Source organism: Mesorhizobium sp. WSM4898 (genome assembly GCF_029625845.1).
Classification (GTDB): domain Bacteria; phylum Pseudomonadota; class Alphaproteobacteria; order Rhizobiales; family Rhizobiaceae; genus Mesorhizobium.
In genome coordinates this window covers 36922-152264 of the sequence record NZ_JARTVQ010000009.1, presented here as the reverse complement: position 1 = coordinate 152264, position 115343 = coordinate 36922, and the positions used below count along the sequence as shown (strand labels likewise).

The window sequence follows — 115343 nt, the reverse complement described above, 5'->3', positions numbered from 1 at the left end:
GCCGACCAACTATCTCGACCTCGAAGGCACGCTCTGGCTCGAGAACTATGTCGCAAAGTATCCGCACACGGTTTTGCTCATCTCGCACGATCGCGACCTGCTCAACCGCGCGGTCAATTCGATCGTCCATCTCGACCAGAAGAAGCTGACCTTCTGGCGCGGCGGCTACGACCAGTTCGAGCGCCAGCTCACCGAGCAGCGCGAGCTGCAGGAAAAGAGCCGCGTCAAGCAGGAAGCGCAGCGCAAGCATATGGAATCCTTCGTCGAGCGTTTTCGCGCCAAGGCCTCGAAGGCCAGGCAGGCGCAATCGCGGCTGAAGGCGCTGGAGAAGATGAAGCCGATCGCCGCGGTGGTGAACGACACGGTGCGGCCGTTCTCCTTCCCCGAGCCGGTGAAGACGGTGGCCTCGCCGATCGTGGCGCTCAACGGCGTCAATGTCGGCTACACCGAGGGCAACCCGGTGCTGAAGAAGATGACGCTGCGCATCGATGCCGACGATCGCATCGCGCTGCTCGGCGCCAACGGCAACGGCAAATCGACGTTCGCCAAGATGCTCGCCGGCCGCCTCAAAGCCGAGACCGGCACGATGACGGTGGCGCCGGGCCTGAAGGTGGCGATCTTCGCGCAGCACCAGCTCGACGATCTGCGTCCCGAGGAAAGCGCCTATGAGCATGTGCGCCGGCTGATGCCCGATGCGCCGGAAGCCAAGGTGCGCGCCCGCGTTGCGCAGTTCGGGCTCTCGACCGAGAAGATGAATACCGCGGCGAGAGATCTGTCCGGTGGCGAGAAGGCGCGTCTCCTGATGGGGCTCTCGGCCTTCGAGGGGCCGAACCTCTTCATCCTCGACGAGCCCACCAACCACCTCGACATCGACAGCCGTGAATCGCTGATCCATGCGCTCAACGATTTTTCAGGCGCGGTGATCCTCATCTCGCACGACCGGCATCTGCTCGAGGCCACCGCCGATCGCCTCTGGTTGGTCAAGGACGGCGCGGTCAATCCTTATCACGGCGACCTGGAGGATTACAAAACGCTGGTCACCGGCGTTTCCTCCAATCGCCGCGAGCAGAAGGAGGCAGACAGGGCATCCAAGGCCGACCGTCGCCGCGAGGCCGCCGCCCGGCGCTCGGCGCTCGAGCCTCTAGCCAAGGAGATCCGCGCCACCGAGGCGCTGATGGACCGCATCCGCAAGCGCATCGACCTGATCGAGGACGAGCTCGCCAATCCGGCGATCTACGAGAAGGACCCCTCGACCGCGACGCGGCTGGCCAAGGAGCGCTCGCAGCTTGCCCACACACTTGCCCTCAACGAGGACAAGTGGCTGACGATGTCGGCGGAATATGAGGAGGGGATCGCGGAGTAGGGCGGTTCCCCTTCTCCCCTTGTGGGAGAAGGTGGATCGGCGCGAAGCGCCGAGACGGATGAGGGGTGTTGGATGGAGTGACGCGCCGAACAACAGGCGGCTTCGATCGCCCATTTCTTTGTCGTAGCGATCCTTCCAACACCCCTCATCCGACCGAGCTTCGCTCGGCCACCTTCTCCCACTAGGGGAGAAGGAGGAGCCCCATCTGGCCCTACACCTCTCCCGCAAAACCCGCTACACACCCTCGCATGAACCAGCACGCCAAGCTCGGGATCGGCCATTCGGCCTGTCCGCATGACTGTCCTTCCACCTGCGCGCTCGAGGTGGAGCTGCTCGACAATAACCGCATCGGCCGCGTCCACGGCGCGAAAGCGAACAGCTACACGGCAGGAGTCGTCTGCGCCAAGGTCGCGCGCTATGCGGACCGCGTCCATCACCCCGACCGGCTGCTGAAGCCGCTGGTGCGCGCGGGCGGCAAGGGGGAGGGCGCCTGGAAGGAAGCCAGTTGGGAAGCGGCGCTCGACCTCGTCGCCGAGAAGTTCATCGCGGCCGAAGAGAAATACGGCTCGGAGACGGTCTGGCCCTATTTTTACGCCGGTACGATGGGATTGGTGCAGCGCGACGGTATCGAGCGGCTGCGGCACGCGAAGAGATATTCGGGCTTCTTCGGCTCGATCTGCACCAATCTCGCCTGGACCGGCTGGATGATGGGAGCGGGCGCTCTGCGCGGCCCCGATCCGCGTGAGATGGCGAAGTCCGACTGCGTGGTGATCTGGGGCACCAATCCCGTGGTTACACAGGTCAATGTCATGACCCATGCGACGAGGGCGCGAAAAGAGCGCGGCGCCAAGATCGTCGCCATCGACATCTACGACAACGCCACCATGAAGCAGGCCGATCTCGGCCTGGTGCTCAAACCCGGCACCGACGGCGCGCTGGCTTGCGCGGTCATGCATGTCTTGTTTCGCGACGGCATGGCCGACCGCGCCTATCTGGAAAAATACACCGACGATCCGCGCGGGCTGGAAGAACATCTGAGGACGCGCACGCCCGAATGGGCGGCGGCAATCACGGGTCTGACAGTCACCGAGATCGAGACCTTCGCGCATCTGGTCGGCACAACGAAGAAGACCTACTTCCGCCTCGGCTACGGTTTTGCGCGCCAGCGCAACGGCTCGGTCAACATGCATGCCGCCTCATGCATCGCGGCGGTTACCGGCGCCTGGCAATATGAGGGCGGCGGCGCCTTTCACTCCAATTCCGGCATCTTCAAGCTGAACCAGGATGTGCTCGAAGGCACCGCGATGCGCGACCCGAAGGTGCGCTATCTCGATCATTCGCGCATCGGCCCGGTGCTGACCGGTGCCGAGGATGCGCTTTATGGCGGCCCGCCGGTGACGGCGATGCTGATCCAGAACACCAATCCCGCCAATGTCGCCCCCGAGCAGCGGCTGGTGAGAAAAGGTTTCCTGCGGGAGGACCTGTTCACCTGCGTGCACGAGCAGTTCATGACCGATACGGCCAAGCTCGCCGACGTCGTGCTGCCGGCGACGATGTTTCTGGAACATGACGACATCTACAAGGGTGGCGGCAACCAGCACATCACGCTCGGCCCCAAGCTGATCGAGCCGCCGGAGGGGCCGCGCACCAACCACTACGTCAATGAGGAGCTCGGCAAACGGCTGGGCGTCGGCGACCGGCCGGGCTTTGGCCTGACCGAGAAGGAGCATATCGACATCATCCTCGGCAAGCGCGGGCTAGGCAGCTTCGACAGCCTGAAGGAACAAAAGTGGGTCGACCTGCAACCCGATTTCGACGACGCGCATTTCATCAACGGCTTCGGCCATGCCGACAAGAAATTCCACTTCCGGCCCAATTGGACCGGGCAGTCGGCGCCCAACCGGCCGCCGAAGAGCATGGGCTTGTTCGGACCGGTCGAGCGTCTGCCCCAATTCCCCGACCATGTCGAGCTGATCGAGGTCGCGGACGAAGAGCATCCGTTCCGGCTGGCAACTTCGCCGGCGCGCAACTTCCTCAATTCCAGTTTTGCCGAGACGCCGGTGTCGAAAGCCAAGGAAGGCAGGCCGGAGCTTTTGCTGCACCCGGAAGATGCCGCTGCGCTTGGCATCGAGGACGGCGGCCGCGTTGAGATCGGCAACCGGCGCGGCGACGTGGTGCTGCATGCCAGGTTCTTCGACGGCGTGAAGCGCGGCGTGGTGATTGCGGAAGGCATCTGGCCGAACAGTGCGCATGAGCGCGGCGAAGGCATCAACGTGCTGACCGGTGCCGACGCCCCGGCGCCCTATGGCGGTGCTGCTCTCCACGACAACAAGGTCTGGCTCAGGGCGCTGTGATGGTCTGTGGCGCGAGCTCGGCAGGTCACATGCCCGGGAGATTAGCCGAAAACGCCCGTTGCTTCGTCACCCTGGCGCGGAGCAAGGAGCGAAGCGACGGGCGAGGTGTCCCTTGCCGCAACAGCCATTGAAAATAGCCATCGCCGGCGCGCTCGGCCGCATGGGCCGGGAGATGACGGAGGCGGTGCAGGTCGATCCGCGGCTGGAGCTTGTCGCCCGCTTCCATCGACCGGGCAGCACGGGCGAGGGGCTGGTCGCGCGCGACGCGGCGCTGGCGCTTGCCGACGTCGTCATCGACTTTACCACGCCGGCGGCGTCAGTCGAACTAGCAAAGGCATGCGCGGCGCGCGGCGGTCCGGCGCTGGTGATCGGCTCCACCGGCTTCGATGGTTCCGAGCTGGAGACGATCGCCGACGCGGCGAAGACGATCGCGATCGTGCGCTCCGGCAGTTACTCGCTGGGTCTCAACATGCTGACCGGGCTGGTGGAGCAGGCGGCGCGGGCGCTTGGGGCTGACGATTGCGACATCGATATCCTGGAAGCGCACCACCGTTTCAAGGTCGATGCGCCGTCCGGAACGGCGCTGATGTTGGGCGAGGCGGCGGCGCGCGGACGCGGCGTCAGGCTGGACGAAGTGGCGCGGCGCGCTCGAAATGGGATTGTCGGCACACGCGCTGCCGGCGAGATCGGCTTCGCCGTGCTGCGCGGCGGCAGCATCATCGGCGAGCATTCCGTCAGCTTCCTCGCCGAGGGCGAGGCGCTGACGCTCTCGCACTCGGCTGGCGACCGCTCGATGTTTGCTCGCGGCGCCATCGCGGCGGCACTCTGGGTGGCCGGACAGTGTCCAGGCGAATACGGCATGCACGATGTGCTTGGCTTCGCCGCTTCGTGACCAGCGATAGCTGCGGAATTCGCTCTTTCGGCCGCTAAAATGACTGAAAGCCAGCTGAAAGCTTGGGCATGCCATGACATTTTTGCGGCGTTCGCCGCGGGATCGGTTCGGGAGCGGGCCGGCAAGGAGGAAATGCGGCGTGGCCTGGTGGCACGCCGCCCAGGTGGAGGAAGTTACGTGACCGGTTTCATCTCGAAGTGCGTCTTGCGTTCGGCGGCGCTTTCGTTTGCCATCGTCGCCGCGGGCGCCACGGCGGCATCGGCTGCCGACAAGATCACTATCATCGTCGGCGGCATGGAAAAGCAGATCTACCTGCCGGCCGTGCTCACCCAGCAGCTCGGCTACTTCAAGGATGAGGGGCTCGATGTCGAGCTGGTCAACTCCCGCGCCGGCGTCGAGGCCGAGAATGAGTTGCTGGCCGGTGCCGTGCAGGGCGTCGTCGGCTTCTATGATCACACCGTCGACTTGCAGTCGAAGGGCAAATACATCCAGTCGATCGTCCAGTTCAGCCAGGCGCCGGGCGAGGTCGAGCTGGTTTCGGCCAAGCATCCGGAAATCACATCGCCGGCCGACTTCAAGGGCGCCACGCTCGGCGTCACCGGTCTTGGCTCCTCGACCGATTTCCTGACGCAGTATCTCGCCGTGCGCAACGGCCTGAAGCCGGGCGACTACACGCTGCTGCCGGTGGGCGCCGGCAACACTTTCATCGCCGCCGTCAAGCAGGACCAGATCCAGGCCGGCATGACCACCGAGCCGACCATCGCCAAGCTGCTTCAGACCGGCGAGGCCAAGGTGCTGGTCGATATGCGCACGCCCGAAAAGACCAGGGAAGCGCTGGGCGGCGACTATCCGGCGGCATCCTTCTATGTCCAGTCCGCCTGGATCGAGAGCCATAAGGACGAGGCGCAGAAGCTCGCCAACGCTTTCGTCAAGACGATGAAGTATATCGCCAGCCATTCGGCCGAAGAGATCGCGGACCAGATGCCGAAGGATTATTACGCCGGCAACAAGGACCTCTATGTGCAAGGGTTGGCCGGCGGCAAGGCGATGTTCACGCCTGACGGCCGCATGCCCGCCGATGGCCCGGAGACGGTGCTGAAGGTGCTGTCGACCTTCTCGAAGAGCCTGCAGGGCAAGCAGATCGACCTGTCGAAGACCTATACCACGGCATTCGTCGACGCCGCCAAGTAGCGCCGACAGGGAGCCGGGCCTGCCGGCTCGGTCGTTGAAGAACAACAAGTTGCGCCGCTTGCCTGAATCAATTCGGCAGCGGCGCCTTTCCGGATACCGAGGCGCGGCGGGCCCATGGGCTCGAGCCCCAGTCATCCTCGCACCATCGCTACAGGAGTGTGCCATGCAGTTGCAAACCATGGCGGCCGAGAAATTGTCTCCGGCCGCGCCGCCGGCTGATGCCGCGATCGCCATCGACGATGTGACGCTGCGCTTCGTCACCCCCGACGGCCACATGATGACGGCCATCCGCGATTTCACCATGACGGTGGCGCGCGGCGAGTTCGCCTGCGTCGTCGGGCCGACCGGCTGCGGCAAGTCGACGACGCTTAACCTCGTCACCGGGCTGCTCAGGCCGACGACCGGCAATGTCCGCGTCATGAGCAATCCCGTAACCGAGATCAGCCGCGACATCGGTTTCGTCTTCCAGGCAGACGCGCTGTTTCCGTGGCGCAGCGTCATCGACAACGTCGCCGCCGGCCCGCTCTATCGCGGCACGCCGAAGGCTCAAGCCTATGACCGGGCGCGCGACTGGATCGCCCGCGTCGGCCTTGCGCGTTTCGAGAAACACTATCCGCACCAGCTCTCTGGCGGCATGCGCAAACGGGTCGCGCTAGCGCAAACCTTCATCAACCAGCCAAAGATTCTGCTGATGGACGAGCCGTTCAGCGCGCTCGACATGCAGACCCGCACCGCCATGCAGGACGAGCTGCTCGGCCTCTGGTCGGAACTCAAATCCTCCGTCGTCTTCGTCACTCACGATCTCGAGGAGGCGGTGGCGCTGGCCGACAAGGTCTATGTGCTCACCGCCGGGCCGGGCACGGTGAAGAGCGTCTACCGCATCGACCTGCCGCGCCCGCGTGTCATGGCCGACATCCGCTACGATCCGAAATTCATCGAGATCGCCAAGGTGATCTGGAACGACCTGCGCGAAGAAGTGCAGCTCGGCCAGAGCCGCGGCCTGCAGACCGGCCATTGAAAGGAGACTTGCCATGACCGCCATCTCTCCAGCCTCTCACCAAGCCGCCCGCGCGACCTCGATCGTCGCCGCGGAAGCCCGGGCGAGGGCGCGGCTGCGCCGCCGCCATGCCTTGGTTATCGGCCTGCGGCTCGCCATCCTGATCGTCTTCCTCGCTCTTTGGGAACTTGGCGCCGATCACGGCGTCATCGATCCGTTCTTCTTCTCAAGTCCCTCCGGCATCTGGGAGCAGATCTGGTCCTGGGTCACCGAGGGCACCTCGCAGGGGCCGCTCTGGCTGCAGATCTATGTGACGCTAGAGGAAACCTTCCTCGGCTTCGCCATCGGCGCCGTCGGCGGCATCGCCGCGGGCATCATCCTTGGCCGCAACAAGCTCCTGGCGGATGTCTTTTCGATCTACATCAAGATCGCCAACTCGGTGCCGCGCGTCGTGCTGGGCTCGGTCTTCATCATAGCGCTCGGCCTCGGCATGGCCTCCAAGGTGGCGCTGGCCGTCGTCATGGTGTTCTTCGTGGTCTTCGCCAACGCCTTCCAGGGCGTGCGCGAGGCTGACAGGGCGATGATCGCCAACGCCCAGATCCTCGGCGCCTCGCCCTACCAGATCACCACCACAGTCATCATCCCATCGGCCATGAGCTGGATCCTGGCGAGCCTGCATGTCAGCTTTGGCTTCGCGCTGGTCGGCGCCGTGGTCGGCGAGTTCCTCGGCGCCAAGCAGGGCATGGGCTTGCTGATCTCGACCGCCCAGGGCGCGTTCAACGCCAATGGCGTCTTCGCCGCCATGATTATCCTGGCGGTGATGGCGCTGGTGGTGGAGTTCATCATCACCCGTTTCGAGAACTACGTCGTCAAATGGCGTCCGGCGCCGTTCAACGAGCAGGGGGCCTGACCGCTCCAGTCGGCCTGTCCTGGGGCGCGGCGAGCGGCAGCCGGACCTCGACCCTGAGCCCGCTGCCGGCGGCCCCGCCAAGCGCAACGCTGCCGCCGGCATTCTCGACCACCTCGCGTACGATCGCGAGTCCGAGCCCGCTGCCTTCCTCGGCAGCACCGGCAATGCGGTAGAAGCGCTCGAAGACCTGCGCGCGCTCTTCGGCCGGAATGCCGGGACCGGTGTCGGTGACCGTCAGCACGCCCTCGCGACCGATCGCGGCCAGCTGGACGGTCACCGTGCCGCCGGCTGGCGTGTAGCGCAGCGCGTTGTCGACCAGGTTGACGATCATCTCGCGCAGCATGGTGCCGTCGCCGATGACGGGAACAGGTCCGGCTTCCTCGAGCCCAAGATCGATGTTGCGCTCGACGGCCTTCGGCGCATGTGTTTCCAGCACCTCGCGGGCGGCTTCGGTGAGGTCGATGCGGTCGGCACGCGGCCGGCGGCTGCCCGGCTCGGCGCGCGACAGCGTGAGCAGCTGTTCGGCCAGCCGCGCCAGCCGGCCGGAGCCTGCCTGTAGGGCCACCAGCGCCTCCTCGCGCCGGTCGGCGGCGCTTTCGCGCAGCACATAGCTCGCCTGTGTCGACATGAGCGCCAGCGGCGTACGCAGCTGGTGCGCGGCATTGGCGATGAAGCGGCGCTGCGCCGCCATCTGCGCCCGCACGCGCTCCATATAGGCGTTGAGCGCGTCGATCAGCGGCCGGATCTCGCTTTGCGCGCCCGGCACCTCGACCGGGTCGAGATCGCTGCGATCCGGCGAGCGCACCGTATCGCGCAGGCGCATCAGCGGCGCCAGCCCGCGGCGCAGGCCAAGCAGCACGAAGAGGCCGGCGATCGCCACCAGCGCCAGCTGCTGGGCAAAGGCGCTGAACCACAGCCGCTGCACCATCGCGTCATGGCCGGCGAGCGTGACGCCCACCGTGACCCTGATCGGCGAATCCGTGCCGGCGCCGATCACGGCATGGCTGAGCGTTGTCAGACGCAGCCGACGATCGCGATAGGAAGCCTCGATGCTGCCGCTCTGCGACGCCTGGGGGAGGTCGGGATATCCGGTCAGCAGCCGGCCGTTGGCGGTCTCGACCCGGTAGTAGACGCTGTCGCGGTCGCCGGTGTCGAACATCTCGATCGCCGCCGGCGGAATGGTGGCGTCGAGCACGCCTTCGGCCATCGCCACCCGCTCGGCGATCGCGCGCCGAGCCGACCAGCATCCGGTCGGTGACCAGATCTGCCGTCGCCAGCGCGTTGCGCTGGCTGGTCCACAGATTGACCGTCACCAGCGCGGTCAGCGGCAGCACCACCCAGGCCAGCAATTGCAGGCGGAGGCTGCTAATTTTCATGGCCCTAATCTTCATGGCGGAGCAGATAGCCAAGGCCGCGCAAGGTGGCGATCTGCACGCGCGAGCCTTCCAGCTTCTTGCGCAGCCGATGCACGTAGATCTCGATGGCGCTGGGATCGGCGTCGGTGTCGAAGTCGTAGATCGCCGCCGAGAGTGCCGCCTTGCTCACCGTGCGCCCCGCCTTGACCACCAGCTGTTCCAGCACCGCATGTTCGCGCGGCGTCAGCGAAAGCGCCGCGCCGCCGAGCGAGAACAGCCTGGTGTTGGTGTCGAAGACGAGGTCGCCGCAGGAGATGACGGGCGCTGTCCGGTCGTTGGCACGGCGCAGCTGCACGCGGATACGCGCTTCCAGTTCCTCGATCTGGAAGGGTTTTGCCAGATAGTCGTCGGCGCCCTCGTTGAGGCCCTTCACCCGGCCGTCGAGACTGGCATTGGCGGTGAGCACGATGACCGGCACCGGGTTGCCGCGGGCCCTCAGCCGCTTCAGCACTTCCATCCCGCCCATGCGCGGCAGGGCGAGGTCGAGGATGATCAGCGCATGGTCGCCGGCCGCCAGCGCATGCTCGACGTCCTCGCCGTCATGTACGACGTCGACGACGTAGCTCGCCTGGCGCAGCGTCTTGCTCAGCCAATCGGCCAGTTCGCGATTGTCTTCGACAAGCAGGAGCCGCATCGTCCATCGCTGTTCGGCAATGCCTCCATCCGGGTGGCGCCGGGCTTTCGCAAGCGCGGCCCGGCGGTCCGAACGGACAGTTTGAAAGCAATCGATAGTCTCGATCCGCGGACAAGGCAAACGCCGGCTGAAATCGGTTCCGTCGGTCAGCCTGGAGGCCCAATTCGCTCGCGCGATGGATAAAACCGAACGGTTCGGTTCAATTTATGTTGACGGTTCGTGTAACTCAGGTGAACGCTGGCTCGTTGTCCAGACCGTGAAACCTCGTCCGCTACTACTGCAAGTAGTTGATATTCAAACAAAAGAATGTGGCAGCCGCGCTGTTCACGCGATTTCAAGGTCGAACCGAACGGTTCGATTTGCACATCTTCGTGATTGGAAATGGCAACAGGACCGACCCATCTCGGGGTGGTCCGAGCGACGCGAATTTCCATTACGGCACGCCACTTGACGGACAGAATTTTGAAAATCTGGAGTACCTAAAATGAACAAGATTGCTCTTACCGCCGCGGTCCTTCTCGTTGCCACGGGCAGCGCCTTCGCCGGCAGCGACCATTACGGTTCCGACAACGTCAACCAGCCGGCCGTCACCCAGTCGGTTGCGCCGCGGTCGGGCGACAACATCGACCGCAGCATCACCGGTTCGATCCGCAAGTTCGAGCAGCGCGATCTCAGGATCACGCCCGATCAGAACCAGCCGGAATCCGGCCAGGGCATTTGGGGCCGCTAGGCCTCCGTCCCGAACCGATCAGAACCACAACTCTCAAATCTGGAGTAACTGAAATGACCAAGATCGCTCTTACCGCCGCTGCCCTTCTCGTTGCCACTGGTGCTGCTTTCGCCGGCTCCGACAACTACGGTTCGGCCAACGCCAACCAGCCGGCTGCTTCGGTCGACACCTCGTACACCGCTTCGGTCAAGAAGTCTGATGCGAATGTCCAGAAGCCCGTCACCCAGGGCAGCGACCGCGACCTGTTCGGCAACCACTAACCGGCCGCCAGCCCGACCTCTTCAAACTCACCCCTCAAATCTGGAGTAACTGAAATGACCAAGATCGCTCTTACCGCCGCTGCCCTTCTCGTTGCCACCGGTGCCGCTTTCGCCGGTTCCGACAACTACGGTTCGGCCAACGCCCACCAGCCGGCTGCTTCGGTCGATACCTCGTACACTTCTTCGGTCAAGAAGTCTGATGCGAACGTCCAGAAGCCGGTTACCCAGGGCGCCGACCGCGATCTGTTCGGCAACCACTAGACGGTCGATCCTCGATGGATCTCAAAGCGGCGGGCTTGTCCCGCCGCTCTGCTTTATGGAGTCGGCTATCCGCAGGCCGGCTTGTGTCGCGACTATAGGCCCGGCTGCGCACAGAGGCGCTCTATTCCAAATCCTTCGGCCTGACGAAATGCGTCAGTCGCGCTCCGCCGAAGTCGAGGTTCGCCCAATCCTCCTTCACCGTGAACCGGGCCAGTGCCGCCGTCGGAAACTTCGCTTCGACTTTTTTGAACACGCTCTCATCCGATCCGGTGCCGGCGAGCCGCAGCACGAAATTCTGCAGGCCGGGATTGTGACCAATCACGATCAGGCTGGTGGCTTTCGCCTGCCGCACGCACGCCAGGATGGCGGCCGGCGCCGCCTCGTAGAGCTCCTCGGCGAATTCCGCCGGCCCATGCTTCGGTAATTCGGCGGCGACCAGCCGCCAGGTATCGCGGGTGCGCAGCGCCGGCGAGACCAGTGCCAGATCCGGCAGCCAGCCGCGCCGCGAAAGCTCGCGCCCGATCAGCGGTGCCGTCTTCAGCCCGCGCGGGGCGAGCGGACGGTCGAAATCGGCGAGCTTGGGATCGTCCCGGCTCGACTTGGCATGGCGCAGCACAAGGAGTTGTCTGGGCGTCGCCATGGCAGTTCTACGGCGTGATGCGCGCCAGCTGTTCGAGGTCGGTTTCCTCGCGCAGCGGGTCGGGCGCCATCACCACTGAAGTGGCGTTGTCGGCGTCGTCGGCGAAATGGGCAAGCACGGTGTGGCCCTTTTCCATGCGCGCCTTGCCTTCGGCGACCAGCCCCAGCGCCAGCGGATAGAGCCGGTGCTCCACCTTCAGCACCCGCGCGGCTAAAGTGTCCTCGTTGTCGCCGACCATCACCGGCACGGCGGCCTGGGCGATGATAGGCCCGTCATCCATCTCGGGCGTGACGAAATGCACGGAGCAGCCATGGATGCGCACGCCCGCGCGGATGGCGCGCGCATGCGTGTCCAGCCCCTTGAAGGCAGGCAGAAGGGCAGGGTGGATGTTGACCATGCGCCCCTGCCATTTTTCGACCAGGCCGCGGCCGAGGATGCGCATATAGCCGGCCAGAGCCACGATCTCGGCGCCGAAGCCGGTAAGCGCGGCATCGATCGCAGCGTCATGTGCGTCCTTGCTCGGATGGTCGGCGCGCTGAATCACCTTGGTGGCGATGCCGCGCGACTGCGCGAGGCCGAGGCCCGCGGCGTTCGCACGATCCGAGATGACGCCGACGATCTCGGTCGGATAGGTCGGGTCGCTGGCTGCCGCGATCAGCGCCGTCATGTTGGAGCCGCGGCCCGAGATCAGGACGACCGTGCGTTTCCTGCTCATAGTTCGATCGAGCCCCGGTAGATGACGCCGGCGTCGCGGCGCGGCACGATGCGACCGATCGGCGTCACCGTCTCGCCGGCTTCCTGCAGCACCGCTGCCACCTGCGCCGCCTGGCCGGAAGCAACGGCGAGAATCATGCCGATGCCGCAGTTGAAGGTGCGCATCATTTCTTGCGGCGCCACGCCGCCGGTCCTGGCGAGCCACGAGAATACAGGCGGTACGTCGATCGCTTCGAGGTCGAGCTCGGCGGAGAAATCCTTGGGCAGCACGCGCGGAATGTTTTCCGGAAAACCGCCGCCGGTGATATGAGCAAGCGCCTTGATGCCATGCGTGCTGCGGATCGCCTTTAGGATCGACTTCACGTAGATGCGCGTCGGCTCGAGCAGCGCTTCGGCGAGGCTGAGCTCATCGTTGAACGGCGCAGGATCGCTCCAGCCAAGTCCGCTCGCGGCAACGATGCGGCGCACCAGCGAAAAGCCGTTGGAGTGGAGGCCGGAGGAGGCGAGGCCAAGCAGCACGTCGCCCTCGACGATGTCGTCGGTGGGCAGCAACTGGCCGCGCTCGGCCGCGCCCACGGCAAAGCCGGCAAGGTCGTAATCCTTGTCGTGATACATGCCGGGCATCTCGGCGGTCTCGCCGCCGATCAGCGCGCAGCCGGCCTGACGGCAGCCTTGCGCGATGCCGCCGACGATGGACGCGCCCTGGTCCGGATCGAGCTTGCCGGTGGCGAAATAGTCGAGGAAGAACAGCGGCTCGGCGCCCTGCACGACAATATCGTTGACGCACATGGCGACGAGGTCGATGCCGATGGTGTCGTGCTTGCCGGAATCGATGGCGATCTTGAGCTTGGTGCCGACCCCATCATTGGCCGCGACCAGCACCGGATCGGTGAAGCCGGCGGCTTTCAAATCGAACAGGCCGCCGAAGCCGCCGATCTCGCCGTCGGCGCCCGGCCGGCGCGTCGCGCGCACGAGCGGCTTGATCTTCTCGACCATGAGATTGCCGGCATCGATGTCGACGCCCGCCTCGGCATAGGTGAGCCCGTTCTTGCGCTTGGCCTTGTCGCCGTTGCTCATCTTCGGCTCATCCCTGTTTCCATTGCGGGCTCATCGCATGAATGGTTTCGAGGGGCAAGGCGCGTGAGAGCCAATCTCCCCCCTTGAGGGGGAGATGTCGCCGGAGGCGACAGAGGGGGTCGCCTCGCGTGGAGCGCCAGCGCCTTGTGCGCCAGAGATGGAGGTCGGCGATCGACGTGAGGCGACCCCCTGTGGCCTGCCGGCCATCTTCCCCCTCGAGCGGGGAGATCCGCAACTCCTCCCTTGCGTGCGCCTCTCATCTCCATCAACTATCTTCCAACAAAACCCATGATGGGACATCACGTGACCATACCCAACATGATCACGATCATGCGGCTGCTGCTGGTGCCGGCCGTGGTGCTGGCCATGCTGCAGGCGCGCTGGGACTGGGCCTTTGCCGGCTTCCTCGTCGCCGGCATCTCCGACGGCGTCGACGGTTTCATCGCTCGCCGCTACCGGTTGTTCTCGCGGCTCGGCGCTTATCTCGATCCGGTCGCCGACAAGCTCCTCCTGGTCTCGGTCTTCGTCGTCATGGGTTATGCCGGGGAACTGCCGCTCTGGCTTGTCGTGACCATGGTCTCGCGCGACGCGCTGATCGTCTGCGCCGTGCTTTTGTCCAGCGTGATGGCGCAGCCGGTCGAGATGAAGCCGCTCTTGGTGTCGAAGGTGAACACCGCCGTGCAGATCGCGCTGGCGGCGCTTGTGCTGGGCGAGCTTGCCTTTTCCATGCATCTCTATCCGCTCCGGCCGGCCCTCATATTGCTCTCGGGGGTCTTGACCGTGGCTTCGGCCGCGGCCTATCTCGTGGCCTGGCTAAGGCATATGAGTGGCTATGGCGAAGGCTCCCGGACGAGCAACACCAAGTCGGGCAATTCCAGCACGGACACCTGACGGCGAAGCCTGGACGGCCGCGGCCTCGACCGCGTTGCGCCGGCAGATCGCGTTCTGGCTCATCGTCGCCGTGCTTCTGGCGCTGTTCCTCTATGTCTTCTCCGGCATCCTCTTGCCCTTCGTCGCCGGCATGGTGCTCGCTTATTTCCTCGATCCGGTGGCTGATCGGCTGCAGCGGCTCGGCCTCTCCCGGCTGATGGCGACGGTGGTGATCCTCATTGCCTTCGTCGTCGTCGTGGTGCTCGCCTTCGTTATTCTGGTCCCTGTGCTGGCCACGCAGATGGCCGATTTCGCGCGCAAGCTGCCGGAATATCTCACCCGCCTGCAGTCGCTCATCACCAGCTTCGACCCGAAGTGGCTGGAGCAGCGTTTTGGCGTCAACGCGGCCAGCCTGCGCGAAGGACTGAACTCGCTGCTCACCACCGGCTTTGGGCTGCTCACCACCGTCTTCACCTCGATCTGGAGCTCGGGCGTGGCGCTGGTTTCGGTGGTCAGCCTCTTCGTCGTCACCCCGGTCGTTGCCTTCTACATGCTGCTCGACTGGGACCGGATGGTGGCCGTGGTCGACAGCTGGGTGCCGCGAGATTATGTCGAGACGGTCAGGGCGCTTGCCCGCGACATCAACACCGCCACCGCCGGCTTCGTGCGCGGGCAGGGCACGCTCTGCCTTGTGCTGGGCGCCATGTACGCTACCGGCCTGACGCTGACGGGGCTGAACTTCGCCATCCTCATCGGCTTCTTCGCCGGGCTGATCTCCTTCATCCCCTATGTGGGCTCGCTGACCGGGCTGGTGCTTGCTGTCGGCGTCGCCTTCGTCCAGTTCTGGCCGGATTGGACGATGATCGTGGCGGTGGTCTGCGTGTTCTTCGTCGGCCAGTTCATCGAGGGCAATATCCTGCAGCCGAGGCTGGTCGGCAAAAGCGTCGGCCTGCACCCGGTTTGGCTGATGTTCGCGCTCTTTGCCTTCGGTGCGCTGTTCGGCTTCGTCGGCCTGCTGATTGCGGTGCCGGCTTCGGCGGCCATTGCCGTGCTGGTGCGCTTTGCGATTGCCCGCTACCTCGAATCGCCGCTTTACAACGGCCATGCCACAGAGCCAGCACCTCCTTTGCCGGCGGATCGCGGCGGCCGCCCCCGCTCACAGCCGCGTGGCTGAAATGACTGGCGAACGAACCGATCCACCGCGCCAGCTGCCGCTCGATCTCGGCCACGGTACCGGCTACTCGCGCGACGAGCTCGTCGTCTCCGGGGCCAATGCGCAGGCCGCAGCACTGGTCGACCGCTGGCCGGACTGGCCCGCGCCGGTGGTGGTGCTCGCCGGCCCTCCCGGGTCCGGCAAGACGCATCTTGCCCAGATCTGGCAAGCGCATGCGCACGCTGTCGCCATCGCTCCCGACAGCATCGGCGAGCACATTGGCGGGCTTGGCGCGAGCCCCGCGCTGATCGACGACATCGACAAGCTCCCGATCGACGAGCAAGGCCTGTTCCACCTGATCAACACCGTGCGCGGCGCCGGCTCCACGCTGCTTCTGACGGCGCGGCGCTTTCCCTCGGCCTGGCGCGTCGCGCTGCCGGATCTCATCTCGCGGCTGAAAGCGGCGGCGACCATCGAGATCCACGAGCCGGACGACCTGCTGCTCGCCGGCGTTATCACCAAGCTCTTCGCCGACCGCCAGGTCGAGGTGGAGCCGCATGTCGTGCAATATCTGGTGCGGCGCATCGAACGCTCGCTGGCGACTGCCATGCGGGTCGTGGAGCGCCTCGACCGCGCCGCTCTCGAGCGCAAGACGCCGATCACCCGAGCGCTCGCCGCCGAGACCGTCAGCGCCATGGACGAGGGCCAGGGCGAGTTCGATATTTAGGATGTCGAGGAAGGCTGTTCCGGGATTGTGCGCTCTCTACGCCCATAATCCGGCCAGATGCCGAGCCAGCAGATAGACCCCCGTATGCGTCGCCACGTAGCATGCGGCGACAAAGACGAAGAGCACCAGGCTGGCGATCCGCGACGGGGCGACGCTGCCATTCTGCCTCTTGCTCGGCCGGTTGTTCCAGACCCACAGAGTAGCGCACAGGATTGCCCAGGCGACCGCGACCGGAACCGCGAAGCCATAATAGGCCAAATAGGCCGGGCCGATCAGCGACAGCAGCGCCTCGAGAATAGGCATCCAGAGTCCCCCTTGCCCCGTTTGCCCGGAGTCTAGAGCAACTCCGGGAAAAGTGCGTAGCGGTTTTCCGTCCGGAGTTGCGGGACGATCGTGGCTGTCCCATTTCGAGCCATTTCCCTGGCATCCATCTTGCAGTGTGGAAGAGGCCGGTTGATCCCGGTCCCGGTCACATTGCAGATCGGGTTGTAGGCTCGCCGGGCTCGAGGTTGTTGGGGACTCGCCCGGCGGGTTTACTCGGTTCCACGCCGACGGCTCCCTACAGAGATCAAGGCCTGTTGCTCGATGCTGGACACCTTCAGCCCGTCTTGCCATGGCTGGTGAGCAAGCGCAGCACTTGCACGCTCTTCGGCAGCTCGATCAGGAATTCCGCGTCGCGGTCGAGGTGGTGGACCTGGGTCGGCCCGCCGCCGGTGAAGCGCGCCATTGCCTCGATGCTCTCCCAATAGGAGATCGTCACGAACTCGGAATGGGTCGCCGTGTCCTCGCGAAATGTCTGGACGCCGACTGCCTTTTCGATGAGCGGCTTGATGCCGGTCTCGTAATTGTAAGCTTCATAATCGTCGGCTTTTTCCGGCAAGGTCCGGCCGCGCCAGATGCGGGCGATGGTGGGGGTCCTTGGAGTGTCGGCCATGGCAACAGAACTTCTGAAGGCCGACAGGGTTCCCGAAGCGCGGGCTCTAAGATGTTCAGGAAACTGGTCGGAGTGGCGTGATTCGAACACGCGACCCCCTGATCCCAAATCAGGTGCGCTACCAGGCTGCGCTACACTCCGAACGGCATCCCCATAGGGTTCCGAACCATTTTGAGCAAGCCCCAAAATGGAAGAGCGGAACGAACAGCGTACATTGGCAGAGTCCGGCACGCAAAGTCCCACGGAAAGTCCCACAGTGTTGCCCAGTCGTTCCCCCTCCTGCTTTCGAGCCGAAGGTCAAAAATGTAATAAGTCTCGATGCCGGCTGCGGGCGATGGGCAGGCGCAGATAAGCGGCGGCGTACGGATGCGCGCCCAGCAACATCTCTATCGACCGCGCCCGCCGTTGAGCTTCGCGTCACCACACATCCACGTAACGAGGCCAGAGTCCTGTCAAATTGATCAGCAGGCCTAATGGCGGGTGGGTCACGGCCGCTATTCGCGTCGGTACCCATGCGAAACTAAACGAACATCATAACGACGGTTGCCCCGATAATGATTCAGGACAAGCCCGCCGATCAGCATCGGCAGCAAGCTGCTGTCACGGTTAATGTTAGACTCGAACTGCCTTGAAACTGGCTTGTCGTTTTTCTTCGGCTTAACCATTCTCGTCTACTTCCCAGAAAGAGCGCTCTTCCCATGCGGTAGTGTGACACCCGTCCAGTCGAAGCCTAGACTGCACCAAATTGTCCACACGCAGCCATCTCACGTAGTTCCAGCGTTCCTAGTGGCCCGCTGGCTCGCCCGTCGCCAATGCAGCCGGGGAACGGGGGGCCTACGAGGAAGTTTTCGGGCATCATCGCGGTGTGTAGCGGTCAGGGGTGCTCGGAATGAGGCCATCGCACCGCGCCCCGCAAGGCAGCGCTGCATCCCCCATACGAGACAACTCCAACCCCTCCGGGGAAATATGCAAATTGGTGGAACTCGGGAGCAGCTGAGTTTCGAGAACCGTCAACGCCTCATCTGCGGATTGTGCAAAGGCGGAGCCGCTCCCGAACCTGAGATGCTGCCGCAGCTCGGCTTCGTCATCAATGCCGTGCCCGCCGGCATACTGGCGCTGTCGCTCTGCTACGGCGCCTACATGACCGAGATCTTCCGCTCCGGCATTCAGAGCATCGATCGGGGCCAATGTGAGGCCGCGCTCCATGGGTTCGGCTTCGCCTTGACCATGCGCCGCATCATCCTGCCGCAGGCATTGCCGGTCATCATTCCGCCGACCGGCAACCAGTTCATCTCGATGCTGAAGGATTCTTCGCTGGTCTCCGTCATCGGCGTTTGGGAGCTGATGTTCCTGGTACGAACGCTCGGCCAGAAGACCTTCCAGCACATGGAAATGCTGATCTCGGCCGCCATCATTTATTGGGTGCTGTCGATCTGCCTCGAGCTGATCCAGTCGCGGATCGAACGGCACTACGCCAGGAGCAAAGTGCGATGAGCGCGCGGGTTATCATTGAAGCCAGGGCAGTTTCCAAATGGTACGGCCAGTTCCACGCGCTGAAGGACATCAACCTGACTGTCCACAAAGGCGAGCGCATCGTCATCTGCGGGCCGTCCGGCTCGGGCAAGTCGACACTGATCCGCTGCTTCAACCGCCTCGAAGCGCATCAGGGCGGCGATATCGTCGTCAACGGCGTCGCTCTGCATGGCAAGATGAAGAACCTCGCCGCCGTCCGCTCCAATGTTGGCATGGTGTTCCAGCACTTCAATCTGTTTCCGCATATGACGGTGTTGATGAACTGCATGGCCGGGCCAATGTGGGTCAAAGGTGTTTCCGCCATGGAAGCACGCAAGACCGCTATTCAGTTCCTCGAACGGGTCCGTATTCCCGAGCAGGCGAACAAGTTCCCGGTCCAGCTGTCGGGCGGCCAGCAACAGCGTGTCGCGATCGCCCGCAGCCTGTGCATGAAACCGGACGTCATGCTTTTCGACGAACCGACCTCTGCCCTCGACCCGGAAATGGTCTCGGAGGTGCTGGAGACCATGACTGGATTGGCCCGCGACGGCATGACCATGGTGTGTGTAACGCATGAGATGGGTCTTGCCCGTGCAGTGGCCGACCGCGTCATTTTCATGGACGCTGGGCAGATCGTCGAAGAGGGCACGCCCGACGAGTTTTTCAGTCACCCGCGCCCCGAGCGAACGAAATTGTTCCTCAGCCAGATCTTGAAGCACTAGCCTTCCGGGAGAAGGTGGCTTTTCGACTTTCTTGCAGAAAGCGGACAGCCCGCTCTCGGCCCCCAAGTCGGACATCCCTCCCATCGGTCGCACGGCCTAAGGAGGGGAATCCATAAAGGTTCAACGCCGGATCATCGACGATAGCGCGAACGCTGTGAGGGTGTCTCGCACACCGGGCAATGCGGAAATCTCCTGCCAGATCTGCCGTGTGCGATCGGCCTCCGTCGCCTCTACACGGACGACCAGGTCGAATTCGCCGCTCATCACGTCGCAGGCGACGACCTCTGGGATCCGTCGCAGTGCTTGAATGACGTCGCCCCCCCGCATCCGGTCATTGCGATAAACAAACATCAGTGCCGCAATCGTTGAAGACGCGATGCGTCCTTCGCCTGCAATGATCGTATATCCCCGGATTAGGCCATCCCGCTCCAGGCGTTCAATCCGCTGGCGGACGGCGTTGCGAGAAAGATTGACCCTCGCGGCCAGGTCCGCATGCGAGATACGCGCGTTTCTGGTCAGTTCCATAAGAATACGCTCGTCTGCCCGGTCAAGAAGCCTTTTCATGCGGCACCAATAGGAGTTTCTCTAGCTGCAAACAGGCTTTGCGCTGATAGGAACGCGTTCTCGGCACGAACCCGTAGATCAATACTACCTTCCGAAACAGCTAGAAAAGTCGCAGCCGCAGCGAGAGCAAAGGCCGCCAGTGCTTGGCGCTCGTTGTCTTGCAACTGGCGGACGCGGCAATATCCCTTGAGAATTGCCTCCGCGCGCTCCCCATCCAGCGCCCCGTTGCTCAGCATCGTCCATCGAACCAACACGTCTGCCAGTTCTGCGATCAGGACATCGTCATGGCGAAGCCTGAAATTGATGATGCCACTGACGCAATCGCCGAGAAAAAACACATTGTCCGGAAACAGCGCCCCATGGATTGGTCCCCTTGGCAGTCCCTCCCTCTTTTCGGGAGAGGCAGGCATCAGCGTTCGATGGATCTGCGCGAGGCGCCGCCCGAGATCGAAACACTGGGCCGGGCTTGCGCAAGCCGATTGCGTGCCCTGGACAAAGCCGACCACCGCCACGAGCTTCCCGGACAGACGGATCGTCGCCCCGCCCGTTTCGGTGCGGAACGTTTTAGGGCAGGGAACACACGCGGCCGACAACAACTCCATGGTCCGAAACGCGCGTTCAAGATCGAACGGCTCAGCGCCGTTTTCAAACAGAGTGACGATGTACTCGCCCCGCTGTGACCGGAAGAGATAGGTCGTCTCGGTATCTCCGTCGGCAATGCCAATCACCGAGGTCAGCGGGGCTATGCCGTAGGCGACCGAAATCGCTTCGCGGTCATCGTCGGAAAGCTGGGTAAATACGGCCATGGTCGATTCGGGAGTTAAATGCGTTTCAGCACAACAGAGGAGGACTGCGCGACGCCGAAAATCTGATCCAGTTGTGCACGGCTGAACGAGCCATCGGCCTCAGCAGCCTGGCGAAGGCTTGTGCCGGAAGCGAGCGCCGCCTTGGCCAAGAGTGCAGCCTTGCTATATCCGACAACTGGATTGAGCGATGCGGCCAGAATGAGCGACTGATCATAGAGAAAGCGGCAGCGATCGGCATCCGCCTCGATGCCGTCGACGCAACGTTCGCGCAGGATATCCATGCCGCGCGCCAGAAGTCGCATCGATTGCAGGATGTTGAGAACGATCACGGGCTCCATCGCGTTTAACTGCAATTGTCCAGCGCTCGCCGCCAGTGTCACCGTCAGATCGTTGCCAATGATTTGAAAGCCAATCTGGTTCATCATCTCGGGAATGACTGGGTTGACCTTGCCCGGCATGATCGACGAGCCGGCCTGTCGCGGAGGCAATCTGATTTCACCAAGGCCAGCCCGAGGGCCACTGGAGAGCAGCCTCAAATCGTTACATATCTTGGAAAGCTTGACAGCGATCCGCTTCAGCGTGCCCGAAAACGACACAAAGGCTCCGGTGTCGGACGTTGCTTCCACGAAGTTGCGTGCCGGAACCATTTCAAGCCGAGAAATTTCCGAAAGATGACGGCAGGCGCTGACTGAGAATCCCTCGGGCGCATTTAAGCCGGTGCCGATGGCGGTGCCTCCGAGGTTCATTTCCCGCATCAGTTCCATGGCTTTTCGAAGCTGGATTATGTCTTCGTCAATGGTCTCGGCAAAAGCGTCGAACTCCTGACCAAGGAACATTGGAACCGCGTCCTGCAACTGGGTGCGTCCGACCTTGGCGATATTAGCGAATTCCTCACCCTTTCTGCCAAAGGTATCTCGCAGCCTTCGCTGCGCTTCGAGCACGGCGGCGCAGCCGCGCATCACCGTTACCCGGATGGCCGTCGGATAGACATCGTTAGTCGACTGGGACAGGTTGACATGGTCATTGGGGTGAACCGCGGCGTAGTCGCCCGGCACCTTGCCTATCTCCAGAAGCGCCAGGTTCGCGACCACCTCATTGACGTTCATGTTGGTCGAGGTCCCGGCGCCTCCCTGCATCATGTCGATCGGGAAATGGTCGGTGAGGTCCTCGCAGGTGATCAGTCGATCGCAGGCTCGATCGATTGCATCGGCAACATCGGGAGCCAGTAGTTGCAGCTCCTTGTTGGTTCGTGCAGCCGCCTTTTTGACCATGGCAAGCGATTGAACGAATTCCGGGAAGTCCCGCAGGCGGATTCCGGATACGTCGAAATTCTCCGCTGCCCTCAGCGTGTGGATGCCGAACAGCGCGTCGGCGGGCAGATCCCGCTCGCCGAGCATATCGGTTTCGGTCCTCTCAACGGTCATCATATCCCCTCGCGCAAGAGCCTTAGGCACGCAGCGCCTGGTCAAGATCCTCGATCAGGTCGTCCACCGACTCCAGGCCAATGGAAAGGCGAAAGACGCCGTCTCCCGCGAAGGCGCGGTAGTCGTCGAGCTGAGCGCCCCGCAGACCGTAAGTCGATTTCATCATTTCGTTCGTATCGAGAAGGACAACGATGCTGCGCTGGTGACCAAGCGAAAAGGCGTAGTGCGCTACGCGGAGCCTGTCAGCGAGTTGGGCTGCCATCGCCTGCGGGTCGTCGGTCTGGAAGGTCAGAACTCCCCCGAATACATCCATCTGACGTGTTGCCAAGGCATGCTGCGGATGGCTTTCCAGGCCGGGGTAGGTGACAGACCTGATTTTTGGATGCTTGGCGAGAAAACGGGCGATCTGCATCGCAGAAGCGGACATGGTCCGGAGCCTGGGAAAGAGCGTGTCGATCCCGCGCATGATGAGCCAGGCATTCTGGGCAGACAAAGAAGCGCCGAGATAAACTCCAGTACGAGAGCGGATTTTTTCCACCAGATCCTTGCGCCCGCACACGGCGCCACCCAAGGCGTCGCCGTGCCCGTTGATGAACTTGGTCAGGGAGTGAATGACGAGATCGATGCCGAGTACGGCCGGGCGGGTCGCGACCGGCGTGGCAAGCGTGGAATCGACGGAAACCAGCGCGCCGCGTTCGTGTGCCAGCTTCGCGACTTCGGCCAGATCGGTCAGGCGCAGGATTGGATTGCAGGGGCTTTCGCAGTGGACGAGCCGCGTGTTGGGTCGGAAGGCTGCGACAACGTCGCCAATGACCGACATGTTCACGGCGCTCACCTCGATCCCGTACTCGGGCAATATGCGGTGTGCCAGTTCGTAGGCGCCGGCATAGCAGACGTCGCTGATGATCAGATGGTCCCCCCCTTTGAGAAAGGTCAGGAAGGTGGCTGCGATCGCGGCCACGCCGGTTGCTGTTGCGAGCGCATCCTCCGCACCTTCGAGTGCGGCCATGCGCTGCTCGAGTTGCCGCACGGTCGGATTGGTCCAGCGGGCATACAGAAACGGCAGAGCAGTCAGGTCTGATACCCCGTCCGCGGAAAAGGCGCCGTCACCAGGAACCAACATGTTGTTGACCGACATTGAGATGTTGGGCGCGATAGCCTTCGTGATCGGATCGATGATCAGTCCGCCGTCGAGCGCCAGGGTTTCCCGACGTAGGACGACACCGCCGCTTACGGGCGGCAACAGCGTCATGCGTGCATTCGAGCCCCAACTGTCAGTTGCGAAGGGAGTAGAGATGTTCGAGGACATGGAAGACCTTCCTGCAGAATTCCTGGAATTTCATCGTCTTGGGGCCGAGCTGATGATTCAGCTGCGAACCGAGATTTGCGCCTCGACGAGCCTGAAGGTGCGGGTGATCAGAAGCGTCAGCAAGATGTAGAACACCGTGACGATCATCAGCGGTTCATAAACGAGCAGGGTGTCCTGCCTCACCTTGTACGCGACGGCGTAGAGATCCATCACTGTCACGGTGAAGGCGAGGGGTGTCGCTTTTAGTTGCAGAACCACCTCGCCAGCTATCGTCGGCAGTGCGATACGTATGGCGCGAGGCAGCCAGATCCGTCTCAACAGCGTCCAGGAAGTCATACCGAACGAGCGACCTGCCTCGAGCTCGCCTTTCGGGACGGCGAGAAGCGCACCCCGCAGGACTTCGGCCTCATAGGCGGCGTAGTTGAGCGTGAAACTGAGCGCTGCGAAGAAGAAGCCCTCCCGCACTATCGGCCAGAGGAAGCTCGCGCGCAGCCCTGGTATCATCGGCAGCAGCGAACCGATGCCGTAATAGAGCAACCACAATTGGATCAAAAGTGGCGTGCCGCGAAGGCAGGTGCAGTAGCAACGGGCAAGCCATTTCAGCCATCGCGGACCGCTGACCTGCGCGAGCGCTAGACCGATCGCCAGAATGAAGCCGACCCCGACGGAAATGACGAGAAGGAGGACCGTCTGAACCGCGCCTGCGGCAATGAGCGGCCAATAGGACGATACCCATGAGAAATTCATCGCGAGCGTCCTAAGCGGTTTTCGGCTGCCCGCGTCGATAGCGGCTCTCGAGGAGGCCGAAGACGACGTTGGAGACAAGCGTGATGACGAGATAGACGGCAGCGGCGACCAGGAAGAACAGAAAATAGTGCTTCGTGTTGCCGGCCGCGATCCGCGTGGCGAGCGCCAACTCCTGATAGCCGACGACCGCGATCAACGCACTGTCCTTCGTCACCGACATCCAGAGGTTGGCAAGCCCAGGCAGGGCATTCGGGATCAATGCCGGCAGAGCGATACGGCGAAACCTCAACCATGGGCGCATGCCGAAGGAACTGGCGGCCTCGATCTGTCCAACAGGAATCGCCAGGATTGCGCCACGAAACACTTCGGTCATGTAGGCGCCCTGGACGATTCCGAGCACTGCGATTGCCGCGACAAACCCGTTGATCTCGACATTGGGAAGCCCGAAGCTCGAGAGAATTCGGTTCAGACCGTCAGTGCCGGCATAGTACAGACCGATAATCAGGATCAGTTCGGGAATGGCCCGAACCGCAGTCGTATAGACGTCGAGAAGAAGCAGGACCGGCGGGTTGCCCTTGAGTTTGCCAAGAGCCCCGCCAAGACCAATCAGCATCCCGAGAAGGTAAGCACCCAACGATATCGAAATGGTAGAAAGCGCGCCTTTGAGAAGCACGCCGGCCCATCCAGGCGGATAGGGGGAAAGCATTTCTAGGATCGACTGGGAGGTCGACATCTGAGTTCAACCTTGATTTTTGGGCGGGAACGAGAGCCGCGAAGCGCGATGCTTCGCATCCGGCGAACAACGCCGGCGGTGCACCGGCCAATGACCCGAGACATAACCGGCGGACAAGCGGGCTACGGCAGATGCGCTTACGTCGTCTGTCGTAGCCACACTCATTCACCGTACGGGTCGAAATCGAAGTACTTCTTCGAGATTTCCGCATACTTTCCGTTTGCTCTGACAGCCGTAATTGCTGCATTGAGCTTCTCGCGCAGTGCCTGATCGCCTTTTCTCAGTCCACCGCCGATGCCCGATCCAAGGATGGCCGGATCGTCTTTCACATTTCCCATGTCTTTGCAGCATTCCTTGCCGAAGTCGGATTTGAGGAGTTCCGACAGCGGTATGGAATCGCCGAAGACGTAGTCGATCCGGCCAGCGGCAAGATCCTGGAACGCCTCATCGAGCGTCGTGTAGGTTTTTTCCGATGCCTTGTCGGCGAAACATTTCTTGTAGTATTCGGACTGAATGGTCGACACCTGGATGCCGATCGTCTTTCCCGAAACATCATCCGGCGAAGCTCCGGTCGTGCCATCCTTGGCGCCAATTAGTTTGCTCGGCGTGTTGTAGTATTTGTCGGTGAAGTCGATCGTCTGCTTGCGCTCGTCGGTGATCGACATCGACGACCAGATGACATCGAATTTTTTCGCCTGAAGCCCTGGAATGAGGCCGTCCCAGGACATGTCGACGACAGAGCAGGTTTCCTTCATCTCGGCGCAGACAGCATCCATCAGCTCGATTTCCCAGCCGACCCACTTGCCGGAGGGGTCTTTGGTGAAGAAGGGCGGATAGGCTTCGTTCATGATGCCAAAGCGAACTTCGGCACTCGCAGTGGCGATTGACAGGGCGAGCGCGGCCCCTGTCAGCAGGATGGACAGCAATTTCATTCAATTCCCCTTTCTTGAGTTTTCGTCAGGTTGGAAACAGGGAGGGTCAGCCGCTCAACGCGCCGGTAAATTCTCGGCAACGGGCAGTTATCGGCGCACCGAAGACTTGATCCGGCGACCCTTCTTCTTCGACGCGCCCCTGATGCAGGAACATCACGTGACTGGAGACGTCGCGAGCGAATTTCATCTCATGCGTCACGAGGAGCATCGTTCGGCCCTCGTCCGCGAGATCTCGGATAACCTTCAGGACCTCGCCGACAAGTTCAGGATCCAGGGCGGAAGTAGGCTCGTCGAACAGCATCACGGCCGGGTCGACACAAAGGGCACGAGCGATGGACGCGCGCTGCTGTTGGCCGCCCGACAGGAAGGCCGGATAGGCGTGCCGTTTCTCATAAAGTCCGACCTTCGCAAGCAAACTGTCGGCCCGATCGATCGCCTCGCTGCGGCTCACCCCCAGCACATGAACCGGGGCCTCGATGGCATTCTGGAGCACCGTCATGTGGGGCCAGAGATTGAAACTCTGGAACACCATGGCCAGGCCGGTCCGCATACGCTCGATCTGCCGCCAGTTGGCCGGATACCCCAGTCCACCTTGGTCGGACTTCATGAGAACCTCTTCGCCATTGATGACAAAGCGGCCGCGATCAGGAATCTCGAGAAAGTTGATGCACCGCAGAAAGGTGCTTTTGCCTGACCCCGAAGACCCGATGAGCGAGATGACATCGCCCTTCTCAGCCGACAGCGATATTCCCTTCAGGACTTCATGCTTGGCGTAGCTCTTGTGGACATTATCCACGAGCAAGGCAGGAGGAGCCTTTTTCGTCATGCCTGTAGTTCCCTATGGAATTCTTATTGGGTTTTGCCGGATAGTACCCGGCCCGGTATGCGGCTTTCCCGCGTATTCGTGGTCAGACGCGCGGAAAATGAGCTCTCAAGGCGGCTCTTTTGCGGGAGAAAGACAGCTAGGCTCGATTGATGCAGATGACCTTTGGCTGTGTCATCTCTTCGTAGGCAAAGCGAACGCCTTCACGCCCCATGGCGCCATACTTGAAACCGCCGAACGGCATGGCATCAAATCGATAATCGGAAGAGTCGTTGATCATCACTCCTCCTGCCTCGATCTGCCCGGCGGCATCCAATGCGTCGCCGATGTTGTTGGTGAAGACGCCTGCGTGCAGGCTGTATTCGGGACCGTTCGCCATCACGATCGCATCGGCGAGTGTATCGAAGGATTGCAGGAGGACGACGGGCGCGAAGACTTCCTCCGCCCACAATCGACATGTCTTCGGCACACCTTCCAGCACGGTTGGCTGATAGACTGTTCCTGCTCGACGGTGCCCGCACAGGAGCTTTGCTCCCGCGGCAATGGCGTCGTCGACCATCGTCTCCGCGCGTTTGGCCGCCTGTTCCGAAATCATCGGGCCGACGTCGGTATCCTCGCGCTCTGGATTGCCGGCAAGCAGGTTGCGCGTACCAGCCACGAACGCTTCACGGAACCGCTCATAGACCGGCGCCTGGATGATAATCCGCTGGGTGCCGATGCAATTCTGGCCGGCAGCCCAGTACGCGCCCGACACGCACGCATCGACCGCCTTGGCGAAGTCACAATCCGCCAGGACTACGACAGGTGCATTGCCGCCGAGATCCATGGCGAGCTTCTTCAGCCCTGCTGTCCTGGCAATTGCTTCTCCGGTCGCAAAACCTCCGGTGAACGACACCATTCGGACATCGCGCGCCGAGACGATCGCGCTGCCCAGGTCGGCGCCGCCGACAGCGACCGTGATGATCTCCTCAGGCAACCCGGCTTCGACCAGCGTTTCGACAAGGCGGATCGCCGAAAGCGGGGTCAGTTCGGACGGCTTCAGCAAGACGGCGTTGCCGCCGGCGATTGCCGGCCCGAGCTTATGGGCGACGAGATTGAGCGGGTCGTTGTAAGGAGTAATCGCTGCGATGATCCCTAGCGGCTCCCGCGTGAACCAGCCCTGACGCGCCTCGGAACCGGCGTAAGCGCCGAACGGAATGACCTCACCGGCGTTGCGTTTTGCTTCTTCCGCGGAGAGCTTCAGCGTGTTGACGCACCGAAAGGCTTCCTTGCGGGCCTGGACGATGGTTTTGCCGGCTTCCCGTACAATCAAGCGGGCAAAATCTTCGTTCTGGCGCTCGACGGCGCGGGCGGCCTTTTCCAATATTGTCGCTCGCTGATGTCTCGGCAGCGCTCGCGACAAGACAGCTCCGGATTTGGCACGATCTATGAGCGCCGCAATCTGGTCGGCAGCAGTGCTTTCGACGCTGCCGATCACCGTTCCATCATAGGGATTTCTGACGGCGATCTGCTCGAACACATCGGCGATACGCAATTTTGCAGCGGTCATCACGCAGCTTCCTTCTTGTCGGCGGAAGGGCGGTACTGATGGATGGTGATGATGTCCGAGAGGAGCGCATAAGCCGTCTCGACCCTGCCTGCGCCGGGTCCGGTCACCGTCACCGCGCCGAGAAGGTCTGTCTTGAGCGAGATGGCGTTGATCGCCCCGCCAACGGCGGCGAGCGCATGATCGAGCGCAAGGCGCTGCGGTCCCACACGGGCTGCGATACCACCGTCCTGGCGAACCGAGGCCGAGCCGATCAGCTTCCAGCGATAGCCTTCTCGCGTCGCCGCGTCGATATCGGCCACGGTCAGGCCCGAAATACCCTTGCAGTCCACGTCCTGCGGCGTCAGCTTTCCACCGAGTAGTTCATTTGCGAGGATGACGACTTTCAACCGGACATCGTGACCTTCAACATCGGCAGTAGGGTCGGCTTCCGCATAACCGAGGCCCTTTGCTTCTTTTACCGCCTCCGCGAAGGAAAGCCCGCCCTCCATGCGGCCAAGAACAAAGTTCGAGGTGCCGTTCAGAATCCCTTCGAAACCATGAAGCCCGGCGCCCGCGAGCGTCCTTTGGGCCATACGAATGACCGGGGTGCCGCTCATGACAGCCCCCTCATGTTCAAACATCACGCCGTGCCGCGCCCCGAGTGCCTTCAGCTCCGCGGCCGCCAGGGCAACCGGGCCCTTGTTGGTTGTGACGACGTGCTTGCCGCTTTCGAGTGCCCAACGGCAATGGGATACGGCCGGCTCGCCATCGACCGGATTGGTGAAGGTCGCCTCGGCGACAATGTCAGCCGGAGCCTGCTTGATGACCTTTTCGTTGTCGGCTTCGGCACTGCCGCCGGACAGTTGTGCGAACCCGCCCCTCGCGAATCTGGTTTCCACCAGCATGCGCGCGTCGATGCCGTTGGGAGAAATGACTGAGCCGAGATGGAGATCGGTAACAGCGACGATGTTTAAACGGAAGCCGAGTTCGGCATTCCAACGATCATTGCTTCCTGCGATCAGCTCGGCCAAGGCGCGGTTGACACCGCCGAAACCGATAAGCGCGATATTGTACTGTGTCATGCCAATTCCTCTCGTGAGCGATGGATCGATGATGAACGAGCCGAGAGGCAGGTCGAAGCTCGCAGAATGGCCAAAGAACTGGTCAGCCTGCACGCTGAGCCGGCAAAATGCCCGGAACGCGCAAAACTCATCAATTGTCGCGGGAGAAGCGAGCATCGGCCAAATTTTGACGATTGACCGCGATTGGGAACTATAGTCAGCGGAAAGTCTCAGGTGCGAGGAGAAAATGGCGGAGTTACTGGATCAGTTCGACCGAACCATCCTTGAGATCATGCAGCGGGATTGTCAGATGAAGGCGGAAGCCATTGGAGAGATGGTTGGCCTTTCAGCGTCCGCTGTTCAGCGGCGCATTAAGCGGATGCGGGAGGAACGGATCATCTCCGCGGAAATCGCCCTTGTGGACCGCAAGGTTGCTGGAAGTCCGATGACGTTCATTGTCGGAATGGAGATCGAGCGCGAAAACTACGATGCTCTATCGAAATTCCGGGCTTGGGTCGAGAAACAGGATCACATCCAACAGGTCTACTATGTGACTGGATCAGTGGATCTCGTTGCAATCATCACGGCACAGGATGTGGAGCAGTACGACGAGATCACCGCGCAGATCATGTCCCAAAATCCACAGATCAAGCGAATGCACACCAATGTTGTCCTCAAGGACATAAAAACAGGGATGTTTGTCCCAGTATCGCCATAGCAAATGCGACCGTGGTGATGTTTACAGTCTCGGCAATGCTTGCCGGTGTGGCGGTGATCGTGACCGCGCCGGTAGGCTTCGTTGGTACGCGAAAGCTGTCGGTGCGCTGTCCGAGCATCTGATCCGGGGAAATATGCAAATTGGTGGAACTCGGGAGCAGCTGAGTTTCGAGAACGGTCAACGCCTCATCTGCGGATTGTGCAAGGCGGAGCCGCTCCCGAACCTGAGATGCCCGAAGCAGCCGGCATATTCGCGAAAGGGCAGGGAGGAAGGCGCAAGAGGCTGAGCGCGGCCAAAGGATAGTGTAAACGAGATCGACTGGGTCGTCGTCGGGACCGTCGAAATCCACAGGCGGGGCCAAGCGTGTCAAAGACGCGACAGGCGAGGAGATGTTCTCCAGCAGAGCGTGCGGGATCGCCACGCCACGACCAATGCCAGTCGAGGCGAGGCGCTCGCGGTCGAAAAGACCGCGGAGAACCACCTTCTCGTCAAGTCCACTCCTTCGAGCGATCCTGATCGCGATTTTCGACAAGGCTGATTGCTTTCCCTTTGTCACAAGGTCAAGCGAGATGTCTTCTTCCAACAAGATGGGGGACATAATCGGGGTCAAACCTCCGCGTCGATCCAAACGCAGGCGCAAATGAGTGTTCAGCCGCGCTGCTTAGGCAGAGCCGAAATCACTTTCGAATGAAGTTGAGATCCTGGCCGTCCCGGACGCGCAGCCAGGGCCCTCTCGCGTCCGGGTTAATGGCCCGTTTTGAGGCGTTTCGGCATTCGCCGGAAATCGAGGTTAAAAATATGCATAGCAGTTCGAAGATAGTGAAAGATTTTTCGAAATCAAGCAAACCGTACGCGACCTGACGAGCAAAAATAGTGCACTGAGACAACAGTTAATTTCGTTTGACGACCGGAACAGTCTCCTGCTTGCTGGTTTGGACGCGATATGCCCGTCTCACCAATGAATATCGGTTGTCCACCTTCCTATAGATCAACGGTGGTCGCATTTTTAGTTCAACAAGGAGATACCGTGATGAAAAAACTCATCCTCGCAGTTGCCTTCACAGCGGGCAGTTCGCTTTGCGCCATGGCGGCGGATGAGGTCACCAAAGCCCCACCAGCGGCTCCTTACGAACAGGTCAGCAAGCTCGTGAAGCTGCCCGACTTCCTGCCGGGCATGGGCCAACTTTTCGTCGATCCGACGACATTGCCTGCCGGCCCGTTCCTTGCCTATGACCATGACGGCAAGCTTGTCAGCACCATCTATATGCTGCCGATCAAGGATCTCAATCCGGACAAGCGTTTGGACGACCTCAAGGCGCCAGGCGGCAATGTCGACCATGTCGACATCTACTACAATGCCGGGCATCCCGGCGTTCCGGAACCGCACGTCCACGTCGTGTTGTGGCACGTCTCTACCGCCGACGAAGCACGTGTCGCCAAATGAGCTTCACACGTCGTCAGGTACTGGGCGGGGGTGGCGGGCTTGTGGCTGCCCTTTCCCTCTCTCCCCAGGTCGCGTGGGCCGACGAGGTGGTGGAAATCAGAATGCGAGGCCGCGACGACGGCTCACAGGTCTGGTTCGACCCGATCGGCATCCTGGTCGAACCGGGACAGACGGTGCGCTGGACGAATCTCAATTCCGGCAATTCGCACACGACGACTGCCTACAGTCCGACGAACTTCGGGAGACCGCGCCGCATGCCCAAGGCGGCAAAACCGTGGGATTCCGATTACCTCCTGCCCAACGAGAGCTTTTCGGTCATTTTCATCGAGAAGGGGGTCTATGACTACTATTGCATCCCGCATGAGCACGCCGGAATGGTCGGACGTATCATCGTCGGCGCGCCCGAGGCACATGGCTGGAGCGAGCTGGTTGGCCCGAATGGCGATCTGCCGGAGGTGGCCCTCAAGGCATTTCCGAAAGTCGAAGACATCATGACACGAGGGTTCGTCCGGCGCGATCAGACCATGCCTACGGGACCGGGCTGAAACAAGGAAAGATTGGATGCTGCGTCAGACCGGGGCACGAGTTCCCGGCTGTCGTCGATTGGGGGAGGGCTCTCATGACAGTCGACGTGCATACATGCGAAAATCAGTCGCGGTCTCAAGCTGGGCGAGGCGGGCGCTCTCAGTTGCTGGACGCTTCTATCGATGGCTGGGCCGTAGTCGAGGGACGCGAGCGTGCGAGGAATCGCCTTGCTGCATTGGGGGAGATGGCTGGCGGCATTGCGCATGACTTCAGGAACCTGCTGGCGGTCATCGAGTCCGGCCTGAGGCTTGCCGAAGCAAGAGCCGACGAGCCCAACCGTGTGAGGGCCTGCATCACGCTGGCGCGAGAAGGAATCAATCGCGGGATCGATTTGACCTCGCAGCTCCTCGCCTTTGCAAAGCACCAGGAACTTGATGCTCATGCTGGCGACGTGAATGAATTCCTCAGATCCTTCGCGCCTTTGCTGAGGTACGGCGGCGGACCCGATGTGCGCGTCGAGCTTGAACTCGGTGCAGAAACTCCCGACTGCCTGATCGATCCCGCATTGTTCGACACCGCAGTGCTTAATCTCGTCGTCAACGCGCGCGATGCCATGCCAAATGGCGGCGAGATCAGAGTCATCACCGGACCGTTGGTGCAGGAGACCGCGACACCCGATCCGCCGGGGCCGGGAACCTATGTCTGCGTTAGCGTCAAGGACCAAGGTTGCGGCATGACCGCCGAAGTGTTGCGAAACGCGTTCGATCCTTTCTTCACCACGAAGGGTGAGGAAGGTACCGGCATGGGGCTGCCGCAAGTGCGCGCATTGATGCGTATGATCGGCGGCCATGTTCGCATTGCAAGCGAGCCGGGGATTGGGACGACAGTCGACCTGCTGTTCCCGTCAATCCGACCGGATGTCAAAGCCTCGTCAAGAATGACTAGAATTTAACGTCGCCGCCTGCAACGGCATGTAATCCTGACAGGGCAGGACCTACTACGCTCTCATCCGCACTCGCGGATTGCACCGCGTACACCGGATAGGAGAACTGGGGCATTTCAGGCACAAGATGAAGCCGGCCGGCTTCTATGTGAGGTTGCACAGAGCTCATTCGGAAATATCCGGACCCGCCAGCGGCCAGAACATAGTTCAATCCGAGCGGACCGAGGTCGAAGGAAAGATCCGGCGCAGCACTCGGGAAATTCACGCCGTGATGAAGCTCAAAATCCGGCCCCCAATCCATATAGACATAATCGGATCCGTCCAGGAGTTGCGCTTCGGGGTTGGTGGTCGCGAGAACCAGTTTTTCCTCAAGAAGCAGATCGATCTTCAAGCCCAGTCTGTGTGGGGGCGCGTACATGATGGCTATGTCGACCATTCCCGAGGCGACCTGGTTGATCAGGTCCTGTGGCACATCGACATGCACTCTAAGTGCAATATCCTGAAGCGAGCGGCGCATCCATCGGACCCAATCGAGCAGAAGAGGTTGCGCAAGGCTGACTTCGCTGCCGACCGTCAGAACAGCCCGGCGTCCCGTAGGCACGGCAACCTGGTGAAGGGTGCGTTGCCATAGTTGGACGAACATCGGAGCGTGCCGCAGAAATTGCTCACCCGCGGGCGTGAGCGAAGCGCCGCCTTTGTGGCGAACGAAGAGTGGTCGGCCCAATTGTTGCTCGAGGTTGCGGATCCGTGCGCTGACGGTCGTCTGGGCGACGTTCAAGCGCTCCGAGGCGCGAATGAAGCTCCCGGTCGAGACGATCTCAACAAAGGTGCGAGCGAGTTCGATATCCATGACCGCTAATAGCATAAAAGTTGCGCTTAAATGTCAATGAATTTCGTTTGCCACATAGTAGGCGCGAACATTAGGCTCTCCGAATACTCACCGGATTGAGCGCTGAACGCGGCGCAGCGCCGGGATGGAGCGGGCATAGGCCTCTCCATCCTCACCCCCTCGTTTGCCCGCAGTGTCACAGGAGCGATCATGTCGACGAATGAAAAGAACGGCCAAGGCGATGTCGGACGTCGTGACTTTCTAAAACTGTTCGGCGCGGCTGGCGCGGCAGCGGGCACCCTGCCGTTTGGCGGATCCGCATCGGCGGACGAGATCGTGGCAGCGGCCGCCACGGACACGAAGCACCATCACGCCGCCGAACCTCGTGCCCGAGGCGGTGGCTACGAATTCTTCAATGTCGACGAATCCGCCTTCGTCGAGGCGGCGGTCGACACGCTCATTCCAAACGATGCGGCCGGTCCCGGAGCCAAGGAGCTTGGCGTGGCGACATACATCGACCGGCAGATGGCCAGCGGATACGGCAAGGGCGACCGGCTTTATCTGGAAGGGCCGTTTGGCGAGGGTACGCCCGGGCAGGGATATCAATTGCCGATGACGCCCTCGGAGCTGATCCGGGCGGGAATCGCCGACGTCAATGCCGTCGTACAGAAAAGCCACAAGAACAGCTTCGCGGCCCTTTCGGCAAAGGATCGCGCCGCCACTATGGCGGACCTTGAGGCCACGAAGACCGAGCTTCCAACGGTGCCCGCTGCAACCTTCTTCAGCCTCCTTCTGCAGCTCACGATCGAGGGTTATTTCGCGGACCCGATGTACGGCGGGAACAAGGACGCGGCTGCCTGGAAGATGATCGGCTTCCCCGGCGCAGATGCCATGTACGCGGACAAGATCGAGCCGTTCCGGAACAAGCCCTACAAGGCTGAACCGAAGGGCATCCAGGACCTCATTTGATCGCCGCAAGAAAAAGGAGACTTTGACATGGCCACCAAACTGAACCCGGTCGATGTGCTGATTGTCGGTCTGGGGTGGACAGGCGGCATCATTGCCAAGGAGCTTGCATCCACCAAGCTCAAGATCGTCGCCCTTGAGCGGGGAGGCCCGCGTGACACCAATCCGGATTTCATCGATCCTGAAATCCACGACGAACTGCGCTACGCCGCCCGCCACGACCTCATGCAGAACGTGCGGCGGGAAACCATCACATTCCGCAATAGTGAATCGCAAACGGCGCTGCCGATGCGTCAACTCGGCTCGTTCTTGCCAGGGCAGGGTGTCGGCGGTGCCGGCGTGCATTGGAACGGCGTGACCTGGCGCTGGCTCGAATGGGATCATCAGGCGCGCACCCGGACCGTCGACAAGTACGGCGAAAAGATCATCCCTTCGGACATGCACCTGCAGGACTGGCCGATCACCTATGACGATCTCGAACCCTATTACGACAAGTTCGAAAAGACCTGCGGCACCTCCGGCAAGGCCGGCAATCTCAACGGCAAGAAAATCGACGGCGGCAATATCTTCGAGGGCGCGCGTAAGGAGGATTATCCCAACCCGCCAATGATCGCCGCGCAGAGCATGGTGATGTTCGAGAAGGCGGCCCGCAATCTCGGCTACCATCCCTTCCCAAACCCCTCGTCCAACGCGTCTCGCGATTACGTCAATCCCGATGGCGTGGCGTTCGGCCAATGCCACTACTGCGGCTACTGCGAGCGTTTCGGCTGCGAGGCGAATGCAAAAGCCAGCCCGCATTTCACCGTTATTCCGCTGGCGCTGAAGAATCCGAATTTCGAACTGCGCACAAATTCGATCGTGCTGAAGATCAATCTCGATTCGACCCGCAAGAAGGCCGTCAGCGTCAGCTATCTCGACGCTCGCGGGCGAGAATTCGAACAACCTGCCGACCTTATCATCCTGTCGGCCTACGCGCTCGGGAACGTCAACCTGCTGCTGCAGTCGGGGATCGGCGTTCCTTACGATCCCGCCACGGGTAAAGGCGTGGTCGGCCGAAACTATGCCTACCAGTGCGGCGGCGGGGCTACCGCCTTCTTCGACAAGAAGACCATCCTGAACCGCTTCATGGGCGCCGGCGCGCTCGGCACCTGCATGGATGATTTCAACGGCGACAACTACGATTTCGTGAAGGCCGGATACATCGGCGGCGGCGGTATCAGTTGCAGCAACTCGGGCGCCCGGCCTATCCAGTCACATCCGACACCCCATGGCACGCCGCGCTGGGGCTCGGACTGGAAGAAAGCAGTGGTCGACAACTATGACCATGCTGCCAACGTTGGCAATCAAGGCGCGGTGATGGCCTACAGGCAGAACTATCTCAGCCTCGATCCGACCTATACGGACATCTTCGGACGCCCGCTGATGAGGATGACGTTCGATTTCCAGGATAACGAAATAAAGCAGATGAACGGCCAGGCCGACATCTGCGTGACAATCGCCAAGGAGATGGGTGCGATCAGGGTCGACCGGAGCATTCCGCCGGTGCCCTATTCCATCGTTCCCTATCAGAGCACTCACAATACCGGCGGGGCCGTTTTCGGCGCCGACCCCACCACCAGTGTCGTGAACAAACATCTTCAGGTCTGGGATGTCCCGAACGTATTCGTCACCGGCGCCTGCGTATTTCCGCAGAACGCCGGGAAGAATCCGACCGGACCGGTGGGCGCTCTTGCCTATTGGGCGGCGGACGCGATCAAGAATTATCTGAAGAACCCCGGCCCATTGGTTCCCTCCTGAGGCAAGTCTGCCGGGTCCGGATCCAAGCTTCGGATCCGACAGGCTGTGCGTTTCGAATACCGACATAACCAGGGTGGCTTGGCGGCAACCAAGCCGCCCCTCATTGAAAGCACGCGAAGATGAGATCAACCATTCTTGGATTGACGACCGTGGTTCTCACCGCAGTCGGATCTGCGCAGGCGCAGGACAAATCTCCTGGCGATGCTGACGCCGGCGCCTCGGTCTTCAAGAGATGCATGGCCTGCCATGCGGTCGGGCCCGACGCCAAGAACGGGGTAGGGCCGGTATTGAATGGCGTCGTTGGCCGTGCAGCAGGCACTTACCCTGGTTACAGCTATTCCGCGGCGAACAAGAATTCGGGCCTGACCTGGGATGAACCGACGCTGACCACATATCTGCACGCGCCGCGCAAGTTGGTGCCCGGCACGAAGATGACATTCGCTGGTCTCAGCAAAGACCAGGAGATCGCCGATGTGATCGCCTATCTGAAACAGTTCAACGCCCAAGGACAGAAGGCCTCTCCCTGAGCCAGGGACGATCTGTCCGGCTTGCAAAGCACAATCTTATGAAATTCCTCCTGCATCAGGGCCTGGGGTATTCGACCGTTCATCAGATCGGCGACTACCTGCGAAGCCACGGAACCGGCCATCACTGGATCGAACGGTATCGGGGCAGCATCTTCGTCATCGTATCCGATCAAGCCGACGAGATGATCCTTCGAAACGAGTTCTCCGGGCTTCTCGATGCCGTCAACGAAAGGAGACGGACGGATGAGCGGAAAAGCCATCGACGAGAGCATAAAACTGAAGCGCGCCTATGAGAGCCCAGCTGCCGACGATGGCACGCGGGTGCTGATTGACCGGCTTTGGCCGCGCGGGGTCAAGAAGATCGATGCCGGCATCGACTGCTGGATGAAAGAACTCGCGCCAAGCACCGAGCTTCGGAAATGGTTCGGACACGATCCCGCCCGCTGGGACGAATTCCGTCGGAGATATGCGGCGGAAATCCACGCGCATGGCGATGAGCTCGACCGGCTCCGCGACCTGATACGACACGGCCCTGTCACGCTCGTCTACTCGGCTCATGACGAGGCCCACAACGATGCCGTCGTCCTGAGAGAGATTTTGCTGGGACATCGCTAGAGACGTCGCGCCGCCCTGCCTTTGTGCCATCAAGGACATGGGGCGTGTGACCACTACAGCGGGTTCAAATCACTTTTCTGGAACCAAACCGAGCAAGGTTCATCAAATCATCGAGGAGACGCACAATGAAATTCTTTGTCGATACAGCCGATATATCTGAAATTCGCGAGCTTGCCGCGGCAGGCTTTGTCGATGGGGTGACCACGAACCCGTCGCTCATCTCGAAGACCGGTCGGCCGATCAGGGATGTGATCAAGGAGATCTGCGGGACGATCGAAGGCCCGGTTTCAGCGGAAGTCACCGCGACCGACTTCGACGGCATGATTGCCGAAGGAGAGCGTTTGGCGAGCATCGCGACCACCGTGGCCATCAAGGTACCATCCACCTGGGATGGGTTCAGGGCTTGTCGGGCGCTCGCTCGCCTCGGCCACAAGGTCAATGTCACGCTGTGCTTTTCCGCAAACCAAGCATTGCTTGCGGCCAAGGCGGGCGCGACGTTCATTTCGCCCTTCATCGGCAGGCTCGACGACCTCGGATTGGACGGCATGGAAGTGGTCCGGGAAATCCGCGCGATCTACGACAACGACGCATGCTTCACGACGGAAATCCTGGCTTCTTCAATACGCACTCCACTCCATGTCAAAGCTGCGGCAATTGCAGGCGCCGATATTGCGACCATTCCCCCAACTGTACTTCGGAGCCTTGCCAAGCATCCACTCACCGACAAGGGGTTGGCATCCTTTCTCGCGGACTGGGGCAAGACTAGGCAAGCGATCCTTTAAAACTTGCTGGCCGGCGGTCCGACTTGAGCCGTGAGCAGCCCAAGGGACGGGCTGGTCGAGAACACGCGCCGTGGTGACACCGACAGCCTCAAAGTGGCCGGCGTGTTCACTTTGTCCTCACTTCGTCCGTCCATCACATGCTCCTGGAATCCAACACAAAAAATGCATTCAATCGCTCACTAAATTCGTTTGCATGGTGCCCTGGATGGCAGGAGACTGGGACGTAGCGGTTCCGCTTTAGTCGGGAGCTCCGGTGAAAACGAAAGCGTCGGTCTGAAGGCGCGCCTGGATGGAACATGTTCAGGGCGTGCGAAGTCTATCGAGGCTCCAGTTATCGATCTTGCGCTGAGAATCGCCAACGGAGACGAAAATGGCTGGGAGCCATTCGAAGGCAAACGGTCCGGATCTGGTTCAGGGCATCGCGATCGCCGATCTTGAGGATGGCGGCAAGCTCGTCGGCCATTGCGGCGACGAGCAGGTGCTGCTGGTGCGCCGCGGGAGCGAGGTATTCGCGGTCAGCGCGACATGCACGCATTACGGCGGGCCGCTCGTCGACGGTCTGGTAGCAGAAGACACGGTTCGGTGTCCGTGGCATCACGCGTGCTTCGATCTGCGCACGGGCGAGGCGCTGCGCGCGCCCGCCTTCAGCCCGCTCGCCTGCTGGTCTGTGGAACAGCGAGAAGGCAAGATATTCGTGGTCGAGAAGCGTAAGCGAACGGCACCGGTGGTGCGAGATGGCGGTGCGGCTCCGGAAAGAATTGTCATTGTCGGGGGTGGCGCGGCTGGTTTCGCTGCCGTTGAGACACTGCGGCGTGAGCAATACCAGGGCAGCATCACCATGATCAGCGATGACCAGGCGCCGCCCGTCGACAGACCGAACCTCTCAAAGGACTATCTCGCCGGCAGGGCGCCGCAGGATTGGATTCCGCTGCGCGGCGAGAAGTATTATTCGAAAAACAACATCGACCTGCGTCTCGACACAAAGGCCGACCGCATCGACCCGCGGTCCCGCGAGGTTGTGCTGTCGGATGGCAGCACGATTTCTTACGAAAGGCTGCTCCTTGCCACGGGGGCCGAACCAGTTCGGCTTGCTACCCCCGGAGCCGAGCAATCATTTGTCCACACGCTGCGCTCTTTCGCCGACTGCAAGGCGATTATCGAGCGGGCCGCGAATGCGCGACGCTGCGCCGTGCTCGGCGCCAGTTTCATCGGCCTCGAGGTTGCGGCGGCGCTGCGCTCGCGCGGCATCGACGTTCATGTCGTAGCGCCGGACAGACGGCCTATGGAGCGGGTCCTGGGTCCGCGGATGGGCGACTTCATCCGCGCCCTCCATGAGGAGAAGGGTGTCGTCTTCCATCTCGAGGCGACTGCGGCCAGCATCGACGGCAACAAGATGAAGCTCAGCAGCGGCGGCACGTTGATGGCGGATTTCGTCGTGGCCGGCGTCGGCGTCAGGCCACGCATAGGTCTCGCCGAAAAGGCCGGGCTCAAACTCAATCGCGGCGTTGCGGTGAACGCGTTTTTGGAAACAAGCGCGCCCGGAATTTTCGCGGCCGGCGACATTGCCCGGTGGCCCGATCCGCATAGTGGCGAGAATCTTCGGGTAAAGCATTCGGTTGCGGAGAGACAAGGTCGCACCGCCGCACTCAACATGCTTGGCCATCGCGAGAAGTTCGCGGCGGTGCCGTTCTTCTGGAGCCAGCATTACGATGTGCCCATCAACTATGTCGGCAGTGGGAGCGCACCGAGAATGACGCAGCCGAGCATGTCACCGTGACCGAAAGGAGACCGATCTATGTCCGCATTGCAACAGGACGTTGCCAGGGATTTGCAAGTCATTGCGCCCACTCAGCATCATTCCAAGATCGTCGAGTTCGCCAAGGAGGTTGCCGAACAAGAGTCCCATCAGATGCCGACGTCGGTCGCAATCTTCTCCGACAGCGGTCGTTGGTACTGCCAGGTCCGTCGCGGCAATGAAAAGACCCGGCCGATGGGCCCCTATACCAAACGAGAGGCTGAACGGGTTCAGGAAGTTCGCAGAGCCTTGATCGCCAAAAGAGGCACCGCTCGGATTATGTTCGAGTAGGCGGGGACCTGACGATCGCGCCGGCCGGCGTACTCCTCACTCCAACCATCGTTCGTCATTGAGTTTGTTGAAACCTTGCCGGATCTCGCGGCGGGCCCTGTTGACGTTGCGTTCCGGCGCCGCGATCAACCGCAACCAACGGAAGAAAAGCCAACATGGGCTACAAGTCGATCGTTCTCAATCTCGACATCGACGGGATGGTCGCTCCTGTTGTCAAGCTCGGAGTCGATCTCGCCCAGCGCTTCGACGCGCGCCTGATAGGTCTGTCGGCCGCCGACGTTCCGCCGCCGGTTGTAATGGAAGGTGGAGTGGCCTTCGAAGGCGAGAGCATGACGCGCCAGCGCAAGAACATCAAGCGACGGCTCGAGGACCTCCACGCGCAGTTCGAAAGCATTGCTGGCACGACGGTTCATACGCAATGGCGTGGGACCGTGGGCAATCCGACCCGCTCGCTAATTGAATCGGCGCGGTTGGCCGATGTCATCGTCACAGCATCGCCGGAGGGTGCCAGTTTCGACGACGCGTATCGGTCGACCGACCTCGGCAATCTGATCCTTCAGGCCGGACGGCCCGTATTTTTGGCAGCGACCAACCAGGAGAATTTCCGCATCGACAAGGTTCTGGTCGGATGGAAGGACACGCGTGAAGCCAGGCGCGCGGTTCTAGATGCCATGCCCTTTTTGCGGATGGCTCAGGAGGTTGGGGTCATTACGATCGACGATGGCCCAACTGACCAAACCTGGAACGGGCTGGATGATGTTGTCGCCTTCCTGGACATGCACGGCGTAGAGGCCAAGGCGGAGGTGTTTCCGGAAAAATCCAATGGCCGAACGATCGCCGACGTCGCCGGCGCAATGAACGCGGATCTCGTCATATCCGGCGCCTATGGCCACAGCAGGTTCAGGGAGTGGATCTTCGGCGGCGCTACCCGCTCGCTACTTGAAGCTGATCGGCTGAACCGGCTCATGTCGAACTGATCGCCGGCACCGATGGCGGAGTGCATCCCACCTGCTGACAGATTTCGCGAACGCATCCCAGCCCGCTGGGTTGGTGCTCGTTAACCGTGACAAGCCTGCCGCCGGACCCTATCGCAAGAACTCAGGCTTGTTGTTGTTCGCCCTCGGTGGCGATCAACATCCAGTTCCGCTTCCTTGACTGGGTTTGACAGGCGAACGTCCACGTATCGATCATCTCAACGATCTCCCAGGGATCGCCGGCGACGACTGCATTGTCGGCAGAGCGTGTAACGCTGACTACGTCGGAAACGTATCGAACAACTATCTCAGCGGTGCCATTCTCCACGAAAGCATCGACAACCTTCGTTTCGTCTGTCCTGATGAAGGTGAGTTCCAGCATCTCTTGCCGATCGCGCCGCCCGACGATATCTCGTTCGAAGGCATCAAGCACTTCCGGCCCGACGAGGCGCTGCAATGTCTGGATGTCACTCTCCGCAAACGCCCGCAGTATCGCTTCATAGGCCCTCCTGGCGCCGGCCAGAAATGCCGCGAGATCGAAATCCGGGTCGATCTTGCGAAGCGCATCCTGGGACATGTCCGCACAGGATGTGTGTTCGGCACTTTCGTCCCGCCGCGCCGCTGCAGTGTCCCGCTTGGCCCTCTCGTCGTTCCAGCGGGAGAGGAGCTGGCTCCAACTCCCAAGCATGGCCCAATAAAGCGCGAGAATCGCAACGAGAAGGATCTGGCTGGTCGGGTCTGAGGTCTCGCTCATGACATTCACCCATCGACTTGTCGAAGATGCCCATATCAGTGGATCCGGGGCAGCCTTTCCCACTGATGGAATGGCGGCGGCGACGGCAGCTGCCATTCAAGTGTGGTCGCCCCTTCGCCCCACGGGTTGGCGCTGGCCGGGCGCTTGCGGCTGAAAGCTTCTGCGACCGCGACGAAGAAGATGAACAGCCCCGCGGTCGAGATGTAGGAGCCAATCGAGGAGACGAAATTCCAGCCGGCGAAGGCATCGGGATAATCAGCGTAGCGGCGCGGCATGCCGGCCATGCCGAGGAAATGCTGCGGGAAGAAGACGAGATTGACGCCGATGAACATCGTCCAGAAATGCAGTTTCCCGAGCGTCTCGCTGTACATGTATCCGGTCATCTTCGGGAACCAGTAGTACCAGCCAGCGAAGATGGCGAAGACCGCGCCCAGTGACAGCACATAGTGGAAGTGGGCAATCACGAAATAGGTGTCGTGCAACGAGCGGTCGATTCCGGGGCTGGCGACCATGATCCCGGTGACGCCGCCGACGGTGAAGAGCAAGACGAAGCCGATAGCCCACAGCATCGGTGTCTTGAACTCGATCGATCCGCCCCACATTGTGGCCAGCCACGAAAACACCTTCACGCCTGTGGGAACGGCGATGACCATCGAGGCGAAGGCGAAGTAGCGCTGGCTGTCGAGGGAGATGCCGGTCGTATACATATGGTGCGCCCAGACGAGGAAGCCGATCAGGCCGATCGCCACCATCGCATACGCCATGCCGAGATAGCCGAAGATTGGCTTCCTGGCGAAGGTCGAGATGACGTGGCTGATGATGCCAAAGCCGGGCAGGATCATGATATAGACCTCCGGATGGCCGAAGAACCAGAACAGGTGCTGGTAGAGGATCGGGTCACCGCCGCCATCAGGAACGAAGAACGTCGTACCGAAGTTGCGGTCCGTGAGCAGCATCGTGATCGCTCCGGCCAGCACCGGCAGCGACATCAGCAGCATGAAAGCGGTCACCAGCATCGCCCAGGCAAGGAGCGGCATCTTGTGCATCGTCATTCCTGGCGCGCGCATGTTGAAGATGGTCGTGATGAAGTTGATCGCGCCGAGGATTGATGACGCTCCCGCAAGGTGGATCGAAAGGATGACGAGATCGACCGCGGGACCAGGCTGGCCGGAGGTCGAAAGCGGCGGGTAGAGCGTCCAGCCGCCGCCATGGCCGAGCGTGCCTGGCGCTCCCGGCACGAACATCGAGGTGATGAAGAGGATGAACGCCATCACCAGCAGCCAGAACGAGATATTGTTCATGCGCGGAAACGCCATGTCGGGTGCGCCGATATGATCGGTACCATCCAGTTGCCGAAGCCGCCGATCAGGGCCGGCATGAGAACGAAGAAGATCATGATGAGGCCGTGGGAGCTGACCACGACATTGTAGGCCATCGGATCCCTGAATATCTGCAGCCCTGGCTCCTGGAACTCTATCCGGATCAGCATCGAAAGCGCGGTGCCGAGAATCCCCGCCAAGATCGAGAAGAGCAGGTAGAGCGTCCCGATGTCCTTGTGGTTGGTCGAGTACAGCCACCTGACCAGAAACCGGGGCTTGTGGCCTTCCATCGCTGCCGCTGGATTCGACATGGTGCGCTACCTGCCTTTCATTGCAGGCAAGCCTGATGGCTCTCGCGAGGGACGGCATTCATCCGCCGCGATCGGAGAACCAGGCGCTGTCTGCTTCGTGTTTTCAGTCGTCCGTGACATTGCGTCCATCGCAATGTCGTGGGCTTTGGAGCCGATCGGGCGTAAGCCGATGGCCAGCGGTCCGCCGAAGAAACCGCCGCCACATTCCGAGGCGCCAGCTCCGTACCGCCCCAAACGTGCTACGGAGGGAAGAGGAAGGCAAACGGAATTAAATGCCGCGTAAGTGCAAATTTATTGCTCTTGCAAGCGAGCCGGTGGGCATCAATCGCGCCCGCACCTTGCTTGAAATCGTCATTCGGGCAGCGTCTGGAAGACCGCGGTCGCCTTTGTACGCAGACAACTGTGAGCGCACATCTGCACGCCGGGGGCGAGTCTCAGGAATCAAATAGCCACGACGGAGCACAACTGATGCCGGCAATATTTCCGCATCGGCGCCGCAGCTCCCGATATTGAGTCAGGTAGGCTCGAGGTCGCGCAAGGCGCCGGAATCATCTATTCGGGAGCATGCCGCGGGAGTGAGGGACTGCAGGAGGCGCGAGGCGGATTTAAACACGTTGTGGATGATCGTTCCTCCCAGGCGCGAAGCCACATGGCTGGCTGTGGGTCGACAAGGGAGAAAATGTGCCTTATCCGTTTTACACTATCGGTCACTCGACCAGGTCGATTCCAGAATTCGTTGCCCTGCTGCATGTGGGCGAAGCTAAACGCGTTCTGGATTAACCAGAGTTTTCACAACTACGCCGACTACGCGTTGTCGGCGGAGTTTCATGACGGCCTGGCCCGGCTTGTATCGCTCGGCAGGGAGCGGCAGTGTGCCGTCATGTGCTCGGAAGCGCTGTGGTGGCGCTGTCACAGAAGGATCGTCGCGGACTACCTGATCAGCCGCGGCGAGTCCGTTTTTCATCTGATGAGCCATGACAAGGTCGTGCCAGCGAAACTCACCGACGGCGTGAGGGCAGGAGCCGATGGAATGCTTGTCTACCCGCCTTCACAGCCTTCGGCATAGTCGAGCCCTCAGGCAGCCGACGGCCCCGGGTCGTCGAACCCGGCGTTGAAAGCCGCCGCAACCTTGTTCTGAACTTCGTCGTGCGGTTCATCGGAACGATGGACGGCCCGCGGACCGTGTCCATCCAGCCGCAGCGAATCCGATGCAGCAACTCCCGCCAGTTTCAGTCTCTCGCGCCTTGCGGCTTCTGGTTGGTAAACCACTTCATGCACCGTCAGCGTTTCAAGCATCCCGTCCGCTGTCGGAATGGACATCGACTGCCCCTTGGCCAGACCGAGCAACGCCAGGCCTCGCGGATTGGTGATAGGCAAAAGCATGCCAACCAGACCGCGCATCTGGTCATGTGCGACGATGCGGGTTTCGGCAGGACCGTCGTTCACCCGATAGGCCACGCGGCTGCTGAGTGTCACGACGTTCGCTGGGATGTCATCGCGAAACATGACAACTGCGCTCGAAATCTTCCGCTGGAGAATAGTCGAGAAGGTTTCGTCGCGGATCGGATGGCGTTCCCGTATCACTTGAAGAATCGTGTAATCCTTGGTGGTCAGTTGGCAGGTGTCTATATTGGGCATGGTACGTCTCCAGCCGGCCCGCACAAGGCGATCCGGCAACTGCAGTTGATCGGATGTGAGGAAGTACCCCTGTGCCGGACCGAGATGAGCCGGCGCAGGGGTCAGACTCCCGCGATCAAGCTGCCTGCATGATTGAGGAGACGGACGGAGACGCCCATGTCAGACGCTCGCCGCCATCGTTGGAGACGCAGGTGCGAGCTGACTGACTCCATCACCTTGCGGGGCGGGCTGGGTCACACCAAGCACCAACAGTTCGTGCCGGCGCCCGTCTCGGGCGGTCCACATGATTGACTGTCCAGCCGAGAGGCCGATCAGGGCTGTGCCAATCGGTGTAAGAATCGAAACCTTGCCTTCGGAGATGTCAGCATCGCCAGGGAAAACCAGCGTTACCGTTCTCCGATCACCGGTGTCGGGCTTGAACGTCACAGTTGAACCCATCCGGACGGTACCGGCGGAGACCCAACCATCGGCGACGATCCGCGCGCGCTCGAGCTCGGCGAGCAGCTCATCGGAAGCCTCCGGATATCGTGCGGCGAAAGTGCTCGCGAGCACCGATAAGCGCGCATGATCCGACTGCGAGATGCGGATATTCGGCTTGCGCCGGATTTTCGAGTTTTTCTGCATCTAATGCTCATATTTCTACTGGCTCAGCCGCCATCAAAGGTGGCGGACAGGCGACTTCGGAAATTGATCCCAGTGCGCCAAAAGGTTGGAGCCCTGCTGATCCTAACATGTCGATTAAGCGTTACCCCTCGGCTCGGGGCGCATTGGCAGCCGGGCCGGGGGTTAAGATCCCGCGATGGGGCAAACCCGGAAAAGAAAATCACGACAGAATTTGGCTGCGGCGTTCATATAGGTATAGTTGGTGACGTAATTCGTGAAGTCAAGGCGGACAATGGCAGGCTCAGCCGCAAGACCTGCCAAAAGCGGCACTTTGAAACAGTTGAGCCAGCGCCTGGGGTGACTCGGCGGACAAACGAGACCATCGTCACTTAGATCATTACCCAAAGTCTCCCGAAGGAAGGGGATGGTGATCTCATGGACGAGGAAGACGGAACCTGGCATGAAAATCCTTGCGGCGACAGATTTTTCCACCCGGTCACAACGGGCATTGCGGCGGGCCGGCCTTCTGGCCCGGAACGTTGCCGCGGAACTCACGCTCGTCCATGTCGTCGACGACGACCAACCCTCAGCCATAGTCCGGCTCGAAACCCGCGAGGCCCGAAGATATCTTGCAGAACAAATGACCTCGATCGCCGAGTTGAAGGGACTCCAATGTGATTTCGCAGTCGTGACTGGGAATCCGTTCCGCGGCATTTTGAATGCGGCCGAGGCGCGCGGGGTCGATCTCATTGTCATGGGCGCGCACCGCAAGCAATTGCTCCGTGATGTCTTTGTGGGAACGACGATCGAACGTGTGATCCGCACCGGACAATTCCCAGTGCTCATGGTGAATGCTGAGGTAGAACATTCCTACAAAAAAGTGATGGCTGCCGTGGATATGTCCGAGCCGTCGGCGCGCGCAATAAGCACGGCGAAGGAAACCGGATTGATAGGCGAGGCCAGTTTTTCGCTGGTCCATGGGTTCGATGCCTTCGCCAAGGGAAAAATGTCAAATGCCGGAATAGGCAAGGACGAGTTGGCGAGCTACGTGGCGACAGAACGTTCGCAGGTGGAAAAAGAACTCATAGCATTTCTGGAAGCGAACGACTTTGACGTCGACAATTGGTCGCTGCAAATTAGGGAAGGCGGCCCGGTCGAGGCGATCATGGAGGCAATTAACGAGGTGGCGCCCGATCTTCTGGTGATCGGAACGCATAGCCGTTCGGGCTTCATCAAATTATTTCTGGGAAGCGTGACAGAAAGCCTTCTGCGTTCGGTCGACGTGGAAGTTTTTGCGGTACCGCCTATCCGAAGTTGATCAAGGTCCGCATGGATCATCATCGTTGTTCGTCTTGGGAATCCGCGGTCACCACGAATTGAGCGGGACGCCACCATGCCCTCGCTGCGGTCCCGTGAAGCGCCGCGCGTGCCATGAGTTCCGCAAACGACCAACGCTAAGAGCAGACTGTTCAAAGTGTACCCAGAAGCAGCGGTGGGCTCGCTGATTTCGATTACATCGCCTCGCGCGCGGTGTACCGTTGAGGACCCTGCCCAGGATCTATGGAACGGCATCCGTGCCAACGATGCCCCCCTCATTCTCGAGAACGCTGATCCGCCTGACCTCGGAGCGGTTTAGTTTCAGGCGAACCCCGATACCGCCGCCGTTCTCGGCAATAAAAAAGGCGCCGGCGCCTTCGAGCGCGATTTGGAGCCTATTACAGACTTCGTAGTCGGGGAGTGTGATCCGACGTTCGAATTCCTCGATGGCCAGCGCATCCACGCCTGAATTGCTGGCGAGCTTTTCACGAGTCCATTCGACCAGCGCGCGAGCAGCGCGGCATTGAGCTCCAGTGATCGTCATAAGTTACCCTTTCAGACGCTTTCGGGAGCGACATCGCTGTCTGCTGAAAGCCAGTATGCTCCGGCGCGATGGCTCGACCCGTCAGAAATGGATATCGAGTCCGAAAAAGGGAAGGGCCGATGCCGTTGGCTGGTGTCGAAATTGTGAAGCTCCCGTTCCGCTTTCGGCCCTTTTCAGACATCCAGTCTCATATTCAGTTGGTAACCGTGTTCGCCCCTACAACATAACTTAGCCCGGCAGCACGCGATCGGCTTGTGCCCAGTCGGACGAATACCATTGTTCCGCGAAACCTGCCCCCCGGCTGTAGGTCAGTGTCAAAAGCTAACTGCGCGAGGCCATACAGCTGGCAGCTACGTCCTTGGCGAGGCCTAAGAATGTGCATGCGAGCCATCCGCCTCACCACGGACGGGTGAGTGGCCAAACCCTAGCATTCGCTCGAGCGCGCTGAAGCCGAAACTGCGACAAATGCCATTAGGATGACGGATAAGCTGCCGACGAGCGACGAAATCTGAGCAATAAAACCCAACAATCCAGGCCCAAGAAGCAATCCCGCGTATCCCATCGTCGTCACGATCGACATTGCCCGAGCAGCAGAAGTGCCACCTGCACGCCCGGCGGCGGCGAAAAGTGTGGGCACGACGTTTGCTAGGCCAAGACCGCATATGGCGAGCGCAATCAGAACAACAGGAAGATTGCCGCCCATCAGGATCATTGTGAACACCGAGCCTGCGCAAACTATTGTGCAATAGCGCAACATCGGCATCTGGCCGATCCGCTTAACGATGGCGTCACCGAATAGGCGGCCGGTTGCCATCATGGTTGCAAATGCCGCAAAACCATAGGCGCCTGTGCTTTCTGCTCCTCCGGATCGGGTCACGATGTAAATAGCGCTCCAATCCATCATCCCGCCCTCGGCCAGCATCCCTAAGAATGCCAGGCCACCAAGCAGGTAAAGATGCTTCCTTATTGCATTATCGAATTTGCCATCCGTCGCCTCAATGGAGTCGGCAGGATCGTCGAACCGGCCTGAATTGTTCCATCCTATGCAGGCGACGACCGCGACTGCCGCAACACCAAGTCCCGCCACCCCAAGACAAACGGCCAAGGCGCCGCCGTTGGACAGTATCTGGCCGACAACGAATGCGCCGATCAGGCTTCCGAAACTGAATACGGCATGAAAAGAGGACATTGCTTGCCGACCCATGTGACGCTCCACTGTCGAGGCATCAATATTCATCGATACGTCGAGCGTCCCGAAACCGATACCGGCAAAAAACACAATCAACGCCAGCCAATAGGTGCCACCGGCGTACGGGAGGGCCAACAGCGCTGCGCCGAACGTTAGAGATCCCAGCAAGCTGAGCACACTGCTCGGGGCAATGGCAGCCAAGCGACCGATATTGGTCATCATCACAATTGCGCCCAGAGCGAAGCCAATCAGGATCCACCCGAGTTGCGCCTTGTCCAGTTCCATTTGAGCGCTGAGGACTGGAAGTGAGGACGCCCAAGCTCCGATGCCGACGCCTGCTCCCAAAAAGAAAAGGCTGCAAAAGAAACGGCTGCTTCGGATCGCAGGGGAGATCGTCGAGCTGTAGTTCACTATCGCTATTCTCTCTGGTGTGGCGTTCAAATTGAGACACCGGTGATTGGAGCGAGGCCGTCATGGTTGGTGGTGGCCAAGGCAGGCCACCGCGGGCGCCGGCTAATCTTTGAGAGGGAGCAGGGTCGCGCGTTTCTACTTGCCATGCTGGACAAAGTTCGCAGTCCTCTCGCCGATCATAATGCACACAGCGTTGGGATTGCCGGATATGAGCGTTGGCATGACCGACGCATCCGCCACGCGAAGGCCTTCGATACTGTGGACGCGAAGCTCGGGATCAACCACTGCCATGCCGTCCTTGCCCATTCGGCAGGTGCCTGCAGGATGCAGCGCCGGATGCGCGACCTCCTGGCAGAACTTTCTCAACTGTAGTGGCGTCGCTGTCCCGGCGGACGGGATCTGCCTTGAGGCAATGTAGCGGCGGATGGCGGGTCGCTCCATGATATCGAACGCCCCCATCGTTCCTTCAACCACCGCATCGAGATCATAGGGGTCGGAAAAATACCGCGGGGCCACGCGTGGGTTGGCGTAAGGATCGGCACTTTTCAGCGTCACTTCCCCTCGAGACCGAGGCCGGATCTGTCCTAGGTTTATCGTGCAGCCGTTTCCGCCCGGGACGGCGTCGACGCCTTCCTCGATGCCCGCACCCACGACCATGAAATATTGCACATCCGGGATCGCTTCGCTTGTGTTGCCCCACCAGAACGCCCCTCCTTCGATCAGATTGGAAGAAGCCGGGCCATCCCTGAACAGTAGATAGTTCAGGCCAGCCGCGGCTTTCCAGTGCGGCTTCTTGTATTTGTCGTAGCTGTGGGGCCCGTTCAACTGATAGACGAGCGATATCTCGATATGGTCCTGCAGGTTCTGTCCGACCCCGGGCAGATCGGCAACGACAGGAATGCCATGTCCGCGCAAAGCGTCGGCCGGACCGATCCCTGATAACATCAGCAATTTCGGCGAGGCAATCGCACCTGCCGACAAGATTACTTCGCGACTGGCCATGAGGGCCCATTTGCGGCCCTTCGCTACATACTCGACCCCGACGGCCCGCCCCTTTTCGACAATTATCCGCGTCACCGTGGAACCCGTTCGAACCTGGAGATTAGGTCGGTGGCGGGCGGGTTTGATGAAGGCCGTTGCGGCGCTGCTGCGCCGCCTGTTTTTGGCGGTGATCTGGTAAAGACCGCAGCCGGCCTGATCGCCGGAATTGAAATCAGGATTATAGGGCAGCCCAGCCTGCTGGCACGCCTGCAGCCAGGCGCGTGTGAGGGGGTGGATATGGTCGATGTCGGAAACGCCTAGCGGTCCCCCTACGGCGTGGGCCTGGTTGCAGAACCGGTTGTTGTCTTCCGACCGCCGAAAGTAGGGCAACACATCATCATAGTTCCAGCCATCCGCGCCGAGCGCTTCCCACCGCGCATAGTCGGATGGCGCCCCGCGGATATAGATCATCGCGTTGACGGAACTGCCGCCGCCCAGCACCCGGGCCTGGACCATCGTCGGCTGCTCGACACGGGATTGGGCTGCGGTTGGTTCCCAGGGAATCCTTTTCAATAGGGGCCCTTGTGCGGTCTTATAGTAGGCACCCGGGATATGGATGTAGGGATTGAAGTCGCGTGGGCCTTCCTCCAGCAGGAAGACCGAGGCATCAGGATCTTCCGAAAGCCGCGCGGCAACCACGCATCCAGTCGAGCCGCCGCCAACGACTATGTAGTCACAGTTGGTCTGCATAATTTCGCGGTCGGATGCCCAAGAGGGCCGAGCCATACTTTGTCATGGGGTCGAGATCCTCTGATCGAGCTCCAGCCTGAGGTCGGGTTTCATGCCGGATTTTGGCGCGGCAGATCTCCTGTTCGATCATCGATACGACGCAATGTCGAAGCTGCCTCTGCCAATCTCGCTTAGTAGGCAAACATCGAGAGCTCATGACAAGTTCGCAACGCATGGAACATGGAAGCAATGTGACGCGCCAAGCGAGAGAGTTCGCTGTGGTGAGGTCACTCTGTGCCTGGCATTGCTGGCGCCCTGAGAGCCAGTCTTTCGAAGGCACCCGATTGCCAGCTTACCCACCGGGACCGGCGCACTTCGCAATATGGCGCAGAATTGACGTCAAGTTACGACAAGAATCGTCCAGACGCGCACTTCTTTTGGCGTCCGCATTGTGGTGTGGTCGGGCTCAGGTTACCCTGATGATGGACGACAAAACCGTGCCGAACCAGACGAGAGACCTTTCGTTTGCCGACGACTTCATCTTCGCCAAGCTCGTCGAAGATGTCCACGACTATCCGGTTGAAGACGCTGTCGTTGTGAATGTCAGCCCCAGCGCGATGATCACAGGAGATGAGCATCCGGCGATCGTGCCTGCCTGGAAATCGACATGGCTGAAGGGCGGGCAAATCAAATCCGCGGAACGGGCGGCGCTTCTGAAGGTGCGAAAAGCCACCAATCTCGGCGGCTGCATATTTCGTGGCTGGGACTGGCTTGGCAATCGAATCAAGAGCTTCCCACGCGACACGCCGCTGTTCATTTCCCCGCAGGATGAGATCGGCACGGTCAGCACCGATCCTTTGGTATTCACCAACGAGCGCGCAGCACCCGGCACCCCGCAGACGTTCACGCTCAAGCTGAACCTTTGGTGGTCGCCGGGAGACACTGACTGCTTCATTCACAATGAGCATCGCTTCCTTGAAACACACACGCAAATCCACGGCTGCGGCCGGATGCAGAAGTTTCGACTTCGTGACGAAACGACAATTTATGAAGACGTTGTGATGCCGGTCGGTTATTCGCATGACCCCTTCTGCAGGGTCAGCGGCAAGAATGAGTGGGCCTACCCATGGCACCGCTACTACGCGGATACCGATTCGGTGTGGCTCGCCATAGAACTCCACCCCTGAATTCGGCGATCCTTGGCGCGCTTCGCGGGCGGTATCAAGCATTGGCGCCGAGTGCCGTTCTCAGCGCTGTTTAAGCCGGTCAAAACCGGCCGGCTCTCGGCGGAATTTGTTGAAGTGAAGGAAAAAACATGAAGCTCGACAGCATGCGCGTTGAGGGGGCTGACAACGGCTCCGCGGCAATCGAGAACGCCTCGGTGCGGCTGCGGGCCAACGCGAACACGGACTGGTTCTTCGCCCCGAGCGGCAAAAGCCGGGCCGCGAATGTCACGCGATTGGTGCGCGAGATCGACGAGCAGCATTTTGCGCTGTCTGCCAGGGTCTCCGTCGACTTCGCCTCCGCTTACGACGCCGGCGCGATCTTCATCGAATGCGACGACAACAATTGGGCAAAGATCGCCTTCGAATTTTCTGCCGCGCGTAAGCCGACCATCGTGAGCGTGGTGACGCGCGGCACATCCGACGACTCGGACGGTCCTCGTCATTCGGGCGCCCACGTGTGGCTGCGTGCTTATTGCGATGGCGAGACGGTCGCGTTCCATTTTTCGGAAGACGGCAAATACTGGAATTTCCTGCGCTGGTTCACTCTGCCCGGCGTCGAAAGGCGGCCGGTGCGCATAGGATTGGGCGTTCAATCGCCGACGGGCGAGGGGACGACGGCTGTTTTCTCTGACGTCCAGCTTTCTGTGGCCAAGATCAGCGATCTGCGCAACGGACAATAGCTGACCGTACTTTGGCCGTTGAGGACAGCTGCCTCAGTTCGTCTCATATCATCGATCTCGGTCGGGCAAACAGCGACTGACCGTCCTTTATGGTCGTCCGCATCGCTTTCCCTGCCAGACGCCGACGGTGATGCGAGATGGGGCAGGACACTGTGATCGGGGTCACGGATGTCACGCCGTCGCGTTACGGGGGTGGCCTGTTTCCAGGTCGCAAGAACAGTGATCCTTACGGATCGGCCGAGGTACGGGGCCTTGAGCACAAGCGCGATCGCCGCGCCAGGAGTGCAAAGGTCGCAAAGGGTGTAGTGCGGGATTTGGTTGCCACCAAGCCCGCGCAACTCATGCCATGACCCCGCTGTGTGCATTCTCGTCTTGCGCCACAAGATCGGTGCTCCGACCGCGTCGCATTATGGCCGGCTTCACTGCTCCCCGCACGAAGATGCCTGTTTACCAGCGAACGGGTTCGGCGGGCTGAAAACCAAGCGCAGCAAGCCTGTCTCGGTCATTCAGCGCCGTCATTGCGAAATGCCCTTGACAAGCTCCGCTCTTCGCTGGATGTTCATTCAGTAATAGTGACTTTCACTAGATGAAATAAGGAACTGCAATGGCGACTGTGCTTCAAAAGGACGAGATCAAGGGGATCATCCCGCCGCTCGTTTCGACGTTTAGACCCGATGGTGATCTCGACCTGGATCTCTTCAAGGGTGAGCTTCGGTTCATGGAAAGCGCTGGCATTCGCCTTGCCGTGGTCGGCGGAAGCACCGGTTCGGGCGATGAGCTTTCCGCAGAGGAACTCGAGCTCTTGGTGGAAACAGCCACGGCCAACAGCAAGCTGCGCGTAATCGCCGGGATAATCACAACCACCACCCGCGACGCCATCAAGCGTGGTCTGCTCGCCAAGCAGGCCGGCGCCTGTGCGCTGATGCTTGGGCCGCCAATCTATAATACCCCGTCGGGCGATGGGCTGGACAAGTTCATCCAGGATGTTGGGGCGGCGACCTCTCTACCCATCATCTACTATAACCACTTCTTCAACCCCCCTGCCGTCATGCAGCGCGTAGCCCAACTGCCCGAAGTCATCTGCGTGAAGGAAGTGGCGCTGGAGCCGGTGACGGAACTCGTCCAGACCGTCGGCGACCGGGTCGCCATTGCCGCTGGCGCGGACAGCGTGAACATTGCGAGCTTTCTGTTTGGGGCGCAGGCCTCGATTTCCGGCATCAACACCGTCATCCCGAAACAGTACGGGGAGATCTTCGCCGCCCACGCAGCCGGCGACTACGTCCTTGGCCGGAAGCTGACGGACAAGATCGCGCCGCTCGCACGGGAGATGACCAAGAGCGTGAATTTCCCCGCCCGCATCAAGTTTGCCATCAACGCTCAAGGCCGCAAGGTGGGTGAACCGCGCAAGCCCAATGGCAACCTGGCCAAGCAGGACCAGGAAAACATCCTGAAGGCCCTCAAGCTTGCTGGACTGCTTGCCTAAGCCGTGGCCAGGCGCGGGCGCTCCGCCCATTGGTTGAATGAATAAGCCGAAGAAAACCATCTAAACAGGAGGGAATGTGGAATGAGCAAGGACATAAATCGCCCAAAGGCAGATTCGACGCTTATCGGGCGGCGCGATGTGCTGAAGACAGGCTTGTTGTTGGGCACCGGTATGATGCTTGCCGGGGCGGGGCTTCGCCCGGCCCTGGCCGATGAACCGAAGCGGGGAGGGACGCTCCGCGTCGGTCTAGGCGCAGCCGGGGCGAAATCGTCGCTCAACCCCTTCATCTCGACAGGCGATATGGATTTCGCCGTCGCCCAGTCGATCTTCGACCGGCTCACCGACTTCGACAAGGATGGCAATCTCTACAACAAGCTGGCGGATGACTTCACTCACAACGCCGAGGGCAACGTCTGGAAAATCAAGCTCAAGAAAGGTGTGGTCTGGCATGACGGCGCGCCTTTCACGGCCAAGGACGTCGTCTACACCATCCAGTACATCCTCAATTCTGACAACAAGGCCGATGCCTACCCCAACCTGGCGCCGCTCATGGAGCCGAAAGGGGTACGCGCGCTCGACGCCAATACGGTCGAAGTCGAATTGAAGCAGCCCTATGCGCTGTTGCCGCAAGTGCTGGGCAGCAAGGTCATGTTCCTCATGAAGGACGGCACGACCGACTTCGACAAGCCGATCGGGACCGGGCCCTTCAAGTTTGTGTCATGGTCCCGCGGTCAGCGGGTGACGCTGGCACGCAGCGATAACTATCGCACGCCCGACCAGCCATATCTCGATGGGGTCGAATTCATCGCGATCAACGACCCGACCGCGCGCATGAATGCGCTGGTGGCCAACCAGGTCGATGCCGTGGCTCAGCTCGATGGAAGTCTTGCGCGCCTGATTGAAGCAAATCCCGCACTCACCCTGCTGCGCTCGAAGAGCGGTGCCACGACCGACCAATTCATGATGACGAACCTGAAACCCTTTACGGACGTGCGCGTCCGCCAGGCGTTCCGGCTCATGATCGACCGCCAGCAACTGCTCGACAACGCATTGTCGGGATATGGCAGGATTGGCAACGACCTGCATTGCATCACGGATCCAGACTACGCCTCCGAACTGCCGCAACGCGCTTACGACCCGGATCAGGCGAAATCGCTGCTCAAGCAGGCGGGCTTTGACAATAGCCAGGCGATCACCCTCTACACCTCGGATGCCGCTCCAGGTATGCAGGCGTCGGCTACGCTCATCGCCAACCAGGCCAAGAAGATCGGCGTCAACATCGAACTTCTGGTCGTGCCGCCCGACAGCTACTATTCCGGTCCGAACTTCAAAAAGACGCAGATGGGCAGTTCGGATTGGGGACAGCACACTCTCGAATCCCAGTTCGGCCAAGGCTATGCCCGGGGTGCCTACTGGAACGAACCGGATTGGACCAGTGACGAGTTCGACAAGTGGGTAAGCAAGGCAAGAACCACGTTCGATGGCCCCAAGCGCCGCGAATATTATGTGGAGGCTCAGAAGGTCCTGTGGAACGAGGGAGCTTACATCATCTGGGGCTTCCGTGATCTTCTCGACGCCGCCAGCGCCAAGGTCAAGAATATCGTTCCCTCCACCCAGAGAAATCTCGGCTATTATCAGTTCGAAAGCGTCTATCTCGGGTAAACTGCAGCCGCCGTGGCCAGCCAAGCCGCGGCGGCTCCCTTTCTCTGAAGGTGAGAGCCCTTGAATAAACCCTTGCTGCAGCTTCTGTTGACAAGAATAGTCCTGGCTGTCGTCACTCTTTTTGCCGTCTCCATTGTCGTCTTTGCCGCGACCCAATATCTGCCGGGAGATCCGGCCCGGGCAGCGCTCGGTGCCAAGGCGGACCCTTCGGCGGTGGAGGCGCTCAGGCGCGAGTTTGGCATGGATCGGCCGGCCGTCGTGCAATATGCCAGCTGGATCGGGGGCGCGCTCACCGGCGACTTCGGCCGGTCAATTCCGTCCGGCCGGCCAGTCTGGGAGACGATTGGGCCGAGGGCCGTCAACACCCTGATACTGACGGTCACATCGCTGCTCCTGCTGATACCGCTCTCCTTCGTGCTCGGCGTTGCCGCGGCGATCTACAAAGACAGATTGGCCGACCACCTGATATCAGTTCCGACAATCGTGACCGTTGCCCTGCCTGAGTTCGTAATCGGCACGGTATTGATTGTGCTTTTCGCGGTTTATCTTCGTTGGTTGCCGCCGGTTTCGCTGATCAACGACAGCCTTCCGCTTTCATCTCAATCGACCCTTTTCATTTTGCCGGTCCTGACCCTGCTCGGCACAACGCTGGCCCAGGTCGTACGCATGGTGCGGGCGGTGGCACTCGAAGTGTTGAACGCCGAATACATCTATATGGTACGGCTGAGGGGCATAAGCCCCGCGCGGGTGCTTTTACGTCATGTTCTTCCCAACACCATCACACCCAGCATCCAGACAATCGCGTTGAATGCGGCCTGGTTGGCCGGCGGAGTGGTGGTCACCGAGTCCGTCTTTCAACTGCCGGGCATCGGCAGCGCGCTCTCGGAAGCGGTTATCAACCGAGACATGCCGACAGTTCTGGCCATCACGCTGATCATCACGGCGACCTATGTGCTTATCAACCTGGTGTCCGAAGCGCTGATCCTTCTTCTTAATCCAAGGCTGCGCGTGGCGCGCGGCACGACCTAGCCGGAGAGATTGACCGTATGCGCCGCTCCGTCCTGCGCCTGACCCTGGCGAAGCCAGCAGCTCGCATCGCTCTGGTCCTGGTCGTCATCATCGTTGCCCTCGCCTCGTTCGGACCATTGTTCAGTCCGTACGCCTTCGATGAAATCGTCGGGGCTCCCTTCGCGACCATAACCCACGAGCATTGGCTCGGAACCGACTTCCTGGGGCGCGACACTTTCAGTCGCTTTCTCTATGGCGGGAGGACTGTGCTCGTCGTCGCGCTTTGCGCGACCGTGGCGGCCTATGTAGTCGCGGTGCCGCTTGGCATCTACTCGGGCCTGCGGCGAGGCCCGCTGGATATTTTTCTGATTGCCATTTCCGACGTGATCTACGCGCTCCCGCCGGCCATCTTTCTTCTCGTCCTTCTCGCCTCGACCGGGCCAAGCCTGCCCACAGTCATCATAGGGATTGTGATCCTGCATTCACCCCGCATCTTCCGTATCGTGCGACTGATCACGATGGACATATCAAAGAACGAGTACGTCGAAGCTGCTTTCGCGCGCGGGGAAAGCTGGGCCGCAATCTGCTTCCTTGACATCCTGCCCAACGTGCTGACACCGGTCCTTGCCGACTTCGGGGTCCGACTTTGCGGGTCGATCATCCTCTACGCTTCGCTAAGCTACCTGGGCCTGGGCCTGCCACCGCCGGCGGCCGACTGGGGTCTGATAATCAGCGAAAACCGGATTGGCATCACGATCTCGCCATGGATCGCAATCGCGCCAGCTCTGGCAATTGCTGCCTTCTCCGTTGCCGTCAACGTGCTTGCCGACAGCTTTGCGCGCTCGGTCGGTCGGTCGAAAGAGATTTGAAATGACCGAAGCAATCCCGCTCGTTGTGCAATCGCTTTTCATGCATGACCTCAACGGCCGCGAAATCGTCAGCGACGTCTCCCTTCATGTGAAGAGGGGTGAAGTCCTGGCCATCATCGGTGAATCGGGATCTGGAAAGACGTCAATCGCCTTGAGTTTGCTAGGCTTTGCGCGGCCGGGAATGCGCATTTCCTCCGGCAACATTTTGATTGGCGGCACCGACATCCTCTCACTCTCGGGCCGGGGGAAACGTGCCTTCCAGGGCGGCAAAGTATCGCTGGTTCCACAGAATCCGACCACGAGCTTCAGCCCCCGCATGTCAGTCGGCAAGCAAATGGCCGAGCTTCTTGCGGCGCACGGCCATTCGGGCACCGGCATGAAGCAACTGATGCGTGACGCGTTGCGGAGCGTCGATCTCCCAGACGATGAAAAGTTTTTGAGACGCTATCCCTTCGAGCTCAGTGGCGGTCAACTGCAACGCATCGCAATTGCCATGGCCTTCGTCACGGCTCCGCAGGTCATCGTGATGGATGAGCCCACCACGGGCCTGGACGTATCCACCCAGCAAACGATCCTTGAGCTGATAGCGAGGCTGGTCAAGTCCAGCAGCGCCAGCGTGGTCTACGTCACCCATGACCTTGCGGTCGTGAACGTCGTGGCCGACAGGGTGGCCGTCATGCTTTCTGGAAGGATCGTCGAGCAGGGGAGCCGCAGGCAGGTCTTCGCAGCACCGAGCGACGACTATACGCGCATGCTGCTCGACGCTATTCCACGACTGGTAACCGATGGTCCTGCGGCGGCGTCCGAGGCCGACGGTGCCAAAATCCAGAGCGTCCTCGAGGTGAAGAACCTGCGCGCGGCTCATGGCCACGTCGAGGTCGTGCACGGCGTTTCATTCTCGGTCGGCAAAGGCGAGTGCGTCGGCCTTGTCGGCGGCAGCGGCAGCGGCAAAACCACTACGGGCCGATGCGTGACCGGTTTGCACAGCAACGCTTCGGGCGGCTTGTTGTTCGAGGGGCATTTGATGCCGTTCGCCGTCTCAAGTCGCTCCAAGGCAGATTTGAGCGCCATGCAGATCGTCTTCCAAAATCCTGACCGCTCGCTCAACCCAAAGGAATCGATCGCGCAAAGCATCGCCCGCGCCGTTCGCCTGACGGGGCTGGCTGACAAAGCAAAGGTCGGTGCCGAAGTGCGATCGCTTCTTGACCGGGTTCGATTACCGCAACGGGTTGCCGATCTTTACCCGGGCGATCTATCGGGAGGTGAGCGTCAACGCGTGGCCGTGGCCCGCGCGCTGGCGGTCAAACCTAAGCTTCTGGTGTGCGACGAAATCACTTCGGCTCTCGACGTGTCTGTGCAGGCGGCCGTGGTCGAGCTTCTGCTCGATCTGAAGAAGGACGGCCTTGCGATGCTTTTCATAACCCACAACTTGCCGCTGGTCTCCGAAATTGCACAATCCATCATAATCATGAAGGATGGGAACATCGTTGAGGCGGGACGAACGAATGACGTCCTGCGTTCGCCAAAGCACTCTTACACAAGAATGCTGTTGGACGCCGCGCCGCGACTTAATTGACGACCGGCTCGACTTGGAGCACCAAGGGGCGATTTGCTACGGGATTCGCTGGAACGATCTTGCCAAACGACCTGTTCACCGACGAGGAAAAAAGTGCCCGCTTCGACGCTGTCGATCGGGCGGTTGCAGTCTTGCGCGTTCTTGAGCGCTCTGATCAGCCCATGTCGCTGTCGATGATCGCGCGCGAGGTCGGGCTGGGACAGCCAACCACGTCACGTTATGTGGCCAGTCTCGTCGGGCATGGGCTGATCGAAAAGGTGAATGGAAATCGCTATGTGCTGGGCATTGGGCTTTATATTCTTGGGCAGAAATCACTCCATCGCAGAGACGTTCGAACGGTAGCCCATCCCTATCTGGAAACCTTGCATGAACAGTTCAACGAGACGGTCAGCTTCGCCCTTTGGCTGCGTCACGAGGTCATTGTCGTGGACTGTATCGAGGCCATGCAGACGTTGCGTCAGGGAGCGTCCGTGGGCGTAGTCAATCCATGGCACGCCACTTCTCTCGGAAAGTCCATTCTCGCCTGGCTTGATCCGCATGAAGTGGACGTGCTGCTGAAGCAGCCGGGGCTGCCCCGCTACACGCATAACACCCTCACCACCGTGGACCAATTGCGTGCCGAATTCCCACTTATCCGGGAGCGGGGCTATGCGATCGACAACGAGGAGTCCGCCATAGGAGGTCGCTGCATCGGTGCACCCGTCTTCGATCAATCGGGACGCCCGCTCGGCGCCATCAGCATCAGTGGGCCAATCGCGCGCGTTACTGACGAGGATGTCCCCTCGACTGGAGGGCGAATTGCTGAGATCGCAGGGCAGATCTCCCGTGCAATGGGGTATTCGGGGATGCCATCCCGTGACACCAGGCACGTCTAGGCCGCTCTTGCTCCTCGCTTTCTGGTGCGGGTCACTGGCCCGCAGCATCCTGTGCAGATTGATCTCGCTTAAGGAGGCCCCTCGTTGGCTGCCCTCCTTGAACTGTGGCGGTGCGGCGCTTCGAGGCGGCCTTAGCCAAAGCCTCCGCGGCGCGCAGGGCGGCGACATTATCTGACCCCCGTGCCAGCCAGGTCAGCCTGCGCTCCCCGGCGCTGACAAAGTCCTCGACTGCAGCAACATGCGAATCCCCGTCGCGAACCGGCACGAGCTCGTTCTTGGCTGCGTGCCGACGCATGAGCGTACCCGAAGCCTTGCCATTCAGCGTACCGTGGGCGATCAGCGTGCCGCGATCTCCAGCCACCACAACCGTGCTTTCCAGGTCGGCGATCGCAAAACTTTCGAATGCATGAAACAGGCTGCCATCGTCGAGTTGGAAGGAATAGGAAATCTGGTTGGGTCTGCCATCGGCAACAGTGCAAATGGCCGAGACTTCGCGCGGTTCTCCACCCGTCAGGAACCTGGCAAGGTCGATGTCGTCGACGGACATGTCGAGATAGATGTCGCCCTCGTTGTCGAGATCGTCCTTTCTGCGCTTGGCAGCGGGCTTGTACGGTCCCTCGCGGGTAAGAAGGATCGATTGCACCTTCCCGATGTCACCATCCAGGATCAGTCTGCGCATGGTCTGGTGTATGGCCGACGCACGGAACGGGTGATGTACCGCAAGCACGATCCCGGCGGCGTCGCACAGACGCGCAAGCTCAGCGGCTACTTTGCTGTTTTCGGAGATTGGTCCGTCACAAAGGACGTTCTTGCGCGCTTTCGCCGCAGCAGTGATGTAATGGGCCCGTCGCCTCAATCGCGCGCTGACATAGGTGAACTCGACGTCAGGATCGCCGAGAGCCTCCGACAGGTTGGTCGTCCATTGCGGAATGTCGAGATCCTGAGCGAAATGAGCTGCGTCCATCTTTCGGCGGCTGACCACCCACAACGGAGTATGCCCCTGCGCTCTGATGCCCGCGACCATCTGCTCCGCGGCAATGGTGCCGGTCCCCATGACTGACCACCCAGTCTTGCCGTGAATTGCCATGCCGGGCGCTCCTGATCTGGCCCCAAGTATGGGCGCATTCGCCTCTGGCAGCCAACTTCGCATCTCGTTGAAGTCTGCATTAAACTGACGTACAGATAGCGTCTGTTCGCGTCATAGGGGAGGCGATCGAGGTGAACCACATCGCGGGGAATACCGCCGCGCTCGCGGCAAATTTGAGGACCTTGTGCGATCGCCACGGGTCTGTCGCCGCTGTTTGTCGCAAATTAAACGTCAATCGGCAACAATTTAACAAATATCTCTCTGGCGCCCATGTGCCGTCCAGCGCCAATCTGCGCACGATCGCTAACTTCTTCGGATTGAGCGTTCCGATCCTCTTCTCCGACCCCGAGGAGTTCAGGACGCTGATTGACGGCAACTTTTTTCATGCGATGTCAACTGCGCGCCATCTGCCGGAGTTTGTCAACTTCCTCTCGAATATTGTCTTCGACGGTAGTGTGCAGGATTCGGAGATCCTGGGTGTCTATGACCGGTATCAGTTTTCCTCGATCTATAAAGGTTTCATTCTGAAATCGGCATTCTGCCTATATAGGAATAACAATTTTCTCCAGCATTACTATATCGAGCGGTTCCCGAGCTTCGATAGACCGGGAAGAACCGAATATGTCTTCAAGTACTATGGGTTCAGCTTCCCAGTTGCGGACCGGCTATTTACGGCGGATTTCGAAGGCATCCAGAGCAATGAGCTCACCTTCGGTGTCTATGCCCAGGTCAAGCGAAATGCGAAACGCTTCATGTTCGGCATCGCCAGCGGCATTGCAGCCAATGCCTTCCGACAACCCTATGCGACTAAGGTCGCCCTTCACTACAAGGGGCCAGGCTTGCTCCAACGCAGTCACCTCAAGGAACTTACCGTGATTGACAGGAGCGACCCAGGCATCCCGAGGGAAGTGCTGCAATATCTGGGCGATGGTTCGGACATGATCCAGATGTGAAATGCGATCCGACTAAGAGCATTACCCATCCGCCCTATATTCGGCTTTGACGAACCCGACTTTCACGCTACCCGTTCAATCGCTTGAATGTCTTGCAGTTTAGGTGTTCAGGACGAGTTCATTCAGTGCCAACCGATGCAGCGACGGCGTCGCGGCGGCAAGGACGGGGCCTCCTTCCTCAGCTCGGCCGCCGTCGAGACGAGTGATCACACCACCTGCCTTCTCAATGATCGGGATCAGCGCGACGATGTCGTAGGGCTGCAGGGAAGGTTCAACCGCCAGATCGATCCGGCCCGCCGCTAGCATGGCGAAGGCATAACATTCCCCACCGTACCGGGTCATCTTGACCGCGCTGTTCAGCCGCTCGAAGCCAGCTTTGAGATCGCCGTGAAAATGTTCGGGGGAGTTGGTGTGGAGAATGGCGTCGGAGAGGGTGTCGATGCCACGCGTCCTGAGTGGCTGGGGCTCACCGGCGCGCTGGCGCCATGAGCCTGTTGCGTCCGCCCAGAACCGTTCGCCGATATAGGGCTGGCTGAGCATCCCCATCTCGGCGCGCCCGCGAACCGTCAGACCGATGAGCGTTCCCCAGACGGGGATGCCGCAGATAAAAGGTCGGGTTCCATCCACGGGATCAAGCACCCAACGCCGGTCGCTACCGCCGCCCGTCTCGCCGAATTCCTCTCCAAGCACAGCGTGATCCGGGAACTCCGCCATTATGGCGGCACGCAACGCGATTTCTGCTTCTCGATCAGCCTCGGTCACCGGATCGAATCTATATCCGGGCTTCGGCTTGGTATCGACGGCAAGCTCGACCATATAGCGGGGCAGCGTCTCGGCATCCGCCAAATCAGCGAGACGGTGCAAGAATGATGAGTCCGGTAGCTTTGACATGTGTCACCTTGGCAAAGATCGATAGAAGATCATTGGCTCGTCTGCTCGGAGCCGGGGAAGGCAACCCACGATTTGGAAGCTGAAGAACTGACGCTGATCTCGGAAAGCAGAACGCCCCGCAGCCCTTCGTAAACGTCTGCGAGCGGCACCGGGGAGCGCACCTCGCCAGTTTCGGCCGGCTTCAAGCGCAGTCGCATAATCGCTGTATAGAACCGCGAGAGCCTCGAGGTAACCTTCAGGAGAGCCCGCCGGCAGACTGGTCGCAAGTTGCGCGTCCGAGGACATGTCGCCGTGGCCGCGACGATAGGTAAGGTCGCCTTCGCCGAGGCGGGACACAGTGAGTGTCTCCGGTGCCTCCTGCCGCCACTCGATGGTGGCCTTCGAGCCGACGATCTTGAAACGAAGGCCGTTGCGGTGGCCCGGAGCGGCAAGAGAGGACCACAAGAGGCCGTTGGCGCCGCCCTCGAACTCCAACTGGATCACGTCAGTGTCGTCTAGCCCGAAGGAGTCGACGGTTCGCATCAAATTGGCGTTGAGTGCGGTGCACCGGAGTCCGGAAACAAATTCGAGGATGTTGAAGGCGTGGGTTCCGATATCCCCCAGCGCGCCCGTCGGTCCCGCCTTTGCCGGGTCGCCGCGCCATACCCCGCCCTTGCCCAACTTCGAGGGGTCGTTGACCAACCATTCCAGCAAGTACTCTACATACATGAAGCGTACCTGCCCGATTTCGCCCGCGCGGATGCGAGCGCGGGCGTCTCGGACCATTGGATACCCTGTATAGGTGTATGTTACAGCGAAGAACGTCTCGTTTGCGGCAGCGATCCGCTGGAGCTCGCGTGCCTTTTCAGATGAGTGGACCAGTGGCTTTTCGCAGATGACGGGAATCCCCGCTTCGAGAAACAATTTGCATGGCTCGAAATGGAGATGGTTGGGCGTAACGATAATCGCGACTTCGATGGCATCATCGCGCGCCGCTTCCGCCGCTGCCATGTCGCCGAAGCTGAAGTAGGTGCGGTCCCAAGCCACTCCTAGGGCCTGGCCGGCTTCAATGCAGGCGTGACGGTCAGACGAGAACGCGCCTGCCACCAGTTCGAAACGATTGGTTAGCCGCATGGCAGTTCGATGCCGGCTTGCAAAAAAGGAACCTCGTCCTCCTCCAACCATACCCGCGCGAAGGCGACGTTTGCGGGGGATGTCATCTGTCAGGAGGTTCATGGGGTACTCTTGCGCATTTGGCCCGGCTCTCATCGGGTCTGGAAAGACAGGCGTCGCGCGTCGCTCAATCCGGCAGCGCCCGCGTCACGATTGAAGGCATCCTCCCACTCGCTCAATCGAGCGACAATTTCGCACGGCTCCAATCAGTGACGCACAGTGATGCGACCGTTGATGCCGTTCGATCGGAATGAGGGCCGAGCGCTCTATCGCGATAGCCGCACCGACATCATAGTCGCTCCACAAGACGCGCCGGCGCCATGCCAAAAGCGCAGCATCTCCTGCATGCGGCGGGGGCGTCAGGCACGATGAGCTGCGGATTGGTCGCGAGCCGGTTCTACCGATCCTGAAGTACATTCCAAAGCTCGCCGGCAGGATCGACTGGCGTCGTCGCCCCAGCGCGCGCCCCTGTCGTAGGCCAAGCGTGATGTCTGTTCACGACGACATTGCGGCATGAGGCGCTTGGGATTTATATCCGCTGGGCTGGAACCGAATTGAAAGTTGCCCGGGTCCTAGGGATGTTTGGAAATGCTTGCTGAAGAACGCCAAGCGATCATTCGCGACAGACTGTCGGAGCATGGCAAGGTCCTGGCCAACGCGCTGGCTCTTGAATTTCGTGTCTCTGAAGACACTGTGCGCCGCGATCTACGCGATCTTGCCAGAGCCGGACTTTGCCGCAGGGTCTATGGCGGAGCGCTGGCAAGGGCATCGGAGGCCAAGACCGGGCCCGAGCGGTCGAGGTCCTCGACCATGGATCTCGCACCGCTGGCTGCTGCCGGAGCGAAAACTCGTACAATCCGGCGCAACGATCATGATGCACCATGGAGCCCTCAGTGTTGCCTTCGCCGGCGCGTTACCCCGCGACATGTCTTTAACGATTGTGACGAATTCCCTACTTGTCGCGACTGCGCTGGAAGGGCATCGTCAAGCGAGCGTCGTTTTTTTGGGCGGCTTGTACGACCAGGACAAGGGATGCTCTGTTGGAACTACCGCCCTTTCGCAATTGGAGCAGTTCAACGCCGACATGTTCTTTGTCGCCGATTGCGCGGTCCATACTTCCGTCGGATTGACCGCCTTTGACGTTCCCGACGCCGAAATCAAGCGCGTTATGTGCCGCCGAAGCGCCGCGAGAGTAGTTGTCGCTACGGCCGAGAGCATCGCTAAAACCGCCACTTTCAGGTTTCGGGACCTGACGCGATCGACCATATGCTCGCTGGGCGCCAGCTTGATGCCGAGACCCTCGAACCGTTTCGACGCCAAGGCACAGTTATCCACCGAATAGCCTGAGGACTGCGACAAAATCTTTCGCAAGCCGTCGGTCCGATGTTGCCGGATGATGGATCGCTCAAGACTAGGAGCCGACAAGATCCTGCATCAGGATTTTCAACTCGCGCGCCACATCGTAGCTGTCCATCTGGTGCTGCTTTTTGCAGAACAACTCGCAACTCCACCAGCTGTCGTAGCCGGTGGATTTCACTGCAGCCACCCACTCTCTCAGGTTCAATACGCCCTTGCCGGTTTCGACGTCGCGAAGAACAGGCTCGTTAGGGATGCCACCGCTGAACGCAAGAGAGTCACAAATGTGAACTCCGTAGATGAGGTCTTTGTCCAATTGCGAAATGCGTTCCGGGCCGTCGCCGGAGGTGTAACAGTGCCAGAAATCGACGACGACGCGTATGTTGTCGCGTGCCGCTTTCCTTATGGTCCGAAGCTGCCTGTCAATCGTATTGAGTGGGGTCCAGGACAGCGCCTCATGGTAGATGACCAGGTTGCGTTGAGCAGCGAGGTCGGCGACGGCTGCCAGCCCGGACGCCGTGATGTCGATCTGCTCCTCGATCGGCAGCCCGACGACGCCTCGGTAAAGATCCGGGTGCCTCTTGCTGGCCTCGGGATCGAGAGCCGCGAGACTGATTGGACCGGTGATGACCTGAATGCCCTTCGCTCCAACCGAGACGGCGAGTTCTATCAACTCTTCCGCGTCCTTCAGCAATGCTTTGCGGGCATTGCCGTGGCGCTCCACATCGAGAAGAAATCCGATGCCTGGAATGAACATGTCATCGATCAAGCGGCGCAGCTCCTGGAAAGTGAACCCGGCATCCAGAAAAGCGCGGATCTTGGCCCCAGAGGCTTCCAGTCCGTCGAAGCCGAGCTCGCGCGCAATATCCACATCTAGGGCCAGCGTGCCGTGTCGCGCCACGAGAGCATGCAGAATTAGCTGGTTGCGCTTCGTCGTCATTGCTGTGCCCGTCGCTTGACTACCGGATTATGTCCAATGCCAGGTCCCTGCCGGATCACGACGGTGGCATAGAGCCTCGCTAGGCTCTTGCGGCGCCAGGCCGATAACCACTCTGGTTGCTCATGGCTTTCACCATCGCGAGCCGATTACCCGCGCAATCAAGACATATCGCATGCCGAGGGGAAACTGCGCGGCAGCCCGAATTCGTGCGCGACCTAAGGTTCCGGTCGCGTCACATTGCGCCAAATTCGCTGCTAAGGGGGCAAAATGGCTTCCGATTAAAAACGAGCCCGCTATGCGGCTGAGTTCGCAGCCCACGGGAACTGACCGATCCCATATGTCGCAATGCTTCTTTCTCAGCGCGTCACATCGCGTCTATTAAAGCTACCCTGCGAACTTGTCGCGCAGCCACAGATGACTGCTTACTAGGCGCATGGACGAGGAGCATATCCACAATCGCCTCGCCAACAAAGACAAGAGGGTCGAACAATGAAACTGACCGGCGGGCAGATCGTCGCGAAAGCGCTCAAGGAATACGGCGTCGAATACGTGGCTGGTGTTCCCGGCCATGGCATCTGGTCTCTGTTCGATGCCTTCCTGGAGGAAGGCTCGCAATTGCCCTTCATCCAGGTCATGCACGAACAAAGCGCCGTTCACATGGCGGACGGTTATTTCCGTGCAAGCGGCCGGCCAATGGCATGTTCGACATCGGTCGGGCCAGGTGCGACCAACACAATTATTGGCCTCGCCACAGCCTATTGCGATTCCACCTCGCTGTTCTACGTCTCCGGCTCGCCACAGACCTACATGCACGGCCATGGCACCATGCAGGAGATCGAGCGCCAACAGGACAATGCTTTCCCGCGCATCACCGAGCAGGTGACAAAACGGGCATGGCAAGCCCAGTCCGTGCAGGTCCTGCCGAGCATTATGCATCGCGCCTTCAACGCCATGCTCACCGGCCGCCCGGGTCCCGTACATGTCGAGGTGCCGATGGACGTTCAGGTCGAAGCGGCCGATGTCACCATTCATCCGCTGGAAAAGCGCCTTCCCATTGGCGTGGCCTATCCCGATCCGAGCGCGATCGAGGCCGCGGTCAAGGTCCTGTTGAGTGCCGAACGCCCGGTCATCGTCGCCGGTGGCGGTGCGATCACGGCCAACGCGTCGAGCGAACTGACGCGTCTGGCCGAGCGCGTCGGCGCCGCCGTTTCGATCACCTGGAACGGCAAGGGCGCCATCTCGGAAGATCACGAGCTCTTCATTGGAGCAGTCGGCCAGACCGGCACGACCTGCGGCAACAAGATCACTGCTTCCGCAGATGTGGTCGTTTCGGTCGGCTGCCGCTTCACCGACTGGTCGGCATCTTCCTACGCCAAGGGCGTCTCGTTCTCGATCCCTCCAGGTAAGCTGATCCATATTGACCTCGACCCGCGCGAGATCGGCAAGACCTATCCGACCGAGGTGGGGATCGTATCAGACGCAAAGGTGGCCTTGGAGGCGATCCTGGCCCTCATCTCGGAGGGCGATGCTAAGAAGGCTCTGGGCAAACGCGAGCAGTTCCTGGCCGACGTTCAGAAGGCCAAGGCGGACTGGATCGCTCAGGTGTCGCCGCGCGAAAACAGCCGCGAAACGCCTTTCACCTCCCAGCGCCCGCTGGTCGCTTTGCGCAAGGTACTCGATCGCAACGGTATTGTGGTTGTCGGTTCGGGCAATACCCAGGGCTCGGTGAAGCAAAGCTTCCCTGTCTACGAGCCTCGCACCCACCTGACCTCGGGCTCCTATTCGCCAATGGGCTGGGCGGTGCCGGCGGCGTTGGGGGCAAAGCTCGCATGCCCGGACCGCCAAGTCGTGGCGATCGTTGGCGACGGTGACTTCATGATGTCGCTGCCCGAAATGGGTACTGCCGCGATGAACGGCATCAATGTGGTCTTCCTCGTGCTGAACAATTCGGGATATATGTCGATCCGAGGCGGTCAGCGCAAGTTCATGGGCCGTCACATTGCTTCCGAATTCAACCATCACTCGGGCAATGGTCAGCCTTATTCGGCCGATATCACGGCTTCAGCGCGCGCGTTCGGGCTCGAGGCCTGGAAAGTCGAGAAGGATGAAGATCTCGAAAGCAGCCTGAAGGCAGCCTTGGAATGCGGCGGGCCCGCTCTCGTCGAAGTCATCGTGTCGCGTGACGCTGCGGGGCCGTTCGCCACCGGCTGGTGGGATTTCCCCTCGCCAGCCTACTACGAAAAAGAGCAGGCTGCTTACGCCCAGATGCGTGCACGCGAACAGCACCTCTAGCAAAATTGACGCGAGGGTTGGTCATGCGCCGCCCTCGCATGTCGCCATCCACCACATTGATGATGCGGCGCGCAAGCGCCCGCAAACCAAGAGTTATTGCCATGATACGCACGGTCAAGCCCGCCAAAGGCAGTGTCGCAGACGATGGCCAGCCCGCAGTCACCGCGACAGTCCAGGCATTGCTGGCGCAAGTCGAGAAAGGGGGCGACGCGGCAGTGCGCGAATTGTCCATCCGCTTCGACAAGTTCGACCGCGACAGCTATCGCCTGACCAAGGCTGAGATTGACGGATGCATCAACGCGTTGAGCAAACGCGAGCGCGAGGATCTCGATTTCGCCCAGGACCAGATACGCAAATTCGCCGAAGCCCAGCGGGCCACACTTCGCGATCTGGAGATCGAGACGCTACCAGGCGTAATTTTGGGGCATAAGAACATACCGATCCAGAATGTCGGATGTTATGTACCGGGCGGCAAATATCCGCTGCTTGCCTCTGCTCACATGACGGTCTTGACCGCTCGCGTGGCAGGCTGCGAACGCGTCATCACTTGCGCTCCGCCGTTTCGAGGCAAGATCGCCGACAAGATCGTCGCCGCCCAGGCGCTTGCGGGCGCGGACGAAATCTATTGCCTTGGCGGTGTCCAGGCGATCGCGGCCATGGCCTATGGCACTGAGACGATCGCTCCCGTGGATATCCTGGCCGGCCCCGGCAATGCCTACGTCGCCGAAGCGAAACGGCTGCTGTTCGGCGAAGTTGGCATCGATCTGTTCGCCGGTCCGACCGAGACCTTGGTGATTGCTGACGACAGTGTCGACGGTGAGATCGTGGCGACCGACCTGCTTGGCCAGGCGGAGCACGGCGTCAACTCTCCCGCCGTTCTGATCACCAATTCTGAGAAACTTGCCCGCGATACCCTCGATGAGATCGAGCGTTTGCTCAAAATCCTGCCGACTGCGGCTGTCGCCGGCAAAGCCTGGGAAGACTACGGCGAGATCATCCTGTGCGACACGCTGGATGAGATGGTGGCGGAAGCGGATCGCATTGCCTCCGAGCACGTGCAGGTCATGACACGTGATCCGGACTATTTCCTTGAAAGGATGAAGAACTATGGCGCTCTGTTTCTGGGCGCTCGCACCAACGTCTCTTTCGGCGACAAGGTGATTGGAACCAACCACACGCTGCCTACGAGCAAGGCAGCCCGATATACAGGCGGTCTGTGGGTCGGCAAGTTCCTTAAAACCTGCACCTACCAGCGGATCGAGACCGATGAGGCGTCCGCCTTGGTCGGCCAGTACAGCTCGCGCCTCTGCATCATGGAAGGTTTCGCCGGCCACGCCGAGCAGTCCAACATCCGCGTCCGCCGCTATGGCCGGCGCAACGTTCCATACGCATCGGCAGCCGAACCGCTCTGATGCGCAACACGCCCCGGCACGCGCCCGACAGGATCGAGCCGGATCATCAAGCCATCAACGCATGCAACAAGGGGAACTACAATGAAGCTCACCACCATCCTAGCTGCCTCGATCGCCTTCATGCCGGTCGCGGCAATGGCAGAAAGCAAGGGCAAGGTCGAAGGCATTCATCACTGGGTGTCCGAAAGCGAGGTCAAAGCGCTCAAGGTCATCACCGATAAGCTGGCCTCCAAGGGTTACACCTGGGAAGATAGCGCGGTCGGCGGTCTCAGCGGCGCCAACGCGCTGCAGGCATTGCGCACGCGTCTTGCCGCCGGGAACCCCCCGGCAACGATGCAGTTCCTTGGCTATGAAGGGCTCGACTGGGGCAAGCAGGGCGTCCTGCGCTCTCTCGACGATCTCTACACCAAGAACGGTTGGGACAAGGCGCTCGCCCCGCAGCTGCTTGCATTCGTCAAAAACGGAGACGACTTCATTTCCGTCCCGATCAACATGCACAGGCAGAACTGGCTTTGGGCGAACAAGGCCGTTTTTGACAAGGCCGGCGTCAAGGAACCGAAGTCTTGGGATGAGCTGATCGCCGACGGAGACAAGCTCCGGGCCGCCGGTGTGGTCCCGCTCGCCATGGGTGACGAGAGCTGGCAGATCCTCGAGGTCTTCGAGGCAATCCTTGTCGACGTGAACGGGCCCGAATTCTACAAGAAGGCAGTCAGCGACCTGGACGAGGGCGCTCTTTCGAGCCCCGAAATGATCGCGACGTTCGACAAGCTTAGGAAGGTCCGCGGACTTGTCGATGACGGCTTCACCGGGCGTGATTGGGCCGTCGCAACGGGCATGGTCGCGGATGGCAAAGCCGCCATGCAGGTCATGGGCGACTGGGCCAAGGGCGAGTTCCTTGCCAAGGGCCTCAAGCCCGGCGTCGATTTCCTCTGCTTCCCAACGCCGACCGACAAGCCCAACTTCAAGTTCGTGATCGACGCATTTGGCATGTTCAAGGTCGATGATGCCGTGACCACAGCAGGCCAGGACGCCTGGGCAGAATCGATCATGGATCCCGAGGTGCAGAAGCAATTCAACCTGATCAAGGGTTCGATCCCGGCTCGCTCCGACGTTCCGGTCGACAGTTTCGATGACTGCGCGAAGCGTAGCTATGCTGACCGCGAGGCGGCGGTGAAGAACGGCACGATGCTCGGCGGCCTCACGGAAGGCTTTGCTGCCCAGCCTCAATTCGCCGGCGTCTTCACCGACGTCGTCGGCAAATTCTTCGTCACCGACATGTCGTCCAAGGATGCTGTTCAGGCCCTGGTCGATGGGATCAACAACGCCCGCTAGTCCAGGCCACCAAAGCCCTGCCGGCAATCGTGCCGGCGGGGACACCGTCCGCAACAATGCTCGGCAATAGCGAGGTTGGTCAGTCCCATGTCGTTCAAAAACAAATTGGACCTATGGCTGCCGCGGCTCGTCCTGTCGCCCAGCCTGCTGGCCGTTCTGATTGCCGTCTATCTCTTCATAGTCTGGACGGCCTGGATCTCGCTATCTTCGTCCCAGATGGTCCCGAAGTTCGACTTCGTCGGGCTCGAGCAATATGTCCGTTTGTGGTCGACCCCGCGCTGGCACACTGCAGTCGCCAATCTCTTCATCTTTACGGCGTTGTTCCTGGCGATCACCATCGCGCTGGGCTTGTTCCTCGCGATTCTGCTCGACCAGAAGGTGAGGGCGGAGGGCTTCCTGCGAGCCGTCTACCTCTATCCCATGGCCTTGTCATTCATTGTCACGGGCACAGCCTGGAAATGGATCCTGAACCCGGACCTCGGCCTGCAGAAGGTCGTCAACGAGCTCGGCTGGACCGGTTTTGTCTTCGACTGGATCACACAACCAAGCTTTGCAATCTACTGCGTGGTGATCGCAGCGGTCTGGCAATCGACGGGGTTCGCGATGGCCATTTTCCTGGCCGGGCTGCGAGCGATCGATACTTCCATCATCAAGGCCGCGCAGATCGAGGGAGCCAGCCTGCTGCGAATCTACGTCAGCGTCATCGTGCCGATGCTGCGCCCGGCATTCCTGAGCGTCATCGTCCTCCTGAGCTATATCTCGATCAAGAGCTTCGACCTGGTGCTCGCCCTCACAAATGCCGGGCCCGGCAGCGCCACCGAAATGCCCTCCACCTTCATGTTCGCCGCAACCTTCAGGCGCAACCAGATGGGCGTAGGTGCCGCCAGCGCCATCATGATGCTGATGACGGTCGCCGCCATCATCGTTCCCTACCTCTATTCGGAATTGAGGGAGGACCGCAATGCGCACTGAAGCACGCTCGGCGCGTCGTTCACACCAGATCGGTCGCCTGTTCATCTATGGCTCGCTGATCGCGCTCGCCGCCTTCTACCTGATGCCGCTTTGGGTGATGATCGTCACCTCGCTCAAGTCGCTGGATGAAATCTATGGCGGCTCCTTCATCGGGGTGCCCCAGGCGATCACCTTCGAAGCCTGGAACAAGGCATGGCAGGAGGCCTGCATTGGCACGGCCTGCACGGGACTGCGGCCATACTTCATCAATTCCATCCTGATGGTCGTGCCCGCCGTCATCCTGTCCACGGGGATAGGCGCGATAAACGGCTATATTCTCACGAAGTGGCGTTTCGCCGGGGCGAACGCGATATTCGGACTGTTGCTGTTCGGCTGCTTCCTGCCGTTCCAGGCCGTTATCTTGCCCATGGCGCAGCTGCTTGGTCGCCTCCACCTTTCCGGCACCATTCCGGGTCTCGTGCTGGTTCACACCGTATACGGCATAAGCTTCACGACCCTGTTCTTCCGGAACTATTTCATCACGATCCCGGACGAACTGACCCGCGCGGCTCAAATCGACGGAGCTGGGTTCTTCCGGATCTTCTTTTCAGTGATGTTGCCGACCGCGCTTCCCATCATCGTGGTCTCTTGCATCTGGCAATTCACGCAGATCTGGAACGACTTTCTTTTCGGCGTGTCGTTCACCGCAGGGCAATCATCGCCGATCACCGTGGCGCTGAACAACATCGTCAACGTGACGATGGGGCGCAAGCAATACAATGTCGACATGGCGGCCGCCATGATTGCCGCCATCCCCACGCTTCTCGTCTACGTCGTCGCTGGACGCTACTTCGTGCGCGGTCTGACCGCCGGCGCCGTGAAAGGCTAGTGCTATGTCAACGCTTGAAATCGATCGGGCCCGCAAGCTCTACGGTGACCTCGAAGTCCTGAAGGAGGTCAGTATCTCCATCGGCACCGGCGACTTCCTGGTGCTGCTCGGCCCTTCGGGTTGTGGCAAGTCCACACTGCTCAACATGATCGCCGGCCTCGAGAACATCTCAGGTGGCGAAATCCGCATCGCCGGCAGGGTTGTCAACGACCTGTCGCCGAAAGACAGGGATATCGCCATGGTGTTCCAGTCCTACGCCCTCTATCCCACGATGACCGTGCGCCAGAACATCGAGTTCGGCATGAAGATCCGCGGCGTGCCGCAAGCCGAGCGGGACAAGGCGGTCAAGACGGCGGCCGACCTGCTCCAGATGACGCATCTTCTGGACAGGAAGCCCTCGCAACTCTCGGGAGGCCAGCGCCAGCGCGTGGCAATGGGGCGCGCGATCGTGCGCCAACCCAAGCTGTTCCTGTTCGACGAACCTTTATCCAACCTGGACGCCAAGTTGCGCGTCGACATGCGAACCGAGATCAAGCGTCTTCATGCACGATTGGGAACCACAATCGTATACGTCACGCATGACCAGATCGAAGCCATGACGCTCGCCACGCGCGTTGCCGTGATGAAGGACGGCGTGGTCCAGCACCTTGACGATCCGCAGTCGGTCTACGACCGGCCGGCGAACGTATACGTGGCCAAGTTCGTGGGCTCGCCCTCCATGAACATCGTTCCGGCGAGACTTGACGTGGAAGACGGTCGGCCAGTCGCGGTGATCGACGTCCCAGGTGGGGCGGCTGCCCGCCTCTCAGGCATCCCTTTGTCTTCACAAGCGGCAGCCAAATACGCTGGGCGCAGTATTCTGCTGGGCGTTCGTCCGGAGTTGTTCAGCGTCGCCGGCGAGCAAGCCGCGCAAGCGGTCACGGTAAACATCGACGTTGTCGAGCCTACGGGCCCCGATACGCTTGCTCTTTTCCAGGCAGGCGGGGTCGAAGTCACAGCTCGTGTGCCGCCAAGGGCCGTGGCAGCCCGCACTTCGGCGACCCTCGCGGTCGATACTGGCAAGATCGTGCTGTTCGATGCCGACAATGAGCAACGCATAGACTGAGGCATCGACGTGGATCAAACAGCTGATATCGTCATTATCGGGTCAGGCATAGGAGGCGCTTCCCTGGCCCATAGCCTGGCCGGCACCGGCAGGCGCATCGTGATTCTGGAACGTGGCGAGCATCTGCGCGACGCGCCCCAGGCGCGCGACGACCGGGCGATATTTCTCGAGGGCTTCTACCGTTCGACCGAAGAGTGGCTCGGCGACGATGGGCAGGCTTTCCTGCCCGGCAACTATTACTATGTTGGAGGCAATTCCAAATTCTTCGGCGCGGTGATGTACCGCTACAGGCTTGAGGATTTCTCGCCCCGCCCGCACATGGACGGCGCCTCGCCTGGATGGCCGATCACCTACGAGGAGCTCGAGCCCTGGTACGAGCGAGCCGAGGCGATTTTCAAGGTGCGGGGTGACCCCACGCAGGATCCCACCGAGCCGCCGCGCACCGGTCCTTATCGTTTTCCGCCGGTACCCGACGAGCCGGCCATAGCGGCCGTGCGCGCTCGCTTGAAAGAGGCGGGGATCCATCCAGCCAGCCTTCCCCTGGCTATCGACATCAATGAGTGGCTTCGCCGCGCAAAGACCGGTTGGGATGCGTTTCCCAACACGGGTTCCGGCAAGATCGACGCCGAAGTTGGACCGCTGACTGCCGCGTTGAACAGCAGCAACGTCAGTCTCGTGACCGGGGCCAATGTCGTGCGGCTGGAAACCGACCCGATGGGTCGCAAGGTGACTGCCGCAGTGTTTCTAAAGGATGGTGTTGAGCGGCGAATCAGCGCTGGTATCTTCGCCGTTGCGGCCGGCGCGGTCCAGAGCGCGGCGCTCTTGCTGCGCTCGGCGAATGCCGCACATCCGCGCGGGCTGGCCAACGGCTCCGACCAACTCGGCCGCAACTTCATGAACCACAATACCACCGCCATGCTGGCGATCGATCCGCGGTTGGCCAATACGTCGGTCTACCAGAAGACCCTGGCATTCAACGACTTCTATAACGCCGATCCGGAAACAGGTTTCCCGCTTGGCAACGTGCAATTGCTTGGACATATCACCGGTAACATCCTCAAGGCCAACGCGCCCTTGCTGCCACGGTGGCTGGCGGGGCTGATAGCCCGCAATTGCTATGGCTGGTTCTTGACCAGCGAGGACCTGCCCAATCCAGAGAGCCGGGTCACGGTTCAGAGTGGCCGCATCGTCATGCATTGGGTTCGCAGCAACATGCGAGCGCACGAGCTGCTGATCCGCAGGACGCGAGGTGTGATGCGAAGGGCGGGCTTCCCCATCGTTCTTACTCGAACCTTCGGCAGAAAGACGACTTCGCACCAGTGTGGCACTGCCAGGCTTGGAAGCGATCCGGAGACGTCGGTTGTGTCGCCTGATTGCCGTTCCCACGAAATTGCAAACCTCTATGTAACCGACGCTTCTGTGCTTCCGACATCCGCGGCCGTCAACCCGGCACTGACTATCGCGGCGCTCGCCATCAAGGCTGGCGCCGTCATCAGCCGGTCGTGAGGACCTCATCTTAGTATCCAGACTTGTGAATCTTGCACCTGCGTGGGTGACGCCCGAGGTCTTGGCTGAGCGGAGTTAGCAACCATGATTGCCGACCGTATCGAAACGGATCTGATCGGACCGCTCGCTGTACCGGGCCACGTACTCTATGGCGTGCACACCCGTCGAGCAGAACAGAACTTCGATGTGTCCGGGCTGCGGCTGAAGGATTTTCCCGAGTTCATCCAGTCGATGGCGATGGTGAAAAAGGCTGCTTGTCTTGCAAACATGGAACTCGGACTGCTCTCGCCCGAAAAGGCCCAGGCTATCTCAGATGCGTGCGGCGATATCATCGAACTGAAGGGGATCGAAGAAAACTTCCCGGTTGACATGATGCAGGGAGGGGCCGGTACGTCGACAAACATGAACGTCAACGAGGTTGTGACCGACCTGGCCCTGATCAAACTCGGCGCCAAAATTGGCGATTACGCAAGGCTGCACCCCAACGACGACGTAAACCTTTCCCAGTCGACAAACGATGTGTATCCGACCGCAATCCGTCTGACGGTTTTGCGGGCCTGCGACGGGCTCGTATCGGCACAAGTCAATTTGCGTGATGCGTTTCGCGCCAAGGCGCTCCAGCACGCGAATGAGCTCAAGGTTGGCCGAACTCAGCTTCAGGACGCGGTGCCCATGACAGTTGGGCAGGAGTTCGGAGCCTTTGCTGAACTCATCGACGAAGATATCGTCCAACTTCAGTCGGTCGCGAGATTGTTGTTGGAAATCAACCTTGGGGGCTCGGCGATCGGCACCTCGATTAACGTGCCCCGCGAGTTCCCAGGCATCGTTTGCGGTCATCTGTCGCGAATATCAGGCATTCAGCTTGTTGCTGCCCGTAATTTCATCGAGGCAACGTCGGACACCGGCGGCTTCGTTTCCTTTTCGGGCATGCTGAAGCGCATCGCAGTCAAGCTGACCAAGATCTGCAACGATTTGCGCCTGCTTAGCAGTGGGCCGCTTGGCGGACTGGGCGAGATTCGATTGCCACCCGTGCAGGCCGGCTCTTCGATCATGCCGGGTAAAATCAATCCCGTCATTCCTGAGATGGTGAACCAACTCAGCTTCCAGGTGATTGGCAACGATCTTACCGTGACACTGGCCGCAAGCGCGGGCCAGCTTCAGTTGAATGCAATGGAGCCGGTGATCGTCTTGAACATCCTGCAATCCATGCGGTTGTTGACGAGAGGAATGCGGATTTTCAAAGAGCGCTGCGTGGACGGGATCGAAGTCGATTTTGATCGTTGCAGAGCGCTGCTTGATCAATCCCTCGTTCTGGCAACGCCCTTAGCAAAACTGATCGGCTACGGCAAAGCAGCCGAATTGTCCAAGCGCGCTTTGGCAGGGAAGAGGACCTTACGCCAAGTCGTTGAAGAAGCGGGGGTTCTGCTTCCCGACCAGGTTGAGCATATTTTTGGTAACAGCGCTGAGTTCGCTGGTCTCCCCCGACGCCTCCCCGGCTTGAAGATTGGAAGACTGTCTCGCAAGTGATGACCGGGACATCCCGGTCGTCGGGCTTGGCGCAGCGGATGCCGTTCGCACAGCGCCAAATGGGTAAGGCGCCGCTCGCAAGAGACTGCTGGCCCTTACGTCAGCTGGTTAGGACCTGTCGTGGACGGCGATGACAGCCTTGATCAGCCCAGCCTTCTCGCGTGACCAGCGCGCAATGTCGTGAGGGCTCTTGGCCAGAGTGGTCCGGTGGGTCACGAGCCTGGTAATCGGTATTTCGCCGTCCCGGATCGATGCGGCGACCTGATCGAAATCGCTCCTGGTGGCGTTACGGCTGCCGATCACCGTCATCAAGAGCAGAGCCGAGATCGTGCCTCACTTACCCGTCCATTCGCGAATACGGCGCACGACCTCAGTTGTCGAGATGCCGTACCGATCGTGAAGTGTCGGCAGAGCACCGGCGTCCAGAAACTCGTCGGGAAGGGCGATCTGCCGAAAGGCGGGTGTCACGCCCTCACGCATAAGCAATGCGGCGACACTTTCACCCAGTCCGCCTATGACGGTGTGGTTTTCCGCCACCACCACCAGCCGGCCAGCTTGGCGCGCGGCCGCAAGAATTCTCTCATTGTCCAGCGGCTTGATCGTCGGCACATGTAGCACTGCGCTACTTATGCGGTCCGCTTCGAGAGCCGTTGCCGCCTCAAGCACACGCATGGTCATCAGGCCGCTCGAAATGAACAGCACGTCCGTGCCTTCACGCAGCAGCCGTGCTTTGCCGATCTCGAACCTGTAATCGTACTGGTCGAGCACGGCCGGCACCTTGCCGCGCAGGAGCCGCATATAGACCGGTCCTCTGTGACCCGCGATTGCCTCGGTAGCCTGCTCGATATCGATCGCGTCGCACGGGTCGATGATGGTCAGGTTCGGCATGCCGCGGAAGATGGCGATGTCTTCCGTTGCTTGGTGGCTCGGGCCGTAGCCGGTCGTCAGTCCCGGGAGGGCGCAAACAATCTTGACGTCCAGCCTTTCCTCCGCAATTGCCATACTGATGAAATCATAGGCCCGCCGTGAGGCGAAGACGGCGTAGGTCGTGGCGAAAGGCGTGAAGCCTTCACGCGCCAGGCCGGCGGCAGCGCTCATCAACACCTGCTCGGCCATCCCCATCTGGTAAAAGCGGTCCGGATGCTCCTGCGCAAAGACATGAAGGTCAGTGTATTTCGCAAGATCGGCAGTGAGCCCGACGATCCCGCTCCGGTGACGTGCCAGCCTAGCGAGCGCGTGGCCGAACGGCGCGCTACGCGTCGCAACGCCGTCCGGGGCGATCGAGGCGATCATCGCCGACGTGGTCTTGCGCTCGCCCACCTTGACCGCGTGCCGCGGCGCGAATTTTGACAGCCTCACTGCGGACGTCCCTTTTCCAGTGCCTCGAGCGCCAGCGTCCATTCATGCGGCTCGACGCGGATGAAATGCGTGATGTCGCGGGCCTCCAGAAACGGCACGCCTTTGGCCATGCGGGTGTCGCAAACGATGATGCGTGGGCGCGGCTCCTTGAGGCCCCGGGCAATGTCGAATGCCGCGCGGACCGCCTCGATGTCGTTGCCGTCGACACGCTGCGCGTGCCAGCCGAACGCCTCGAACTTGTCCGTCACCGGCTCGGAAGACAGCGTTGCCGTCGACGGGCCATCGGCCTGCTGATTGTTGAAGTCGACGATGGCGATGAGGTTCTCGAGCTTATGGTGAGCGGCCGACATCGCCGCTTCCCAGGTCGAGCCCTCGCCGAGCTCGCCGTCCGACAAGAGATTGTAGACGAAACTGTCGCTCTGCTTGCGTTTCAGCCCCAGGCACATGCCAACGGCGATACCGAGCCCATGGCCGAGCGATCCGCCGGTGATCTCCATTCCAGGCGTGTAGGCAGCCATGCCGGACATCGGCATGCGGCTGTCGTCGGTGCCATAGGTTTCGAGTTCGTCCTCCGGCAGCACGCCAGCTTCGATCAACGCCGCATAGAGCGCGATCGCATAATGCCCTATCGACAATAGGAAGCGGTCGCGCCCCTCCCATTGCGTGTCATCCGGCCGGTATCGAAGTGCATGGAAGTAAGCGACCGCGAGCACGTCGGCGATGCCGAGCGCCTGCCCGACATAGCCTTGGCCCTGGACTTCGCCCATGCGCACGGCATGCCGGCGGATGCGATAGGCCCGTTCGACAAGACTGACATTGCTGCCGGAGCGTGGCATCTCCAATTCGGCCGCTCCGTCAGCCATGGATCAGCATCCCGCCATTCACGTCGATCACCGCGCCGGTGATGTAGCTGGCCAGATCCGACGCGAGGAAGAGATAAGCGCCAGCCACGTCGCGCGCCTCGCCGAGGCGGCTGAGCGGAATCCCCTTGATGATGTCGGCGCGCATGTCCTCGGTCAGCTTGCCGCCGGTGATATCGGTCTGGATCAAGCCGGGTGTCACGCAGTTGACGCGGATGCGGTCGGGTCCGAATTCGCGCGCCATCGCCTTTGCCAAGCCGAGCACACCTGCCTTGGCGGCTGAGTAGTGCGGGCCGCCGAAGATGCCGCCGCCGCGTTGCGCCGAGACCGACGACATGCAGATGATCGAGCCGCCGCCATTTTCGCGCATGTGTGGAATGAAGGTCTGGCTGAGATAGAGCACGCCGCGCAGATTAACGTCGAGGATGCGGTCCCAGTCGGCCGGACTGATCTCCAGTGTCTTGACCGGCTGCGTGATGCCCGCATTGTTGCAAAGCACATCGACCTTGCCCAAGGCTTCGGTGACTTGCACAGCCGCCCTCTTGCAGGCGTCGCGGTCGGCGACATTGCAGGCAAGGCCGATATGGTCGCCTCCGAGCGAAGCGGCGGCGTCACGCGCTTGCCCCTCATCGAGGTCAAGAATCGCGACGCGCGCCCCATGCTCGGCCATCAACGTTGCCGTGGAGCGGCCGATCCCGCGTGGGCTCGCGGCGCCTGAAATGACCACAGCCTTGCCCTTCAGCAACATGTCGAACTCTCCTGCTATTTCCAATCTCTTGGCGGATGATCTAGAGCCGGTAGAACCGGGCGGCGTTGTCGTGGAACAGCGCGAGCCGCTCTTCACGCGGATAATGTCGCGTGATCTCCTTGAAGGCGTTCACGATGGCGTCGAAGCTCGAGAACAGCTTGTCGACCGGGAAGTTCGTCGCAAACATCGATCGGTGGATGCCGAAGGCGGCGATCGCCTCCTCGACATAGGGACGGATCGACGCCATCGTCCATGTCCAGTCGCCCATGCCGAGACCCGAGATCTTGCAGGCGACGTTCGGCGCCTGCGCCAGCTGGCGCATGCCCTTCTTCCAGGCGTCGAAATGCTCGGGTCCGTCGACCTGCATGCCGGTGTGATTGAGGATGATCTGCACGTCGGGAAAGGCGCGCGCCAATTCAAGAAATTCGCCCATCTGCGGATAATAGAGCTGCAGGTCAAAACTCAGCCCGCGCTTCGCCAGCTCTCGGAAGCCACGCCTCCATTCGGGTGTCCGGCTGACCTCCGGCCGCGCCAGATAGGTCTTTGCGGGGTCGGCATGATAATTCATCGACTGCCGGATGCCGCGGAAGTTCCGATACTCCATGTGCCGGTCGAGAAGGTCGCCGACATCGGGTTTGGACAGGTCGGCGTAGCCGACGATGCCATGAGGAAAGCCCCGCTTGTTGGCGATGCCTTGTAGCCAGCGCGTCTCCCCGACCGGATCGGCGGGATTGAACCCGACGTCCAGGTGCACCGATTTCACCAGGTTCTGGTTCCTGGCGTCTTCCAGATAATCGTCGATCAGATAGCTCTTGCGGATCGCCTCATAGTCGCCGAAGGCGGCCGGCTTAACGCCATCGGTCAGCCATGGATAATAGTGGGTCTCCAGATCCCAAAGGTGATGATGCGGATCGATGAAAGGCAGTTCGGCCACGGTCGGGGTCCCTCGCTTGCTGCTGGACCCGCCGGCCTCGCCGGCGGGTCCGTTCGAAGGCGGTCAGTTGCTCGGGGGGAAAACGCGGGCGATAACCTTCTTCGCCTCGGGACTGTCGACCTTGTCGGCGGTGACCAATGGCATCACCAGGGCCAGATCCTGGGTCACCTTGCCTCCCGTCAGGGCGTTGTAGACTTGCTGGGTGCCGTCGATTCCTTGGCCGACCGCTTCCTGGAAGAAGATGCCCTGGATCGCCCCCTTCTTCAGCAGCGCAATGGTGGTGGGCGAGCCATCGGCGACGGTGATGCCAACTTTGCCGGTGAGGCCTCGGGTCTCGACCACCTTTGCGGCACCGCTCCCGGCCTCATCATACATGCCGTAGATTGCCTTGACGTCGGGATGTGCAGTCAGCAGGTCGTTTGCCTGGGTGACAGCCTCATTGATGGTGAGGCCCCGGGTTTCAAGCATCTGGACCAGGTCGCAGCCGTCCGCCGCGAACGCCTCCTTGGCGCCCCTGAGATACTTCTGCGCATTTTCCCGGTCCTGCGGCAAGGACAACATGCCTACCTTGTTGCCGCCACGCTCCTTGGCGAGGTCACAGGTGAATTTCCCCTGAGCTTTGCCGGTCTCATAATTGTTCGCCGTGACAGAGGATGTGTAGTTGGTCAGTCCCGGCTGCGGACCGATGCCGGCGAAGGCGATCGGCACCTTTTGCTTTTCCAGATAATCGAGCAGCGGCGGCGTCGATGTCGAGCTGACCGGACCGATCACGATTGCCGCGACCCCCTTTGTCACGGCTGTCCGCGCATTGTCCATCTGCTTGGCGGGTGAGTTCTCAGAGGTGTACTCGACATAGTCCATGCCGAGCTCCTTCGCCTTCTCCTTCACGCCGTAGCCGACCCATTGCCAGTAGGAGATGTCCAGCGAGGGCGCGATATAGGCGACGGTCTTCTTGTCCTCGGCATATGATGGGCTGGACAAGGCGGACGCCGCCAGTGCTGCAATCAGGATGCTCTTCAACTTCATCTTGGTTCCTCCCGTTGATGATCTAGAGTCGGTTCTTGTTGCTGAATCGGTCGATCAGGACCGCAAGCAGGATCGCGGCGCCGGTGACGGAGCCTTGCCAGAAGCTGTTGACGCCGATGAGGTTCACGCCGTTCTGGATGCAGGTGATCATCAGCGCGCCGAGCACCGCGCCGATCGCGCTGCCGGTTCCGCCAAAGAGGCTGGCTCCGCCGATGACGACCGCGGCGATCGCCTGCAGCATCAGGCTGGCGCCGGCCGTTGCCTCGGCATTGAGGATGTAGCTCGCCGTCAGCAGCCCGGCGAACGAGGCGAGCAGGCCGGAAGTGACATAGGCCGCGAATTTGATGCGAAGCACGGGAATGCCGAGCAGCCGGGCTGCAGTCGCCGACGACCCGACGGCATAGAACCAGCGGCCCAGCACGACCCTGCGCAGCACATATTCCAGCACCACCATCAGGACGATGCAGAACAGAAGATGATTGGGGATGCCGGGGACGATCTCGCCGGAATTCAGCAGCCAGAAATCCGGCGCACCGATCGGCATCGAGCGACCATTGGTGACGATGAAGGCCAGACTGCCCGCCACCGCGTAGGTGATGAGGGTGACGACGAAAGGGGCCAGCCTGACGACAGTGACGAGAAACCCGTTGATCGCTCCGAATACCAGCCCCACGGCCAAGCCTGCCAGGCTGGCGGTAAGATCGTCCGCTCCATTGGCCATTGCCAGCGCCGTGACCATTCCGGTCAGCGAGAACACCGAGCCGACCGAAAGATCAATGCCGCCGGTGACCACGACCAGGAAAACGCCCAGCGACATGATGATGAGCGGCGCCGCGGCCTGGATGATGTTTTGGACGTTGGCCATGCTGAGCGCCGCGGGCACGAACATGCCGACCGCCAGCAACAGGACGACAATCGCGCCGGCAATCGCGGCTTCGGTGCGGTAGGACAGAAGAATCCCGGGGGAGCGGCTCCTGGCGGTCCGGGCCTTCTTGGCCGTCGCGGCGCCGTTCGTTGCGTCGGTCATGCTGCCATCCCCGTCAGCTCGGCGAGCCCGTCTTCGGTGAATCGCTCGTCCGATAGAAACCCCTTCGGGCGCCCCTCGGTGTCGAAGGCGAAGATCACATCGCACAGCTCGAGCAGTTCGACGTTCTCGGTCGACCACCAGACAATGATTGCTCCGGCGTCCGCCATCTCGCGGACCAGCGCGTAGATGTCGTGCTTGGTGGCGATGTCGACGCCGCGCGTCGGCTCTTCCAGCACCACCATGCGCAGCGGCAATCCGAGCCAGCGCGCAACGATGAGCTTCTGCTGGTTGCCGCCGGACAGCGACACCGGAAGGTCCCAGATCGAACCCGCCTTCAACTTCAGCGCCGAAACCAGATGGGAGCATTCCTGCCGTTCGGCGGCGCCGACGATCCGCCGCTTGTCGCGTACCCTGCGCGCGGCAAGCACGTTGTCGACGATCGGAAGCTGCGAAAGGATGCCCTTCGCCGCACGGTCGCCCGAGACGAAGCCGATACCCGCGCGCGCCGCCGCGGCCGGGGAGGGGAAGCCGTCTCCGAGACCGTCGCCGGAGAGGCGCCAGCCGGCGCCCTTTCCCGCGCCGACGAGGGTATCGATCAGGCCCGTCGGACCCGCCGGCGCGCCGGCCAGGCCGAGAATGGTGCCTGGCCAGATTTCTAACCTGGCGCCGTCCGGTCCGAGCAGTACAAGCGGCGCGCCCTCTCGGCTGCGTTGCCGCCGCTTGAGCTGTGGTCCGGAACGGTGGGTCGATTGCCCCATCTGCTGGACGATCTCGGCATCGCTCAGCGAGGCAAGCGGCGTCGCATTCGCCACGGTGACGCCGTCCCGCAGGACGGTGCAGACGTCGCATAGCTCGCGGATTTCGCGCATCCTATGCGAGACGAATACGATGCCGATGCCCTCGTCGCGCGCCAAACGCTTCAGCACGGAGAAAAGCTTGGCCGTCTCGCCCGCGGTCAGGTTGGCGGTGGGCTCGTCGAGAAGCAGCACTTCGGCGCCCGTTGAAAGCGCGCGGGCGATCTCCACGATCTGCCTTTCATGCAAGGACAATTTGCCCGCAGGCAGATCCACGATCTCGTCGCCGATCGCCGCATCGATCAGGCGCAGCGCGTTGAGCGCGATGTCGCGCATGCGGCGGTGGCTGCTCTGCGACAGGCCGGACTTCGCATGCACAATGCCGATGTTTTCCGCGACCGACAGTTCGGGCAGCAGCGCCAGTTCCTGATGCACCACCGCTATGATCGGGCCGCTTGGGCCGACCTTCGCCGATGCGAAGCCGATGTCGCCGGCGTCACGAGGGGTGAGGCCTGTGATGATGCGGATCAGCGTGCTTTTGCCGGCACCGTTGCTGCCCAGCAGCGCATGGATTTCGCCGGCCCGGACCTGAAAGCTCACACCTCGTAGCACGCGGGTTGCGCCGTAGCTCTTCGCGACATTGGCAGCGTCGATCAGAGGCGTCCTATTCGATGCCTGTGCGGCCGCGCTCCCATTGTCGGCGACGCCCAGGCCCTGGGCCGTTTCCATCCTGCATCTCCTCCCGAGATCGGGGGAAAGATGCGACCGATTGACATTCGGCTCAATTCTCGTTTCTTAACATTCTGTGTAGCTGAACTTAACTGACGATGACGATATGTCGGACATCAAGTTCAAGTCGATGGCGCATTTCGAAGCCGTTGCGCGCCTCGGTGGCGTGGCAAAAGCGGCGCAGGAATTGCAGGTGACGCCTTCGGCCGTCAGCCAGCAACTGCGATTGCTTGAGCACCAGCTGGGCGTGCGGCTGTTCCAGCGCGAAAAGCGCCACCTTTCCCTGACGATCGACGGAGAGCGGCTCTACCAGACCACCACGCAAGCCTTCGAATCCATACGCGAGGTTCGAAACGCCATCGTGCGGCAGCGCGAGAGCTTTCAGCTCAGCCTCCGGGTCAGCCCCTCCTTTGGCGAGAAATGGCTGGCGCCACGTTTGGCTGAATTCAGCAAGGACTATCCGACTTGGAATCTGCGCGTCGACGCGACACCCAATTTCTCGGATTTCGAAACCGAGGTCATCGATCTCGATCTTCGCTACGGCGACGGGGGCTGGGCCGGCCTCTATTCGGATTGCGTGGTCAACGACCTGATCTTGCCGATGTGCTCGCCTTCGTATCTCACCGAGCTGCAGAGGCTTTCATCCGATCCGCGCGAGCAGTTGCGCCAGGCAAGACTGATCGACAGCGTGAAGGCCTATTTCCGCTGGGATTACTGGCTGCCGCGTAACGGGGTCCAGGGCGCGCGCATGACCTATCCCTATCGTTTCGACCGCTCCTCGATGTCCGTTCAGCTGGCGAAGGATGGAGCGGGCGTGGTTCTGGAAAGCACGTCAATTGCATTCGAGGATCTTGTTTCGGGCGCTTTGGTGCCCGTCTCGACCGAGTTCGACGTCATAGAGTTCCCCGGATACTGGCTGGTCTGTCCGTCGCGGCACATGAACCGGCGCGCGGTGCGGCTGTTTTCGGAATGGGTGTCGCGGGTCGGCAGGCGCGACACCGAGCGGACTCGTCAGTTCCTCCGCGAACAAGGTCTTCGCATATCGTTCGAACGGCGGCCGCATTTCGGTACGCGCGATGACAAGGTGTGGCCGATGGCGTAAGCGGTTGCAGAGGGAGGGCTATTCTTGTGTGCCCCTGGGCAAGTAGCTGACTAACCTCGAGGGTGGCGCGCTGAGCCTTTAGTCTTCTCTGAGGCCGCCGAATCTGCCCCTTCTGCAACTCGTCGAGCTTGATCTTGAGCACGTTCAGCGCAGACATGATCTCGCGACGCGTTATGGTTTCATCATGCCTTTCGTGCATTCGGATGAGGAAATTCAGCTGTTCAAAAATCTCGGGAAGCGTGGCAACCGTTATCCAGTCACCATTGAAGGGTTCAAGACAGCGTGGCGACGGTTTGGCAGGTCCAAGCTGGAGGATTTCCGGTTTCATGATACACGCCACACTGCGGCTACGCGCCTTGTACGTGCGGCAGGCAACCTAAAGCTCGCGCAGCGTTTGTTGGGTCACACCGAGATCAGTACCACAGCTCGGTACGCCCACGCGACGGACGCTGATCTGCGCGCGGGATTGGAGGCGATGAATCCCACAAAAAGTCCCACAGAGCTATCAACTGCCCCTGCGATCACATTGAAAGCTAAAGGAAAACTGGCCTAAGCCCACGCGATCCCAAATCAGGTGCGCTACCAGGCTGCGCTAAACTCCGAACGGCATCCCCATGGGGTTCCGAACCATTTTGAGCAAACCCCAAAATGGAAGGGCGGAACGAACGGCCTACATTGGCAGGGTTCGGCACGCAAAGTCCCACGGAAAGTCCCACGGTGTTGCCCAGTCGTTCCCCCCTCCTGCTTTCGAGCCGAAGGTCAAAAATGTAATAAGTCTTGATGCCGGCTGCGGGCGATGGGCAGGCGGAGACGCGGCGGCGTACGGATGCGCGCCCAGCAACATCTCTATCGACCGCGCCCGCCGTTGAGCTTCGATGCGCAAGGGACGGTAGAGGCCGGAGGATGCTGACTGAAAGCCACAGACAAACAGCAAGTTAGGACGCAAGGGACGCTAGAGTCGATTTTCCGTTTTCGCGTGCGCGCGAAGATACGCAAGAATAGCAAACGCAGCTTGATGTGTGGCGCGAAATTTGTCGTCTCTTCCTGCTGATCGTTCCGAGGGCCAGCGACGTCGTTCATCGGAACGGCGGACCTGGATAGAGTCGCGCCGTTCGCCCCCAACACCGATCAGATCCAACCCTTTGTTTCAAATCCGATAGCAGCATGTGCACGCACCAGAAGCGAATCTCCGGGTTGCGTCGCTATGGCTAGGCGTCCATCCGCTCCAGCTTCGAGACGCCTGCGTTTGCCGGCTCCAGTTTTATGTAGCACGGACTTACGTCCTCCTTCAGCTTTCGCAGCTGTAGACGGATTTTGGCGCGAAGCATTGGGTCGGCTTTGTCCTCGACGGCGCTCAGCACCCTGGTGGCCTCATCCAACTGGCTAAGCTGCGCGAGGCTGCGGCCAAGACCATATCGCGCCCCCGACAGGTCTGGATTGAGCTCAAGCAATTTGCGGAAGGCGTCGGCGGCGTCCGCGTGCCGGCTGAGCAGCTGAAGTTCGACGGCAAGCCTTGACCAAGCCTTGACTGATTTCGGTGCGATCTCCACGAGCGATCCGAAAGTATCGGCCGCCGACCAGTGGTCGCCTTTGGCGGCCAGCAGCTGGCCCAATCCGTAAAGCGTGCGCGGATGGCGAGGGTTGACCTCCAAGATCTGGCGGTAGCCATTTTCGGCGTTGGCAAGGTTGCCTGCCTCGTGGAATTTGGTCGCCTGCTCCAGCACGCTCCCGACGGACCTCTCGTCGATCCGGTCGCCGAGATTGCGACCGGTCCTGGTCTTGACCAGGACGCAATGGATGGTGGTCTCCTCCACGCCGTAGGAGTACTTGTACGGCTCGTTGCCGCGCAGGAAGTCGTAGCTGCGGAAGCCCTGTTCGATCGCATGACGAATGCAATAGCCATGCAGCACGAGCCCGGACGGGATGTCGTTCGCGGTCTCGTCGCGTCCCGCGAGATGGAACAGCATCGTTTTTTTGACCCGGTCGACCAGGAAAGCCAAGCCCCCGAGCGGCTTGTCGCCCTGCCACAGGATCGGCAGGAACAGCGTTCCGCTTTCGAAGGCGTCTTTGAACAGGATCCGGTTGGACCTGACTAGGCCGGGCAGGAGGTTTCCCTTCCGCGGCGCCCATTTGATCCGCCACATTTCGAGGATGATGCCGATGTCGCGATCTATCGTGGAGGCGTCGGCATGGGTGATGCGGAACTCGCCGGATCCATCGAGCTTGCGCAGGAAGCGTCTGATCTTCTGGCGCGTGTTCGAGCTGGTCTTTTGTTCGAGATAGCTGGCCCAATCGCCTGGCAGTGCGGCGGCCGGGCAGATGCAATTGTCGACATTGTCGGTTTTGTTGACGCGCGGCATCTTGTGGGCCGTTAGCCGCTTGTCGGCCAGGTTGTCGATGAGCAGGCGCCGTCGCTTCTCCGACATGCGCAGATTTTCGAGATGCAGCTTGGCCCAGTTCATCTTCAGAAGATGCCTGGCAAGAGCCGGGATCGCGCGCTCGGCAAAGCCCGGTGCGCACAGGATACCGGCATAGTCGGCCGCGTAGTTGCCGGCCATGTTGATCTCGTTGTGGCAGATACCGGTCTTCTTGTTCAGCCTGGTGCGCAGCCGCAGAGGCAAAAGGGCGATATAGGAAGATCCTGGCGGCCCCGAGCGTGCCGCCAGGACGGACCAGGCGTCTTCATAGCGTCGCATATAGGACGACAGGAACGTCCAGGAGAGGAAAAACTGCGCTTCGGGATCCTTTTGGTAGAGATCATCCCAGTTCTCCCTGAGCCGGTTCAGTTCCTCCCGTTTCGTGATGACGTCGATCTGCATGGTTCCCCCGAAATCATTGCCTGTTCGTAGGTCTCACTGTTCCATGAAGGCTCTCGCCATGCTGTCGGCGATCGGCTTCGTCAGATAGCTGAAGAATGTGCGCGACTCCGTCGCGACGAGGATCTCGGCGGGCATACCCGGGGTCGGCGTAAAACCGTGCACCTTTGCCAGTTCGCTCGCCGGCACGCGCACGCGCGCCAGATATACCTCCTTGGGCGTGGGGCCGCTCATCTCCGGCAACGCATCTGCCGAGACATAGTAGACTTCGCCCTCCAGAACCGGCGTCGTGCGGCGATTGAGAGCGATCAGCCGGATCGAGGCTTTCTGCCCGACCTTGATGTTGTCGATGTCGGTGCGGGGCACCTGGGCCTCGATGACGAGAGGCACATCCGAGGGCAGGATCTCGAGGATCGCCTTGCCGCTCTCGATAACGCCGCCGGCGGTGTGATAGTACATGCGTATGATGGTGCCGGGCTCGGGAGCCTTGATGGTCACGCGGCGAAGCACGTTCTCCGCCTCGCGCGACTTTTCTCGCACGGCGTCCAGTTCGGCCTCCAGGCTTTGCAGCTCCTGGAGCGCCGCCTGGCGATAGGTATCCTTGGTCTGCGTGATCTGCTGCTCGAACCTGACGATCTGTTCGCGGTTCTCGGCGACTTCCGCCACCATCTTGCCGATCTGGCCATCGGCGTCGGCCATCGCGCGCTGGATCGCCTTTACCTCGGTGCCGCGGATCAGGCCCTGCTCGAGGAGCCTTTGCTTGCCCTGATATTCCTCCTTGAGGAATTGCAGTTGCCGGCGCACCGACGAGATCTGCTCCTCGATGCCTTCGTTGCGGAATTCCATGGCCTTCTTGTTCTGGTCGAACAGCGCTATGTCGCTGTCGCGCTTTCGTTCCGCGGCCTCGAAGTTGGCCTGCTGGCTTTCCATGATCGGGGAGACCTCTGGATCGAACCGGTTGTCGAGGATGATCGCGGGAAATCGGATCTTGCCGCTGCCCTGCACCTCGGCATTCAGCCGGGCCGCGATCGCTTCGAGCCGCGCCTTGCGCAGGAACAATTGCCGTTCGTTGGTCTGCGCGGCGGTCTCGTCGAGCTTTATCAACGGCTGGTCGAGGCTGACATGGTCGCCTTCATTGACCAGGATTTCCTTGATGATGCCGCCTTCGAGATGCTGGACGATCTTGTTTTGCCCGGTTGCGACAAAGCTGCCCTGGGCGATGATGGCGGACGCGAGCGGCGCCGTGAAAGCCCAGGTGCCGAAGCCGCCGAAGGCCACCGTGATCAACAGCGCGCCAAATGCGGTCTGCTTCCAGATCGAGCGCGGCACCTCGGAATACCACTCTATGTCGTGAACTTTTGCGATGTCGGTCGTCATCTTTGCGGCCCCGCTACTGGATCTGATGGCCGAACGAGCCGCCTTCGATGCTCAAGCCCCGGTTTGCAAGGGCCTGCAGCACTTCCTGTCGCATGCCGAACAGGGCGACGGTGCCGTTGACGAGCAGCAGTATCTTGTCGACGCTCTTCAGCAGCGATGGCCGCTGGGTGATGGTGATCACCGTTATCTTGTTTTCCTTGGCGTGCTGGAGGGCTCGTTCCAGTGCCGCGTCTCCGGCCGAATCCAGATTCGAATTCGGCTCATCGAGCACCACCAGGCGGGGATTGCCGAAGAACGCGCGCGCAAGCGCGACGCGCTGCTTCTGCCCGCCGGAAAGCGGCGCTCCGTCGGCGGCGACGAAGGTCTCGTAGCCGTGGGGCAAGGTCGAGATCATCTCATGAACGTCGGCCAGCGCCGCCGCTTGGTAGATCTCGGCGTCGGTCGCATCGTCACGCATACGGGCGATGTTGGCCTTGATCGACGCCGGGAACAGCTGAACATCCTGGGGCAGATAGCCGATATTCTCGCCGAACTGGCGTGGATCCCAGTTGCGAAGATCCATAAGATCCAGCCGTACGTTGCCTGACGTCGGCAGGATCGACCCGACCAGCATCTTGCCCAAGGTCGTCTTGCCGGCGCCCGAATTGCCGATGATGGCCAGCGAATCGCCCGGCGAGAGCGCGAACGAGATTCCGTTCAGCACAACCCGCTTCGTTCCCTGGGGCACGAACAGGAGCCGTTCGACGTCGAGACGGCCCTCTGGACGCGGCAGGTTCAGCCGCTCGAAATTGAGCGGCGACGATTGCAGAAGCGATGCGATCCGGCCATAGGCGGCGCGGGCATGCACGACGTGGTTCCAGCCCTCGATGGCGCCTTCGATCGGGCCGAGCGCCCGGCCGGCGATGATCGATGCGGCGATGACCATGCCGCCGGTGAGATGCCCTTCGATCGCCAAATGAGCGCCCCAGCCAAGCATCGTCACCTGAGTCAGCAGCCGAACGGCCTTCGACATGGAGGCAAAGACGATGTTGCGGTCTTGTGCGATCACCTGCGCCCTGAGCGAGTTTGCGGTGTCCTTGCCCCAGATCTTCACGGCCTCGGGGATCATGGCCAGCGCGTTGATGATCTGCGAGTTGCGCGACATCGAATCGAGATGGATGTTGGCCTTGCTCTGGTGCGCGTTCGCCTCGCCGAAGGTCGCGGCCGTCGCGCGCTGGTTGAGAAGCGTGATGATCAACAGCAGCACCGCCGAGGTCATGACGATGAAGCCCTGGTGCGGGTGGATCAGAAACACCACCAGCACCATCAATGGAGCCATCGGCGCATCGAGGAACGACAGCAGCGTGCCGGAGGTCAGGAAGGTCCTCAGTTGCTGCAGGTCGCCCAGGACCTGGTACTCCTTGCCGTTGCTGTGAAGCGAGGCTCTGGCCGCCGCGCTGAGGATCGGCGCACCCAATTGGGCCGCCATCTCGACGGCCGTGCGCATCAGGATGAAGCGGCGAAGCGCATCGAACATCGCCTGCAGCATCACCGCGCCGACGATCACCACCGTCAGCATCACCAGCGTGTCGGGGGAACGGCTGGTGAGAACGCGATCCGAGATCTGGAACAGATAGATCGGGATCGCCAGGACCAGTATGTTGCAGGCGACCGTGAACAGCATGACGATCAGCAGGTTTTTCCTGACCGCGCTCAATCCGGCCCTGAGCGAAGCGCCGAAATCGACCGGGCCGAGGCGCTTGTGGAAAGCGCCGCCACCCCCGCCGCCACCACCGCCGCGCCGGCCCTTGTCGTCCACACCTCCTGGGGGAGATCCGCCTTGCTGCGTCTTGATGGGACCAGTGTCGCCTTCGATGGTGATGATGCCGGGCGACTTTGCCGCGTCTTTCATCTCGGTTACCGACGGCTTGGCTGGTTCGTCGGGCGCGACCTTGGCCTGCGGTTCGGCCGGCCGCTGGGCCGCAGGCTGTGGCCTCGGCGGCGCTGCATTGGCCTGGATGTTCTGCCTTTCGGTCGCTGGCATTGGCTTGAGCGTGGGTTCGGCCGGCCGTTGGGCCGCTGGCTGTGGCCTCGGCGGCGCTGCATTGGCCTGGATATTCTGCCTTTCGGCCGCTGGCATCGGCTTGGGCGTGGGTTCGGCTGGCCGTTGGGGCACAGGCTGTGGCCTCGGCGACGCCGCGTCCGCCGGGACATTCAGTTTGTCGATCGTCGGCGCTGTCGTCGCGGGAGGCTCGGTCGCCACCGGCTCACCTTTTGCAGCGGCGGCTGAAGGCGGAGCAGCAGGTTTCTTGGCCGTCAAAGCTGGCCCCTGCCACTCGGCCGGTCGCGTCTGGAATGTTGGCGTTGGCGGCAGAGGCTCAGGTGCGAAAGTCGAACGCGCCCGTGTGGTGCCGGGGATGGAACTTTGGCTTGGCTGCGGAGCCGGCTCCGGCTTGCACAGTTGGCGCTGCGCCATGAAGTTCGGTATGTCAACGGCGGCTACGGGTGCTGGGGAAGAAGCCGGAGGATGCACTGCATTGGCGCGCATCTCGTTGGGCAGGTTCGGTGGCCCGCCTGTCGTTTGCAGAACTGGATTTGCTCTTTCCTCGGTTCGCCCCTCCTGCAAGGCGGGTGCGATTTTGATGGGGCCGGCCGCGGCCGCCTTCGCTTCGCTGACCTGTGGATTCGTCGTTGTGGGAGGCGTGACGATTTGCCTGACCACGCCGCCCCCGTCCGCCTGCCCAGCCGGGCTGGTCGATGCAGGGGTTCTCGCCGGCTGGTGCGCAGGCAGGGGCGCTGTGGCCTGCTCTGGTTTCGGCTGACTGGTTACTGCGCTCCGGCCGTCGACCTGCGGCAAAGGTCGGTCCTGACCGGCCTTTACCTCGCGATGGGGGACTGCATCGTAAAACTGGCCGACGGCATTGTCGATTGTCTTGATGGTCCGGTCGATCGCCTGCTCATGCTGCCGCAGGGCGTTTGAAAGCGTCTTGCGAGGCACCGCGGAACTCGACGATCCCTGGTCGTCCTCCTGCATCGCCGCCTCTAGGTCTTCGGCAAACGTGTCCCAAGGCAGGTCGCGATCATCGGTCATTGTATCCCCCGGTTCCCGGATCAGCCCAATATTGTTTGCACGCCGTCCGCCTGAACATGATCCGGCGTCGGGACTATCAAATGGTCCATCTGCGTGTCGTCGGCGCCCGCATCGTCGGCCAGGAACGCGATCGCTTCGTTGACCAGCGCGTCCGGATTCTGTCCGCCGAGTTCAGGATCGCTCGAGATGATGTCGGCCTGGATCAGGATCTCCTGCGAATAGTGCTCGCCGCCGACATAGGTCTTGTCGGTTCCGTCGACGTCGATGATCCCCGCGAAGTTCGCCACCTGATTACCGCCGGTGGTGACAGTCCATTCCGCCTCGGGATGGGCGACGAACTGGTTCATCGCCAAGGCAACCTGATCGCTGTCGCCCAGCACGTTCGTTTGCGACACATACTGCACGTTGAGCAGGTCGCCGGAGATGTAGAGAACCCGCAAGGCGCCGATACCGGCGAAGGCTGGGTCGTTCAGTATGTCGCCAGGGCCGGCGTCCTTGCCGGCCGCGAAGTCCTGGGCAGCTTGAAGATAGGACGTCGGCAAGGCCTCATAGTGGTTCTGGCCGCCGACATTGATGATCGTCGCATCGTTCCAGAGCAGGTTGCCGGCGGTCGAGTAGGAGCCTTCTCCGGAAGTCTGGAAACCATCGACCGCGCCGATGAGATCGTTGTCGATCAGGAAATTCATCTGCTGGATGATGTTGGCGTCGTAGATGTTTCCGCCGATGATGATCAGGTCGTAGTAGTGACCGAGCTCGTTCAGCGACACGTCGTTGATCGCCGTGTTGTCGCCGGTGCTCACGCTGGTCCTGACACCCGACGAGGACATAACCGTGGTGTCGTTGTCGGTCATGAAGCAGTACTGCTGGATCCAGTTCGTGATGATGAGGTCGCCGGTGACCTGCGTCACCACCCAGGCGGCGGGGAAACCGTCCGCTGCGGTTGGTGCCACGCTGCCGGACGACGGGTCGATGTGCTTGAACGCGGCGATGTTGAAGGCCTCGTCGGGGGCGTTGCCCAGCTTCCACCCATTCAGGGAGGAGCTTACGATATCCGTGTCGCAGCGTGCGTTGATCTGGATGATGGCATTGATTTCATAGCTGTTGCCGACAGTGGCGACGACCGATGTCGTCGTCCAGTTGTTGGTCAGCACGGCCGAATTGATCAGCGTGTTGGTGCCGGTGTCCAATTCAATGCATGGGCTGAGCAGGCCGTTGCCCCAGCCCGACATGAAGTCGGAGGAATCCGGCGGCGTGTTGTAGTCGTCCTTGTCGGGTCCAGCGCTGGCAACCTCGTCATCCTGGTGCTGTTCCTTGAGGAGATTGATGTAGTCCTCCGCCTTCGGCGCGTCGGCGTCGACCAGCTGGCCGTTGACATAGGTTCCCAAGATCGGGCCTGAAGTCGCGTCTGGGTGCAGGACGAAGACGTTCGCTTCGCCGCTCGGGTCCTCGGTGTAGGCCGCGATGCGTTCGCCCATGGTCACCACCGCGGCCGCCATGTCGTCGGGAGTGCCCAGCAACGTCACATCGTCGATCGGCGACACGTCCGCCGCCGCGTTCATCAGCGAGGCCAGATGGCTGCTGTCGTCGACCGCCGCGGGCGTGAAGATCAGCCCATGTCCGCCGGCGCCGACATAGTCGTTGTCGGACAGGCGGATTTCCTGGTTGATGTAGGCTGCGATCGCGCCTGGAGGTTCGATGTTTGGCAGGACCATGCCGCCACCGAAAGCCGGCAGATGCGGCAGATGGAAGTGATGATGGCCGGGGCTCAGATGGCCGTGCTGAACGATTTCGGGCGGCGTGTACCAGAAGCTCGAACTGACCGTGTTCAGCACCAGGTCCGGCTTGACCCCCATATACGGAACGTGTGGATCGAAGTCGTCGAGGGTATAAGGCGCCTTGACGTTGACATTCGTGTTTGGAAGGTCGGGAGTTTCTTCCTTGGTGGCCGCAGCAATTTTGAACTCGTCGTAGGTCTTTAGCTGCCGTGCCTCCTCGACCGAGATCTCGAACATGCCGATGAAATGCGAGATGACCTCGGTCATCTTGTCCAGCTGCATCGTGTACACGGTAGCCTCCGTATCTTGAGATCATTCGCGCTCGGTCGGGGCGGCATGTCTCCCGGATGGAAGGACTGCGCGGACTCCGCGCAGTCCCAAGCTGTCTGATATCGTGACGAAATCAGTCGTGTGACATCGATCAGGTACCGGTATGGTCGCCGGCGTCCTCGCCAGTCAGCGTGTTGTGGTAGTCGCCGCCAACCACGGTCTGGTCGACCAGGTTTTCCTGAAGGTTGGCGCCCATCACGATCTGCTGATTGAAGGCGCTGACGTCGATCAGGCCGTCGGCCGAAGAGTGGCTCGTGCCGGTCACGTAGCCGTCATCGCCATTTTGCGAGCCCCACATCCCAGCGTCGCCGCCGGTGCCGCCGTCACCGTTGAAGGCTTGGCCGCCAGCGCCGCCGGCACCACCGTAGCCGGAAGCGGTGTATCCACCGGTGGCGTCGCCGCCGGTACCGTCAGCCCAGGCGCCGCTCAGCGCATGGCCACCGTCACCACCAAAGGCCGCTGCGAAGCCGCCGAGGCTGTCGCCGCCGTAAGCGTCGCCACTGGTGGCCGCGCCGCCGGTTCCGTCACCGCTGGATCCGTCACCGCCCGTGCCAGCACCGCCCGTGCCGCCGGCGCCGCCGGTGCCGGAGCCCGAGCCCCAGCCCGTACCAGCGCCCCAGCCTGCGCCGAGGGCGTCACCGCCGTACGATTCGGAGTCGCCGCCGTTCGAATTGGCGGTGCCGCCATCCGAATTGGCATTGCCGCCATCAGCGTCGGCGCCGCCGCCGCCACCGCCGCCACCGCCGCCGCCACCACCACCGGTGGCGTCGCCGGCGAGGCTCTTGGCGTCGCCGCCTTCACCGTAGTTCAGCAGCGACAGCTTTCCGTCGACATCGAGGCCATCGCCGCCGTCCGACTTGGCATCGCCGCCGGTCACGTCGCCGCCATCACCGCCATTGCCGCCATTGCCGCCATCGGCCTTGGCATCGCCAGCATCCGCCTTGGCGTCGCCAGCATCCGACTTGGCGTCGCCGCCGTCGTCAGACTTGGCATCGCCGGCTTCCGCAGCGCCGACACCGAGGCCCAGTCCGAGGCCGAAACCGAGGCCGAGGCCATCGCCACCGTTGGCGTTGCCGCCGTCGCCGTAGCCGCCCTTGGCGTCGCCTGTGTCGACTTCGCCGCCCTTGGCGTCGCCGCTATCGCCGTCGCCGGCCTTGGCGTCGCCCGCGTCGGCCTTGTTGTCGCTCTTGGAGTCGCCGCCGATAGCCGCGCTGAGAGCCAGGCCGCCCTTGCCGTCGCCGGCTTCGACGTCGTCGGACTTGGCGTCGCCGCCATTGCCGCCTTCGCCGCCATTGGCCTTGGCGTCGCTCCCGCCGTCCGCGGTCCCACCGCCTGCCGAGATGCCGTCACCGGCTTCGGAGTGGCCGCCCTTGGCGTTCAGATCAAGCTTGAAATCGGCGTCGTTCTTGACGGTCGCGTTGTCGAGCTTGTCGTTGTCATACATATTCAGGGTCTGGTTGATGATCGACGCGGTGTTGGTGCCGGCGCCGGTCATCGAATTGTTCAGGATGTCCTTGAAGGTGACGTCGTCGCCAGGATCATAAGTGACGTTGCCGTCCTTATTGTTGATCATGGTGTCGATCTTCATGTCGTCGTTGGCATAGATATCGGCGAAATCATCGTCGGAATTGCCGAGCTCACCTTCGAGCTTGACGCCAACGTCGACGTCGACGTCGACCTTGGTCTCGTTGACGTTCTTGTTCTCGTTCGAGTTTTCGTTCTTGGACTCGTTCGAGTTTTCGTTCTTGTTCTCGTTCGAGGCCTTGTTCTCGTTTTCATTCTCGTTCGAGGACTTGTTCTCGTTCGAGTTGTCGTTGTCGCTCTTGTTTTCGTTCTCGTTCGAGGCCTTGTTCTCGTTTTCGTTCTCGTTCTTGGCGTCGTTGGTATTGTAGTTCTTGTTTTCGTTTTCGCCACCGCCGTCACCGATATCGAATTCGCTGTCGACGATCTGCAAACCGAATGCGTTGATGTTGTTCTTGTCGAGGTCGAGAGACATGGTCGTGTCCTCTGTTTGAAGGCCGCGACTGCCGAACCGCATTCTTCTCTTACGCGGCTATGGGCTGTACGCGGACGTTGCGTTTAATGCGGTGAATGGACTGCCGGACCGAGGGGACTGAGGTCCGCAATCCGAATTTCGTCATGACTTGCTTGAGTACCTCCCTTTGACTTCGGGAGAGGCGGCCGTCCCAAGGCAAAACCCGGGGGAGCGCCGGATCACCAAGGATCCGGTCGTTCAAACGGGAGAGTCCTGGATATGCCCCAATCCCACATGGAACCCGGGAAAGTCTGGAACCAGAGGGCGGTGATTGTAAGCTGACAGTTCGGGCTAGCCCGTTCGGCTGGACCGCTGCCCAGACGTGCTCCGGCCGCGCGAATGCCGATATTCCTGCCCGGATCAGGTGAAGGCGACTCTGTCGAACGTCTCCGGTCGGCAGCGACGACGGAGAAATTAGCTATAGCTCATCCGAACTATATCAGTCCGGTCTAATTTGGTGTATAAGTCGTTAAGGCTAGCTGTTTGCGGGGTGGCGGCCCCCGAAAATTTGAAGAAGGGAAAGAATTAAACCGACAGTATTCGTCTAGGGTGGGGTGGCAACCATGTCCAGAGTTAACGTGCGCAGCACCGTAGGTAGCGGTGCCGGAGAGAGTTGGCCGGCGCGTAGAATTATCCTGACTGTTTCCTCTACTGATAGCTTTCCAGAATGTCTAGTATACGCCATCGAGAGGGAATTTCCCTCGATAGTCGTCGAGCAGGCTACAAGCATCGAAGCGGCCTGCGCGCCGTTCGAGCATCCCGTCTGCCTGGTCCTTATCGACACCGAGCTCCTGCATAAGATCGACGGCTATGCCGCCGAACTGATGCGGCATCATCCGGCGGCGCCGATCGTCCTGGTGCAGCACGACAGCCGAGCTTCCGTCTCAATGCACGACGTTCTCGATCTAAAGATCGTGCGCAGCGTCCTGCCCATGGATTTGAAGCTGGACGTCTGGCTTTCGGTCATCCGGCTTATGCTTCGCGGCGGCGAATATTTCCCCTTGGCGATGTTCCAGTCATACGCACGCAGCCTCTCGCAAAAGGCGTCGGATCATTCGACGCCTGCCGAACAACCAAGGCCGGACCGGTCGGGTTTCGAAGAGATGGGCGAACTGACCGACCGTGAGTTCCAGATCCTGGAAATGGTCGCTCGCGGATTGCAGAACAAGATCATAGCCGCGACCCTTCGCTTGTCGGAGCACACGGTCAAGATCCATCTGCACAACATCATAACCAAGCTTGGGGCTCACAACCGGACCGAGGCGGCCGCGGTGTTTCATGCGCGCAAGGATAGCTTTCACGGCGGCTTGGAACGATCCGGTTCGCCACAGTCCGTCCAATCTTCGCCGTGAGCCGATGATGCCTCGGTTTCAGGAGATACTGCTCCTCGTTGGCCAACTGAATTACACATGGACCAACACCGAGAGTCTGCTGATCTATCTGATTGCCGGTCTTGCGAAGGTCGACAAGGAAACGGCGATCATCATCTTCCTGACGCTGAACACGACCCGCGCGCGCATCGAGCTGGTAGAGCGGCTGGCGAAAATCCCGAAGACGCCGGCCGCCTGCCGTCGGGCGGTGCTGACAGTCACCGGCAAGCTCACCCGCCAGGCGAAGTTGCGAAACAAATACAGCCACTGCATCTATTCGTTCGACGAGGCCGGAACCCACGGAAGCACGCAGCTGATGCGCATCGTGGACGGCAAGGACGAGGTCAAATACGGAAAGATTGAAGCGCTCGATGACGAGGAGATGAGAAGAATCCACGGTTCCATCGAGGACATCAGGGAAATAAACAAGGATATCTGGTCGATCGTTATCGACAATTCGTTCCCGAGATAAGCCGCGGCCGCGGATCTCGTCCGGATTGGTTGCTCCCTGCTAATGCATGTCGCCCAGAAATGTGCGCAGTTCTAGGACGGTCATGCATCAAAACAAAGACTTTGAAGCAGTCGCCAGAATCCGTTTCAGCGCGACGCGCTTCAAGCAACCGAGGCAGGGATCCGCCCGATGGCTTTCAGCGCCTCGGTGCGAAGCGCCAGGGCCCGGCTGTGGCCCGGCTCCAGCGCGATGCATTCGTCAAGGCTTGTGAGCGCGTCCTTTATTCGGTCGAGCTTCATCAGCGCCAGGCCGCGATTGTAGTACGCGGCAGCGATGTTCGGATTGATCTCGATCGCCTGGCCGACCTGCCGCTCCGCGTCGCCATAACGGTGCTGCTGCAGGCAAATCACGCCAAGGAGGTAGCGCACGTCAAAGCGCCCGGGTTCGACGTCCAAGATCTCGCGATAGATCTTTTCCGCCGCGGCCAGGTTTCCGGCCTAGTGCAAACGGGCGGCAACGCCGAGCTTTTGCGGCAGAAGAGCCTGTCGCGCGGCATCCAGTTGTCGAAGCAGCGATAGCGCCTCGGCATGGGCCGGATCGGCAGCCAGGATCTGCCGGCAACCACGCAGAGCCGCTTCAAGATCGCCGGCCTGATGAAGCGCTTTGGCGCGCGCGAGCACGACCGGCAGGCTCCGGCTCTCCAGGCGGTCGCGCAGATTGCGGCGGCTGGCCGTGCTGACGAGAAGGCATTCGACTCGGCGCTCGAGCCCGCCGAAATCATATTTGTAAGAGAAATCCCCGGTCTGCAGATCATAGACGGCAAAGCCGTTCTGAATGGCCCAGCGTATGCTGTAGAGATGAAGCGCGAAGCCGGGCGCGGGCTTCTTGACCGCGAGATCGCGCCCGTTGAGCATCCCGATTAGTGCCCGGTTCTTCCGGTCGATCAAGGTGGCCTGCACGCCGATCGGGTTGTCGTCCCGCCACAGGACTGGAAGATAGAGAGCATCGTCCTCGAAGGCACAGCGCAGCATGTTACGGAAGTTGTTGATCATCGCCTGCGGCAGGCCTGGGTGATATCGCGCCGCCAGTTTCGCGCCCCACTGGCTTTCCCAGAACCGGAGTAGCGTCTGCAGATCGCGCTCCAGCGTTGCGGCGGTCACGTTGGTGACGCGATACTCGGATGCGTCGTCGATTGCCCTTAGCGTCCGCCGCGCGGTCTTGCGGGTCGCCGCGCCAAGCCGGTCGTTGAGAAAGTCTTCCCAGTCGCCCGGCAGGTTCACATAGACATAGATGTCGTGGTCGATGCCGTCGCCGTCGTCGGGACGCCTCATCTTGCCGGTCAGGAATTCCGGCGCGGAAAATTGCTCGAGGAACGTATTCAGCCGCCGCGGCGATGCAAAGATGTTCTCAAGATGCAGCTTGGCCCAGTTCAGCCGCTTCGTATGATCGGCGAAGGCCCGGACAACGGCATCCTGAACCTCCGGTTTGCAAAGGAAGCCGGCATATCCGGCGAAGTAGCCGCCGCCCGTCCGCAATTCGTTTTGGAACGCACCGTCCCTGGCTCGTTCCGTTCGGAGCTGAAGCGGGAAGAAACCGACATAGCTGGCTGAATCGTCTTCCTTGGCGGCCAGGACGAGCCATTGGTAGCGAAGCCGCTTGAACCAGCCCGCCATCCATGGCCAGGACAAGAAGTACTGAGCCTCCGGGTCAGCAGCGTAGACGGCATCCCAGTTGTCCCTCAGCTCAACGAGAGCATCGAAACTGTCGATGACATCCACACGCATGGCGTTGCCCTTTGCTCGTGGAGCGTCGGCAATAGTCGATGGTCCTTGTATCGGCCATTCCCCAATCCTTGGACCAAAGCCAAGGAATGCCCCCGATGATGGTTCCATGACGGAACCGGCCGTGCAAGCCGATCAAAGGATTGATGGATCTCTGCGCAGCGCGAAATTGCGCCGGCGGTCAAGGCGCGGCACTGCGCCGACGGGGACAATCGATCAGGAATCGATCCGCAGCCACTTGCCGTTTTCGGACTGGGATTGCCGCGCAAAATAGCGATAGGAAGTCTGCGCCCAGTTCCTGACGGCGTCGGTTCGGTTGTCGAGGATCAGGTCGCCCTTGTCGGTGCGAACGGTAAGCACGGTGTGGCCCGCGCCGCCCGTCGTAACGACCGTCAGCAGCAGGGCTGAAGCCGGCCAGCCGCGCTTCATGAACTCGCTCTTCTTCAGGATCGCGATATCCTCGCAATCGCCGGCGTTTGTCGGTATCCGCCAATCGTCGCCGAGGCCGGTGGAACGGTCGTCACGTTCGATGATCCTGGCATTGACGGAACTGTTGACCGCCTTCAACTCGGCCATGCGCCTTTCGGTGAGCTTCACCTGCTTGACGTGTCCGCCTGGGCTGCAGAGCCTTGGCTGCCTGGCGCAGAAGCCGCGGGCGGCCGGCGGGGCAAAAGCGTAACCCTTGGTGACCATCATGGACGCAGTGCCGGAAGTCTGCATGGTTTCGCTGCAGCCAGCCATAGCCATGGCTGCGGCAACGAGCGCTGCCAAACGGATCACGTTCCATCCCCTCGGATCGATAGACCGAGATCATCTTCGCCGGTTTGGTAAATCAAGACTCGCTATTAGAAGTTTGCACAGATTCTAAAACAATGTATGCTTAACAAATTGTTTCCGATGGTCGGAAACTTTGACATAGCGCCCAGTTTGGGGACGGGAGCGCCTTTTTTCCCTTCTTAGGAGGAAGAAATGCACCTGTACCCAAGGTGCGCGAGCAGCGCTCGCGCAATTCTGCTTGTCTCATCCGCCCTTATGGCGGTGAATTCGACGCTTCCGGCATCGGCACAGAGCAATGTTCGACCGCGCATGACGGCCGCCCAATGCCAGCCGCTGACGGAATCCAACTACGCGCTTTGCTGCATCGCCAGCAACCGCGCAAGCATCCTCACGCGCGCACAAATCGCAATGTGCCCGCCAATCACGACGGCTCTCATCGCTTCCGTCCTTGCCAGCGACGGCGAGGGCGGCGGTTCCGGCGGCGGCAATGGGGGTTCCGGCGGCGGTGATGGTGGCGGTGACTCCGGTGGTGGCGATGGCGGCGGGAGCGGTGGCTCCGGCGGGGGCGGAGGCTCCGGCGGCGGCGGTGGATCAGGCGGGTCCGGCGGTGGCAGTGGCTCTGGCGGCGGCTCGGGTGGTTCCGGCGGCAGCGGCGGCTCGGGCGGTTCCGGCGGTAGCGGGGGCTCGGGCAGTTCCGGCGGCTCGGGTGGTTCCGGCGGCAGTGGCGGATCGGGCGGCTCCGGTGGTGGCGGCTAAGTTACGCCCGCGTTCATGTCATGACGAGGTTGGATGGGCGTCCGCCCGGGCGCCCATCCACTTCAGCCCATTCGCCCGTCCATCTGCCCGGGACGTGGCGACATCGAGCCTCGGTCCATCTGTCCGTGCCTGGAGGAACTTCCAGCGGCGAGCATCCGGCACAAACAGTGCTGAAAGCGCCTCCCGGCATAGCAGAGCGATCCGTGACGTCGCAGGCCTACCTTGCCCGGCCGCCTTCTATTGCGATCACGACTTTCTGGTACAGTATTCCTCAGGAAAAACGTCATTTCCACGGGAGGGTGATTTACGAAGATTGTGGGATCCCCCGAAATGGGCTTCCCATTTCTGATCAATCGTGATTGATTCTCGGCCACTTGTGTTGCGCAGATCGCCGGAGGGGGCTTGTGCGACTCATATCGATGATGGTCGAACTCGGCGTGATTGTTGGCGGTCCCGGTTTGGAAACCGATGCCAGGTGCCGCGATCTGGCCGCTATGGCTACCATTTCCATCTCTGATCCGGATGAAGCCCGGCGTCTGCAGGATGAACTGGCGCAACAGTTCTCTCTGCTGTCCTACGGCGCTGGTCTCGGCCTCGACATTTCGCCCTACTGGGATGAACTTCTTAGCCTCGTAGAGTCGGTTCGCTGCGCATCTCGCCTGAATTGACCAGGCGATCAAGCCGCTCGCCGCAACGGAACACAGCTACCAATCGACGGCGCTGGCTACGAACGCTGCGGTCTGGCCATCGCAAGGCCCCGTTCCAGCGCCTCCTTGAGGCTCGTGGTATAGTGCGCGGTGTCCTCCAGGCCGCCGAAGAAGTTTATGCGGTGGACATCGCCTTTCTTGCTTATGACGATTCCAGCTGCACGGAGGGTTTCCTGAACCGACTTGTATGTCATCTCCGATTACCTTAGCCACCCAGAGATTAAGGTTGCATCTTAATGTAACAAAAACGTGTCGCTGACTGTGAAAAAAACAACATAGGCTGCTGCCGGCTAGAGCGCATCGCGGCGAAATGGATCGAGAAATACGCTTTTAAGTCTTTGTTTTGTGCATGTCTTTTCCGAAAAACGCTGCACAAGTTTGCGCGACATGCATCAAGTCCTTCTTTTGGTGCATGTCCTTCGCCCAACCCACTGCACTTTGGGGAGGCGACATGGTAATCTGATCGAGCTAAAGCCCATTGAGCTAATTGAGCGAGCGGCGAAAAAAGCGCACTGTTCTGTTTGCCGAGCCTCAGCATAAACGCCAGCCGAGATTGCCTCGGATAGTTTGTCGAACCCGGTATTCCCTGGTCCGCCTTTTTGCGTCCTTCTAATGGCGGGTTCGCGGGTAAGCCTTACGTCTTCGTTTCGGGGGAGAAAATGGAAAAGCGAAACGAACGGCGTACTGCGGCAGGAATCGGTGCAGAAAGGCCCACGCAAAAGTCCCCACATCTTCGTCAGTCGCTCACTCCCCGGCGGGTGTGTACGCGCTGGCGACCTTGTTTGATATCGCCACCCCGCCGGACATCCGCTCGCCTTCCAACTCGGAATTCTCCTAGGAGCACGTCATCCTCCAAGCTTTCGACCTGACGTTCCAGCGTCTTCCGTTACCGTGCTGCTCGAATGAGAAACTCGGTGCTGCGTCGAAATTGGTACAGATGGCGATACTTGCTCGATTGCTAAAATAGTGAAATTTTCGCCTCGAGTGCCTGGAAGCAGGATTGGGGAGATGTACTTTCCTCAGTTTCTGGTCGGAATGCTGATCACGTCGACCGTAGTCGGAACCTGGGCCTATGAGGCCACGGGGTCCGTCTGGATGAGCATTGCCTGGAGCCTCCTAGCCGCGCTTCTGTTGCAGGTCGGCTATCTCGCGATTGTGTTCAGGCTTGTATATGGTCGGCGACACTCCGAGCCGAAGGCGAAGGAGACCGATCCGGACGCTGCCAAGCAACAATCCCTTCCACATCAGCCACGACATACGGACGGCCGCTGACCAACTGCCGGCTTGGGCGTTCTCGTCCCTGCTTTTTTGGAGACCCGTAGCGTCCGCGCAGGCCCCCGTATGTGTCCGATCACAAGATTCCCGCCACATTGCCGAGCTTTGGTTAGCGTCGCTCCCGGGTAACATGCAACAATTGCTGGAGTCGGACCGGCAGGTGCGGCGAGGCGTGCAATTCGGTACAGCTCTTTTTCCATCGGCGGAGATATTCGGCGATTGGAACCCCGCTGCGGCCAGGCCAGCGGTTGAGCGCGCCCAGCGCCTCAACGCAATCGGGAACCTGTTCGTATTCTGCGAGAATGGTCGGGCACATTGCTTGCGCGAACGGATTGAGACCTGGAACTTCGATCTCGTTTCGGTGGTCGGCGAACCACGTCGCAGCATCTCGGGTAAGTCCCTGGCTGTCGGCGAGCGCGGTATAGCGTTTGATTATGTTCCCACGATATTCGGCAATGGCGTCGCCGAAAGCGTTGTCACCTGCGAAAGGCGGGTCCTGTTTCCAGTCTTTCGCCAGGCGTCCCAGGCCTCGCAGCGAGAAGGCCTCCACCATGGCTTCCTCCAGCCATTGGCAAGGCGGTGCCGGCTTCGCATCGGCCTGCCAGCTGTTGGCAAGCACATGGCCGAGTTCATGGCCGAACTGGTAGGCAAGCTTCGACCAGTCCCGTTCGCCGATGTCGACAATGATCCAGGCCATACTGCTGCCGTCGGGATGCAGCCAGATCGCCGGCTGTCCGGTGCCATGGCGGTCGACGCGGAGCCTTGCCGGCTGGCGATCAGACAGCAGTCGGACGCCGTCTAGGCAGGCGCGCCGCGCCTTTTCAACGACCTGTTCTGCCGCTTGCGGGAGCATGCGGCCCCAATTGCCCGCGAGTTCGAGCGGGGCGGACAGAAGCGTCGCGGGTGTCTTATTCCGGGGGGATGGCATAGCTGCATAGCCCGGGTCCAGGATGGCCGAAAACTTTGCCATTGCGGTAGCCGATGCTGCCGCAACGATGATGCCAACCGCCAAATCTCGGCGCCTCATAGCCTCTCCAGTTGGCGGACGCAAATCCTCCAAAAGTTCGAATGCCTGGTCCAAGCCGTCTCGCCAGCTACCACTGATCCGGCTAGACTTGAAGTTCTCTCAAGTGGAGGCCGGGGCGCAAGCTGGTTCGCTCGATGCAAAGTGAGTGAATGGACGAACCATCGCCAAAATGGGGCTAAAAGCGTCATGTCGGAGATTTATGTAATCAATCTCGATCGAAGTGTCGGGCGGCTGGATAAATTTCGCAAGTTGAACTCGCACCTGCCGGAAGTCCGGAGGTTCTCCGGATTTGACGGAAAATCCATAGACCGCGACAAGCTGATAGAGCGTGGGGTTATCAGTTCGGATTTGGAGTATGCGCCTGGGAGTCTGGGCTGCGCCATCTCGCACGTGACGCTCTGGAGAGAGGCCGTCGGTCGGCACAAGGTGATAACGGTTGCCGAAGATGATGCGATCTTCTCTCGCGAGTTCGAACGACATACGAACGCGCTCTTGGCGAACATCCCGGCCGATTGGGATTTCATCCTGTGGAGTGCAAGTCTGCGATGCTATGCTTGGCTAGATGCCCTTCCTGGCGGAACCGGTGCCAGGCTGGAGTTCTTTCCGGGCGAAGTCATGACGCATATTGCTGACTTCCAGGAGGCGGCAATCGAACCTGCTCTGCTTCGAGCGCGCTATCTGCTCGGCACGGTTTGTTACTCCGTCTCGCCACGTGGCGCGCGCGCGCTGTTGGAGTGGTGCCTTCCGATACGGCCGATGATCGTGGATTTTGCAGGCTTCGGCCTAAGGCTGAACAATGCAGGCATCGATTGCATCATGGCGGGCGTGATGCCCTCGCTCAAAGCCTATGTGTGCTTGCCACCGCTTGTCATCAGTGACGAACGGGCGGAGGAATCGGTACGGATCAATACGTGAGCGACAGGCTGGCGTTGACCGCAGTCGGCCAGTCCGTCCCGTCAGGCAACCGATAGCCTTCACCGAACACCTTCTTCGCCGAGCGGCGCTGCTCGATCTTCGTGCCGGCGCCGAATGAAGAAATCGAGGTTGTTCCTGAGACGCTCATTGCCCGGGTCAAGCTCGAGCGCCATCTGCCCCCATTCCACAGCACGGTCCATCGCATTCAGGTGCCATGAGGCGATGGCGCCCAGATCAAACAGCCGAAAGCCCCAGCAGTTCGGGTCATCGAGATAGCTTCCGGTGCGACGGGTGTTTTCGATTCCGTTGCTGCACGCCCAGAACAGATTCAACCAGTCGGCCCTGCCGTGGAGTTCCTCCGCAAGGTCGGCCCAGATCTCGCGCCGATGCGGCGCTTCCATTCGCGCTTTGTCCAACCACACCAATCTCTGGTCCGGCATCATGCGTGCGATGTAGCGCATCGCTTCTGACCGTTCCTCGCCCCAGGTGCTTGTCGGCAAGCCAAGGTAGCGCTCAAGCAATTGAACGGCCTCGTCGGGCCGGTTGGCCCACATCAGGTCCCGCCCGAGCCAGAAACACATCTGTGCGTCGTCGGGATCTTCCTTGTAGGCAACCTCCATCAGAGGCAGGTAGCTGCTCCTGGTTGGCTTGGCCAGGTCCTGCACCTCGAACATGACCAGGTCGTTGCTGGTCGTGACCACCTCCCTTTCTCCGGTGAAGACGAGGGCCTCATGGACGGGGCGCTTGAAGCGATATCCCCAGCGATGGTGAAAATTCTTGGTGGCCCATTGCCGCAACGGTCTGGGGTCGTCGACACTCGCTCTATAGATCGTCTGGCAATAGAGGGCTGTCGTTTCGGGTCTCCAGGCCGCCTCCAGCTTGGGGCGCCAGCCGGGCTCGAGGAAACGGTCCATGTCCATCGTGCAGCACACGTCGACGTCGGCGGGGATGAGTGCCAGGGCGGCATTTCGGGCGTCATCGAAGCGCCATGGGCGGACCGCGATCCGGTGCACGGTGACGCCGGCGTTGATCAGTCGGGATACCGTGTCGTCGGTGCTGCCGGTGTCGGCGACTATCCGATAGTCGGCGCCGACGGCCGAATTTGCCCACCTCTCGACATGTGCGGCTTCGTTCAACGCGATGGTGTAGACCGCTGTCTTCAAGGAAGGGGTCCGCGATTGGACGCAGTCGCTAAGCGACCTCCCGCTGAACGGCTGGACTCGCCCGAACCCGACCGCACCGCCCTGTGACGCTCATCGAACAAGGCCGACGCCTCCGCGCTTGCGGATCGCCACTAGCCCTCCGAGCAATTTTGCCTGGCTAAGCTCGAAATGGCTGTCGAAGAACCGGATTTCGGCGAACTGATCGGCAAGGTCGCTGATACCGACCGGGTCGATTGATCGGGCCGTGCCGTGCTGTTGGATTTCTCGCAAGAGATGCTTAGTGAGTGTGATTTCAACGGCATTTTCGCTTGTTGGCTGCCAGTCGAGGTCTTCGATGAAATACCATCCACCCTCTGCGAGCAGCGGGAAGAATTCGCGCAGCGTCAGTTGCTCGTCGAACGAGGCGTGGCTGCCGTCGTCGATAATCACGTCAAGCGAGCCCGGTTCCAGCTTCGCCGCGACCGAGCGCAGATCCTCCAGCTTGGATTGATCGCAGACGAAAGACTTGAACCTCTCATTGTTGAACTGAGAAAAATCCGTCAGGTCGACACCGATCACCTCGGCGTAAGGAAAATAGGATTGCCAGAGCGCGACCGAGGGCGTCTCGGACTGGTCGCCTTCCGCGGCGATGCGACAAAGGCCGATCTCCAATAGCCTCCGCATGCAAAGTCTCCGGCTGGACAGCAGCCGCTCGTAGACGCGTGCGTAAGCATGCCGGTTGCCGGTATGGCGGTTCTTGTCGGTGTTGAAGCGATCAGCAAGATCGATGAGTGTGGGAAAGCTCCGCAGCGGCTCGACCAGCAAGGAGATGAGCGGCGCTCCTTCCCCGCCCGAGCGAGCCTCATTTCGTGCCGTCCACAGGTGTGTTCCGAAGACACGCTCATCATTCAGATAGACAGCCAAATCGGCGAGCGGCTTTTCGAACTCGCCTATCTCGGTCCAATCGATCGCGTTAAAGAACATCGGCCCGAAGACCCAATCGCGCAGCTCGGCGCCTTGATCCGAAGCAATGTAGTCGGAGAGCAGTTTCGGGCCGATTTCGCCAAATCCCTTGCCGCTCTCACCGAAGAACCGCTCGATTGACATCTCGTAGAGCGCTCTCAAATGGGGGCTGAAGGCTTCGGCATAGATGACGTTGCCGCAGACGAAGTGGCCTTGGTGCCCGCCGCGCCATTGCAGATTGAAAAAGTAATCGCCGCGGAACGGAAACGGTCGCAGCATGACCACGTCGCAATCCATCCACAACCCGCCATGTTCGTAAAGCACGGCGTAGCGAAAGGCGTCGCTGAAATAGCGGATCTCGGAGCCGGCGACCATTCGCTCGAACAAGCTGCGCGGCATCACGTCATCCGCGGCGCGTACCTCGACGCCGAGCGGCACGAGGAATTGAAGCTTGTTCGGCGAGTAGCTCCAGACCCTCACGGGATGGCCTGCGGCGCGCATCGACGTGGTGGCGGCAATCAAGGTCAGATGCTTCGCAGTGTCGGAAAGCACCTCGTAAAAGCAGTGGATCTGAGGCAGCGCGGCATCTCCCCTGTCCAGGAAGGGGGCTATCCGGCTATCGAACGCCCAGGATTGATCGCGACGCTCATGCGGCGAGTCTGCGAAGCGAAGGAACGGCGCCAGCTCGAGCAGGACCTCCTCTGTGCCTTTCGCATTGCCGGAGAGGACAATCCTGCTCGCCTCCTTCGGGAGTCCGCTGTCAGGCCGGGTTTGTTGATGGAGGTCGCCGGGTTCTTTGCGCTGCTGAGCCGCCGCAATTTGTATGGTCGCACCGTCCGCCGACGTCGTCGCAAGTGAGCTCCAATATGCCTCGCTTGCGAACAAATAGTCGGTCCTCTCCAGCAGCGAGCTTACCTCCGAGGCATCGACGGCGGCGATCCACGCTTCGCTCTCGGCGACGCCGTACGAAATCAGCAGGCGCTCGTCTTTTGGGTGCCAGGCTAGGCCGGCGGCAAATTCACCCCCCTTTTCATTGAAGAAGAACGGCCGGCTGATCTTTGCCAAGCAACCTGTTTCGTCCAACCAGACGAAGCGGTGCTGGCAGTATGGCTGAGCCCCGTCCGGCCTTGCTCGCGTCTCGTGCGCGAGTGTCAGCCATCCGCCTTCGAAGGCGATCGCCTGGGTGCCTCCCTTGAGCTGGTCGGCAGCGACGGAAGACGGCTTTTCCGATATCGTCTGCCCTTGATCGCCGACAATGCGGATGGAATCACCCACAGAAAGGAACTGCAGCCGCTCCCGGTCGGTGCCGATGCCAGCCGGCTTGACTAGGGGGAGCCAGTTGTTGCCGTTCATCTTCGCACCGATCGGCCGGAGCACACGCCAGTCAGTCATCCGGTATGGTGCAGGCCCGCCATGGTCGATGCGCGCGATGACTGGTTCGCCTTCTGCGGCCGACGCGCGCATATAGGCGCTGCTCCACAATTGCCCCTCCCAGGCAAACGGACGCATGGCCTCGAGGCCGCAGCCGTAAGCAGGTCGCGGCAAGTCGGTCGGCTGTGAAATCTCATCGGCCGACGCGATCCCGAATTCGCTGTCGATGCGCAGCAAGAAATTGCGTGTGTGCACCGCCGCTCGATCCGGCGCTCGAGCCCGGAGGTTCTCTTCCGCCGCCGCCAAGGTGATGGCCCCCTGCAGCACTACGATCTGGTTGTCCCAGCGAGCCACGGAGGGGTTTGAGAGCCGATAGCCGTCGGGCGGCACGAAGCCGACCGGTTGCGCAGTGAACGATGGCATCATCGTCTTGGCGGGCTGGATGTAGAAGAACAGGTTGGAGCGCGCCAGATCGCGGGAACCGTCGGCGATGCTGCGGCTCAGCGCCAGCCAATTGCACACTGCGAACCCGCGGTCCTTGCGCAATGGATCGCTCGCGTAGTTTGCCGCGATTGCGTATTCCTCGCGAAGGCCCGTCGTGTAGATGAAATCCTCGAGAAACAGGATGTCTTGCTCCGGTTTCCTGATCGCCAGACCGGCTTCCGAAAACAGCACGCTGGCGTCGTTCATCCCCTTCTCGCGATGGAACCGCGCGAGGTCGTAGAGGGGTTCGGTACGTTGCGGGCGCTGATTGAAGGCAGCAAGCGCCTGGCGAATGAAGCCTGCGTCGTCCCCGAGCTTTCTTAGGCAGCGCGCCTCCTGCAGCCGGGCGTTCCATGCTTCCTCGTCCCAGCCGCCCATCGCCGCGCGTTTGGCGTAGGCCACCGCCGCCTCGGCCGTGCGTCCGGCGTCGCGGTAGGACTGCGCCAGGTAAAACCAGTATCGGTGGTTCTCCGGGTCTTTCTCCAGCGCCTCCAGCAGGAGCTTGATGTCGCGCTCGAACTTGTCGACGCGGTTCGATCCGGTGGCGTGGTCCTTGTACCAAACGCCCTGCAGTTCCTTCACGTCGCCGGGAACGTCGAGATATTCATGCGTCACGCCACGGTAGCGGGCGCCGGCATCGCGCCTGACGATGCGGGTGTTCCAATAGGCGAGGTCGGAACCGGAGCGCTGGAGCAGCCGATAGCCGGGACAGTCGAGCTGCGCTCGGAAGCCCGCGTCCTCGACGACCAACTCCATGTCGGCGTCGTCAAAAAGCAGATAATCATAGACGAGCGACGAAGCATACGCATGATCGAGCGCGGCGTTGCGGGCCTGCTCGAAATTTTCGAAAGGGAACTGATGCAACTCGCCGGGCAGGTCGCGATCGGCGAAGAAAGCCCTGATGTAATCCTGGGTCCCGTCGGTCGACCCGGTGTCGCCGATGACCCAGCAGTCGATGTGGTCGACAACCGCCCCCAGACAGCGCTGCAGGTTCGCCATCTCGTTCTTGACGATCATGTTCAGGCAAAGTCGCTTGCCCGTGGTCATCCGTGAAATTGCCATCTCTCGCTCTGACGTTGCGCGACGTTCAAGCAATGCCATTCTCTGCGTGCCGCGGATGAATTCGCGGAGCCGTCCCGAAGCTCCCGTTGTCTACTTGTCCCGCCACCGGAGCGGCTAACGATCTCCGCCCACTTCACCGTCATTTGCCAAGCGACGTCAAGTTCGACGAAGCGGTAGTTGGCGTCGACCCCATCGCGACGCCCCAACGGGGATGACAGTGCTCAAGCTCGATCACGTTTCTGGGTTTGACGCAGATTCCTGGGTGCGGGTTAAGTTCTGGATTTCAAAAATATTTTCTAGAGTTTCGGTCTGTAATAATTCACGACCTAATACTTTAGAGGTAGGTCAGTTTAGTCGCTCCCATAGTTTACAGATCGCTAATTTTCAAATTTACTAATTTGCTGCTGTGAGGGGGCCCACAGGTCGTGGGTAGCTGGCATTCTGCGGAAGTCGTAGGGGAGTCAAGCCAGAGGGTTTCGGGAGTAGCAAGGCCAAAGTCGCGGACGACTAAGGCACGTGCGTTGGTGAGCGCGCGGCCGTGTGAGCGTTTGTCTTTTTTGTTCGGGTCGAACGGGTTTTCCACTCCGGAGTTCTCTCGCGAGTTTTCGCCAAGAGATCGGCGTCAGCCGTGACGGGAGTGAATCGTGTATCACGTGATGTCACGTGCGTTTCCCAGGGAGTTTGAAGCCCGCCGCTTCGACAAACTTCAAGCATATCCGCAACTGAGCGCCGCTGGCCGTACCCATCTATGCGCCGGTGGGGAATTGGTTGCTGCAAGGTGCGACGGGCTGCTGCCGTGCCCCGCATCCAAACCAGATTTCAACAGAGCTGTTCAAACCGAGTGCCGTCGGAAAACGGCGCCGTCTGCGACTTCCTGCCCGCCGATCGGACCGGGAGTCGTCTGGAGCAAAGGCTGCAGCCCATCACGTCTTCGCGCGCGAGCTTTCGCGCGAGTTTGCGGCCAAGCCCGTCGGATCGAGGGCGGTACTGCGGTGATTGAAAATCAAGTGTCAAGCAGGAGAAGCCGCGGCACCAGCCGCCGCTAATCGGGGAGTGCATGATGACCTACGCAACTTTGTCTACTGGAATGGATGTGACCGTTAGGGGCGTTTTGCCCATCGGCGACGCGACCGAGCATATAACCTATTTCATTCTGGATGCCGCCAAGAACGCGATCGTCGGCCAGGTCATTCTTCCCGCTGCCGTCAAGCGAAGCCACGCTGTCGCAATAACCGTCAAGGTTCCAAGCACCGCCGGCTCTCTCGCGATCGGGACATTTGACGAAGGCGGGAATTTCCAAGCCTCCGGTTTCCTCCGCGTGGAGGCCCCTGCCGTTGGCCGCCCAAGCGGCGCCATCGGGCCGTCCGGAAGATGACCGCGGCCAAGCGCCGTTTCCGCGCCGCTCGCCGACTAAGCCGGTGGGCGGTTTCCCTTTTGAAATGAATTGGAAGCGAACAGGAGCCAGTCATGGCCCGTGCCTCTGAAATTCTCTTTGTGGATCCTTCGATCTCCGATCTCGAGACTGTTCTGAGCAACGTCCGGCCGGGGGTCCAGGCCATCCTGCTCGATGGCCGTCAAGCGCCGGCGGCGCAGATGGCTGCGGCGCTGAGAGGGCACGAAGAGCTCCGCGCGGTCCACATCATCGCGCATGGCGCGCCGGGTCGGGTTAATTTCGCTTCAGGAGAATGGTCGGTCGGGACGTTGAAGGGCGCGGCTGAGGAATTCGCCGCAATCGGCAGGGCGCTCGCTGCGGACGGCGAACTGCGGCTATGGAGCTGCGAGACGGCGCTGGGAAGGGCAGGCGATGCGTTCGTCGACGCTTTGGAAGCGGCCGTCGGCGTGGATGTCTGCGCGTCCAGTTCGCTTGTCGGTGCGGCAGTCCTGGGCGGTGCGTGGGAACTACCCGCACGTGCGGGCGCGTCGGCGCCCCTGCCGCCGCTGACCCCAGCTGGCGTAGCAAGTTACATCGGGCTCCTGGTGGCGGGTAATCTGACGCTTACCGGCACTGTAGCCGATGGCAACAGTAAAAGCATAAATACGTTTTATCTTATTGATACTACTGCCAATCCAGATACCATTGTTGGAAGTTTCGTTCTTCCTCAGTCGAACAATGGAGTGGCGTTCAATTTTGCAATAACTATTACAGTACCTGATACAACCCATACTTATCAAATTTACACCAGCGGCTTCGAGCTATACGGTACGCTAACGCCTGCCGCCGGTAATACTTACAATTTTGCGACCGACGCTGGTAACAATGGTGACAATGGCGATACATTCAATGGGGGCAGTCTCGCCGTCACGAGTCAAGTAGGCCCGACCGGCCCGGCTGGCGCGACCGGCCCCACGGGTGCGACCGGCGCCACGGGCGCGGGTGCAACGGGCGCGACCGGCGCCACCGGAGCAACAGGCGCGACGGGCGCCACCGGTGCGGGTGCGACGGGCGCCACAGGTGCGACCGGCGCCACCGGAGCATCAGGCGCGACGGGCGCAACCGGCGCGGGTGCGACGGGCGCCACAGGTGCGACTGGCGCGACGGGCGCCACAGGTGCGACCGGTGCAACGGGCGCCACCGGCGATACCGGAGCTTCGGGTGCGACCGGCGCTACTGGTGCGACTGGAGCAACCGGCGCAACCGGCGCTACAGGTGCGACTGGCGCTACGGGTGATACCGGAGCAACGGGCTCGACTGGAGCGGCCGGAGCAACGGGCTCGACTGGCGCGACCGGAGCAACAGGCGCGACTGGCGCGACCGGAGCAACAGGCGCGACTGGCGCGACCGGAGCAACAGGCGCGACTGGCGCCACCGGCGATACCGGAGCAACAGGCGCGACCGGCTCGACAGGTGCGACCGGAGCAACCGGCGCCACAGGTGCGACCGGCGCCACGGGTGATACCGGAGCAACGGGCTCGACAGGTGCGACCGGAGCAACAGGCGCGACTGGCGCCACCGGTGATACCGGAGCAACCGGCTCGACCGGTGCGACCGGAGCAACCGGCGCCACAGGTGCGACCGGAGCAACAGGCGCCACCGGCGCGACGGGTGCGACCGGAGCAACCGGCGCCACAGGCGCGACCGGCGCCACGGGTGATACCGGAGCAACGGGCTCGACTGGCGCGACCGGAGCAACAGGCGCGACTGGCGCTACCGGCGATACCGGAGCAACAGGCGCGACCGGCTCGACAGGTGCGACCGGAGCAACCGGCGCCACAGGTGCGACCGG

General features: G+C 61.0%; 103 protein-coding genes, 1 tRNA gene and 6 pseudogenes (1 of these 110 running past the window's edge). 59 read left to right on the top strand and 51 right to left on the bottom strand.

Annotated elements, in window-relative coordinates:
- From P9228_RS26555 to P9228_RS26530, 6 genes are all read left to right on the top strand, one after another.
- On the top strand, positions 1-1363 hold the 3' portion of the coding sequence (locus P9228_RS26555; RefSeq protein ID WP_278056411.1) for an ABC-F family ATP-binding cassette domain-containing protein. The gene continues 515 nt to the left of window position 1, outside the view; the window shows 1363 of its 1878 coding nt (coding positions 516-1878); the start codon falls outside the window, past its left edge; its stop codon occupies positions 1361-1363.
- A 248-nt stretch (positions 1364-1611) separates the two neighbouring features.
- Complete coding sequence (locus P9228_RS26550; protein WP_278056409.1) at positions 1612-3717, top strand: molybdopterin oxidoreductase family protein; 2106 nt, start codon at positions 1612-1614, stop codon at positions 3715-3717.
- 112 nt (positions 3718-3829) lie between these two features.
- Positions 3830-4609 carry a 4-hydroxy-tetrahydrodipicolinate reductase gene (gene dapB, locus P9228_RS26545; RefSeq protein ID WP_278056407.1) on the top strand — a complete coding sequence of 260 codons (780 nt, stop codon included), beginning with the start codon at positions 3830-3832 and terminating at the stop codon, positions 4607-4609.
- 204 nt (positions 4610-4813) lie between these two features.
- A complete protein-coding gene (locus P9228_RS26540; RefSeq protein WP_278056465.1) occupies positions 4814-5800 on the top strand; it encodes an ABC transporter substrate-binding protein in 987 nt (328 codons plus the stop codon).
- A gap of 163 nt (positions 5801-5963) precedes the next feature.
- Positions 5964-6818 (top strand): ABC transporter ATP-binding protein, encoded by an 855-nt coding sequence (locus P9228_RS26535; protein ID WP_278056405.1) that lies wholly within the window; start codon positions 5964-5966, stop codon positions 6816-6818.
- A 13-nt stretch (positions 6819-6831) separates the two neighbouring features.
- Positions 6832-7707: an ABC transporter permease gene (locus P9228_RS26530; protein WP_095826471.1), complete on the top strand. Its 876-nt coding sequence runs from the start codon at positions 6832-6834 to the stop codon at positions 7705-7707.
- Here P9228_RS26530 and P9228_RS26525 read toward each other — a convergent pair.
- Together P9228_RS26525 and P9228_RS26520 are read right to left on the bottom strand one after the other, a co-directional pair.
- A pseudogene (locus tag P9228_RS26525) lies at positions 7688-9083 on the bottom strand (sensor histidine kinase). The gene P9228_RS26530 and the pseudogene P9228_RS26525 sit on opposite strands and share 20 nt — an antisense overlap.
- A gap of 4 nt (positions 9084-9087) precedes the next feature.
- Entirely contained in the window at positions 9088-9756 is a 669-nt protein-coding gene (locus P9228_RS26520) for a response regulator (RefSeq protein WP_066995918.1), read from the bottom strand.
- Between the two features lie 484 nt (positions 9757-10240).
- On the opposite strand from P9228_RS26520, the gene P9228_RS26515 reads away from it, so the two are divergent.
- From P9228_RS26515 to P9228_RS26505, 3 genes are read left to right on the top strand one after another with little or no spacing between them, the layout of a single operon-like run.
- Positions 10241-10486: a DUF680 domain-containing protein gene (locus P9228_RS26515; RefSeq protein ID WP_066995852.1), complete on the top strand. Its 246-nt coding sequence runs from the start codon at positions 10241-10243 to the stop codon at positions 10484-10486.
- 53 nt (positions 10487-10539) lie between these two features.
- Complete coding sequence (locus tag P9228_RS26510; protein WP_066995857.1) at positions 10540-10746, top strand: DUF680 domain-containing protein; 207 nt, start codon at positions 10540-10542, stop codon at positions 10744-10746.
- A gap of 54 nt (positions 10747-10800) precedes the next feature.
- Complete coding sequence (locus tag P9228_RS26505) at positions 10801-11007, top strand: DUF680 domain-containing protein (protein ID WP_278056401.1); 207 nt, start codon at positions 10801-10803, stop codon at positions 11005-11007.
- 121 nt (positions 11008-11128) lie between these two features.
- Here P9228_RS26505 and P9228_RS26500 read toward each other — a convergent pair whose 3' ends face one another.
- Genes P9228_RS26500 through purM form a run of 3 tightly spaced genes read right to left on the bottom strand, consistent with a single transcriptional unit; the run spans position 11129 to position 13438 of the window.
- Positions 11129-11647, bottom strand: a complete 519-nt coding sequence (locus P9228_RS26500) for a histidine phosphatase family protein (protein WP_127239850.1) — start codon at positions 11645-11647, stop codon at positions 11129-11131.
- Between the two features lie 7 nt (positions 11648-11654).
- Positions 11655-12362, bottom strand: coding sequence for a phosphoribosylglycinamide formyltransferase (gene purN / locus P9228_RS26495; protein ID WP_066995863.1), 708 nt, complete (start codon positions 12360-12362; stop codon positions 11655-11657).
- On the bottom strand, positions 12359-13438 hold the full coding sequence (purM, locus tag P9228_RS26490; RefSeq protein WP_278056399.1) for a phosphoribosylformylglycinamidine cyclo-ligase: 1080 nt from the start codon (positions 13436-13438) through the stop codon (positions 12359-12361). Before purM ends, purN begins: the two co-directional genes overlap by 4 nt.
- A gap of 303 nt (positions 13439-13741) precedes the next feature.
- On the opposite strand from purM, the gene P9228_RS26485 reads away from it, so the two are divergent.
- From P9228_RS26485 to hdaA, 3 genes are read left to right on the top strand one after another with little or no spacing between them, the layout of a single operon-like run.
- Complete coding sequence (locus P9228_RS26485; RefSeq protein WP_067330741.1) at positions 13742-14329, top strand: CDP-alcohol phosphatidyltransferase family protein; 588 nt, start codon at positions 13742-13744, stop codon at positions 14327-14329.
- A complete protein-coding gene (locus tag P9228_RS26480) occupies positions 14271-15482 on the top strand; it encodes an AI-2E family transporter (protein ID WP_278056397.1) in 1212 nt (403 codons plus the stop codon). The genes P9228_RS26485 and P9228_RS26480 overlap by 59 nt, the downstream gene beginning before the upstream one ends.
- A 1-nt stretch (position 15483) precedes the next feature.
- Positions 15484-16188, top strand: a complete 705-nt coding sequence (gene hdaA, locus P9228_RS26475; RefSeq protein ID WP_127246170.1) for a DnaA regulatory inactivator HdaA — start codon at positions 15484-15486, stop codon at positions 16186-16188.
- Positions 16189-16224: 36 nt separating this feature from the next.
- Here the strand turns inward: hdaA and P9228_RS26470 are convergent, their stop codons facing one another.
- The 3 genes from P9228_RS26470 to P9228_RS26460 all read right to left on the bottom strand — a co-directional run bounded on the left by P9228_RS26470 (position 16225) and on the right by P9228_RS26460 (position 17263).
- The gene (locus tag P9228_RS26470) at positions 16225-16491 is read right to left on the bottom strand and encodes a hypothetical protein (RefSeq protein WP_127215639.1); all 267 of its coding nucleotides are present in this window, start codon (positions 16489-16491) and stop codon (positions 16225-16227) included.
- Between the two features lie 295 nt (positions 16492-16786).
- Positions 16787-17122 (bottom strand): hypothetical protein, encoded by a 336-nt coding sequence (locus tag P9228_RS26465; protein WP_067330472.1) that lies wholly within the window; start codon positions 17120-17122, stop codon positions 16787-16789.
- Between the two features lie 64 nt (positions 17123-17186).
- Positions 17187-17263, bottom strand: a tRNA-Pro gene (locus P9228_RS26460).
- A 924-nt stretch (positions 17264-18187) separates the two neighbouring features.
- On the opposite strand from P9228_RS26460, the pseudogene P9228_RS26455 reads away from it, so the two are divergent.
- A pseudogene (locus tag P9228_RS26455) lies at positions 18188-18616 on the top strand (amino acid ABC transporter permease); the annotation flags it as partial.
- Positions 18613-19356: an amino acid ABC transporter ATP-binding protein gene (locus P9228_RS26450; RefSeq protein ID WP_278056396.1), complete on the top strand. Its 744-nt coding sequence runs from the start codon at positions 18613-18615 to the stop codon at positions 19354-19356. The pseudogene P9228_RS26455 and the gene P9228_RS26450, both read left to right, overlap by 4 nt.
- A 120-nt stretch (positions 19357-19476) precedes the next feature.
- Here the strand turns inward: P9228_RS26450 and P9228_RS26445 are convergent, their stop codons facing one another.
- The 10 genes from P9228_RS26445 to P9228_RS26400 form a co-directional block, all read right to left on the bottom strand.
- Positions 19477-19920 carry an Lrp/AsnC family transcriptional regulator gene (locus P9228_RS26445; protein ID WP_067330474.1) on the bottom strand — a complete coding sequence of 148 codons (444 nt, stop codon included), beginning with the start codon at positions 19918-19920 and terminating at the stop codon, positions 19477-19479.
- Entirely contained in the window at positions 19917-20726 is an 810-nt protein-coding gene (locus P9228_RS26440) for a phosphotransferase (RefSeq protein ID WP_067330476.1), read from the bottom strand. Before P9228_RS26440 ends, P9228_RS26445 begins: the two co-directional genes overlap by 4 nt.
- 14 nt (positions 20727-20740) lie before the next feature.
- Positions 20741-22150 carry an aspartate ammonia-lyase gene (locus P9228_RS26435; RefSeq protein WP_067330748.1) on the bottom strand — a complete coding sequence of 470 codons (1410 nt, stop codon included), beginning with the start codon at positions 22148-22150 and terminating at the stop codon, positions 20741-20743.
- Between the two features lie 22 nt (positions 22151-22172).
- A complete protein-coding gene (locus tag P9228_RS26430; RefSeq protein WP_067330478.1) occupies positions 22173-23402 on the bottom strand; it encodes an aminotransferase class I/II-fold pyridoxal phosphate-dependent enzyme in 1230 nt (409 codons plus the stop codon).
- 114 nt (positions 23403-23516) lie between these two features.
- Entirely contained in the window at positions 23517-24206 is a 690-nt protein-coding gene (locus P9228_RS26425; protein WP_278056393.1) for an ABC transporter permease, read from the bottom strand.
- 10 nt (positions 24207-24216) lie between these two features.
- On the bottom strand, positions 24217-24939 hold the full coding sequence (locus P9228_RS26420) for an ABC transporter permease subunit (protein ID WP_278056392.1): 723 nt from the start codon (positions 24937-24939) through the stop codon (positions 24217-24219).
- Positions 24940-25100: 161 nt separating this feature from the next.
- The gene (locus P9228_RS26415) at positions 25101-25871 is read right to left on the bottom strand and encodes a transporter substrate-binding domain-containing protein (RefSeq protein WP_278056391.1); all 771 of its coding nucleotides are present in this window, start codon (positions 25869-25871) and stop codon (positions 25101-25103) included.
- Positions 25872-25917: 46 nt separating this feature from the next.
- Complete coding sequence (locus tag P9228_RS26410; protein ID WP_278056390.1) at positions 25918-26697, bottom strand: ABC transporter ATP-binding protein; 780 nt, start codon at positions 26695-26697, stop codon at positions 25918-25920.
- 136 nt (positions 26698-26833) lie between these two features.
- Positions 26834-28243, bottom strand: coding sequence for an aldehyde dehydrogenase family protein (locus P9228_RS26405; protein WP_278056388.1), 1410 nt, complete (start codon positions 28241-28243; stop codon positions 26834-26836).
- Complete coding sequence (locus P9228_RS26400) at positions 28243-29304, bottom strand: homoserine dehydrogenase (RefSeq protein ID WP_278056464.1); 1062 nt, start codon at positions 29302-29304, stop codon at positions 28243-28245. Before P9228_RS26400 ends, P9228_RS26405 begins: the two co-directional genes overlap by 1 nt.
- A 226-nt stretch (positions 29305-29530) precedes the next feature.
- Between P9228_RS26400 and P9228_RS26395 the strand changes: the two genes are divergently transcribed.
- On the top strand, positions 29531-30001 hold the full coding sequence (locus P9228_RS26395) for an Lrp/AsnC family transcriptional regulator (protein WP_067330495.1): 471 nt from the start codon (positions 29531-29533) through the stop codon (positions 29999-30001).
- Here the strand turns inward: P9228_RS26395 and P9228_RS26390 are convergent.
- Positions 29958-30599, bottom strand: a complete 642-nt coding sequence (locus P9228_RS26390; protein ID WP_278056386.1) for a PTS sugar transporter subunit IIA — start codon at positions 30597-30599, stop codon at positions 29958-29960. The two genes, P9228_RS26395 and P9228_RS26390, sit on opposite strands and share 44 nt — an antisense overlap.
- Positions 30600-31031: 432 nt before the next feature.
- Here P9228_RS26390 and P9228_RS26385 point away from each other — a divergent pair, with 432 nt between their 5' ends.
- The 3 genes from P9228_RS26385 to P9228_RS26375 all read left to right on the top strand — a co-directional run bounded on the left by P9228_RS26385 (position 31032) and on the right by P9228_RS26375 (position 32922).
- Entirely contained in the window at positions 31032-31445 is a 414-nt protein-coding gene (locus tag P9228_RS26385; protein WP_127216081.1) for a DUF5602 domain-containing protein, read from the top strand.
- Positions 31446-31546: 101 nt separating this feature from the next.
- A complete protein-coding gene (locus P9228_RS26380) occupies positions 31547-31990 on the top strand; it encodes a plastocyanin/azurin family copper-binding protein (RefSeq protein ID WP_278056385.1) in 444 nt (147 codons plus the stop codon).
- A gap of 74 nt (positions 31991-32064) precedes the next feature.
- A complete protein-coding gene (locus P9228_RS26375; RefSeq protein ID WP_278056383.1) occupies positions 32065-32922 on the top strand; it encodes an ATP-binding protein in 858 nt (285 codons plus the stop codon).
- On the opposite strand, the gene P9228_RS26370 is transcribed toward P9228_RS26375, so the two are convergent.
- Positions 32912-33763, bottom strand: a complete 852-nt coding sequence (locus P9228_RS26370) for a LysR family transcriptional regulator (RefSeq protein WP_278056382.1) — start codon at positions 33761-33763, stop codon at positions 32912-32914. The two genes, P9228_RS26375 and P9228_RS26370, sit on opposite strands and share 11 nt — an antisense overlap.
- A 189-nt stretch (positions 33764-33952) precedes the next feature.
- Between P9228_RS26370 and P9228_RS26365 the strand changes: the two genes are divergently transcribed.
- The 9 genes from P9228_RS26365 to P9228_RS26325 all read left to right on the top strand — a co-directional run bounded on the left by P9228_RS26365 (position 33953) and on the right by P9228_RS26325 (position 41492).
- On the top strand, positions 33953-34711 hold the full coding sequence (locus P9228_RS26365; RefSeq protein ID WP_127216077.1) for a gluconate 2-dehydrogenase subunit 3 family protein: 759 nt from the start codon (positions 33953-33955) through the stop codon (positions 34709-34711).
- A gap of 27 nt (positions 34712-34738) precedes the next feature.
- Positions 34739-36505, top strand: coding sequence for a GMC family oxidoreductase (locus P9228_RS26360; RefSeq protein WP_278056380.1), 1767 nt, complete (start codon positions 34739-34741; stop codon positions 36503-36505).
- 119 nt (positions 36506-36624) lie between these two features.
- Positions 36625-37032: a cytochrome c family protein gene (locus tag P9228_RS26355; protein ID WP_278056378.1), complete on the top strand. Its 408-nt coding sequence runs from the start codon at positions 36625-36627 to the stop codon at positions 37030-37032.
- 38 nt (positions 37033-37070) lie between these two features.
- On the top strand, positions 37071-37325 hold the full coding sequence (locus P9228_RS26350) for a hypothetical protein (protein WP_127241940.1): 255 nt from the start codon (positions 37071-37073) through the stop codon (positions 37323-37325).
- Entirely contained in the window at positions 37276-37647 is a 372-nt protein-coding gene (locus tag P9228_RS26345; protein WP_095800014.1) for a DUF488 domain-containing protein, read from the top strand. Before P9228_RS26350 ends, P9228_RS26345 begins: the two co-directional genes overlap by 50 nt.
- Before the next feature lie 125 nt (positions 37648-37772).
- Entirely contained in the window at positions 37773-38429 is a 657-nt protein-coding gene (gene fsa, locus P9228_RS26340; RefSeq protein WP_067330524.1) for a fructose-6-phosphate aldolase, read from the top strand.
- A 370-nt stretch (positions 38430-38799) separates the two neighbouring features.
- Positions 38800-40206 carry an FAD-dependent oxidoreductase gene (locus tag P9228_RS26335; RefSeq protein ID WP_278056376.1) on the top strand — a complete coding sequence of 469 codons (1407 nt, stop codon included), beginning with the start codon at positions 38800-38802 and terminating at the stop codon, positions 40204-40206.
- Positions 40207-40224: 18 nt separating this feature from the next.
- Positions 40225-40515: a hypothetical protein gene (locus P9228_RS26330; protein ID WP_278056374.1), complete on the top strand. Its 291-nt coding sequence runs from the start codon at positions 40225-40227 to the stop codon at positions 40513-40515.
- 155 nt (positions 40516-40670) lie between these two features.
- Positions 40671-41492: a universal stress protein gene (locus P9228_RS26325; protein WP_278056372.1), complete on the top strand. Its 822-nt coding sequence runs from the start codon at positions 40671-40673 to the stop codon at positions 41490-41492.
- Positions 41493-41613: 121 nt separating this feature from the next.
- On the opposite strand, the gene P9228_RS26320 is transcribed toward P9228_RS26325, so the two are convergent.
- Together P9228_RS26320 and ctaD are read right to left on the bottom strand one after the other, a co-directional pair.
- On the bottom strand, positions 41614-42243 hold the full coding sequence (locus P9228_RS26320; protein ID WP_278056371.1) for a Tim44/TimA family putative adaptor protein: 630 nt from the start codon (positions 42241-42243) through the stop codon (positions 41614-41616).
- A gap of 35 nt (positions 42244-42278) precedes the next feature.
- A pseudogene (ctaD, locus tag P9228_RS26315) lies at positions 42279-43873 on the bottom strand (cytochrome c oxidase subunit I).
- Between the two features lie 681 nt (positions 43874-44554).
- Between ctaD and P9228_RS26310 the strand changes: the two are divergent.
- Positions 44555-44939 (top strand): annotated as a pseudogene (locus P9228_RS26310) (DUF488 family protein).
- Positions 44940-44947: 8 nt separating this feature from the next.
- On the opposite strand, the gene P9228_RS26305 reads toward P9228_RS26310, so the two are convergent.
- Together P9228_RS26305 and rnk are read right to left on the bottom strand one after the other, a co-directional pair.
- Entirely contained in the window at positions 44948-45511 is a 564-nt protein-coding gene (locus P9228_RS26305) for a nucleoside-diphosphate kinase (protein ID WP_067330548.1), read from the bottom strand.
- Positions 45512-45670: 159 nt separating this feature from the next.
- Positions 45671-46135 (bottom strand): nucleoside diphosphate kinase regulator, encoded by a 465-nt coding sequence (gene rnk, locus P9228_RS26300; protein ID WP_067330551.1) that lies wholly within the window; start codon positions 46133-46135, stop codon positions 45671-45673.
- Positions 46136-46574: 439 nt separating this feature from the next.
- On the opposite strand from rnk, the gene P9228_RS26295 reads away from it, so the two are divergent.
- Positions 46575-47432, top strand: coding sequence for a universal stress protein (locus P9228_RS26295; RefSeq protein WP_278056368.1), 858 nt, complete (start codon positions 46575-46577; stop codon positions 47430-47432).
- 240 nt (positions 47433-47672) lie between these two features.
- Here P9228_RS26295 and P9228_RS26290 read toward each other — a convergent pair whose 3' ends face one another.
- From P9228_RS26290 to P9228_RS26280, 3 genes are all read right to left on the bottom strand, one after another.
- Complete coding sequence (locus tag P9228_RS26290; protein ID WP_067330561.1) at positions 47673-47975, bottom strand: hypothetical protein; 303 nt, start codon at positions 47973-47975, stop codon at positions 47673-47675.
- A gap of 424 nt (positions 47976-48399) precedes the next feature.
- Complete coding sequence (locus P9228_RS26285; protein WP_164750355.1) at positions 48400-49575, bottom strand: MFS transporter; 1176 nt, start codon at positions 49573-49575, stop codon at positions 48400-48402.
- A gap of 135 nt (positions 49576-49710) precedes the next feature.
- Entirely contained in the window at positions 49711-51306 is a 1596-nt protein-coding gene (locus P9228_RS26280) for a GMC family oxidoreductase N-terminal domain-containing protein (RefSeq protein ID WP_278056364.1), read from the bottom strand.
- A gap of 458 nt (positions 51307-51764) precedes the next feature.
- Between P9228_RS26280 and P9228_RS26275 the strand changes: the two genes are divergently transcribed.
- The 8 genes from P9228_RS26275 (at position 51765) to P9228_RS26240 (ending at position 60664) form a co-directional block, all read left to right on the top strand.
- A complete protein-coding gene (locus P9228_RS26275) occupies positions 51765-52472 on the top strand; it encodes a hypothetical protein (protein ID WP_278056362.1) in 708 nt (235 codons plus the stop codon).
- Between the two features lie 128 nt (positions 52473-52600).
- On the top strand, positions 52601-53191 hold the full coding sequence (locus tag P9228_RS26270) for a DUF1349 domain-containing protein (RefSeq protein ID WP_245460564.1): 591 nt from the start codon (positions 52601-52603) through the stop codon (positions 53189-53191).
- 613 nt (positions 53192-53804) lie between these two features.
- The gene (locus tag P9228_RS26265; protein ID WP_245459649.1) at positions 53805-54674 is read left to right on the top strand and encodes a dihydrodipicolinate synthase family protein; all 870 of its coding nucleotides are present in this window, start codon (positions 53805-53807) and stop codon (positions 54672-54674) included.
- Positions 54675-54812: 138 nt separating this feature from the next.
- Positions 54813-56336, top strand: a complete 1524-nt coding sequence (locus P9228_RS26260) for an ABC transporter substrate-binding protein (RefSeq protein ID WP_245520165.1) — start codon at positions 54813-54815, stop codon at positions 56334-56336.
- Between the two features lie 72 nt (positions 56337-56408).
- Complete coding sequence (locus P9228_RS26255; protein WP_245418846.1) at positions 56409-57365, top strand: ABC transporter permease; 957 nt, start codon at positions 56409-56411, stop codon at positions 57363-57365.
- Between the two features lie 17 nt (positions 57366-57382).
- Positions 57383-58213, top strand: a complete 831-nt coding sequence (locus tag P9228_RS26250; RefSeq protein WP_278056355.1) for an ABC transporter permease — start codon at positions 57383-57385, stop codon at positions 58211-58213.
- Position 58214: 1 nt separating this feature from the next.
- On the top strand, positions 58215-59789 hold the full coding sequence (locus P9228_RS26245) for an ABC transporter ATP-binding protein (RefSeq protein ID WP_278056353.1): 1575 nt from the start codon (positions 58215-58217) through the stop codon (positions 59787-59789).
- Between the two features lie 59 nt (positions 59790-59848).
- Positions 59849-60664, top strand: a complete 816-nt coding sequence (locus tag P9228_RS26240; protein ID WP_278056351.1) for an IclR family transcriptional regulator — start codon at positions 59849-59851, stop codon at positions 60662-60664.
- Positions 60665-60695: 31 nt separating this feature from the next.
- Here P9228_RS26240 and P9228_RS26235 read toward each other — a convergent pair whose 3' ends face one another.
- Positions 60696-61751, bottom strand: a complete 1056-nt coding sequence (locus P9228_RS26235) for a Gfo/Idh/MocA family oxidoreductase (RefSeq protein WP_278056349.1) — start codon at positions 61749-61751, stop codon at positions 60696-60698.
- A 131-nt stretch (positions 61752-61882) separates the two neighbouring features.
- On the opposite strand from P9228_RS26235, the gene P9228_RS26230 reads away from it, so the two are divergent.
- Positions 61883-62704: a helix-turn-helix transcriptional regulator gene (locus P9228_RS26230; protein WP_278056348.1), complete on the top strand. Its 822-nt coding sequence runs from the start codon at positions 61883-61885 to the stop codon at positions 62702-62704.
- A 99-nt stretch (positions 62705-62803) separates the two neighbouring features.
- Here the strand turns inward: P9228_RS26230 and hisN are convergent, their stop codons facing one another.
- Positions 62804-63595 carry a histidinol-phosphatase gene (gene hisN / locus P9228_RS26225; protein ID WP_278056347.1) on the bottom strand — a complete coding sequence of 264 codons (792 nt, stop codon included), beginning with the start codon at positions 63593-63595 and terminating at the stop codon, positions 62804-62806.
- A 3-nt stretch (positions 63596-63598) separates the two neighbouring features.
- On the bottom strand, positions 63599-64810 hold the full coding sequence (locus tag P9228_RS26220; RefSeq protein ID WP_278056345.1) for a Gfo/Idh/MocA family oxidoreductase: 1212 nt from the start codon (positions 64808-64810) through the stop codon (positions 63599-63601).
- 525 nt (positions 64811-65335) lie between these two features.
- Here P9228_RS26220 and P9228_RS26215 point away from each other — a divergent pair.
- Both P9228_RS26215 and P9228_RS26210 read left to right on the top strand, forming a co-directional pair.
- Positions 65336-65497 (top strand): annotated as a pseudogene (locus P9228_RS26215) (DeoR family transcriptional regulator); the annotation flags it as partial.
- Complete coding sequence (locus P9228_RS26210) at positions 65493-66089, top strand: hypothetical protein (RefSeq protein WP_278056462.1); 597 nt, start codon at positions 65493-65495, stop codon at positions 66087-66089. The pseudogene P9228_RS26215 and the gene P9228_RS26210, both read left to right, overlap by 5 nt.
- A gap of 69 nt (positions 66090-66158) precedes the next feature.
- On the opposite strand, the gene P9228_RS26205 is transcribed toward P9228_RS26210, so the two are convergent.
- The gene (locus tag P9228_RS26205) at positions 66159-67043 is read right to left on the bottom strand and encodes a sugar phosphate isomerase/epimerase family protein (protein WP_127213910.1); all 885 of its coding nucleotides are present in this window, start codon (positions 67041-67043) and stop codon (positions 66159-66161) included.
- Positions 67044-67532: 489 nt separating this feature from the next.
- Here P9228_RS26205 and P9228_RS26200 point away from each other — a divergent pair, with 489 nt between their 5' ends.
- From P9228_RS26200 to P9228_RS26165, 8 genes are all read left to right on the top strand, one after another.
- Positions 67533-69335 (top strand): thiamine pyrophosphate-binding protein, encoded by a 1803-nt coding sequence (locus P9228_RS26200; protein WP_095826381.1) that lies wholly within the window; start codon positions 67533-67535, stop codon positions 69333-69335.
- A gap of 101 nt (positions 69336-69436) precedes the next feature.
- Entirely contained in the window at positions 69437-70747 is a 1311-nt protein-coding gene (gene hisD / locus P9228_RS26195; RefSeq protein ID WP_278056461.1) for a histidinol dehydrogenase, read from the top strand.
- Positions 70748-70828: 81 nt separating this feature from the next.
- On the top strand, positions 70829-72079 hold the full coding sequence (locus P9228_RS26190) for an ABC transporter substrate-binding protein (protein ID WP_278056343.1): 1251 nt from the start codon (positions 70829-70831) through the stop codon (positions 72077-72079).
- Between the two features lie 87 nt (positions 72080-72166).
- A complete protein-coding gene (locus P9228_RS26185) occupies positions 72167-73051 on the top strand; it encodes a sugar ABC transporter permease (RefSeq protein WP_278056341.1) in 885 nt (294 codons plus the stop codon).
- Entirely contained in the window at positions 73041-73919 is an 879-nt protein-coding gene (locus P9228_RS26180; RefSeq protein ID WP_067330598.1) for a carbohydrate ABC transporter permease, read from the top strand. Before P9228_RS26185 ends, P9228_RS26180 begins: the two co-directional genes overlap by 11 nt.
- 4 nt (positions 73920-73923) lie before the next feature.
- Entirely contained in the window at positions 73924-75024 is a 1101-nt protein-coding gene (ugpC, locus tag P9228_RS26175) for a sn-glycerol-3-phosphate ABC transporter ATP-binding protein UgpC (RefSeq protein ID WP_095826377.1), read from the top strand.
- A gap of 9 nt (positions 75025-75033) precedes the next feature.
- Positions 75034-76530: a GMC family oxidoreductase gene (locus P9228_RS26170; protein WP_278056339.1), complete on the top strand. Its 1497-nt coding sequence runs from the start codon at positions 75034-75036 to the stop codon at positions 76528-76530.
- An 84-nt stretch (positions 76531-76614) separates the two neighbouring features.
- Positions 76615-78057 (top strand): aspartate ammonia-lyase, encoded by a 1443-nt coding sequence (locus P9228_RS26165; RefSeq protein WP_278056338.1) that lies wholly within the window; start codon positions 76615-76617, stop codon positions 78055-78057.
- A gap of 108 nt (positions 78058-78165) precedes the next feature.
- On the opposite strand, the pseudogene P9228_RS26160 reads toward P9228_RS26165, so the two are convergent.
- From P9228_RS26160 to P9228_RS26125, 8 genes and pseudogenes are all read right to left on the bottom strand, one after another.
- Positions 78166-78366 (bottom strand): annotated as a pseudogene (locus tag P9228_RS26160) (dehydrogenase); the annotation flags it as partial.
- Between the two features lie 24 nt (positions 78367-78390).
- A complete protein-coding gene (locus tag P9228_RS26155) occupies positions 78391-79350 on the bottom strand; it encodes a transketolase family protein (protein ID WP_278056460.1) in 960 nt (319 codons plus the stop codon).
- A gap of 62 nt (positions 79351-79412) precedes the next feature.
- Positions 79413-80252 carry a transketolase gene (locus P9228_RS26150; RefSeq protein WP_278056458.1) on the bottom strand — a complete coding sequence of 280 codons (840 nt, stop codon included), beginning with the start codon at positions 80250-80252 and terminating at the stop codon, positions 79413-79415.
- 19 nt (positions 80253-80271) lie between these two features.
- Complete coding sequence (locus P9228_RS26145; protein WP_278056336.1) at positions 80272-81024, bottom strand: SDR family NAD(P)-dependent oxidoreductase; 753 nt, start codon at positions 81022-81024, stop codon at positions 80272-80274.
- A 40-nt stretch (positions 81025-81064) separates the two neighbouring features.
- Positions 81065-81958, bottom strand: coding sequence for an amidohydrolase (locus P9228_RS26140; RefSeq protein ID WP_278056333.1), 894 nt, complete (start codon positions 81956-81958; stop codon positions 81065-81067).
- A 63-nt stretch (positions 81959-82021) separates the two neighbouring features.
- Positions 82022-82984, bottom strand: a complete 963-nt coding sequence (locus P9228_RS26135; protein WP_095802995.1) for a substrate-binding domain-containing protein — start codon at positions 82982-82984, stop codon at positions 82022-82024.
- 22 nt (positions 82985-83006) lie between these two features.
- A complete protein-coding gene (locus P9228_RS26130) occupies positions 83007-84011 on the bottom strand; it encodes an ABC transporter permease (protein WP_278056332.1) in 1005 nt (334 codons plus the stop codon).
- Positions 84008-85534 (bottom strand): sugar ABC transporter ATP-binding protein, encoded by a 1527-nt coding sequence (locus P9228_RS26125; RefSeq protein ID WP_278056331.1) that lies wholly within the window; start codon positions 85532-85534, stop codon positions 84008-84010. The genes P9228_RS26130 and P9228_RS26125 overlap by 4 nt, the downstream gene beginning before the upstream one ends.
- Positions 85535-85640: 106 nt before the next feature.
- Here P9228_RS26125 and P9228_RS26120 point away from each other — a divergent pair, with 106 nt between their 5' ends.
- The gene (locus tag P9228_RS26120; protein ID WP_095802885.1) at positions 85641-86636 is read left to right on the top strand and encodes a LysR substrate-binding domain-containing protein; all 996 of its coding nucleotides are present in this window, start codon (positions 85641-85643) and stop codon (positions 86634-86636) included.
- Positions 86637-86820: 184 nt separating this feature from the next.
- A complete protein-coding gene (locus tag P9228_RS26115; RefSeq protein ID WP_278056328.1) occupies positions 86821-87189 on the top strand; it encodes a tyrosine-type recombinase/integrase in 369 nt (122 codons plus the stop codon).
- A gap of 655 nt (positions 87190-87844) precedes the next feature.
- On the opposite strand, the gene P9228_RS26110 is transcribed toward P9228_RS26115, so the two are convergent.
- The 5 genes from P9228_RS26110 to P9228_RS26090 all read right to left on the bottom strand — a co-directional run bounded on the left by P9228_RS26110 (position 87845) and on the right by P9228_RS26090 (position 98000).
- Positions 87845-89455: a GNAT family N-acetyltransferase gene (locus tag P9228_RS26110; RefSeq protein ID WP_278056327.1), complete on the bottom strand. Its 1611-nt coding sequence runs from the start codon at positions 89453-89455 to the stop codon at positions 87845-87847.
- 33 nt (positions 89456-89488) lie between these two features.
- A complete protein-coding gene (locus tag P9228_RS26105) occupies positions 89489-90829 on the bottom strand; it encodes an HlyD family type I secretion periplasmic adaptor subunit (protein WP_095802881.1) in 1341 nt (446 codons plus the stop codon).
- A 13-nt stretch (positions 90830-90842) separates the two neighbouring features.
- Positions 90843-93035: a type I secretion system permease/ATPase gene (locus tag P9228_RS26100; protein ID WP_278056456.1), complete on the bottom strand. Its 2193-nt coding sequence runs from the start codon at positions 93033-93035 to the stop codon at positions 90843-90845.
- 884 nt (positions 93036-93919) lie between these two features.
- Positions 93920-95965, bottom strand: a complete 2046-nt coding sequence (locus P9228_RS26095; RefSeq protein WP_278056325.1) for a type I secretion protein — start codon at positions 95963-95965, stop codon at positions 93920-93922.
- Positions 95966-96095: 130 nt separating this feature from the next.
- Positions 96096-98000, bottom strand: a complete 1905-nt coding sequence (locus P9228_RS26090; protein ID WP_278056323.1) for a hypothetical protein — start codon at positions 97998-98000, stop codon at positions 96096-96098.
- Positions 98001-98602: 602 nt separating this feature from the next.
- On the opposite strand from P9228_RS26090, the gene P9228_RS26085 reads away from it, so the two are divergent.
- Both P9228_RS26085 and P9228_RS26080 read left to right on the top strand, forming a co-directional pair.
- Complete coding sequence (locus P9228_RS26085) at positions 98603-99391, top strand: response regulator transcription factor (RefSeq protein WP_278056455.1); 789 nt, start codon at positions 98603-98605, stop codon at positions 99389-99391.
- 7 nt (positions 99392-99398) lie between these two features.
- Positions 99399-99881, top strand: coding sequence for a hypothetical protein (locus P9228_RS26080; RefSeq protein ID WP_067001392.1), 483 nt, complete (start codon positions 99399-99401; stop codon positions 99879-99881).
- Positions 99882-100021: 140 nt separating this feature from the next.
- On the opposite strand, the gene P9228_RS26075 is transcribed toward P9228_RS26080, so the two are convergent.
- The 3 genes from P9228_RS26075 to P9228_RS26065 form a co-directional block, all read right to left on the bottom strand.
- Positions 100022-100348 carry a tetratricopeptide repeat protein gene (locus P9228_RS26075; protein ID WP_278056453.1) on the bottom strand — a complete coding sequence of 109 codons (327 nt, stop codon included), beginning with the start codon at positions 100346-100348 and terminating at the stop codon, positions 100022-100024.
- A gap of 9 nt (positions 100349-100357) precedes the next feature.
- Positions 100358-101638 carry a GNAT family N-acetyltransferase gene (locus tag P9228_RS26070; protein ID WP_278056321.1) on the bottom strand — a complete coding sequence of 427 codons (1281 nt, stop codon included), beginning with the start codon at positions 101636-101638 and terminating at the stop codon, positions 100358-100360.
- Between the two features lie 219 nt (positions 101639-101857).
- Positions 101858-102361, bottom strand: coding sequence for a transglutaminase-like cysteine peptidase (locus P9228_RS26065; protein ID WP_278056452.1), 504 nt, complete (start codon positions 102359-102361; stop codon positions 101858-101860).
- Positions 102362-102727: 366 nt separating this feature from the next.
- Between P9228_RS26065 and P9228_RS26060 the strand changes: the two genes are divergently transcribed.
- Both P9228_RS26060 and P9228_RS26055 read left to right on the top strand, forming a co-directional pair.
- On the top strand, positions 102728-103174 hold the full coding sequence (locus tag P9228_RS26060; protein ID WP_278056320.1) for a hypothetical protein: 447 nt from the start codon (positions 102728-102730) through the stop codon (positions 103172-103174).
- A 419-nt stretch (positions 103175-103593) separates the two neighbouring features.
- On the top strand, positions 103594-103842 hold the full coding sequence (locus tag P9228_RS26055; RefSeq protein WP_095802876.1) for a hypothetical protein: 249 nt from the start codon (positions 103594-103596) through the stop codon (positions 103840-103842).
- Positions 103843-103898: 56 nt separating this feature from the next.
- On the opposite strand, the gene P9228_RS26050 is transcribed toward P9228_RS26055, so the two are convergent.
- Positions 103899-104075, bottom strand: coding sequence for a hypothetical protein (locus P9228_RS26050; protein WP_170950440.1), 177 nt, complete (start codon positions 104073-104075; stop codon positions 103899-103901).
- 814 nt (positions 104076-104889) lie between these two features.
- On the opposite strand from P9228_RS26050, the gene P9228_RS26045 reads away from it, so the two are divergent.
- Positions 104890-105153 (top strand): hypothetical protein, encoded by a 264-nt coding sequence (locus tag P9228_RS26045; protein ID WP_127213915.1) that lies wholly within the window; start codon positions 104890-104892, stop codon positions 105151-105153.
- A gap of 112 nt (positions 105154-105265) precedes the next feature.
- Here P9228_RS26045 and P9228_RS26040 read toward each other — a convergent pair whose 3' ends face one another.
- Positions 105266-106126, bottom strand: a complete 861-nt coding sequence (locus P9228_RS26040) for a hypothetical protein (protein WP_127213916.1) — start codon at positions 106124-106126, stop codon at positions 105266-105268.
- A 243-nt stretch (positions 106127-106369) separates the two neighbouring features.
- Here P9228_RS26040 and P9228_RS26035 point away from each other — a divergent pair, with 243 nt between their 5' ends.
- Positions 106370-107098 carry a glycosyltransferase family 25 protein gene (locus P9228_RS26035; protein ID WP_127213917.1) on the top strand — a complete coding sequence of 243 codons (729 nt, stop codon included), beginning with the start codon at positions 106370-106372 and terminating at the stop codon, positions 107096-107098.
- A 59-nt stretch (positions 107099-107157) separates the two neighbouring features.
- Here P9228_RS26035 and P9228_RS26030 read toward each other — a convergent pair whose 3' ends face one another.
- Positions 107158-108261 carry a glycosyltransferase gene (locus P9228_RS26030; RefSeq protein ID WP_278056317.1) on the bottom strand — a complete coding sequence of 368 codons (1104 nt, stop codon included), beginning with the start codon at positions 108259-108261 and terminating at the stop codon, positions 107158-107160.
- 90 nt (positions 108262-108351) lie between these two features.
- Complete coding sequence (locus P9228_RS26025) at positions 108352-111639, bottom strand: glycosyltransferase (protein ID WP_278056315.1); 3288 nt, start codon at positions 111637-111639, stop codon at positions 108352-108354.
- Positions 111640-111663: 24 nt separating this feature from the next.
- Here P9228_RS26025 and P9228_RS26020 point away from each other — a divergent pair, with 24 nt between their 5' ends.
- The 3 genes from P9228_RS26020 to P9228_RS26010 all read left to right on the top strand — a co-directional run.
- The gene (locus tag P9228_RS26020) at positions 111664-112110 is read left to right on the top strand and encodes a hypothetical protein (protein ID WP_127213919.1); all 447 of its coding nucleotides are present in this window, start codon (positions 111664-111666) and stop codon (positions 112108-112110) included.
- Between the two features lie 1069 nt (positions 112111-113179).
- Complete coding sequence (locus P9228_RS26015) at positions 113180-113494, top strand: hypothetical protein (RefSeq protein WP_143749081.1); 315 nt, start codon at positions 113180-113182, stop codon at positions 113492-113494.
- Between the two features lie 92 nt (positions 113495-113586).
- Positions 113587-115343, top strand: a 1757-nt coding sequence (locus tag P9228_RS26010; protein WP_278056450.1) for a DUF4347 domain-containing protein, incomplete at its 3' end; no start/stop codon positions are given.

Coding starts and splice junctions, on each gene's coding strand:
- P9228_RS26550 (WP_278056409.1), top strand. CDS start 1,612: ATGAACCAGCACGCCAAGCTCGGGATCGGCCATTCGGCCTGTCCGCAT.
- P9228_RS26535 (WP_278056405.1), top strand. CDS start 5,964: ATGCAGTTGCAAACCATGGCGGCCGAGAAATTGTCTCCGGCCGCGCCG.
- P9228_RS26530 (WP_095826471.1), top strand. CDS start 6,832: ATGACCGCCATCTCTCCAGCCTCTCACCAAGCCGCCCGCGCGACCTCG.
- P9228_RS26520 (WP_066995918.1), bottom strand. CDS start 9,756: ATGCGGCTCCTGCTTGTCGAAGACAATCGCGAACTGGCCGATTGGCTG.
- P9228_RS26515 (WP_066995852.1), top strand. CDS start 10,241: ATGAACAAGATTGCTCTTACCGCCGCGGTCCTTCTCGTTGCCACGGGC.
- P9228_RS26510 (WP_066995857.1), top strand. CDS start 10,540: ATGACCAAGATCGCTCTTACCGCCGCTGCCCTTCTCGTTGCCACTGGT.
- P9228_RS26505 (WP_278056401.1), top strand. CDS start 10,801: ATGACCAAGATCGCTCTTACCGCCGCTGCCCTTCTCGTTGCCACCGGT.
- P9228_RS26500 (WP_127239850.1), bottom strand. CDS start 11,647: ATGGCGACGCCCAGACAACTCCTTGTGCTGCGCCATGCCAAGTCGAGC.
- purN (WP_066995863.1), bottom strand. CDS start 12,362: ATGAGCAGGAAACGCACGGTCGTCCTGATCTCGGGCCGCGGCTCCAAC.
- purM (WP_278056399.1), bottom strand. CDS start 13,438: ATGAGCAACGGCGACAAGGCCAAGCGCAAGAACGGGCTCACCTATGCC.
- P9228_RS26480 (WP_278056397.1), top strand. CDS start 14,271: ATGGCGAAGGCTCCCGGACGAGCAACACCAAGTCGGGCAATTCCAGCA.
- hdaA (WP_127246170.1), top strand. CDS start 15,484: ATGACTGGCGAACGAACCGATCCACCGCGCCAGCTGCCGCTCGATCTC.
- P9228_RS26470 (WP_127215639.1), bottom strand. CDS start 16,491: ATGCCTATTCTCGAGGCGCTGCTGTCGCTGATCGGCCCGGCCTATTTG.
- P9228_RS26465 (WP_067330472.1), bottom strand. CDS start 17,122: ATGGCCGACACTCCAAGGACCCCCACCATCGCCCGCATCTGGCGCGGC.
- P9228_RS26450 (WP_278056396.1), top strand. CDS start 18,613: ATGAGCGCGCGGGTTATCATTGAAGCCAGGGCAGTTTCCAAATGGTAC.
- P9228_RS26445 (WP_067330474.1), bottom strand. CDS start 19,920: ATGAAAAGGCTTCTTGACCGGGCAGACGAGCGTATTCTTATGGAACTG.
- P9228_RS26440 (WP_067330476.1), bottom strand. CDS start 20,726: ATGGCCGTATTTACCCAGCTTTCCGACGATGACCGCGAAGCGATTTCG.
- P9228_RS26435 (WP_067330748.1), bottom strand. CDS start 22,150: ATGACCGTTGAGAGGACCGAAACCGATATGCTCGGCGAGCGGGATCTG.
- P9228_RS26430 (WP_067330478.1), bottom strand. CDS start 23,402: ATGACGCTGTTGCCGCCCGTAAGCGGCGGTGTCGTCCTACGTCGGGAA.
- P9228_RS26425 (WP_278056393.1), bottom strand. CDS start 24,206: ATGAATTTCTCATGGGTATCGTCCTATTGGCCGCTCATTGCCGCAGGC.
- P9228_RS26420 (WP_278056392.1), bottom strand. CDS start 24,939: ATGTCGACCTCCCAGTCGATCCTAGAAATGCTTTCCCCCTATCCGCCT.
- P9228_RS26415 (WP_278056391.1), bottom strand. CDS start 25,871: ATGAAATTGCTGTCCATCCTGCTGACAGGGGCCGCGCTCGCCCTGTCA.
- P9228_RS26410 (WP_278056390.1), bottom strand. CDS start 26,697: ATGACGAAAAAGGCTCCTCCTGCCTTGCTCGTGGATAATGTCCACAAG.
- P9228_RS26405 (WP_278056388.1), bottom strand. CDS start 28,243: ATGACCGCTGCAAAATTGCGTATCGCCGATGTGTTCGAGCAGATCGCC.
- P9228_RS26400 (WP_278056464.1), bottom strand. CDS start 29,304: ATGACACAGTACAATATCGCGCTTATCGGTTTCGGCGGTGTCAACCGC.
- P9228_RS26395 (WP_067330495.1), top strand. CDS start 29,531: ATGGCGGAGTTACTGGATCAGTTCGACCGAACCATCCTTGAGATCATG.
- P9228_RS26390 (WP_278056386.1), bottom strand. CDS start 30,599: ATGTCCCCCATCTTGTTGGAAGAAGACATCTCGCTTGACCTTGTGACA.
- P9228_RS26385 (WP_127216081.1), top strand. CDS start 31,032: ATGAAAAAACTCATCCTCGCAGTTGCCTTCACAGCGGGCAGTTCGCTT.
- P9228_RS26380 (WP_278056385.1), top strand. CDS start 31,547: ATGCGAGGCCGCGACGACGGCTCACAGGTCTGGTTCGACCCGATCGGC.
- P9228_RS26375 (WP_278056383.1), top strand. CDS start 32,065: ATGACAGTCGACGTGCATACATGCGAAAATCAGTCGCGGTCTCAAGCT.
- P9228_RS26370 (WP_278056382.1), bottom strand. CDS start 33,763: ATGGATATCGAACTCGCTCGCACCTTTGTTGAGATCGTCTCGACCGGG.
- P9228_RS26365 (WP_127216077.1), top strand. CDS start 33,953: ATGTCGACGAATGAAAAGAACGGCCAAGGCGATGTCGGACGTCGTGAC.
- P9228_RS26360 (WP_278056380.1), top strand. CDS start 34,739: ATGGCCACCAAACTGAACCCGGTCGATGTGCTGATTGTCGGTCTGGGG.
- P9228_RS26355 (WP_278056378.1), top strand. CDS start 36,625: ATGAGATCAACCATTCTTGGATTGACGACCGTGGTTCTCACCGCAGTC.
- P9228_RS26350 (WP_127241940.1), top strand. CDS start 37,071: ATGAAATTCCTCCTGCATCAGGGCCTGGGGTATTCGACCGTTCATCAG.
- P9228_RS26345 (WP_095800014.1), top strand. CDS start 37,276: ATGAGCGGAAAAGCCATCGACGAGAGCATAAAACTGAAGCGCGCCTAT.
- fsa (WP_067330524.1), top strand. CDS start 37,773: ATGAAATTCTTTGTCGATACAGCCGATATATCTGAAATTCGCGAGCTT.
- P9228_RS26335 (WP_278056376.1), top strand. CDS start 38,800: ATGGCTGGGAGCCATTCGAAGGCAAACGGTCCGGATCTGGTTCAGGGC.
- P9228_RS26330 (WP_278056374.1), top strand. CDS start 40,225: ATGTCCGCATTGCAACAGGACGTTGCCAGGGATTTGCAAGTCATTGCG.
- P9228_RS26325 (WP_278056372.1), top strand. CDS start 40,671: ATGGGCTACAAGTCGATCGTTCTCAATCTCGACATCGACGGGATGGTC.
- P9228_RS26320 (WP_278056371.1), bottom strand. CDS start 42,243: ATGAGCGAGACCTCAGACCCGACCAGCCAGATCCTTCTCGTTGCGATT.
- P9228_RS26305 (WP_067330548.1), bottom strand. CDS start 45,511: ATGCCCAATATAGACACCTGCCAACTGACCACCAAGGATTACACGATT.
- rnk (WP_067330551.1), bottom strand. CDS start 46,135: ATGCAGAAAAACTCGAAAATCCGGCGCAAGCCGAATATCCGCATCTCG.
- P9228_RS26295 (WP_278056368.1), top strand. CDS start 46,575: ATGAAAATCCTTGCGGCGACAGATTTTTCCACCCGGTCACAACGGGCA.
- P9228_RS26290 (WP_067330561.1), bottom strand. CDS start 47,975: ATGACGATCACTGGAGCTCAATGCCGCGCTGCTCGCGCGCTGGTCGAA.
- P9228_RS26280 (WP_278056364.1), bottom strand. CDS start 51,306: ATGCAGACCAACTGTGACTACATAGTCGTTGGCGGCGGCTCGACTGGA.
- P9228_RS26275 (WP_278056362.1), top strand. CDS start 51,765: ATGATGGACGACAAAACCGTGCCGAACCAGACGAGAGACCTTTCGTTT.
- P9228_RS26270 (WP_245460564.1), top strand. CDS start 52,601: ATGAAGCTCGACAGCATGCGCGTTGAGGGGGCTGACAACGGCTCCGCG.
- P9228_RS26250 (WP_278056355.1), top strand. CDS start 57,383: ATGCGCCGCTCCGTCCTGCGCCTGACCCTGGCGAAGCCAGCAGCTCGC.
- P9228_RS26245 (WP_278056353.1), top strand. CDS start 58,215: ATGACCGAAGCAATCCCGCTCGTTGTGCAATCGCTTTTCATGCATGAC.
- P9228_RS26235 (WP_278056349.1), bottom strand. CDS start 61,751: ATGGCAATTCACGGCAAGACTGGGTGGTCAGTCATGGGGACCGGCACC.
- hisN (WP_278056347.1), bottom strand. CDS start 63,595: ATGTCAAAGCTACCGGACTCATCATTCTTGCACCGTCTCGCTGATTTG.
- P9228_RS26220 (WP_278056345.1), bottom strand. CDS start 64,810: ATGAACCTCCTGACAGATGACATCCCCCGCAAACGTCGCCTTCGCGCG.
- P9228_RS26210 (WP_278056462.1), top strand. CDS start 65,493: ATGGCGGAGCGCTGGCAAGGGCATCGGAGGCCAAGACCGGGCCCGAGC.
- P9228_RS26205 (WP_127213910.1), bottom strand. CDS start 67,043: ATGACGACGAAGCGCAACCAGCTAATTCTGCATGCTCTCGTGGCGCGA.
- P9228_RS26200 (WP_095826381.1), top strand. CDS start 67,533: ATGAAACTGACCGGCGGGCAGATCGTCGCGAAAGCGCTCAAGGAATAC.
- hisD (WP_278056461.1), top strand. CDS start 69,437: ATGATACGCACGGTCAAGCCCGCCAAAGGCAGTGTCGCAGACGATGGC.
- P9228_RS26190 (WP_278056343.1), top strand. CDS start 70,829: ATGAAGCTCACCACCATCCTAGCTGCCTCGATCGCCTTCATGCCGGTC.
- P9228_RS26185 (WP_278056341.1), top strand. CDS start 72,167: ATGTCGTTCAAAAACAAATTGGACCTATGGCTGCCGCGGCTCGTCCTG.
- P9228_RS26180 (WP_067330598.1), top strand. CDS start 73,041: ATGCGCACTGAAGCACGCTCGGCGCGTCGTTCACACCAGATCGGTCGC.
- ugpC (WP_095826377.1), top strand. CDS start 73,924: ATGTCAACGCTTGAAATCGATCGGGCCCGCAAGCTCTACGGTGACCTC.
- P9228_RS26165 (WP_278056338.1), top strand. CDS start 76,615: ATGATTGCCGACCGTATCGAAACGGATCTGATCGGACCGCTCGCTGTA.
- P9228_RS26155 (WP_278056460.1), bottom strand. CDS start 79,350: ATGATCGCCTCGATCGCCCCGGACGGCGTTGCGACGCGTAGCGCGCCG.
- P9228_RS26150 (WP_278056458.1), bottom strand. CDS start 80,252: ATGCCACGCTCCGGCAGCAATGTCAGTCTTGTCGAACGGGCCTATCGC.
- P9228_RS26145 (WP_278056336.1), bottom strand. CDS start 81,024: ATGTTGCTGAAGGGCAAGGCTGTGGTCATTTCAGGCGCCGCGAGCCCA.
- P9228_RS26135 (WP_095802995.1), bottom strand. CDS start 82,984: ATGAAGTTGAAGAGCATCCTGATTGCAGCACTGGCGGCGTCCGCCTTG.
- P9228_RS26130 (WP_278056332.1), bottom strand. CDS start 84,011: ATGACCGACGCAACGAACGGCGCCGCGACGGCCAAGAAGGCCCGGACC.
- P9228_RS26125 (WP_278056331.1), bottom strand. CDS start 85,534: ATGGAAACGGCCCAGGGCCTGGGCGTCGCCGACAATGGGAGCGCGGCC.
- P9228_RS26120 (WP_095802885.1), top strand. CDS start 85,641: ATGTCGGACATCAAGTTCAAGTCGATGGCGCATTTCGAAGCCGTTGCG.
- P9228_RS26115 (WP_278056328.1), top strand. CDS start 86,821: ATGCCTTTCGTGCATTCGGATGAGGAAATTCAGCTGTTCAAAAATCTC.
- P9228_RS26110 (WP_278056327.1), bottom strand. CDS start 89,455: ATGCAGATCGACGTCATCACGAAACGGGAGGAACTGAACCGGCTCAGG.
- P9228_RS26105 (WP_095802881.1), bottom strand. CDS start 90,829: ATGACGACCGACATCGCAAAAGTTCACGACATAGAGTGGTATTCCGAG.
- P9228_RS26090 (WP_278056323.1), bottom strand. CDS start 98,000: ATGTCTCTCGACCTCGACAAGAACAACATCAACGCATTCGGTTTGCAG.
- P9228_RS26085 (WP_278056455.1), top strand. CDS start 98,603: ATGTCCAGAGTTAACGTGCGCAGCACCGTAGGTAGCGGTGCCGGAGAG.
- P9228_RS26080 (WP_067001392.1), top strand. CDS start 99,399: ATGCCTCGGTTTCAGGAGATACTGCTCCTCGTTGGCCAACTGAATTAC.
- P9228_RS26065 (WP_278056452.1), bottom strand. CDS start 102,361: ATGCAGACTTCCGGCACTGCGTCCATGATGGTCACCAAGGGTTACGCT.
- P9228_RS26060 (WP_278056320.1), top strand. CDS start 102,728: ATGACGGCCGCCCAATGCCAGCCGCTGACGGAATCCAACTACGCGCTT.
- P9228_RS26055 (WP_095802876.1), top strand. CDS start 103,594: ATGATGGTCGAACTCGGCGTGATTGTTGGCGGTCCCGGTTTGGAAACC.
- P9228_RS26050 (WP_170950440.1), bottom strand. CDS start 104,075: ATGACATACAAGTCGGTTCAGGAAACCCTCCGTGCAGCTGGAATCGTC.
- P9228_RS26045 (WP_127213915.1), top strand. CDS start 104,890: ATGTACTTTCCTCAGTTTCTGGTCGGAATGCTGATCACGTCGACCGTA.
- P9228_RS26040 (WP_127213916.1), bottom strand. CDS start 106,126: ATGGCAAAGTTTTCGGCCATCCTGGACCCGGGCTATGCAGCTATGCCA.
- P9228_RS26035 (WP_127213917.1), top strand. CDS start 106,370: ATGTCGGAGATTTATGTAATCAATCTCGATCGAAGTGTCGGGCGGCTG.
- P9228_RS26020 (WP_127213919.1), top strand. CDS start 111,664: ATGCGTCACGCCACGGTAGCGGGCGCCGGCATCGCGCCTGACGATGCG.
- P9228_RS26015 (WP_143749081.1), top strand. CDS start 113,180: ATGACCTACGCAACTTTGTCTACTGGAATGGATGTGACCGTTAGGGGC.